Origin of the sequence: Bradyrhizobium sp. JYMT SZCCT0180 (assembly GCF_018130165.1) — a bacterium.
GTDB lineage: Bacteria > Pseudomonadota > Alphaproteobacteria > Rhizobiales > Xanthobacteraceae > Bradyrhizobium.
Genome location: NZ_JAFCLZ010000013.1, coordinates 1 through 113,713, shown reverse-complemented (window position 1 = coordinate 113,713; position 113,713 = coordinate 1). Strand labels below are relative to the sequence as shown.

Sequence of the window (113,713 nt, the reverse complement as noted above, 5' to 3'; positions counted from 1 at the left end):
CGTCATACATCGCCGCCCGCACGGCTGGATGACGCCAGTTGAGATCCGGCTGCTCCTTCAGGAAGGCGTGGTAGTAATATTGTCCGGTGGTTTCGTCCCATTCCCAGGCCGAGCCGCCGAAATCGCTGATCCAGTTATTGGGCGGTCCGCCGTCTGCCGCAGCATCGCGCCAGATGTACCAATCTCTTCTCTGATTTCCACGCGAAGCGCGGCTCTCGACGAACCATGGATGCTGGTCGGACGTGTGGTTGGGCACGAAGTCGAGCAGAACCTTGAGCCCCCGCCGATGGGCTTGCATCAGCACGTCGTCGAAGTCTGCCAGTGTCCCAAAGCGTGGATCGACGTCGCAATAGTCCGCAACGTCATAGCCGAAATCAACCATCGGCGACGGATAGATCGGGGAGATCCAGATCGCATCAACGCCCAGGCTGACAAGATAATCGAGCCGCTGCTCGATCCCTCTGAGGTCGCCTATGCCGTCACCGTTGGTGTCCTGAAAGGAACGCGGGTAGATTTGATAGATCACGCCATTCTGCCACCAGGGCGCGGTCATGCCGACACCGCCTCTGGCAGGCGCGCCGGTTGCCGTTTATTGATCACGTGAGGTCGTCAAAACTCGTCCACCCTATCCACCGCGTCGACCCGACGGATTGCGACGAGCAGCGGCAAAACGACTCTGTTCCTGTTGCGATCGGAAGTCGACGGTTTTCTCCCGTTTCTCGCGGCACGAAGCGACACTAGGCCCTATCCAGGCATCCGATTGGCCAACTATGATGCCATCCATGAGGTCAAAAGCCACGACCGCCACCGCCTGCAAGAGGACCGACGCGATAACAACAAGAGCAAGGATACCGTGATGAACCTGCCAACGCATTTGCTGCCGACCACCGTGGTCGGAAGCTATCCGCAGCCGGAATGGCTGGTGGACCGTGCGATGCTGTCGAAGGTGGTGCCGCGTACGCGCATGCATGCGATGTGGCGGCTGCCGCCGGAGCATCTGCAGGAAGCGCAGGACGACGCCACCATCGTGGCTATCCGCGACATGGAGCGCGCCGGCATCGACGTGGTCACCGACGGCGAAATCCGCCGCGAAAGCTATTCCAACCGGTTTGCGACCGCGCTTGAAGGCATCGACGACGAAAAACCGGCGATGATCACCGCGCGGAACGGGACGCAAACACCGGTGCCGCGCGTAGTCGGCCCGGTGAAGCGCAACGAACCGGTCGAGCTCCACGACATAAAATTCCTGCGCAAAAACACCGACCGCGCGGCCAAGATCACGCTGCCCGGTCCGTTCACGATGAGCCAGCAGGCCAGGAACGAGTTCTACAAGGACGACGAAGAACTCGCGATGGCGTTTGCGGATGCCGTCAACGCCGAAGCGCTGGACCTGCAAAAGGCCGGCGCCGACGTGATCCAGCTCGACGAGCCCTGGGTGCGCAACAATCCGGACCTCGCAAGGCGCTATGCCGTCAAGGCCATCAATCGCGCATTGGCCGGCATCACCGTGCCGACGGTCGTGCATCTGTGCTTCGGCTACGCCGCGGTCGTGCCGGGTTCGACCAAGCCGGCGGGTTATTCGTTCCTCGCCGAACTCGCCGACACGACAGCCGAACAGATTTCGATCGAGGCCGCGCAGCCGAAGCTCGATCTCGGTGTGCTCAAGGATCTCTCATCGAAGAAGATCATGCTGGGCGTCCTCGATCTCGGTAATCCCGAGATCGAGACGGCCGCGATCGTCGCCGATCGCATCCGCAACGGCCTCAAGCATGTCGCGGCGGAACGCCTGGTGGTGGCGCCCGATTGCGGCATGAAATACATGCCGCGCCACGTCGCATTCGGAAAGCTGAAGGCGATGTGCGATGCGGCGACGATCGTGCGCAAGGAGATTGGTTAGAGCGGGATGAGATCACTCTGAGTGCGAGACGCGGGGGAAGGTGCGCTCCCTCTCCCGCTTGCGGGGGAGGGCTGGGGTGGGGGTGTCTCCACAACGAACAATCCCCGTGTGGAGAGAGCCCCCACCCGGCGCTTCGCGCCGACCTCCCCCGCAAGCGGGAGAGGTTGAAGCGAGGCCAGTGCGACCTAGTTAAAAATTATCGGGCTTCAACGCTCGGCTTGTGCTCACCGCCTATACCTCGGCGTAGAGTTCGATGACGTTATCCTCGGGGTCGCGGAAGAACAGCGCGCGATGGTGCCAGCTCGGTATATCCCGGGGCGGGCTCAGGATCGTCACTCCCTTGGATTGCAACGTCGCATAACAGGAATCGATCAGATGCGGCGCAACCCGGAAGGCGAGCTGGACCGCAGCCGAGCCGGGCGGAAACGGACCATCGTGCCACGCAGCCCAGGGACCGCGTGGCCTCAAGGTGAGCAGCGCGGAGCCGACCTGAAAGCTGACCCAGTTCTCGCTGTCGTGAGCGAGCGGAAAGCCCATCACGTCGAGATAGAATTGCCTGGTTTCCTGCATCTTCGAACACAGCAGAACGGTGTAGTCGAGATTGCGGATGTCACCGAGACTCATGCAGCTGCCACCTTGAGAAAAATCGATATGAAATGACCGGCCACGCCGCGAGAAATGGCCCAACGAAAGTGATAGCTCTTATCGAACGATCGTCAAAGCAGCTTGGCGCGAACGAACAGCGCGCGCAACGCGGTGGTCGCCTGCACCGTCAGCATCGCATTGTCAGCGGCGCCTTGCAGCGTACGCACCGCATCGGCGTGCAGCGACTTGAACTCGATCCATTCGACCGAGCTCAGCTTGGTGATGAACTGATAGGCCTGGCCGACGGTACCGATCGATACTGTCTTGCCGTTCAAACTGATCTTGAACGTGGCCCGCAGCGGCGTGTCGGAATTAGAGACGTTGTTCGCAATCATGATGGCGACGTCGAACGCCGCGACGCGGTCAAGCCCTCGCTCAGGCTCGGCACCACGACGAGGCGCTTGACCTGCCCGTTTCGATAGGCCTGCAGGAACTTGTCATATTCCTTGATCGAGACGCAGCCGTTGGAATCGCCATTGGGCCCCAGCAAGTACGAATGCACCAGCAATCCGGTCCGTCCGAGCGTGTCGGCATCACCCACCGGCGTCATGCGAAGTGCGGCGACACCATGAAACAGCTTCTCCCGCGGCTTCAGATCATAGACGTTCGGCGGCGTCGCCCCGACCATGCGCATGGCGACCGAGGCTGGATTATCCATCAGGCCGCCGAGGCCTGAATGCGCCTCGAGCTTGACGCCGTTCGGCATGTAAACGGTCCGCGCCGAGATGTCGTAGACCGCGGTAAAGTTGTCATATCCGAGCGCGCCAAGATCGGGCTTGTTGGCGAACAGACCGTCGCCCGGCGTCAACGACGCCAGCGTAAAGCGCATCGGCACCATATCGGCTAGCTTCTGGAACATGGTCCGGTCGTCCGACCGCGCCGGCGGAGGCGGCGGATCACCCCTCAGCGCCAGACTGGCTTCGGCGGGCCGCGACCTCGGCAGCGGAATCGCAGGCCCGGCCGGAGATGCGGGCTGGTCGGCCTGCGCATCCGGCGACAGCTCGGCCAGCTGGCTTTCGATGTGACCGAACTCGGCGTCGAAATCCGTTCGCGCCGGACGGAAAACGGGACGCGAGGGATACCTGATCGCCGGCGCATTGCGCGCCGAGCCCGATCCGAACCTGTCATCGAACGAGAATGCGCCGGCGCTTTTGGCGGCTTGCGGATTTCGTAGCCAGGCAACGAGATCAACTTTCATCGCCCAGGCGGCCAGCGCCGACGTCACCACGAGCAAGGCAGCGGCGAAGGCGGCCTTGCCGACCCATCGAAAACCGCGGCTCGAAGCTGGCCCGGCTGCACTCGTGGTTCTGTAACCCATCCGTCCCCGGCTCGGCGCTTCGGAATCAGACCCGATTCCGCAAGGGATTCACCGAATAAGCCCAAATATAATGCAATTCAAAGTAAGGCATAATCGAGACACCGGACCACGGCTAGGGTCATCAATCGAAACCGCAGCGACCCGGGCAATCTTGGTAAACAGCCGCCGGTTCCGGGTGTGACAATAATGAAGGCCCGCTCAGGGCCGGAGCGTCGGGCTGGTATTCGGCGCAGGTGCCTGTTCCAGCTCGGAATCTTCCGGCAGCCTGTCCGCATGCACCGATAGCGCGGGCCCGATCCAGATCGGATCGGCAAGATGGTCGCGGCGCGGATTGGTCGTGTTCGGGTGGACCAGAACGCTCAGCCTGCCATGATTGAGCATCAGCCAGGGCACCAGTTCAGGGAATACCTCTTTGGCAAAGGCCACCTGGTACATCGCCTGATCGTGGGGACCGACCTTGACGTCGTGCCACCGGCCGAGCGTCACCGAAAAGCGCTCGCCGATCCAGCCGCGCAACTGCTCGGCCTCGCCCCGCGTCGCCGCCGGATCGTAGTAGATGTGGGCATGGTAGCTGGCGATCTCGCTTAGGGGTCGCGCAGCCCCCTTCTCCTGCAACTCGCTCATCGCGACCGCTCCGTCTCCTGCCAATCAAGTACAGCAGCAACCATCGCCTCAAGCGGCGATAGGGTCAATCGGCAGATGGTCACCTTTCCGGCAGCGGCATTTGCGCTGACTTCAGCTGCGCCGCTTACCGCCTTCGAAGACGGTCATCCCGGCGGCGGGATCGAGGTCGGTCTCGGTCGCCTCGGTGAGGCGCGCCATCATCATGTAGAACCCGATCGTCATGATCGATTCGACGATTTCCTGTTCAGAGAAATGCGCGCGCATCCCGGCGAACACCGGCTCAGGCACACGCACATTGTCGACCACTTCCCGGCCGAACGCCAGCAGCGCCTGTTCGGCTGCATTGAACACGGCGGCGGCGTAATTGCCCTGTTCGAGGCAGTCGATCTGCGGCTGCGTGACCCCGACCCCGAGCGCGATCGGGACGTGCTGGCGCCACTCATAGGCACCGCCTTCCCGCTGCGCGGCCTGGAGAATCAGCAGCTCGCGATTGACGTGGCTGAGCTTCTGCTTGTGCAGGATGGAATTGGCGAACCGCATCGCGGGAATGAAATTGGTCTCGGCATGCGCCAGCATCCGGAAGATGTTCAGCTTGACCGGCATCCTGTCGAACGCCGTACGAATGTCGCCGCTGGTCTTCTCGGGGTCGATCAGGGGTAATCTGGCCATGTGCGTTTCCTTGCGTTTGCTGTTCTTGTTTACTGAAGCGTCGGTTCAAGCGTTGGCCAGCACGATCTTGCCAAAATGCTGATTGCGCGCCATCCGCTCGAACGCTTCGGACGCGTCTTCAAGCGCGCATACTTTATCCACGGGCAGCCGCAGCAACCCCGCCGACAGCGCCGGCATTAAAGCGCGCGTCACCCGCTCGTTGATCGCCTCGACCTGCGCCACGCTCCTGGTGCGGAAGGTGACGCCGACATAGGTGATGCGGCGCATCGAATGCAGGTCGAAGTCGATCTCGCCGCGTTCTCCGGCCATGCGGCCGACATTGACGATGCGGCCGCCGATCCGCGTGGCCTTGAGATTTTCGTTCATCAGCGGTCCGGCGACGAGGTCGATGACGAGATCGACGCCTTTGCCATCAGTGGCTTCGAGCACCTGCGCCACCCAGTCCGGTGATCTGGTATCGATGGCCAGATCAGCACCGAACTCCGCGAGCCGGCCGCGCCGTTCGGGCGAGGTCGAGGAGCCGATCACCACTCCCGCCCGCAGGTATTTGGCGATCTGCAGACCCATCAGGCCGACACCCGAGCTGGCGCCCTGGATCAGGACGGATTGTCCCGCCTCGAACAGGCCGTTGGTCACGATGGCATCGTGCATGGTCTGCAGCGCGACCGGCAGCGCCGAGGCCTTTTCAAACGCAAGACCTTTCGGCACGGCGTAGATCAAACGCGCATTTGCAACGGCGTAGTCGGCAAACGCCCCGCCGCCGGCCCCCATGACACGGTCGCCGGCGCGCCAGCGCTTTACGGCACTACCAGCCTCAATCACCTCGCCGGCCCATTCGAGGCCGAGCGTGCCGCCCATGCCGCCGACGCGACCGTGCGCGGCGCCACGAAGCGTCGCGAGATCAGCGCGGTTCAGTGAGCTCGCTTTCACCCGCACCAGAACCTGCTCCGCCGCGGGCGACGGCCGCGGAATGTCCTTCAGGACGGGACCGTCGGCGCTCGATACGATGGCGCGCATGGACTTAGCGCGCCCTGACTTCGCGGATCGGATCGGAACCATCCCAGCCGATCGATGCCTGTTTGACACGCTCGAAGAAGCGGCCCTTGCCGCCGCTGATGTCGGATATCTCGACGATGGTGCCGGGATGGGTTTGCGTATCGAAATAGCAGAAGCGGCCCTGCTCGCCGCCGATCTGGCCTTCGTGCCCTACCTTGTAGCCCAGCGACAGCGCGCGGTCGTAGAGGCCCTGATAGTCCCGGCTCCAGTACGACATGTGCTGCATGCCTTCGCGGCCGGAATCCAGGAACTCCTTGTACATCGAAGGCGCGTCATTCCGTTGCTGGATCAGCTCGATCTGAAGATCGCCGGAATTGGCGATCGCGACGCTCATTTCCATCGCGGAGTCCACACCGCGATGGCGGAACCAATCGGTCTTGACCCGCTCGATGTAGAACCAAGGCCCGACGCCCATCACGTTGATCCAGTGATCCATCGCGGCGCGGATGTCGCGCACGACATATCCGTTCTGACAGACGGCGCCAAAAATGCGGCTCATGTTACCCTCCGTTGTCGGCGGCATTCGCCCGCCTGTTGCGCCTGATGTGGCTTCCGCTTCCGCACTTCAGGTCAGGTGAAAACCTTCATATCCGCGCGCGGCGATCTGGGCGCAGCGGTGCCGGTAGCCTTCCCCGACATAGGGCATGAAGACGCGCGGTTTTCCGGCGATGTTCGCGCCGAGATACCAGGAGTCCGCTTTCGGAAACAACGTGCGTTCGGCCATCTCGGCGACATGCGCCATCCAGGCGCGCTCGGCTACGGGATCGGGCTCGATGATCCGAAAATCCTGCGCGCGCATATGGTCGATGCAGTCGGTCAGCCAGTCGACATGCTGTTCGCAGGCGTTGATCATGTTGCCGATCACCGACGGGCTGCCGGGACCGGTGATGATGAACAGGTTGGGGAAGTCAGCCACCGCGATGCCAAGATAGGCGCGCGGTCCCTCGGCCCAGGCGTCCTGCAGACGAAGCTCTTTTCGTCCGCGAATGTCCATCGCGAACAGCGCCCCGGTGATGGCGTCAAAGCCGGTCGCGAACACCAGCGCGTCCAGATCGAACTGGCGCGCCGAGGTTTTGACGCCGTCGGCCGTCAGCGCCTCGAGCGGCTCTTCCTTGAGATTCACCAGTTCGACATTGTCGCGGTTGAAGGTCTCGTAATAATTCGTATCGACGCAGATGCGCTTGACGCCCAATGGATATCCCGAGGGGCTCAGCGCCGCGGCGGTTTTGGGATTCTTGACGATCTGGCGGATCTTCTCGCGCACGAAATCGCAGGCGACGTCATTGACGGCCTCATGGGTCAGGAGATTCGGGAACGACAGCAAAAACCCGCCGCCACCTTCCTGCCAGAGCTCCTCATAGCGACGCCATTGTTCGTCGCGCGAGGGTATCGGCGCCTCGAACGCGGAAGAGTTTACGCGGCCGGCATTCGGACTTGCGAGGCTCTCGCAGTAGGCCGGAAAGGCCGCATCGAACTGCTCGAAGTCCTCGTCCCCAAGCGCGCGGTTGCGCGCGGGCACCGAGAAATTCGGTGTGCGCTGGAACACCACGACGTGTTTGGCGGCTTCCGCGATCAGCGGAATCGCCTGCACGCCCGATGACCCCGTGCCGACGACGCCGACGCGCAGACCAGAGAAGTCGACCTCCTGTTCCGGCCAGCGGGCGGTGTGGTAGATCGGGCCGCGAAAACTCTCCAGTCCCGGCGTCTTCGGGCTGTTCGGCACCGAGAGTGCACCAGTCGCCATGATGCAGAAGCGGGCGCGGATCTGGTCGCCGCGATCGGTCCGCACCAGCCAGCGTCCGCCGGCTTCATCGAAGGATGCTGAAACGACGCGGGTCTGAAACCGCAGCAGGTCGCGCAGTTGGAAGCGATCGGCGACGAATTTGGCGTAGTCCAGAATCTCGCGCCGTGCCGCGTATTTCTCCGACCAGCGCCACTCCCGCCGCAACTCCTCCGACCATGTGTAGGAGTAATAGAGGCTCGGGACGTCGCAGCGCACGCCGGGATAGCGGTTCCAGTACCAGGTGCCGCCGACTTCGGGGGCGGCCTCGAAGCCGATCACGGACAGGCCCTTCTCGCGCAGCCGGTGCAGCGCATAGAGACCGCCAAAACCAGCACCGACCACGACCGCGTCATAATCGCCTTCGACCGCCGCGCGTTCGGCGCGATCCCCTGTGTCTCGCTTGTTCGCCTGAGTTGCCATGGTCTGCTCCCCGTCAGCCGATCGAACGGCCGCCGTCGATCACAAGCTCGGTGCCCGTGACGTAGCGGCTCTCGTCGCTGGCGAGCCACAGAATGCCATTGGCAATATCTTCCGGCATCGCCTTGAAGCCGAGCGGCACCGCGCGTTCGGTCAGCTTGTCCAGGGTCGCGCCGCGCGGCGGCCCTGAATTCGAACCCTCCTCGGCGGTGCCGATCAGCGTGTCCCAGATCGCGGTTTCGGTGATGCCGGGGTGAAGCGAGTTGACCCGCACCCCGTCCTTGGCGGCGGCGCATTCCAGCGCGACGGACTTTGTGAACAGGCGAACGCCGCCCTTGGTCGCGCAATAGCCAGACACGTTGGGCGAGGCCTTGATGCCCGCAATCGAGGAGACATTGATGATGCTGCCGCCGCCACCTGCGCGCATCAGCGGAAGCGCGGTTTTGACCCCGAGGAAGACGCCATCGAGGTTGACGGCGACCTGGCGTCGCCAGTCGGCAAGCGACATGTCGACGACCGGACTGGAGAGGCCGATCCCGGCGTTGTTGACGAGAACGTCGAGCCGGCCGAACCGCGCCTTGGTTTTTGATATCACCGACTGCCAGTCTTCCTCACTGGTCACATCGTGATGGAAATATTCCGCCTCGCATCCGGCCGATCGCAGTTCGCTTAGCAGGCGCTCACCGTTCTCGTCCTGCAGATCGGTCGCGACGATCTTCGCGCCCTCGCGCGCCAGGACGAGGACCGCGCCCCGCCCGATCCCGTTGGCGGCGCCGGTCACCAGTGCGACCTTGCCTTCGACCCGCCGTTTCATGAGCTAAGCCCGTTCACGCCAAATCCTCCCAGGCCCGGCTGGGCGCTATTCTTGGAAACGTTTCCATGATTGAGCTTGAAGTTTCCAACGATGTCAATATTAATAGGGAAAGTGTTTCAAATAACGTTTCCAGAACAAGCTGATTATTGAGCTGCCCCGGGGTTCGAATGCAAACGAATCCGGGCACTTGCGGCGAGACAGCGGGCAAGCAGGACCGATGGCCAGAACCCAGCCGACCTCCTTCCTTCGGCCGACCATCCGCGATGTCGCCGCGCAAGCCGGCGTGTCGGTCTCTAGCGTCAGCCGGGTGTTGAACCGCGAGCCGCACACGAGTCCTGAACTGCACGCCCGGATCATGCGCGTGGTCGACCGTCTCGGGTTCGAGCCACATTCCGCCGCGCAGGCGCTGCGCTCGCGCGCCAGCAACACGATCGGCTGCATGGTCTCGGATATCTCCAACCCGCTCTACAGCGAGATGGTCAACGCCGCGGAAGAGGAATTGCAACGCGCCGGCTACGTCCTGATGCTCGGCGCAACCCGGCACGCCGAGGAACGCGAAACCGCGTTCATATCCGCGGTGCGCCGGCGGCGGATGGATGGATTGCTGCTGTTCGCCGGAGACAACACCCACAAGGATTTTACAAGCGCGCTGGCTACGCTCGATTTGCCCTGTATCGGGATCGACCGCGAGGTGCCGGGCGCGCCGTCGGTGCGCGCCGATCATCGCGGCGGCGGCTTTGAGGTGACGCGCTATCTCATCGGCCTCGGCCATCGCCGTATCGCGCTGCTGACCGGGCCTGCGGCGGTGCTGCCGAGTACCGAGCGGGTAGCCGGATATCGGCAGGCGCATATCGAAGCCGGACTTGACGTCGATCTCGATCTCGTCCGCCCGCAGGTGCACGGCTCGGGCATCGCCTTCAGCGACGTCTGCCAGTTGCTGCAAGGGCCAGCGCCACCGACCGCCATCATCACGCTGGGAACGCACATGCTCGCCAGCGTGATGGACGCGCTCGCCAGCAACGGCATTCGCTATCCGAGCGACATCTCGCTCGTGTGTATCGGCGACACGGATCTGGCCCGGCACGCGACGCCGGCAATCAGCACGCTGACCTGGGACTTGAGCGAAATCGGCAGGATCGCCGCAAAAACCCTGCTTGAGCGCATACGCGACGGCGATCAGGCCCAGGACACAAGGCCGATTTATCTGCCGACCCGATTCATCCTTCGACATTCCTGCGCCGAGCCGCGCGCCAAGTGATTAGAGGAATTGCCTGCCCTGCCGATCTGCCCAGTTTGACGACCACCAACAAAAAAACAAATACCGGGAAACCCAAGGGAGTTGCGTATGAAGTACCGCACGACGTTGCTGACGTTGCTAATGCTCGTCCTGGCCACCTGTTCGGTACGGGCGCAGGATGCGGCGGACTACCCCTCCAGAAAAATAAAAATGCTGTTGCCGTACGCGGCCGGCGGTGGCGGCGACGTGATCGGCCGCCTGCTGGCGGACAAGATGGGCAAGCGCCTCGGACAAACCATCTTCGTCGAAAACCGCACCGGCGCGGCCGGCACCATCGGCACGCAGATGGTCGCGACCTCGCCGGCGGACGGCTACACCATCATGATCGGCGGCATGACCACGCATGTGCTTGCGCCGGCGTCCTATGCGAGCCTGCCCTATGATCCGATCAAGGATTTCGCAGTGATCGGCCGCATCGGAACGTCGGCGATCCTGATGGTGGCCTCGAAGGATTTTCCGGCGAGCGACCTGCGCGGCCTGATCGCGATGGCGAAAAAGGGCGATCAGATCCAGTACGGATCCTGGGGCGTCGGCTCGACCGGGCATTTCTGCGCGGAGATCCTGTCGCAGAAGGCCGGCATCAAACTCGAACACGTGCCGTTCAGCGGCGCGTCCAAGATTGCCAACGATCTGATCGGCGGCCACATCTCGCTCGGCACGCTGGATATGGCCACAGCGACGCCGCTGGTGAAGGATGGAAAAGTAAAGGCGCTGGGCACATGCGGGGATCGCTCGCCAAGCCTGCCTGAAGTCGCAACCTACAAGGACCAGGGGATCGATTTTGAGCGCAGCCTGTCCTGGGTCATGTACGCGCCCGCAGGCATTCCCGACATCGCCGCGAAGAAGCTTTCAGCAGCACTGCAGGAATCGATCGCCGAAGCGGACATGACCGAAAGGCTGCTCGCGCTCGGCGTCACCGCGGACTTCATTCCCGGAGACCGGCAGCGCGACATCAACGTACGCGACATCGAGGCCTGGAAGGTGGTCGCCAGAGAAGCCAAGATCGAGATCAAGTGAACGCGCGGCGATCCGGCCGAAATTGCCGGCGCGCCGCGCCCCAACCATGCTCAGTTCTTCTTGCCGAACAGCACCGGAAGCTGGCGCGGGCCACGCACCGTGCCTTCCGACCAGGTAACCTTGCCGGCAGGATCAAGCTTGAAGTCCGGAATCCGCTTCAGCCATTCCTCGATCGCGACCGTCATTTCCATGCGGGCGAGGTTGGAGCCGACGCAGCGGTGAATGCCAAGACCAAACGCGGCATGGCGATTCTCCTTGCGGTCGATCACCACCTTGTCGGCGTCGGGGAACATCGCGGGGTCGCGGTTGGCCGCCGGGAACGACAGCAGCACCATGTTGCCCGGCTTGACCGGGCAGCCGCTGATGGTGGTTTCCTTCATCACTTCGCGCGCCATCGTCACCGGCGAATAGGCCCGCAGAAACTCCTCGATCGCGCTCGGCATCAATTCCGGCTCCGCGATCAGGCGGTCGCGGTCCGCGGGCGTATTCGCCAGATGCCACAGCGAGGAGCCGATCGCGCTCCAGGTGGTGTCGATGCCGGCAATCAGCAGCAGCCGCAGCGAACCCAGCACCTGGGAATCTTCCAGCGGATTGCCGTCCTTGTCCTTGGCTTTCATCAGCGTCGAGATCAGATCGTCGGTCGGATGCGTCTTGCGATGCTCGATATGGCCGGCGAAATAGGCGCTCATCTCCTGCACCGCTTGCACCAGCATGCTCTCGTTCTTGATGCTGAGCTCGAGGATCATGTGGATCCACTTGACGAACAGATCGCCATCCTTCTCGGGAATGCCGAGCATGTGCGCGATCGCGCGCACCGGAACATGCTTGGTGTAGCGCGCCGCGGCGTCGCATTGGCCGTCTTCGATGAATTCGTCGATCAGCTCGTTGCAGATGGCGCGGACCCGCGGCTCCAGCTTCGTCATCGCGTCCGGCGTGAACGGCGGAAGCAGCAACTGCTTGGCGGGCTTGTGCTCGGGCGGATCTGACGTGATCGGAGGCGCGGCGTTGCGCTGCACTTCAGGCCGCACGTCGCGTACGATGACGCGCCGCGAGGAGAAATGCTCAGTGTCGTAGGCGATCTCCTTCACCGCCTGATAGGTGGTCGGCAGATAGCAACCGAGGAAACGCTTGGTGTGCACGACAGGGCATTCGTTGCGCAGCTCGTCCCAGATCGGAAACGGATTCTCGGTCCAGCGCGGGTCGGTATGATCGAAATCGTTGACCCAGTCGGTGACCGGAGGATGTTCGGGCATCATGCTGACGGAATCGGACATCGCGCAAATTCCTTTTGCTTAGGTTCGTTCAGGACGAGCTTGATTTCAGGACCGGACTGTCGCCCCTATTCTTCCTGCACTTCGATCGCGATTTCGGGGCAGTTGGTCTGGGCGAGCCAGGCCTTGTCTTCCATGCCAGCAGGGACCGAACCGTCGCCGACTTCATGGGCATTGCCGAATTCGTCGAGCTCGAACAGTTCCGGCGCCAGCGACTTGCAGCGTGCGTGTCCCTGACATTTGTCCTGGTCGACGCGGATCTTCAGCTTTCCCGACATGCGAGCGCTCCTTCAAGCCGCGCGCGCTCAACCAGCGCGTCGCATTTCCTCATGTTGATGTGGGCGCTGCCAGCCGCGGCCGGTCCGCCTCTTCAAGTTATATCCTATTACATTATCGTCGCGATTGTGCTGTCAAGCGGAAAGTTATAGATCATTGCACTGAATGCCGCCTCGCCCCGCACGTAAAGCGCTCAACACCTACCACCATGGGGATCTCCGCGATGCCCTGGTTCAGGCCGCGCTCGGCGAAGTGGAACTCGGCGGCCCCGAAGCGATCAGCATCAGTGCGCTGGCCAAGAGGCTCGGCGTCTCGCAGCCGGCTCCCTACAAGCATTTTGCCGACCGCGAGAGCCTGCTCACGGCGGTAACGGCCGAAGCCTTCCGCCAGTTCAACGCCATCCTGCGCGAGTCGATCGGAAAACCCTCCAGGCGCTCGAAGCTGTCGCGCCTGGCGCAAGCCACATTGGATTTCGGTCTTCGCCGCAACGGCGTCTACCGCCTGATGTTCGCCTCACGGATCATGGCATGCGCACCCAAGGGCAGCGAGCTGCACGTCGCCGCGATGGAAACCTTCGAACTGCTGCTGGAATCCCTCGAAGCGCCCGCGGTGGGATTGCTGCGCGAACGCAGCGCCCTGCAAATCTGGGCCGCGCTGCACGGCGTGGTCATGCTGGCCGAACAGGGACTTCTCACCGGCCAGCTTGCCAATGTCAGCCGGGAAGAGCTGGTCGAAGATATCGTCAAGCAGACCAAGCTGGCGCTGGCGGTGGCCATCAAGGCGGCGGACAAGAACGGCCGATAGCCTCGCGCGGCCATCATGGTGCGGCGTCCGCAAATCCGTTACCATGCGGCCCGTTGCCGGATAGCGGCTGGCGGGTTCGAGTGGGCCGGTGCAAGTTCGATTGAAAACGAGATTTGCGCACACCCGGCCGGCGCGAACCGGCCGGCGGCTGGCGCTCGGGATATTGCTGTCGCTGTGCTGCTCCGGGCTGGCGTTCGGCCAGAACAACAGCAAGGACAATGGCGAGGACGAGGATGAGCCGGCCAAGCCGAAGCCGGTATTGCCGAACATCTATCTCGACTTGCGAACGATCTACACCACCCTGCCGGCAGGTACGCTCTCGATCGGCTTCAGCCCGCCGCCACTATTGTCGAATTTGTCGAACCTGACATCGCTCGGGACCTTGTCCTCGCCGGCCAGCCGAAGCATCAATCTCGACATTCCCCTGACGGTTGACGTCAACGAGTGGCTGTCGGTCTATGGCGGCGTCTCCGGCGCTTCGTCCCAATCGGGCAGCCTGCCCTGGTCGTCGTTCGATATCTACGGTTTTACGGTCGGATTTCAGGCCGACCTCTATCAGCAAAACGGCGGCATGTTTCCAACGGTGACGATACAAAGCAACGCATCGCGATCGATTTCCGGCGCGCCATTGGCGACGACCTCCTACAATACGATCCTCGAATTCGGCTACGCGCTGAACCCGGACGAAACGCGGGGACTGCTCGCCGGCGCGCAGTACACAAAGATCATCGTCGATTCCATTTTCGCTGAAGTGAAGCCCGGCTATATGGGCTATGTCGGCGGCTACTATCAGTGGGACAACAACTGGAAGCTGACCGGCCGCTTCGGCGTGCAATCGTTCGGCGGTGCGCAGCTTCTCAATCTCGCGCCGTTCCCGGCCTTCACCCAGCCGATCGTACGGCTCGATCTCGACCGCATGGACGATGACGACAACCGCCTGTTCGGCGTCACCGCGCAAATTGCCTGGACGCCGAAGCCGTCCTATCAGCTGACGGTGAGAACGCCGCTCTATGCGATCAAGAATTAAGGCGCATTCCATCACCCGCGGATGCCACCCGCGATCACACTGACACATTCACATCCAGGAGAAGACATCATGACATCCAGCGACGGCGCACGGACGCTCAAGGGCAAGGTTGCATTGGTCACCGGCGCGGGCCGCGGGCTCGGCCGCGCCTTCGCGGAAAAACTGGCTGCGATGGGCGCCGACGTCGCCATCCACGGCATGCGCGAGAACGGACCAGCGGAATATGGCGAGGGATCGACGCTGACGGCGGTCGCGGAAGAGATCGCCAACGCGCATGGCGTGCGCACCATTCGCGTGCTCGCCGACCTCACGCAAGGTGCCGACATCGCCCGCGTGGTCGAGACCACGACGCGCGAACTGGGGCCGATCGAGATCCTCGTTCACAACGCCGGCGGCGACATCGCCGCCAAGGGCGGCAAGCCCGATCCGAACGACGCCATCACGATCAAGGAAGAGGACGTGCGCGCGGTGCTCGATCGCAACCTGCTCAGCACGATCCTGACCTGCCAGGCGGTAGCGCAGGAGATGATGAAACGGCGCCAGGGCCGCATCGTCACCATTGGTTCGGTCGCGGCCTTCAAGGGGCGCACCAACGGTTCGATCTATGCCGTCGCCAAAGCCGGCATGACGCATTACACGCGCTGCCTCGCCGATCAGCTGCGCGCCTACGACATCAATGTGAACTGCATCGCGCCGGGCGACACCCGCACCGGCCGCTTCATGGGGACGCGCGCAGTCGATCAGAACAGGATGGTCGAAACCGGCACGCTCGACCGCATCGCCACCGTCGATGAAGTCGCCCGCGTCGTCGAAATGTTCGCAGGTCCGATGGGGGCGTTCGTCTCAGGACAGGTGTTGCGCGTCGACGGCGCCGGGCAGTGCTGGGCGGCCTGACACTCGCTCTCTCAACTGGTCAAATTCGCCGGAATGGTAGGTGGCGCCGTCAGGCGTAACGATTTCGACGTCCCAGCAGCCGTCCGATATCAGTTCATCGGCTTTTTTCATCGCGGCCAGCACCGACTCGCGCCGCAAGGTCACGGTTCCCGATGTATCGAGCGCGGTAATGAGAAATACCATGGACGGCTCCTGTTTCGGATTCGCACCAGTGTGGCTGGGAATACGGCCGGGTCAAGCGGCATGAATTGGGGGCCAGGAGAAGAAAACCCTACCCCGGAACGGCCACGGGAAACGGCCTTCCACGTTCTGGCCGCAGATTGCATACCGCTACCCTTGCTTCCGGGCAGAACTGGGCGACATTAGGGGCTCATTCAATGGAAGCCGTCATGAGCCCGCCCGCCTTCGATCCCTTTGGAGAACTGGTCCCGACCGCCGATTCGGCGGCCGCGCCGGAGCGCGACTCTAACTGGCTGAAGTCGGCCGGTGTCGGGCTGTTCTGGGGGCTGGTTGGCGTCATCGTGCTGGCACGCGCGATGTACTTCGAACCGGGCGCTTTCAGCTTCGGGCAGGCCGTGGCGTGGGCACAGGGCCTGTTCGGGTTGCTCTAGGGGCACGCGATACGCCCGCCCCGGTTGAAGCGGGAAGAAAAATACTCTCCCCATCTCGCTGAATCGAAAATTTATTGGTGAAGCCGAGCAGGCCGGCGCATAAACTGTTCTCCAAAACGGGGGGCATGTGCCGCAACAACAACACGAGTCTGACGGGATAAAATCGGCCCCTGGCGCGTTCGCCCGCAGCCTGGCCCTCATTCCCGGCATCGCACTTTGCGGCGCGATCACCGCCGTTTCGCTTGGCGCCCAACTGGTCGAAGAGCACATCTTCGCCCATCCCTATGTCGAAGCGCTGGTCATCGCGATCCTGCTCGGGATGGCGATTCGCACAGCCTGGCAACCCTCCGAGCGCTGGCGCTCCGGCATTGCCTTCAGTGCCAAACAGCTGCTCGAAGTCGCCGTCATGCTGCTCGGCGCTTCCGTCAGCTTTGCCGCGATCGTGGCGTCCGGCTACCTTCTGGTCGCAGCGATCGTCGCCACCGTCGTCATCATGCTCGCTGTCAGCTACGGCCTCAGCCGGATGCTCGGCCTGCCGACCAAAATGTCGATCCTGATCGCCTGCGGCAATTCGATCTGCGGCAATTCGGCAATCGCCGCGGTGGCGCCCGTGATCGGCGCCGATGGCGACGATGTCGCCTCGTCGATCTCCTTCACCGCGATCCTCGGCGTCCTGATGGTGCTGGGCCTGCCGCTGCTGATCCCGTTGCTCGCGCTGTCCGCGACGCAATACGGCATTCTGGCGGGTCTTACCGTCTATGCCGTTCCGCAGGTGCTGGCGGCAACGGTCCCCGCCGGTATCGTCGCCACGCAGATCGGCACGCTGGTGAAACTGGTGCGCGTGCTGATGCTGGGGCCGATCGTGGTCGCCCTCTCGCTGGTCGCCGCGCACCGCCGCAAGCGCCATGCCGACGCGACCAGGGCGGTTGCGATCAGCCCGTTCAAGCTGGTGCCGTGGTTCATCATCGGCTTTCTGGTGCTCGCCGCGCTGCGCTCGCTGCAGCTCGTGCCGGACATCGCGGTCGCGCCGGTGACAAAAACCGCTGGTATCCTCACCGTGCTGTCGATGGCCGCCCTCGGGCTCGGTGTCGACGTGCGCGTTCTCTCATCGGTCGGCGGAAGGGTCACCGCCGCCGTCACGCTGTCGCTGCTTCTGCTGCTCGGCCTCAGCATCGGGCTGGTCCATTTCTTCAGGTGAAGCGAGCCGTCTACGCCGTTCTCAATCCCTTGGACAGGATCGCCTGCAATCTGGGATCGCTCACCGCGAAGAACGCGGCTTCTATTCGTGCAGTCAGGCTCGGCTGCAACAGCCATTCACCAACGCTTTTGGCCGCATCCTCGTGGCTCTCCAGGTAGGGAGAGTGGAGATAGGTGTTATCCCGCTCCTCGAGCACGTCCTCGAGCAACGCTGACATGTGGATGGCCGCGGCCGGGTCCTCGGCACCGGCCCAATGGTGCAACAGCCGATCGATATCGCCGCCCGCAGTCACAACCATCGTCACGACGTCCTTGATATCGAAGGCGAGGCTATATCCAGCAGGCCACGGCTCCAGGTCGAGGCGGGTCAGGCTGTCGCTCAGGAATACATCGAAGAAGCGGTCGATGCTCTCCACCTCCGCCCGAGGCCACTTGTTCCGGTAGTCGGCCTGACCAAGCCGGCGCAGGCAAATATCCAGTCCGTTATGGTCGGGGTAATCATGCGCGGCGATCAGCTCGAAATAACGTGGCAGGAAGTAGCGTAGCTCCCGGGCGACCTGATCATCGTCATAGTCATGCGCGGAGTTGGTGTACTCGGCCAGCAGACCGGCCGGGATTGACCGCAAGGGCGTGTTGACCAGCTGTCGCTCTTGCTCCTCGGTCATGCAACTACGGCAATGGCATACGACGAGGTCATGGCCCAGTCGATACGCGCCGAAGACGCGGTAGGCTTCCTCGATGGCGGCCGTTAATTCTGAAGACATGTTGACCAGGACGTTTGGTGATGAGTCACAGAACTAGCACAATATCCCGCTCAAGACTGTCATCCCGGAAACTTCCAACCGGACGCAACATCCGAATCCACGATGGCCCGTGCGGGCGCGCGTAATCCTGCAGGGGTCTGGCCGTTACCACCGCGCGGTGGCCGGCTTCAGGATCGATCGAGAAGCGGCCGCTCCAAACAAGGGGTGCACTGTTGCTCAGAAGACCTGAGTGTACCCGCTGGAATCGTTCCTTTCCCGATTCGCATCGCAATGTGAACGACGCGATCAAGCGCCGCGACGATTTGCGTTCAACCCAACTGAAACCGGTCTTGGCGATGACGTCCGCGCTGATCAAACGCACCGATGCCTGTTCGTGCGCGACGCAACGTCGGCGTTGTTCTGCAACGCCTGAAGAGCGAGGGCTTCATGCCCGTTGGTCAGGCATTGCATCTGGCCAGCCCGGCTTCAGCGACCGCCGGTGATCTCAGGGCCCGCAGATCCATGTGCCGGTTCACGTCTTTATACAGCAGGTAGCGGAAGCGATGCGGGCCGCCGGCGTAGCAGGCCTGAGGGCAAAAGGCGCGGAGCCACATGTAATCTCCGGCCTCGACCTCAACCCAATCCTGGTTGAGCCGGTAAACGGCCTTGCCTTCCAGAACATAGAGGCCGTGCTCCATCACATGGGTCTCCGCGAAGGGGATCGACGCACCGGGCTCGAACGTCACGATCGTAATGTGCATGTCGTGTCTAATATCGGATGGATCGACGAAACGCGTCGTCGCCCACCTGCCATCGGTGTGCGGCATCGGCGTCGGCGCAATGGAGTTTTCGTTGGTGACGATGGCATCGGGCACCGCGATATCAGGCACACGCTGATACAGCTTCCGGATCCAGTGAAAATGCACTGAACCGGTGCTCCGGTTTTGCACACTCCAGGAGCTTCCGGGAGGCAGGTAGGCAAAGCCACCGGCCCGCAGCACGTGTTCGGTTCCGGCGAGCCTCAGGGACAGTTCTCCTCCGACGACGAACAGCGCGCCCTCCGCTCCCGCATCGGGTTCCGGCGATTCACTTCCGCCACCTGGCGCCACGTCGATGAGGTAGTGCGAGAATGTTTCGGCAAAGCCGGACAGCGGCCGCGCCAGTACCCAAACCCGCGTATTGTCCCAGTACGGAAGATAACTGGTCACGATGTCGCGGATCACACCTTTTGGTATCACCGCATACGCATCCGTGAAGACCGCGCGGCCGGTCAATAGCTCAGTCTGGAGCGGATGCCCGCCCGGCGGCACGTGATAGGTTCGAGATGACATTCTTTATGACCCCCTGGAGATGGTTGTTGCGGGCTATCGCCGGGCAACTAGCCCTGCTTCGCCGCCGGGTTCGCTGGCGCCACAGCATCGGACGCAACGCGCAGCCAATTCGACTCTTCAAGCCACTTTTCCTCGAGGTTGCTGCCCGTGCCCTTGCGGTCGACAACAATGAACGGACTGGTCTGCCCGACCACAAGCAGCGGATGGTGCCAGCAGTTTCGCGCGTAGTTCACACCCTGTCGTCCCGATGCGGCAAATGCCCGGTAGCTTAAAGGGACGCCCGGATCGGTGCACACGACCACCAGCCAGGGCGCGCCGCCCAGCGGCATGAACAATTGGCTGCCCAGCGGGTGTCGCTCCATGAGCTTGATGACGAGCGGAACTGGCCTTGCCGAGCCGATGAACAGACTGACGTTGACCTCTCCGCCTTCCGCGGCCACGTCAATGTTCGCCAGCTCGTCAAAACGTTCTGCAAAGCCTTCATTGATCAGCTTCGGCTTCACGTCTCCGGTCTCGACCACGTCGCCGAAGGGAGCAAACCCTGCCTTTGTCAAAGGCACAATCGAAAGCGTTAACATCGTTCAACTCCCATCCGTCTCAGATTCGAGAACGGAATCATCGACGATCTGCTCCGGCACGACCACCCCTCGTCTGACCAATGCCGGACCTGCCGATGAACGGCCTCAGGACGTCTGAAGCTGCGCTCCGGCTGCATTGATGCCAACGGGATCGACGGTTAGGTCCAGATCGATGGTAGCGACCTCGCCATTCAGGACGCGATGCGCCTTTTCCCGATCGATGTCGCCTTCCCATGACGCGACGGCAACCGTGGCAACGCAGTTTCCGACATAGTTGCCCAGTGCGCGCGCGATACCGATGAACCAGTCCACCGACAACAGCAGCACCAATCCGATGGCTGGAATGGCCGGAATGGCCGCGAGTGTCGCCGCAAGGACAACGATGGCCGAGCCCGGGACCCCGTGAGCACCTTTCGAGGTCAGGAGTGCGATGCCGAGAATTGCCAGAAGATCACCGGTCGCCAGCGGCGTATTGGTGGCCTGGGCAATGAATACCGCGGCCAGCGTCAGGTAGATCGAGAACGCATCCAGATTGAACGAGTATCCTGTTGGAATGACCAGCCCAACGGTCGACGGCTTGATGCCGAGGAGTTCGAGCTTCCGCATGGTCTGTGGCAGCACGCTGTCTCCGGCCGCCGTGCCAAGGACGATCGTCAACTCCTCGCGGAAGTAGCGGAGCAGCTTGAACAGGCTGAAGCCGCAAAGGCGCATGACCGTACCCAGGACGACGACGACAAAGACGACCACGGCCACGTAGAACAAGCCGACCAGGCCGCCGAGTTGCTTGAGCGAGCCGATGCCATACTTGCCGACGGTAAATGCAATCGCGCCAAAGACACCGATCGGCGCCAACCTGACGACGAAGTTCATCATCTTGAAGACGATGTCACTCACACGTCCGATGAAATCCGCCACCGGCCTGGCCCGCTCGCCGCACAAGGAGAGCGCGCAGCCAAACATGATGGAGACGATCAATACCTGCAGGATGTCACCGGTCGTAAACGCTCCGACCACGGTCGAGGGAATGAGTTTCATGAGGAAATCGGAGACGCCGCCGCCGGCAACCTGAGCTGCCGTCTGACTGAAGCCGCTCAGCGCTTTTGCATCCAGCGTCTTCGGATCGATATTCATGCCAACGCCGGGCTCGAAGTAATAGGCGAGCGCAATGCCGAGCACCAAGGCAATGGTCGTTATGACCTCGAAGTATACGAGCGCGCGCACGCCGACCCGTCCAACCTTCGAGAGATCCCCGGCAGCGGATATACCGTGCACGACAACACAAAACACGATCACGGGAACCAGCATCTTGATGAGCTTGATGAAGCCGTCGCCCAGCGGTTTCATCTGGAGGGCCACATCCGGATAGGCCATACCGAGTGCGATCCCCAGTCCGAGCGCAACAACGACCTGGAAGAACAGTGACTTGAGTATATTCGGCATGGCTTTCCCCGCTTGGTTGGCGTTTCCGTTCAATGCGGCTTGGTCGGCTCACGGCCGATGCCACTATTATTCCGACGGCGACGTTGACGTCGCTTCGAGACCGATTGCTCACCCTGCCGGGCTGGCCGCGCTATCCCACTGCCCGCCTCGAACTTCGCGACCCCTCACCTCACCTCGGTTCAGCGAGCGAAGCAGCCTTTCGGATCATTCGTTGACCATGCCGAACCAAGTGTCCAATATATAGAACGACACGATCAAGAGGATATGGCTATGGATCTCCGCCAGCTCCGCTATTTCATCGCCGTGGCCGAAGAGCGCAGCTTCACCGTCGCGGCGCGGCGGCTTAATCTTTCCCAACCCCCACTCAGCCAACAGATCCAGTCGCTCGAAGCTGCGTTGGGGGCGCAGCTTCTCTATCGAACCAGTCGCAGGGTCGAGTTGACGCAAGCCGGAGAAGCGCTTCTCGCGCGCGCCCGCGCCATTCAGCAGCAGATCAAACTGGCCGAAGACGAGGTCCGCTCGATCGGCGCCGGCCTGGTCGGAACGCTCGATGTCGGAGCCACAGGCTCCATCCTGCGTGGACGCCTGGCCGATTTGCTGGCTGCGTACCGAAAGGTCGCGCCTTCGGTGAAGATGACGGTACATGAACAGGCACCGGCCTTGCAGATCGCGGCCCTTCTCAATCGAACGACAAACATCAGCCTGAATCGAAGCATCCCGACCGAAGACGCTTTGAGCAGTGAACTGGCGTGGCCCGAAGAGATCGTGGTTGCCATGCCAAAAGACCATCCGCTCGCCCGGCGCAAGCGCATCGCCCTCGGCGACCTCGCGTCGGAGGACCACATCGTCCTGCAGCCCGAGAGCTCCCAATTTGCGAGCTACATACAAGAATGCTGTATCGACGCCGGCTTCCTGCCGCGGGTCACTCAGCAGGTCGTCGATGCACAGTCGGTGCCGAGCCTGATCGCAGCGGGTTTCGGAGTTGCGCTGGTTCCACAATCAATCGCCCGCTTCACGACCGACGAGATCGTGTTCAGACCCATCAGGCCCTCGCCGCCGTCCGCCGACGTATTCCTCGTCTTCAGAAAGGATGAGACGTCGACCGTGGTGCGGAATTTCATCAAACTGGCGCGTCATTTCCTTAGCCTGAAGCGGAATTCAGGGAACCTTGTCATCGGCAGATGATTTTCTGCCGTCGCGGCGCTGAAGCATTTCGGCAGTTTGAAGCCGCCTGACGATTGGCGGCGAGAGACCGCTGCCGCCTTTCCCCCACAAGCCATCGCACCTAGTGGGCCTGATGGAAGCGGCTCAAGAACGATTTCAGCCGCTCACTGCGCGGTTGACGGATGATCTCGTCAGGTGTGCCGACTTCAGCCATGACACCATCGTTCATGAAACCGACCCGGCTCGATACGTCGGCGGCAAAGGCCATCTCGTGCGTCACCAAAACCATGGTCATGCCTTCGCTCGCGAGGCTGCTGATCACGGCCAGGACCTCACCGACAAGCTCGGGATCGAGCGCCGACGTCGGCTCGTCGAACAACATCACGTCCGGCTTCATGGCGAGCGCCCGCGCAATCGCAACGCGCTGCTTTTGCCCGCCTGATAGCCGGCTCGGAAAGGTGTCGGCCTTGTCGGCCAATCCCACCTTGGCAAGCAGGTCGCGGCCGAGGTCGTTGGCTTCCGCCTGCGTCATCCCCTTCACCTGCACGGGACCTTCGGTGACGTTACCGAGCACCGACATATGCGGGAACAGGTTGAAGTGCTGAAACACCATGCCGACGCTTCGGCGGAGCAGCGCCAGTTGGCCATCCGTCGGCGCGCGAACGCCCTGGCCGAAGTCGAACCGATGGTTGCCGATGGCGAGTTGGCCCTGCTGCGGCATTTCGAGCAGATTGAGGCAGCGCAGGAACGTCGACTTGCCCGAGCCGCTGGCCCCTATCAAGGTCACGACTTCGCCGCGCGACACCATAAGCGATGCGCCCTTGAGGACCTTGTTGCTGCCGAAAGCCTTGTGAATGTTGTTCGCGGCAAGGGTCGCGTCGTTGGCATTCATCGATGCGCTCCCAACCGCCGCTCGACCTGGTCGGCCACCAGCGTCAGCGGAAACAGCACGGCGAAATAGAGCACCGCAATCGCCGTATAGACCTCCAGCGGCCGATAGCTCGCCGCCGTGATCACGGAGCCCTGATACAGGAGGTCGCCGACCGCGACGACCGATACCAGCGACGTGTTCTTCAATTGCAGGATGGTTTGATTGATGAAGGAGGGAATCATCACCTGGATCGCCTGCGGCAGCACAATGCGCCGGAAGATCTTGCTACGGCGCATGCCGATGGCCCGCCCGGCCTCCCATTGGCCGACGTCCACCGCCTCGATGCCGCCGCGAAAGATCTCGGCATAAAACGCGCCGGCATAGAGCGACAGCGCGAGGAAACAGGCCATCGCAGCCGACATGTCGACCCCGATCAGCACCGGTAGCGCATAGTAGACCCAGACCAGTTGCACGAGGAGCGGCGTGCAGCGGAAGACCTCGATATAGCCACGCAGGGGGATCCTGACCCAGAGCGGCGAGTTCGTGCGCAGGATGCCGACAACGAGCCCGATCACGAGGCCCGCAATCACCGTGGTCAGCGTGTAGGCCACGGTGATGAGGAGGCCGTGCCAGATCAGGCCCCAGTACGGCTTTAGCGCTGCAAAGTCCCAGGCGTACATCGCCGCTCCGTCAGAACTGCACTTCGGGCGGGATGTCCTCTGCGCTCACCTTGACGGCCTCGAAGCCTTTCAGCATCCACTCGCGGGTCTGGCCGAGCGAGCGGTTGTAGTCGGCCCACGCGCTGAGGAAGTCCTTGTAGCGGCGGTCGGCCTCCGCGCGGATTCCCATATTGGTCGGCAGCGTCAAAAGCGGCCGTGGAATCGCCAGTTCGCCGAGATTGGGATTCTTCTTGAGCGTGGACACCGAGAGCACCGCCAGCGACACGTTGCAGTCCGCGCGTCCCGTGGCGACGGCAAGGATCGCCTCGTCCCGGTTCTTGAAGCCGGAGATCGTCGCCTTCGGACAATAGCGGCGCGCGATCATCTCGTGGGTCGATCCGATGTCCACGGCAATCTTGACCTCGGGTTTGTTGAGCTCGGCCCAGGTCTGCGGCTTGGCGAAGCCCTTCTTGGTGATCACCGTGAACGAGTGGACCAGGATCGGCGTCGAGAAGTCGATGACCAGCGCACGCTCGGGCGTCGGGTTCACGGCGAAGGCGAGATCGACCTTGTCGCCCTGCAGATCGAGGATCTGGTTACCCCAGGTCGATTCGACCCTCTCGACCTTGGCGCCGAGCTTCGCGGCAATGTCGTTGGCCATGTCGATACAGGCGCCCGACCACTCGCCGCTCGCGAGATCCTTATGAAAATAGGGCTCCTGGCCGACGATCACCGCGACCCGCAATACGCCGTTCTTCTTGATGCGATCGAGCGTGGATGTCGTCTGAGCACTGGCCGGGGCCGAGGCGGTCGCGGCAAGTGCGGCGCCTGCGAGCGCCACGGTGGTGAGTGCGTCCCTGCGATTCATCGTCAGTCCCTCCTCGCTGTTAACTCCGACCCGTCAAATATTCTGTATTCAGGCCAAAATGCAAGTCCGTATTTTATGAATTGCCCATTTGCGGGTCAAGCGTTCCGACCGCCCGTTATTTTTGCAGCGCACCCAAAAATTCCTTCCGGACGGGGTTGCAAATCGCATTCATCTCTGAATACAAGACTGAACGCAGAAAGACACGATCGCTTGGCGGGGCAAGTTATGTCCGGCGCCTGGCGACGGCCCGCTGCCCGTTCATGATTTGAGGAGATGCCTGTGCGCGCCGTATTCGTGGATGCGAACGACACATTGGCGGCGGTGACGGAAAAGCTGTTGCGCCCCGAAAACCTGCCGGTCGCCATCAACCGCGACCCCGGCATCAAGCCCGATGACCTGCCGCGTCTGCTTGATGGCGCCGAGATCGCAATCGTCGACCACACCGCGGTGCCGACGGCCATCGCGGCGAAGTGCGCCGGCCTCAAGCACGTGGTTTTTCTCGGCACCGGCGCGCGCAGCTACATGAATCCGGAAGAGCTCGCCGAGCGCGGCATCACGGTCCATACCATCAAGGGCTATGGCGACACCGCCGTCGCCGAATGCGCGATCGCGCTGATGTGGGCCTCCGCCAAGAGCTTTGGCGAAATGGATCGGGGGATGCGTGCCGGCAACTGGCTGCGCCGCGACGCGATGCAGCTGACCGGCAAGACGCTCGGGCTGATCGGCTTTGGCGGCATCGCAGCGGAGGCCGCGCGTATGGCGCTCGGCTGCGGCATGAAGGTGATCGCCTGGAACCGGACACCGAAGGCGCATCCGGGTGTCGAGTTCGTCCCGATCGAGCGTCTCCTCGCCGAGAGCCACGTGGTCTCGCTGCATTTGCTGCTGAACGACGACACCAAGAATTTCCTGTCGCGCGAACGTATCGGGATGATGCGGCCCGGCACCATCCTCATCAACACGGCGCGCGGCGCGCTGGTCGACGAGGCCGCCATGCTCGACGCGCTGCGCTCGGGCCATCTCGCCCATGCCGGTCTCGACGTGTTCACGGTCGAGCCGTTGCCGGCCGAACACCCGCTCACCACGCTGCCCAACGTGACGCTGTCGGCGCATTCGGCGTTCCGCACACCGGAGGCCAGCGACAATCTCATTGGTGCCGCACTCGACCATTGCCGCCGCATCATCGCCACCGGCCGGTGACGAAACCTGAACAGGTAGGGATAGCCCATGTCTGAGATCATTCGCATCGATCAGAATGCACGACGCAGCCGCGCCAGCGTGTTCGGCGATCTCGTCTTTCTCGCCGGCCAGGTCGCCGACGACAAAAGCGGCGATATCGCCCAGCAGACCCGCGAGGCGCTGGCGAAAGTCGACGACATGCTGGCACGCGCCGACACCGACAAGTCGCGCCTGCTCAGCGTCCATATCTGGCTCAAGAGCATGGACGATTTCGACGCCATGAACGCGGTCTATGATGCCTGGGTGGTGCCCGGCAACGCGCCGACGCGCGCTTGCGGCAAGGTCGAACTGGCGGATCCCGGCTATCGCATCGAAGTCATCGCCACCGCTGCGCGCCGATGAACCTGTAACCTGGCAACGGAGCGTTCCGTGACGGTCCCGGCTTCACCCGCAACTTTTCTCGCCGCAAAACGTCTCGGCGCGATCGGCGTCTCCGAGATTCTCAAAATCGGCGCGACCGCACAGCGGCTGAAGCGCGAGGGGCGGCCGGTGATCGTGCTCGGCGCCGGCGAGCCGGATTTCGACACGCCCGATCACGTCAAGGCCGCGGCGGAATCGGCCATTCGGGCCGGCCAGACCAAATATACGATCCTCGACGGCACGTCCGAGCTGAAGGCGGCTGTTGCCGAGAAATTCCGTCGCGAGAACGGCCTCATTTATGCCAGCGACGAGATCACCTGCGGTGCCGGCGCCAAGCAGGTGATCCACAACGCCTTCATGGCTACGCTGAGCGCCGGCGACGAAGTCATTCTCGCGGCCCCCTACTGGACGAGCTACGCCGATATGGTGCGGATCGCGGACGGTACGCCGGTCGACGTGCCGTGTCGCGAGGCCAACGGCTTCCGGCTCGACGCCGACGATCTCGAGCGCGCGATTACGCCGCATACGCGCTGGCTGTTGTTGAATTCGCCGTCCAATCCGACCGGCGCCGCCTATTCCGCGGCGCAGCTCCGTCCGATCCTCGACGTGCTGAAACGCCACCCGCAGGTCTGGCTGATGGCGGACGATATCTACGAACATCTGACCTATGACGGCGCGCCCTTCGTCACCGCCGCAGCGCTCTAACCCGGCCTCAAGGCCCGCACGCTCACCATCAATGGCGTCTCCAAGGCTTATGCCATGACCGGCTGGCGCGTCGGCTATGGCGGCGGCCCGCGTGAACTGATCGCAGCCATCGCCGTGGTGCAGAGCCAGAGCACGACCAACCCATGCTCGGTCAGCCAGGCCGCCGCGATCGCGGCATTGAGCGGACCGCAGGACATCCTCGCCGAGCGCCGCAGCGCGTTCCAGCGCCGTCGCGACCTTGTGGTGGACGCGCTGAACGCGATCGACGGCGTCAGTTGCCGCAGGCCCGAAGGTGCGTTCTATGTCTTTGCGAGTTGTGCCGGATTGATCGGCCGACGCACCCAAGAAGGCACGGAGATCGACAGCGACCGCACATTCTGCCGCTATCTGCTGGAACGGCACGATGTTGCCGTGGTGCCCGGCAGTTGTTTCGGCCTTGCGCCCTTTTTCCGTCTATCCTACGCCACATCAGAACAAAACCTGCGCGAAGCCATCCGACGCATCACCAACGCCTGCAAGGAGCTGTCGTGACCACACCGAAAAGCAACGCCCGCTCCGGGGGCCAGATTCTCATCGATCAACTCGTCGCACAGGGCATCGAGCGCGTGACCTGCGTGCCGGGCGAGAGCTATCTCGCTGCGCTTGACGCGCTCCATGACAGCAAGATCGACGTCATGATCTGCCGCGCCGAAGGCGGCGCCGCGATGATGGCGGAAGCCTATGGCAAGCTCACCGGCCGCCCCGGAATCTGCTTCGTCACCCGCGGTCCCGGCGCGACCAACGCCAGTCACGGCGTGCACATTGCGATGCAGGACTCGACGCCGATGATCCTGTTCGTCGGCCAGGTCGATACCGGCATGCGCGAGCGCGAGGCGTTTCAGGAACTCGACTACAAGGCCGTGTTCGGAACGATGGCGAAATGGGTGGTCGAGATCGACCGCCCCGACCGGATCCCGGAACTGGTCGCGCGAGCATTTCGCGTGGCCCTGCAGGGCCGTCCCGGTCCCGTGGTGATCGCCCTGCCCGAGAACATGCTGACCGAAACGGCAGCGGTGGCGGATGCGCCTCGCGTCGAGCCGGCGGCGAGCTGGCCCGCGCCTGCCGATCTCGACCGTCTCGGCGCCATGCTCGCAGGCGCCAGGGCGCCGATCGTCATTCTCGGCGGCTCGGGCTGGACCACCGAGGCGACCCAAGGCATCGCGCGCTTCGCCGAGCGGTTCGATCTCCCCGTCGCAACCTCTTTCCGCCGCGCCTCGCTGATCGACGCCGATCACTCGCACTATGCTGGCGACCTCGGCATCGGCCCGAGCCCGGGACTCAAGGCGCGCATCACCGGCGCCGATGTTATTCTCCTGATCGGCGGGCGCATGTCGGAGATGCCGTCATCGTCCTATACGCTGCTCGACATCCCCGTGCCGAGCCAGAAGCTCATCCACGTCCATCCGGGCTCCGATGAGCTCGGCCGCGTCTACCAGCCGACGCTCGCGATCCAGGCGACGCCGGCCGCGTTCGCCGCTGCGGTCGAAACACTGAAGCCTGCGGCCGCGCCGGCCTGGAAGGGTGAGGCCGCCAAGGCGCACGTGGATTATCTCGAATGGACGGGAGGCGTGCGCGAACTGCCCGGCGCCTTCCAGTATGGCAAGATCGTCACCTGGCTGCGCGACCGCCTGCCAAAGGACGCGATCGTCTGCAACGGCGCCGGCAACTACGCCGGCTGGCTGCATCGCCATCATCGCTTCCACAGCTTTGCCGCCCAGCTCGCGCCGACTTCCGGCTCGATGGGCTATGGCGTGCCGGCGGCGGTGCTCGCCAAGCGGCAATATCCGGAGCGCGTCGTTGTCGCCTTCGCCGGCGACGGTTGCTTCCTGATGAACGGACAGGAGTTCGCGACCGCCGTGCAATACGACGCGGCGCTGATCGTGATCGTCATCGACAACGCGCAATACGGCACCATCCGCATGCACCAGGAACGCGACTATCCCGGTCGCGTCGTCGGCACGCAACTCAAGAACCCGGATTTCGCGCTCTACGCCAAGGCGTTCGGCGGCCATGGCGAACGGGTCGAACGCACCGAAGAATTCGCACCGGCCTTCGAGCGCGCGCTCGCTTCAGGCAAGCCGTCGATCCTGCACTGCCTGATCGACCCGCGCGCGATTTCAGTCAGCAAGGACTTTGCGTCAGAGGACAAGGCCCGCCGATGAGCCAGAAAACCGGGCGCCACGTTGCCATTATCGGCGCCGGCGCGGTCGGCGTGATCAGCGCGATCGAGGCGCTACGCGACGGCCATCGCGTGACGCTGATCGATCCCGGTGAACCCGGCGGCACGCAAGCCGCGAGCTACGGCAATGCCGGCTGGCTGTCGTCGCATTCGGTGATCCCGCCGGCAGAGCCCGGCACCTGGAAGAAGGTGCCCGGTTATCTGATGGACCCTCTTGGGCCGCTCGCGATCCGCTGGTCGTACCTGCCGAAGGCGTTGCCTTGGCTGATCAAGTATCTGCTGTCGAGCTGGACCGAGGCGCAAGTCGAGAAAACGGCGCGGGCGCTGCGCGATCTCCTCAAGGACGCGCCGCTGCTGCACAAGCAGCTCGCGGAAGAAGCCGGCGTTCCCGAATTGATCGAGCGGCGCGGGGTGATGCATGTGTTCCCCTCGCGCGCGCCCTTTGACGGAGATCTCGGCTGGCGCATCCGCAAGCGCGTCGGCATCGAGTGGCTGGAGTTGACCGAAGACGAGATGCGTCAGCGCGAGCCTGATCTTCATCCGCGCTACAAGTTCGGCGTGGTGGTGGAAGAAGCCGGGCATTGTCGCGATCCCGGTTGCTATGTCGCCGCACTTGGCGCGCACGCGATAGCGCTCGGCGCCAAGCGTGTCGCGGCCAAGGCGACGGGTCTCAAGCTCGACGGTAACAAGCTCATCGCCGTCATCACGGAGAGTGGCGAAATTCCGTGCGATGCCGCGGTCGTGGCCGCCGGTGCGCACTCGAGACGATTGACCGCCTCGATCGGCGATCCGTTGCCGCTGGAAACCGAGCGCGGATATCACGTCATGATCGAGCACCCGGAATCGGGTCCGCGCAGCTCGATGATGGCTTCAGATGCCAAGATGGTCGTCAACTGGACCGACAAGGGCCTGCGCGCCGCCGGGACGGTGGAGATCGCGGGCCTCGATGCCGAACCGAACTGGAAGCGCGCCGAGATCCTGCGCGACAACCTCTTCAGCATGTTCCCAAAACTGCCGAAGAACATTCCAGCCTCTCGCATCAAGACCTGGTTCGGCCATCGCCCGAGCATGCCGGACGGGCGTCCCTGCATCGGCTATGCACGCGCCACGCGCGACGTCGTCTACGCTTTCGGCCACGGCCATGTCGGCCTGGTCGGCTCGGCACGCACCGGCCGGCTCGTCGCGCAATTGTTGAGCGGCAAGCCGCCGGAAATTCCGCTTGATCCCTTCGCTCCCTCCCGCTTCCTCTGAGACATCGCGCCATGACCCATCCAGCCAATTCCTCTTCACGCATCGCCCGCGGCGGCAAGGCGCTCTACGGCGCGCCGCTCGGCATTCTCATGCTCGAAGCGCGCTTTCCGCGGATTCCCGGCGACATGGGCAACGGCACCACCTGGCCGTTCCCGGTGCTTTATCGCGTGGTGGGCGGCGCATCGCCCGAGAAAGTCGTGCTGAAGGGCGCGGCCGGGCTGCTGCCGGATTTCATCGATGCCGCGAAGGACCTGGTGCGGCTCGGCGCCGAGGCCATCACCACCAATTGCGGTTTCCTGGCGCTGTTCCAGAAGGAGCTCGCGGCCGCGGTCGGCGTGCCCGTTGCGACCTCATCCCTGATGCAGGTGCCGTGGGTGCAGGCGACGCTGCCACCGGGCAAGCGCGTCGGCCTCGTCACCGTGTCGGGCTCGACATTATCGCCGGCGCATCTCGAAGGCGCCGGCGTGCCGCTCGACACGCCGCTGGTCGGCACCGAAAACGGCCGCGAATTCTTCCGCGTTCTGATCAAGGCCGAGAAGGACGACATGGACGTCGCGCTGGCCGAACAGGATGTGGTCGAGGCCGGCAAGGAGCTCGTTGCCCGACATCCGGAGGTCCGCGCGATCGTGCTCGAATGCACCAACATGCCGCCTTACGCCGCCGCGCTGCAGGCCGAGGTCGGACTCCCGGTCTACGACATCTACTCCATGATCACCTGGTTCCACGCAGGGCTGCGCCCGCGCGTCTTTGCCTGATCGCCCGGCTCAAAAGCCAATAATAAGCCTTGGGACATCAACTCCCGACGGCTTTGCGCATTTGCCATTGCCCGTACTGCCTCGGTATATTCGGCTGTGTTCGGCAATGCATTCAGCTGGGGTATGTCACGTGGAACTCGGTTCCGATAGCGTCGTCGATCGCGTCTACGAGAAGCTCAAGGCGATGGCCGTGAGCTACGAGTTGAAGCCCGGCGAACGCCTCAATGAGGGCGAACTGGCCAAGCGCCTCGGCGTGAGCCGCACGCCGCTGCGCGAAGCCTTGAACCGCCTGAACACCGAAGGCTTCCTGCGCTTCACGCCGGGAAAGGGCTTTTTCTGCCGCGAGCTCGATGCGCATGAGATCTTCGACCTCTATGAGTTGCGCAAGTCGATCGAGATCGCCTCCATCCGCCTCGCGATCAAGCGCGCCAGCGATGAAGACATCGACGCGCTGCTGGCGTTTCTCCAGGCGACCGGTCCCGACCCCGGCGAGCGCTCGTCCGTCGAACTGGTCGAGCTTGATGAAACGTTCCATGAGCGCCTGATGGCGATGTCGAACAATGCCGAGATGCTGCGCGTGCTGCGCAACGTCAACGCCCGCATCCGCTTCGTGCGCTGGATCGACATGGATCGCATCAACCGCTCCAACACCCAGGCCGAGCATCGCGCCGTGGTGCTGGGCCTGAAGGCGCGGGACGAAGAGACTTGTGTCTCGGTGCTGGAAAAGCACATCGACCGACGGCTTGATCGGATCACCTCCGCGATCAAGGAAGGCTACGCCCAGATCTACATGCCGGCCGCAAGATCGGCGGCGAATTAGCCGGATCACGCCATCAGCGCGCCCTTCGGCGCGACGGCTGAGGTCTGAGACCTCACGTTCAATCTGGAGCTAGATGCCAGGTAAATTGGTAGCGAGAGAGGGAAACGCTACCAGGTTCGATCTCAGATAAAATCCTTTGATTTTTCAATACTTTGGCCAATTTGGAGTAGCGGATTTGATGGTGTGACATCTCAACTGGATGTCTCACTTTCGCCCCCTCCGGAAAGGCTACCAACGTGGCTCGTCCCTCTTATCTCGCCCGGCGTGGCGACGGACGGTATTTCCTGCAGATTCGGCTGGGGAAACAGGCCGCTCAGCTCTTTGGACTCCCCCTCCTCCGTGTCAGCCTCAGAACGTCGGATTTTGGTGAGGCCCGGAGACGGCTGGTGGACAATCTTGGATGGGTGCAGGAGCTGATCGAGGCTCCGGACCTGGAAGCTTTGGGGACCGCGCTGGAAGCTCGGCTGCGGAGCCATGTCGACCACGGCTCGCCGGCCGACGAACGGCTGCTGGCCGAGCGCTGCGCCTTCGAGCACGAGGTACGGCGCTTCCTCACTCGCGCGCAGGAGCGTGGATACGCCTATCCGATGCGGTTCCCGCAAATGCCGAGCCTGTGGGTCGACTTCGTCGACCAGAACAAGGCCGCCGAAGGCAAGATTGCTCGTCTGACCGTCCGCCGCTCCTACGAGGCTGGCCGCCGCGAAGCCAAAGAGGCTGCCAATGAGGGCTGGGCGCCCGAGCCGAAGCCGGCCTCGACCGGCCGGCCGCAGACGTTCGACCCAATCGCCATGATCGATCGCCTCGTTCAGGATGCGGTGGCCCAGCGTGTGGCTCAGTTGGTGCCGGCCAACGTCGCCCCGTTGGCACCGGCGATCGCCCCGACTGTTCCCGGCGTTCCGACGGAGCCGCCCAGGCCCGAAGGCGCCGCTACGGGCTCATCCGATCGTATGTCTGCACTGCTCCAGGAATTTCTGCGACCCGCCGGGCGCAAACGCCAGCACAAAATGAAAGGCCGCGGAGAGGCCGAATCCGTCGTCCAGTTCGCGATCGACTTCTTGGGCGACCCGCCGATGAACGAGCTCACCGACGACAAGTGGAAGCTGCTCGACGAGGCGTTACCGGACATCCCGAACCGCGACAGCATACCGCGCGAATTTTCTAGGACACTGTTCCAACGCTACAAGTATGCGGAAACGCGCGGCTGGTCCAAGCTCACCCGCCTCACCACGACCACGATCAAGAGCAGGTACTGGGGCGGCCTCAACAAATTCGTCGACTGGGCGATCCTGGAGAAGCGCTACAGCGGCCCCCGCCACACTTTCGAGTGCATCGATCCGGAAAACTTGGCGCCCCTGCCGCGCGACGCTTTTGACGACGAGGAACTGATCACGCTTTTGAAGCGACCGCTGTTCACCGGCTGCAAGAACCGCATGCACGTCTGGCAAACAGGCAACTACTTCGTGCAGTCTCACATCTACTGGGGCTTTCTGATCTGCATCTTGACCGGCATGCGTCCGGGCGAGGTAGGCCAACTCAGATGCGCCGACATCAGGACCGATCATCAATTCTTCTACTTCGATTTGCGACCCTTCGATGCACGCGGAGGACGCGTCGCGCTCCAGGATCTGCGCAACCTCAAGACCAACGCCGCCGGGCGTGTGATCCCGATCCATCCCCTGCTGATCGAATTGGGTCTACTTGAACGGATGCAGGAGCTGATGGACCGGGGCGAGGAGCGCCTGTTCCCCGAGTGGGACGTGTACGTCCGGAAGGACGGCACGCAGCGCTGGTCTCAGCCGCTGAGCAAGTCTTGGCAATACGCGAAGAAGATTCTGAAGTTGAGCCGTGCCGACTTGACGCTCTACAGCACGCGCCACCTCATGGCCGACTGGCTTGACAGCGACGGCATCGCGCAGCGGACGCGCGACCGCATCCTCGGGCACGCCAGCGACGTTCGCGGCCGTTATGGCCGGAAAGGCATTCTCGATCCGCAAATCGCGGCCAAGATCGAGGCACTCGAACCGCCAGTGATCAAGCGGATGAGAGAGATCCTACTCGCGGCGAAGAATCGCGCCGACGCCGGTGGGCTCACGGTCCTAAAGACTTATTGAGTTTTCGCTGGCCTGAACGGCGCACCGGGAACGATTCGAACGGTTTCGTCAGGCTAAGCGGAGCTTCTGGCTGGGGCGGGAGGGATCGAACCTCCGTCGAGCTCGCAGTTAACCCATTGAAAAGACGCGTTGTTCACGTGCCGTTACTGAGGCTGTGCTACACGCCTGTGAGACAGCGCGCAAGCTAAAAACCCCGGCTTCGAATTATCGCAGCGATAAAAGAGGTCCAGGCATGTTTGGCTCTTGCACGGTTCCGAGGTTCAATTCACCTCGGACACCTTGGAAGAAAGACATGGATGATCTGGCTGACGACGAAGAAGTGCAACTCACGCGACACCTTGAGCAGCTTCGGCAAACCAAACGGCAGATCGAAAAGCGCGAGAAGCACGCGAACGTTCAGGCCAAATATCGCGCACGTCTGGAAAAGAATTCGGCTCCGACCCGGATGGACTTCGCCATCGTTACTCTTGGCATTGTCCTTCGCTCCATCGATCGCGAACCAGAACACCATCTCATTCAGCTATTGCGCACCACGATAGAATGCGAATTGGTAGACGCCGGTTTCGACCGAGAGCAGATTTGCGTTCGTCTTGGTCGTATGCTTGACAATTGTGAGGGGGACATAGCCAAATGGCGGCGTTCGCGCGCATGGCTGCGCGAGCACAAGGCGCGGCTGGCCAAAGCCGGGATATGAATCTGGCTATAGCCGTACGAGGGATAGTGAAAGGCGGTCCTAGTGGCCGCCTTTTTTGTTTGCCTCGCCGCTCCTCCGGGAGAGAAATTCTGCCGCGAAATATCACACGGTGACATGATGTAACGTGGGGTGGACGGAAGTTTTTGGATCACACGGTGATCAAAGTGTGCGTTACCTCAGCAGTCCCTCGAAAGGATGTCATCGCTGAAAGGTAGCGTGACAGTAAAGCCAACCGCCCAAAGGGCACCGAGACACCCTCTTCCGCCAACCATAACGCCGATCGCGATCGGCCGCTTTGCGCCAAAAGCCGCCAGTTGAGTTTTGGAGGCTGCCGCCAACCAGCGACCGCCCCTCCATCGAGAAGCGGCGGGCGGCGCTGGACGCTCTGTCCGGGCGAGCGGAACGAGTGGAAAGGCGCGCCCCCCGCAATTTCGAATCCCTGTCATGTGTTAGCTGCCGGAACGAGGGCCGGGGTGGAAGGATTCGTCCCGTGTAGGAGGGATCTCGATGCTGATGACAAAGGAACGGTGGCCCGCGATCCGGACGCTGGGCGGCTGGGCGTGCTGCAGGAAGCTCACGCGACCCGCGAATGCGAGGAGCACGGCTGGATGCGGGACCGCGCGGATCCGCCGCCCGGCGTCCCTCCGGATCAGGCAGTTGCGGAAATTCGGGATGTGCTGAACTCGATCGGCGATAGTTGCCCCGAGCGCCCGCCGGATTGCGGCTAGGCCGCCTGGCCGGTGCGCCTTTCGGGAGCGCCGCCCGCGTACGCGGGCGAGCTCGCCAGGCCTTGGCGAGCTTCATGGTCGTTTCGGCCTCGCGTTGGGGATCGTAGTCGTCCATCGAACGGAAACGTAGTCGCAGATCGTAAACGATCAGCTGAAGACAGCTGCGTAGGATTCCGGTGAACGATTGAGGGTTAGAGGACCGACTGCAGCCAGGTCGCGAAGGCCTGGATGGTCTTCTCGCGCGGATGATCCGTCGTTCGAACCACATAGAACCGATATCCCGGCAAGCACAAATCGAAAGGTCTCACGAGCGTCCGCGCCGCGAGTTCGCGCGCCACGAGGACGTCGCTGAAGATGCCGATGCCCTGACCGGCAACCACCGCCTCGATGGCATGCAGCTCCTCCCTGAAGCTCAGGTGGTCCATTTCCTTGAATTCCGGCACGTCGCGCCACTTGCTTCGTGCTGCGGCGAGCCATCTATGCCAGGTCGGTGCCTCGGTATCGGACGGTGACCACCAGCAATGAACGAGAACCTGTCCGCGAAGGCCGGCGGCACGCTTCAGGCCCGAGGCCAATTCAGGGCTGCAGACAGGCCAGTACGTGTCGCTCAGGAATTCCTTGGCGGGCCCCTCCATCGGCAAGGTGCGGGCATAGCGGATCGCGACGTCGGCATCGCCGGCATGCAGGTCCAGAACGCCGTCGGTGCCGATCACGTCGAGCGGCGCATTGGGACGCGCCTTCTTCCAGCGCGGCAGCCGCGGCACAAGCCAGCGGCTCGCAAACGCGTTGGTCGTCGTGACCCGAAGAGGTTGCGCGTCGTCATCGCGCCTCATGGCGGCAAAAGCAGTGACGAACGTTTCCAGACCCTCACGCACTCTGGGAAAAAGGCGTGCTCCGGCGTCCGTCAGAGACAGTGGTCGCGGCCTCCGCCGAAATAGAGCCCGCCCGCAATACCGCTCCAACTGCCGTATCTGATGGCTGATCGCCGTCGGCGTCACGCCAAGCTCGGCCGCGGCCTTCTTGAAGCTCAAATGCCGTGCCGCCGCATCAAAGGCGCGCAGCTCGATCAGTGGCGGAAGCTTGTCCATACCCTAAGTGTAGATGAAGATCCTTCACCCTGGGCTGAATTATTCGAGTTTGCTCCCGGTACGGTCCGGGCGGAAGAAGGCATGAGACCCCCAACCCGGAGCGCCCCATGAGCTCAGTTCAATCCGTGGCCGAAGTCACCGGTGAGCTTTCCGCCACTTTCTCCGGCCAACTCCTGAGGCCGGCGGACGCAGGCTACGAGGAAGCGCGAAAAGTCCACAATGGTCTGGTGGACAAGCGTCCCGCGCTGATCGCCAGGTGCCGTGGCGTCGCCGACGTGGTCGATGCCGTAAACCTCACGCGCAAGCTGGGTCTCGAAGTCGCGGTTCGAGGTGGCGGTCACAACGTGGCGGGCCGCGCTACCATCGACGGCGGATTGGTCATCGACCTCTCGCTGATGAAAGGCATCGAGGTCGATCCCAAGGGTCAGACGGTACGTGCCAAAGGGGGCGTCACCTGGGGCGAGCTCAACCGGGAAACCCAACTGCACGGCCTGGCGGTCACGGGCGGGGTTGTTTCCAGCACTGGAATAGCCGGGCTCACCCTCGGTGGTGGCCTGGGCTGGTTGATGGGCAAGTATGGCCTCGCCCTCGACAATCTTCGATCGGTCGAGCTCGTCACCGCCGAAGGCAAGGTGGTGCGGGCAAGCCGGGACGAAGAGCCCGACCTTTTCTGGGCCGTTCGCGGCGGGGGCGGAAACTTCGGCGTGGCAACTTCACTCGAATATCAGTTGTACCCGGTCGGCCCCACCGTAACCGCTGGCCTCGTCATCCACACCTTCGACGCAGCCCGCGAACTGCTGCGATTCTTTCGGGAGAGCACGGCCTCGGCCTCCCTGCCCGATGAACACACGATTTTCGCAACCCTCACACATGCTCCCGACGGCTCTGGCACCAAGGTGGCGGCCATGGCGACGTGCCACTGCGGCTCGGTCGAGGCCGGCGAGGAAGCCATGCGGCCGCTGAAGCGCTTCGGGTCCCCCGTCATCGACGCGATCGGTCCGATGCCCTACTGCCAACTCAATGGGATGCTCGACGGCGCCTATCCTCGTGGCGCCTTCAACTACTGGAAGTCGAGCTTCCTCGCCGGATTGAGCGACGATGCCATCGAGACGATGATCTCCTGCTTCGCGCGATGCCCAACCCCGATGGGCCAGTTGCTCCTGGAGCACGTCCATGGCGCCGCGGCCCGGATCGGCGCCGGCGACACGGCCTTCCCGCACCGCGCCGAAGGCTATAACTTCCTGGTCCTCTCGCAATGGAGGGATGCGGCCGACACCGACGCGTGCATTGCGTGGGCGCGGGAGACCTATGCCGAGATGCAGCCCTTCGTCGCCGCAGGCCGGTACGTGAATTACCTTGACGACGACGAGACGGGCGATCCGGTGCCCGCCGCCTATGGGCCCAACTACCGGCGCCTCCAGGAGCTCAAGACGAAGTACGATCCGAAAAACTTCTTTCGCATGAACCAGAACATTCGACCGTCAGCCTGAGTATGGGGAAATTGCCGATGCCGATCACGTACCGGCCCGCCCGCGACAGGGACCTGGAGATAAGCGATAGGTTGGTGGTCGCCAGCATAAACGACCTCACGCAGCGGCACGGCTTCGGCCCGATGGCTGCATCGAGGCCACCCGCATTTCAGCTGTTTTCGCTAAAGGATGATGCTGACGGGCTGTGGGTGGCGGAGGAGGCCGGCGAAATTCTCGGCTTCGCATGGAGCTGGGTTTGCGGCGACCTGTGGTTTCTCGCGCAGCTATTCGTGTCGCCCGATCATCAGGGGCGCAGCATCGGCAGTGAACTGCTCAAGCGGACATTCGAACATGCGAAGAACTCCGGCGCTACCAACAGGGCGCTGATCACCTTCACGTTCAACACGGTGTCGCAGGGGCTTTACATCCGGCACGGCCTATTTCCGCGCTGTCCCATCTATAATTTCAGTATCTCGCGTGAACTTCTGAGGGACCGTTTGAAAGGGCGGCAACTCCGCAGCGTGCCTCTCGAGGAAACAGCTTCGGACCTGCAAAAACTCACCCGCATCGATGCAGGGGTTGTGGATGTCTCGCGAGAGAAGCATCACCGCTATCTGCTCAGCGACAAGGCGACGAAGGGCGTGGCGCTTTATTCCGGAGAAGAGTGCGTCGGGTATGCCTATGTCAGCTCGAGCGGCCACATTGGTCCGCTTGCCGTCGCACGGGCCGATGCTCTCGGCGGTGCGTTTACGACCGCGCTGGCTCTTGCGCTGGAAATTGGATCTCCACAGGTTTCGGCCTTTCTTCCCGGCGCGGCCGAAGCGGCTCTCAAGACCGCGGTCGAGCACGGGATGCGCATCACCGTTCCGATGCTGTTGATGTCGGCGCGCGAGTTCGGCGATTGGAGCGGATATCTGCCCCGCAATCCAGGCTTTATGTGATCCAACTTTAAACCTCATTGGCGGAGGCACGATCCGCGCAGTTGAAGCGATGATTGCGAATGCAGGCGACTGGCACGGCATCCGGTAAGCAACAGGTCAGAGCTCAGGGATTATAACGAGATGCTAGTGGCGATCCGTGATCGCGTAGGTACGCTGAAGAGGCAGAAGTGGACCCGGCAGGCCTGCCGACGCTTGGTCGAACGTCGATTCCTGAGTGGCGAAGCCGAGCCAAGCCGTGTAGTATCGGCGCCATTGACAGTCATTGCGCGGCGGACCGTCACGTGCTGTCAGACCACGAACGCAGGTTCCTGTTGACGCGACGGGTCGGGCATCTTGCCACGGCCGATAGCCGGGCCATTCCGCACGTCGTGCCGGTGTGCTTTACGATTTCGCAAGGCACTCTTTACATCACCATCGACGAGAAGCCGAAGCGTGTGGCTGGACCAGCACTCAAGCGCGTCCGCAACATCGAGCGCAACCCGATGGTCGCTATCATGGTTGATCGGTACGACGAAGACTGGACGCGGCTTGGCTGGGTTATGTTGCGTGGACGGGCTGAGATCTTGCGTGCCGGAGCGGAGCACGATCGCGCGCAGGAACTGCTACGATCTCGGTACCGCCAGTTGGCGGCGATGCAGATCGCTGAACGTCTCGTCATAGCGGTCCGCCTGGAGCGGGTGACGAACTGGGGCAACCTGTCCGTGGACGCGGACGAGGCCGATTATGATAGTCAAGCCTAGAGGCTGTTGCGACCGTAATGGCGTAAGGCCCGGACGTCCCACTCCGAGACCCTGCAATCCCGCCCGATGTGCGAAGCTCGACAAGCCGTCGCTGCGATGAGGGCCAGCGTTGCGACAAACAGCGCTACGTCCGCTCATTTCTTTGATAGAGTTGAAAAGGACATTGGCGCGCCCCTGATATGTGCGACCACCACGTGCGGTCGCGTGTGATGGAGCCTGGCCTCAACCGAGGAGCACTGAACATGCATGTCGGGCTTACGATGTTTCCGACGGATTACTCGATTCCACCGCACGACCTTGCCGTCGCGGCGGAGGCGCGGGGATACGAGTCATTGTGGTTGCCGGAGCACAGTCACATTCCCACCAGTCGCAAATCGCCGTGGCCCGGGGGCGCCGAGCTGCCGAAGTATTATTACGATACCTACGATCCGTTCCTCTCGCTGGCCGCTGCCGCCGCGGTGACGAAAACCATCAAGCTTGCGACGGGGATCTGTCTTGTCGTCGAGCGTGATCCAATCCACACCGCCAAGGAGGTATCGACCGTCGACCAGCTTTCCTCGGGCCGGTTCATTTTTGGCATCGGCGCTGGTTGGAACGAGGAGGAGATGGCCAATCACGGCACTGCGTTTGCAACCCGCTTCAAGCTGATGGGTGAGCGGATCCGGGCGATGAAGCAAATCTGGACGCAGTCAACGGCGGCATTCGACGGCGAATTCGTCAAGTTCGAACCCATGATGCAGTGGCCCAAACCGGTTCAAAAACCTCACCCGCCCATCGTTGTCGGGGGCGCATTCCCCCACGCAGCAAAACGGGCGATCGCCTATGGCGACGGCTGGATTCCGATCGGCGGACGCGCGCTGGATCCGCTCGAGGTGCTGCCGCAATTCCGTCAAATGGCAAAGGACGCTGGCCGCGATCCCGCGTCGCTCTCCTTCAACGTCTTCGGTGCACCCCGAGACTTGGAGCTGCTAAAACGCTATCGTGACGCCGGTGTTGATCGGGTCGTCCTGATGCTTCCGCCCAAGCCCCGCGACGCGATTTTGCCCATGCTGGATGAAAGCGCCTCCTTCGTGACGGCGCTCTAAAGAGTCTGTGCATCTGCCACCCGACGAAACCAAAGCTCGGGACTGCTGTGGCCACCGTCCCGCAACGAACTCTCACCGTTGCATGTATTCCCCCTTTTTGAGGACCGCGCCAAACCTAAGGGGCATGGCCCTACCAAGCGGGACACGGTGTGTCCGCTCCGAGTCATATTCAGAAGTTCCGGTGCGCTACATCGCCAACCGTTCTTCTGGCAAACTGGGTTTTGCAATCGCCGCCGCAGCCCAGGCCGCGGGTGCTGATGTCACGCTGGTGTCCGGCCCGGGCTCGACCTCTTCGGCCGCGGCGACAATCACCGCCCGGGCGAACGGGTCCGGACTGGTCTGGATGTCCATGCGTCACCTCTGATTGGCAGGGCATTGCGGCCGCCGCGCGCGCGAACCGGGCTCCCCTACCCGCGGTATCTCCACGGCGTGCCACCGGCCGCAGTCTCGTCAATCGTCCACTGCGGCAACGCCAACCCTGGCGCAACATCGGTGAACACCATGCGTACCCGGGTGCCGATGCCTACCCGCTCGACTTCGGCCTTCGGCGCGAGCACACCGTCCGGCCGCACCAGATTGCCGATCACGCGGAGCCCCTCTTCCCTGGTCGGCACGCCGCTCTGAGTGGCCAGTTCGACCAGCAGCACGAGATATGGCGTGTACTGCTTGAAAGCCGGTTGAATGGCATGATGGACTTCGGTGTAGGAATGCACGGTGCCGCGACCCTCGACCGACACCCATTCCGAATCCGGCCCGCTGCACCAGGGGCAAGCCGTTGTCGGTGGGTAGCGCAGCAGCTTGCATGAGGCGCAGCGCTGCAGACGAAAATCGTGCTTCGCACAGTAGCCAAAGTAGTCGAGGTTCTCATGGTCGAGATCATTGATCTCAAGCGGCATGCCAAGATATTGCGCGGATATCATTTGCCTATCCCCTCCGCATCACCATGGCCGATCCCGTGCCGGGCATCGCCCAGCCAAGATTGGCCGATACTTCGGCGTTCTTCACCTGCCGACAACCACCCTCCCGATAATCGTAGGCGTGCTGCCGCCTGCCATCGGGCCCGATCGGGCAACTATCATCTGCATCGTGGCGGAGCTGGCGCACGTTCTCGATCACCATAGCGATGCCATGGGTATAGCCTTCGCAGAGATGGCCTCCCGAAGTGTTATTCGGCCTTTTCCCGCCGAGCATGATGGTGCCGTCGGAGACGTAATGGCCGCCGTCGCCTTTCTTGCAGAAGCCGTAATCCTCGAGCTGCAACATGGTCGTGAAGGTGAAGGCATCATAGGAGCCGGTGAGATCGACATCATCCGGGCCCACACCAGCATTCGGCCAGAGGATTTCCCGGGCGTAGCGGCCGGCGACGGTTGAAATCGGCCCGGTCTGGTAGTGCATGTCGACTCGCGGCTTCGAGCAGCGGCCGACTACACCGCGGATTTGCACCAGCGGCTGCTTCAGATCTTTGGCCCGTTCGGCCGTGGTCACAATGATGGCATTGGCGTTGTCTGTCTCCACGCAGCAGTCGAGCAGATGCAGCGGTTTGCAGGTCGCGCAGGAATTTCGGGGTAGTCGCCTCGACATCTTCTCTAGGCAGCGGCATTTCGTTGGGCTCCCGGTTCGCTTTCCGTTTCTTGTCCTGTTCTCGCGCCTGAACGAGGATGCTGGATAGCTTGCTCTTTGTCCATCACTCGCGATCACGACGGAGTCGCAACGCCAAACGCTTCCGACACTCACGCGTTCGCGTAAGGCTTGATGATCTCCTCGCCGAAACGGACCAGTGTGGTTTCGAGATCGGGCATGAACGCCGTCACTGGCAGCGCAAGGCGGCCAGCACCACGCGCGATGCGCTCCTCGACGGCCGCGCGCGGATCGGAGCCGGAATTCGGCAACGCACCGGGACAGCCAAGGATCAATTCTACCATCGCCGGATCGCGGCCGGCCTGCTCGGCCGAACGGCGAACGACGTCGAGTAGTGGCATGGTGTCGACCTGGGCGCCGATCGAGGGGAAGAAGCCGTCGCCTAGCCGACCGGCGCGGCGGGCGGCCGCTTCCGAGTGACCACCGACGACGATCGGCACTGATTTCGCAACCGGCTTCGGATTGGAATTGACCTTGTTGAAGTTCACAAACTCTCCGGCAAAACTGGCACTGTCGCTGGCCCACAAGGCGCGCATGGCCGCGACATACTCATCGGCGCGCTTGCCGCGACGCTCGAAGGGAATGCCGAGCGCCTCGAACTCCTCCTTGAGCCAACCGACCCCAATGCCAAGTTCGATCCGGCCGCCGCTGAGATAGTCGAGCGTGGCGACTTCCTTGGCCAGCACCAGCGGGTTGCGCTGCGGCAGGATCATCACCGCCGTCATGAAGCGCAGCCGTGTGGTCGCGGCGGCGACCCACGTCAGCCAGATCAGTGGATCGGTAAAGTTCACCGTCGGGCCGCCCGGCAACCGGCCGCCAGGTGCATAGGGATAGACGCTCTCATAATTATCGGGAACCACGACGTGTTCGACAGCGAACACCGAGTCGAAGCCCGCCGTTTCCGCCAGGCGAACCAAACGGCGGGCGCCTTCCGGATCAGGGAATGCGAAGTTGCCGAAATGCAGGGCAAATTTCATGTGGCGATACCTTCCCCGATCAAGCGCTCGGTCGGCGCCTTCCAATCATCATCATGACACAGGGCGACGACATCGGGGAGCCACCGTTCATCGCAGCAACCCATGCGTCCGCCGAGACTGTTCAAGCGACCGCGCGCTTCGTATCCTCCGGCCAGGGAGGACCTGACGATGAAGCTGGGGCTGTCAATCGGCTATTCGGGCCCGCAACTGGAAGTGCCGGTCGCACTCGTGCAGCGGGCGGAAGAACTGGGGTACGACTCGGTCTGGTCGGCCGAAGCCTATGGCTCCGATGCGATCACGCCGCTTGCGTTCCTCGCCGCCAAGACCAACCGTATCAAGCTCGGCACCGGCATCATGCAGTTGGCCGCTCGAACGCCGGCCAACGCCGCGATGTCGGCCGCCAGCATTGATGCGATGGCCGGCGGTGGCCGCTTTATCGCAGGCCTCGGTGTTTCGGGACCGCAGATCGTCGAGGGCTGGTATGGCCAGCCATGGGGCAAGCCCTATTATCGGGTCAAGGACTACGTCGCGATCATGCGCAAGATCTTCAAGCGCGAAGCACCCGTGACGCACGAGGGCCGCGAGATCAGCCTACCCTACACGGGCGAGGGTTCCGCGGGACTCGCCAAACCCTTGAAGTCGATCCTGCACATGAACCCCAACATCCCGATCTATCTTGCCACCGGCGGCGAGGCGATGGTCAAGCTGACGGCCGAGATCGCCGACGGCTGGCTGCCGATGGGGTTCGTACCGGGCGCCATGGAGGAGTACGGCCCGTGGCTGGAGGAAGGTTTTCGGCGCGCCGGCAACGGCAAGAGCATGAAGGATTTCACCATCCAGGCCTCCGTCCATGTCGAGGTTGACAACGACGTCAAAGGAGCGCTGGCACGCCTGAAGCCGGAGGTGGCGCTCTATGTGGGCGGCATGGGTCACCGGACCAAGAATTTTCACAACGACATCATGGTCCGTCGCGGCTTCGGCGGCGCCGCTAACCGCATCCAGGAACTCTACCTCGCCGGCCACAAGGATGAAGCCATCGCCACCGTGCCTGACGAATGGGTCGATCTGAAATCGCTGGTCGGTCCACCGGCGCGCATCCGCGATCGCTACCGCGCCTGGGAGGACAGCGGCGCGGATTCGCTCAGCGTGCGATCGCGCCAACCTGAGGCCATCAAGGTGATGGCAAAGGCCGCGCGGCTGAACTGAGGGCCTGACCAGCGGAGAACAAGCGTGATGCGTCCACCCCTTCGTGTCGGCACCGTCTACGATTTCCGCAACACGCCGGAATCGGGCATGGACATGCCGAGCCTGTATGCCGCGATCATGGACCAGGTGGTCATGCTCGACGGGATCGGATTGGATCTGGTGTGGTTCACCGAGCATCACTTCCTCGATGACGGCTATTTGCCTTCGTGGGTGCCGATGGCGGGCGCGATCGCCGCACGTACCAAACATGTGCGGCTTTCGAGCGACGTCTGCCTGCTGCCGTTCAACCATCCGGTGCGGCTGGCCGAAGACCTCGCGGTACTCGACAATATCAGCAATGGCCGCGTCGAGGTCGGCGTCGGCATGGGCTACGCGCCGCACGAGTTCCGCGGCTTCGGTCTGCCTGTCGCGCGCCGTGTGTCGCTGACGGACGAAGGCATCGAGGTGCTGCGCCATTGTTTCACCGGCGAGAAGTTCAGTTTCCATGGCAAGCGCTACGATTTCGACGAGGTGGTGATCCGGCCCCGCTACGTGCAGCCGGGCGGTCCGCCGCTGTGGATTGCGGCGATGTCGGAGGCCGGAGCGCAGCGCGCAGCGCGCAATGACAGCAACTTCCTGCCGCAGGGCGCGCGGTCGATGGTGCTCGACCCGTGGCGCGCGACGCTGAATGCGTCCGGCCGCAACCCCGACAGCTATCGTGTTGGCATCATCCGCTCCTGCCTCGTGACCGACGACCCCGAGCGCGACTGGCCGGCCGTGCGCGCCGCCGAGCGCTATCGCGGCCAGGTCTATCGCAGCTTCAACAAGGACGAGAGCGCCGCCGGCGGCGTTTCGGGCAACACGCGGGAAGCCAGCATCCCGCAGACATGGGTGGTCGGCAACGTCGAGCACTGCGTGAAGGAGCTGTCATCCTTCGTGCGCGAATACGGCATCACCGACCTCGTCACCTGGGCGGTGCCGCCGGGCATGCGGCCGGAGCAGATGAACGGCAGTCTCGAACGCTTCGTGCGCGATGTCGCGCCCCGAGTCAAAGCCGCAGCAGCAGCGGCCTAGCGGGGAAGGAAAAGACGCATGGGTGTCGGGATCGGATTGGGCTGTGCGGAGTTTCCATTTTCCGGCGCGGCGGCCTTCTGGCGCTGGGTCGATATGTGCGAAGCCGGAGGCGTGGATTCGATCTGGCAGACCGACCGGATCGTCGGCCGTCAGCCGTTCCTCGAATCGATGACCACGATGGCGGCCTTGGCCGGGCGCACGCGGCGCATACGGTTCGGCATGAATGTCGTGTCGCTGACGTTCCGCGATCCCGTGCTGCTGGCCAAGCAATGCGCCACCGTCGACATGCTGTCCGAAGGCCGCCTGCTGCCTGCTTTCGGCATCGGCAGCCCCTTGGCCCCCGAATGGGAGGCTCTCGGAATTGATACAAAGACTCGCGGGCGCAAGACCGACGAGTGCCTCGATATCATCCGAAGTCTCTGGCGAGAGGAGTCGGTCGACTTCAGCGGCACCTTCTACCAGCTGAAAGGCGTCACCATCACGCCAAAGCCCGTGCAGCCTGATCTGCCGATGTGGATCGGTGGCTCGACGGACGCTGCGATCCGGCGCGCGGCGCGGATCGGGACCGGCTGGCAGGCCGCTGGTGACCCGCCGGCGGAGGCCGGCCGCATCGTTGCCGCGATCAAGGTCGCCGCGCGCGAAGCCGGCCGGTCCATCGACGAAGATCATTATGGCGCCGGCTTTGCGTTCTACTTCGGCAGCCGGGACGCGCCCGGTGTCGGCAGGGCGATGGATGCCTACGCCAAACGTACCGGACGTGACGCCAAGCACGCGTTCGCGATCGGCGACGCCGACGCGATCCTCGCGCGTATCGCCGAATATGTCGACGCCGGCATATCAAAATTCATCTTGCGGCCGCTGGGCAGCGATGACGACGCCCTTCTGGCCCAGACCCGACTGCTGATCGAACAGGTGCTGCCGCGTGCGGAAACGCGCTGGCCAAGACGTCCAAAGACAGACGGTAAATAGCGCAACAACAAAAGGGAGCGAACGATGCGCATCGGCGGGGCCATGTTTTTCACTGACTACTCGATGTCGCCGGCCGAACTGGCGCGGGCGCTGGAGGAGCGCGGCTTCGATTCGCTCTGGGTGCCCGAACACTCCCATATTCCGCTGTCACGCAAGTCGCCGTTCCCCAGCGGCGGCGACGTGCCGAAAAAATATTACGACGTCATGGACCCGTTCGTAATGCTGGGTGCGGCTGCGGCGGTCACCAAAACGCTGCTGCTCGGTACCGGCATTTGCCTGATCGCCCAACGCGACCCGATCCAGACCGCCAAGCAGGTCGCTTCGATCGACCAGATCTCGGCCGGCCGTTTCCTGTTCGGCATCGGCAACGGCTGGAACGAGGACGAGATGGCCAACCACGGCACGGTTTTCGAAAGCCGCCACAAGCTGGCGCGCGAGCGTGTCGAGGCGATGAAGGAAATCTGGACCAAGTCAAAACCCGAGTACCATGGCGAGTTCGTAAATTTCGACCCGATGATGACCTGGCCAAAACCCGTGCAGAAACCGCATCCGCCGATCATCGTCGGCGGCGCCTTCCCGTTCGGTGCCCGACGCGCCCTGCGCTATGGCGACGGCTGGATGCCCACCGCACGCGAAGCTCGTATGCGGATGTGCAGGCCCTGCTGCCGAAATTCCGCGAGATGGCAAACGAAGCTGGCCGCGATCTCGCGTCGGTGCCGATCACGATCTGGGGCGCCAAGGAGAACCTCGACCTGCTCAAGCGCGACCGCGACGACGGCGTCTCGCGCCTCGTCGTCAGCCTCGATTCCGCCAAGGCCGATACGATCCTGCCGGAACTCGACCGCTGGGCGAATTTGATCCGTCAGCTCGACAGCTGAGCCCCTAGATCAGCGGCAAGACCTCGGCCCGGAATTTCTGCATGCCTGCGAGCACTTCCTCGGCGGTCGCGCCGCCGAAACCGAAATCGAGGCTGCCGACACCCATGTCGCGCAGCGCCCGGATATCGGCGGCGACCAGCGCCGGTGAACCGGCGAACAGGCGATGTTCGCCGTCATTGGCCTGTGGCGGCGCGGTCTCGCCGAACACCGTTACGCGCAGGCTCAGGCCAACCGCCTTGGGATCGCGGCCTGCTTCGGCGACCATCTTGCCCAGACGCGCCGCCTGAGCCTTGAACCGCGTCAGGCTGTCGAGCGGATTCTGCGGGTTGGTCCCGATCGGATACCAGGCATCGCCGATGCGGGCAGCCCGCCGCAGCGCCGGACCGCTCTCGCCTCCGACCCAGATCGGCGGATGCGGCTTCTGCACGGGCTTCGGATCGAACCCGATATTCGAGAATTTGACATGCTTGCCATCGAACTTCGGCGCGTCCTTTGTCCAGAGTTCGACGAAGGCGCGAAGATATTCGTCCGTCACGGTTCCACGCGCATCGAAATCCGGCGCATCGATGGCCTCGAACTCCTCGCGCATCCACCCCGCACCGATACCCAGCGTCAGCCGGCCACCAGAAAGGACGTCGATGGTCGAGAGGATTTTGGCGGTCAGCACGGCCGGCCGGTGCGGCACCACCATGACCGATGTCACGAGACGCAACCGCGTCGTTTTCGCGGCGATCCAGCTAACCTCGGTCAGCTGCTCGTGCCTCTCGCCGCGGGTGCCGCTGGGGAACTCCCCCGAGGCGCTGTAGGGATATTCAGCTGCGATCGCGGTCGGAATCACGACGTGGTCGCTGAATGTCGCATAGTCGAAGCCCATCGCCTCGCCGCCAACCACTATTCTTGTCAAATTATCCGCGGTCGACAGGGGCCCGGCGGTTGGTGCGTTGAAGCCGATCAGCATTTTGTTGCGTCCTTCTTTGCATTGCATTGCTGGCGTCGATGCGACACCATGCGACCGCTAACGGGTGACGGCAAGCGCGTCCCGCGACGACATTGCGACCCTCTGCGGGCGGAGACGACAGACCATGACGGCGGCCGGTAGGCAGGCGATACGGCAGCGGTTCGACGCGCCACTGCCCGAACTGATAGCAGAAGCTGCGGCCTTGCGCGATTCCGCGCACGGACGGCTGATCTCCTACTCGCGCAAGGTCTTCATTCCCCTCACCAAGCTCTGCCGCGACGTCTGTCACTACTGCACGTTCGCGCAGGTGCCGCGCGCGGGCAAGCCCGTCTACCTCTCACCCGACGAAGTACTCGCCATAGCGCGCGCCGGTGCGGCCGCGGGTTGCACCGAGGCGCTGTTCACGCTGGGCGACAAGCCCGAGATGCGATACCAGGGCGCCCGCGACGCATTGAAAGCACTCGGCCACGAAACGACGATCTCCTATCTCACCGAGATGTGCGCGCTGGTGCTACGCGAGACCGGATTGCTGCCGCACGCCAATCCCGGCGTGATGACGCACGAGGAGATTATCGGCCTGCGCGAGGTGACGGCGAGCCAGGGCATCATGCTGGAGTCCACCAGCGAGCGGCTCTGCAGGCAGGGCGGCGTTCACTACGGCTCTCCCGACAAACACCCCGCGGTCAGGCTGGAGACCCTGCGTCTGGCTGGCGAGCTCAAGGTGCCGTTCACGACTGGCATCCTGATCGGCATCGGCGAGACTCGCGACGAGCGGATCGACGCGCTGGAGGCGATCAGGGATCTGCACGCCGCCCATGGTCATATCCAGGAAGTCATCATCCAGAACTTCCGGGCCAAACCCGACACCAGGCTCGCCGATTCCGAGGAACCCGATCTCGAGGACCTGCTGTGGACCATCGCGACGGCGCGTTTGGTTCTCGGTCCCGACATGAATATCCAGGCGCCGCCAAATCTGTCGCCTGGAATCTATCAAAAGCTGATCGGCGCGGGGCTCAACGACTGGGGCGGCATTTCGCCGGTCACGCCCGATCACGTGAACCCGGAAGCGCCATGGCCTGCCATTGCCGAACTCGCCCGCAAGAGCGCGGAGGCCGGCAAGCTGCTGGTGAATCGCCTGCCCGTCTACCCCGTCTATGCACGCGACGCTGATCATTGGCTGGCTCCCGAGATCGCCATCCGCGTGCGGCGTATGAGTGATACCGAAGGCTTCGCGCGCGACGATGACTGGGCACCGGGCAACACCCAGCCACCGCCGGCGCCGCTGGTGCTCGCCCGTAACGTCGATGTGGGAATTGCTGGAATAGTCGAACGCGCGACCTCGGGCGAACGGCTCGCCTCGAACGACATCGTGCGCCTGTTCGCGGCGCGCGACGCCGACTACCGGTACGTCACGCAGGCCGCCGACGCACTGCGACGCGCGGTCAGTGGCGACGTCGTGCGTTACGTCGTGAACCGCAACATCAACTACACCAACATCTGCTACTTCCGGTGCAAGTTCTGCGCCTTCTCGAAAGGGCGCACGCACGAGGATCTGCGCGGCTCACCCTATGACCTCGCCATCGAGGAAATTACGCGTCGCTCGATCGAGGCGTGGGATCGCGGGGCGACGGAAGTGTGCCTGCAAGGCGGCATCCATCCCGACTACACCGGCGTCACCTACGAGGCGATCTGCCGGGCGATCAAAGCGATCGTCCCCGAGATGCACATCCACGCCTTCTCGGCTCTGGAAGTGACGCAAGGTGCGGCCACACTCGGACTGCCGATCCACGAGTTCCTTACGAAGCTGAAGGCAGCCGGTCTCGGCACCCTGCCCGGAACGGCGGCCGAAATCCTCGACGATGACGTACGCGCCATCATTTGCCCCGACAAGATCAACACCGCCCAGTGGCTCGACGTGCAGCGCGCCGCCCACCAGGCGGGCTTGCGCACCACCTCGACCATCATGTACGGGCACGTCGAGACGTCGAAATCGTGGGCAAAACATCTGCTTGCGCTGCGCGACTTGCAGGCTGAAACGGGCGGCTTCACCGAGTTCGTGCCGCTTCCCTTCGTCCACATGGAAGCACCGATGTATCGCCACGGCATGTCGCGCTCCGGCCCGACATTCCGCGAAGCCGTGCTCATGCATTCGGTCGCGCGGCTGGCCCTGCATCCGCTGATCCCGAACATCCAGACGTCCTGGGTGAAGATGGGCCCGGCGGGCGCCGCGAGCTGCCTGAAGTCCGGCGCCAACGATCTCGGCGGCACACTGATGAACGAGAGCATCTCGCGCGCCGCCGGCACCCAGCACGGCCAGGAGTTTGCGCCTCACGACATGGAAGCGCTGATCCGCTCGATCGGCCGCGAACCGATGCAGCGCGACACCCTCTATCGGCCGGTCCCGGAAGAGCGCCGAGCCGCCTCCCTGATCGCGGCCGACTTGGCGCCGATCGTGCAAACGCCGCCGCGCAAGAAGGCGGCGGTCGCTTAAGTTATGCCCCGCTTGGCCAGCAGCGCGGGCACACCAAGTTCTTCAAGCAGTGTTCGGGTACGCGTGCCGGCTGATTGCGGCAGGCGCAGGAAAAGCGCCAGATCGACCGGGTGATCTATGTCCATCGCGATTCCGGGTTGACGGATTACGGTCGGCTCGATGCCTTGCAGACGCGCGGCGTCGAGGTGCGGAAAATAGCTGTTATCACCGAAGCGAAGTGGCACCGATTCCGGCGGCGAGCAGACGACGGCATTGGATCCGAGATCGTCATGCGCCGGCGAGATTGTGAAAGAGGGCGCGGCGCGATGCGCCGATAACACCGCGTCTATCTCGCCGGCGCGGGTAGCTGGAATGTCTCCAGGCATCGTGATCATGCCGTGACGCCCTTCACTCGCTAGAAGGCGGCGGCCGGCATTCACGCTGCCGGTATGTCCGTCCCGCGCCCCCTCGGTCACGATCCGTGCACCGATCTTGTCGCCGAGCACCGTCGCATGCGGATCGAGGGTCACGATCATCACCCCCGCCAAAAGGCGCGAGCCTGCAACGGCATCGATCACGTCCGTCAGCATGGTCTCGGCGAGGAGCCGACGTTGCGGCGGCGACAGAAAGTCCGACAGCCGATGCTTGGCGCCATCGAACTCCTTGACCGGTATGACCGCCCAGATGTCGCTCATCGCTGCGAGGCCAGCGCGTCCGCCGCATCGAGCGTCACGCGCGCCAGCGTCTCCCGGTCATCCAGAGTCTTCATCAAGGTCTTGGCGATGGTGACCTGCGGTCCAACATGGCCAACTCCACCGGCGTCGACGTGGTCGACGATATAACCATCTAGCAGGTCGCCGTAGCGCGCGGCGACGCCGGCGGCGCTGGCCTCGAGGCCGAGTTCGCGCATCATCTTCGTGGTCGGGCCCTTGACGGCCTGCCCGCCGATGATCGGCGACACCGCGACGACCGGTGCCCCACTCGCCTTGATCTCATCGCGCATGCCGGGGATCGCGAGAATCGGCTCGACGCTGACGAAGGGATTGGACGGACAGATGATTACCACCCGCACATCGCCCGAGCGCAGCGCCGCCGTGATCTCGGACTGCGGCCGCGCAAGCGTCACGCCGTCGAATGCCAGCTCATGCACGACCGGTCGGCACTGCTGGCGGACGAAATAGTCCTGGAAGTCGATCCAGCCCGCCTCAACGCGCACGCGGGTACGCACGCGGTCGTCGCTCATCGGCACCACGCGGCCACCGATGCCGAGGCGCCGGCAAATGTCTGATGTCACCTCGGACAGGGTCTGCCCCAGGCGCAGGCGACGGGTGCGCTCGACATGCAGCGCCAGATCGCGGTCGCCGAGCCGAAACCAGTCTTCGCCGCCGAGCGCGCCGATGCTGTCCATGAACGACCAGGTCTCGTCACGCCGGCCCCAGCCGGTGACCGGATTGTCGATGCCTGCGAGCACGTAGGTCAGCGTGTCGATGTCGGGCGAGATGCTCAGTCCAAGATGCTCGAAATCGTCTCCGGTATTGGCGACCACGAGTAATTCGTCGTTTGGCAGAATACGACTGAGACCGAGCGCAAGTTTGGCGCCCCCAACGCCGCCGGAGAGCGCCACGACAAGTCGTTTGCTCATCTGAACATGTCCTCGTCAGCCGGCCGCACCAGCTCGGACGCAGCATTGTCGGGACCGCGCCAGGTCAGGCCGCGCACGATCACGACGGGCTGGCCTTCGGCACCCTGCCCCATCACCAGCGACGCTGCAGCGGCAATCTCGTCCGCATGCCCGGTGACGCTGACCTGGAGCGCACGGCCGAACAGGTCGGGCGAGCCACGTAAGTCCATCAGCGACGGCAGGCCGGCGGCGCCAATCGCTACGCCGCAGGTGCCGCGCCGCCAGGCACGACCAAAACTGTCGCTGATGATCACGGCGATTGGCACGCCGAATTTTTGCGACAGACGCTCCTTCAATGTCGCTGCGCTGCCGTCGGGATCGACCGGCAGCATCAGGGCACGCGGGGGGGCACCGGGCGAGGCCAAATTGGATTGGTCGATACCCGCATTGGCCATCACGAAACCCAAGCGGTGCTCGACGATCAGGATGCCGGGCCTTGCCCGCACGACGCGCACCGATTCCGACAGGATCAACTCAACGAGGCGTGGATCCTTCTGGACCTTGCCGGCAAGTTCGATCGCCTCCGTCGAGGGTTTGACACTCGCAAGATCGACCATGCGACCTTCGGCCTTGGACACGATTTTCTGCGTGAGCACGAAGACGTCGCCGCCACGCGGCACAATGCCACCGCGCGCGACCCCTTTGCCAATAAGGGCGACGAGATCGTCGTCCCTGGCTACCCGCGGAAGGCCGGGGACGGCAAGAAGCTCGACGGCGTTGCTGCGTTGCATCGGCCGGGCCCGCGCGCTCAACCGAAACGCTTGCGAAGGCGTGGAAGCACATGCTCACCGTAGAGCTTCAGGAAGCGCGCTTGATCCGGTCCCGGGGCGTGGAATACCAGATGACGGAAGCCGAGGCCGACATAATAACCGATCCGCTCGACGTGCTCGTCGGCATCGCTGGATACGATCCATCGGCTGGCGGCGCGCTCCAGCGGCAGCGCGTCAGCGAGGCGCTGCATCTCGACGGGATCCTCAACCGTCATCTTTTCCTCGGGCGTCAGCGCCAGCGCCGCCCAGTGGCGCGTATCCTCGAGCGCACGCGCCTTGTCGGTATCGAACGACACCTTGACCTCGATCATGCGATCGTAGGATCGCGACGGATCCTCCGACGCCGCGATGCCTTCGGCGACCTTCGGCAACAAGGTCTCGGTATAGAGTTCCGGCTTCTTGCCGCTCGTGCAAATGAATCCCTCGCCGGAGCGCCCGGCGTAGCGCGCCACGAGGGCGCCGGCGGCGGCGATATAGATCGGCACGGGCTTGTCGGGGCGGTCGTAGATCGTCGCCTTCTCGGTCTTGTAGTACTGGCCTTCGAAGCTGACACGCTCCTGCATCCAGAGTGTCCGAATTAGCGTGACGGCTTCGCGCAGGCGAGCGAAGCGCTCCTTGAATTCCGGCCAGGGCTGGCCGGTCGACGGCACTTCGTTCAGTCCCTCGCCGGTGCCGATGCCGAGCACGACGCGTCCGGGGAACATCGCGCCCATCGTGCCGAACGCCTGGGCGACGATGGAAGGATGGTAGCGGAACGTCGGCGTCAGCACGCTGGTGCCGATCACGGCGCGCGACGTTCTGGCGCCGAGCGCGCCCAGCCAGGTCAACGAAAACGGCGCATGGCCGTCGACATGCTTCCAAGGCTGAAAGTGATCGCTGATGAAAACGGAATCGAAGCCGACCTCCTCGGCAAGACAGGAGAAGCCCAGCAGCGCGCCCGGCGCGAATTGCTCCGCCGATGCCTTGTATCCGAGCTTGATCACGGCAAATCTCCTGGTTGGCGCCGGCAAATGCCGATGCCATGACACCCGTCGTGGAAATCTATAGATTAGCGGGAAAGCAGCGACCAGCCAAAAAGGGGAAGCGACCATGCATCTCGGAATAGCCCTGCCCTACGGCGACATCGGTGGCGATGGCTCGATCGTGCGCGAATACGCCGAGCTCGCCGAGGCCGAAGGTTACGACGGCCTGACGCTGGCGGACCACGTCCTCGGCGGCAACCCTGCGAATCCCGCCAGCGGCCGCGCGGGCGGGCTCGGCCTGTTCCACGATCCCTTCGTGGCGTTCGGCTTCATCGCCGCCTGCACGAAAAAGGTCGAACTCTCCACCCAGGTGCTGATCCTGGCGCAGCGTCAGACTGTGCTGGTGGCCAAGCAGGCTGCCAGTCTCGACGTGCTCAGCGGCGGCCGCTTCCGGTTCGGCGTCGGCGTCGGCTGGAACGAGATGGAGTTCGTCGGCCTCAACGAGAATTTCCATAACAGGGGCAAGCGGTCCGAGGAACAGGTGCAAGTGATGCAAGCGCTGTGGGCCGATCCCTACGTCACGTTCGAGGGCAAATGGCACCGCCTTCCCGACGCAGGCATCAATCCCCGGCCGCCGAGCCGCAAAATTCCGCTGTGGTTCGGCGGTCACATGGACGTGACGCTGCAGCGGATCGCCAAATGGGGCGATGGCTGGATGATGCTGTCTGAACCGCCGGGACCCAAGGCCGTTACCGAATTCGACAAGCTGCGCCGCTTCGTGGAAGCCGAGGGACGCGATTCGGCCTCCGTGGGCCTCGAAGTCTGGACCTCAACCGGCACCGGAACTGAGAAGGATTGGCGCGAGGAAATCAGCTTCTGGAAGAAGGCCGGCGTCACGCATGTCACGCTGCACAATACTTTCGGCGGCTACCATCACAAGCGCATGGCCGGCCGGAGCATGAGCGACCATGTTGGCGCGATGCGCCGCTACCGCAACGCCGTCGCCGATCTGCTCTGAGGTTCCCCTCAGGTATCGGCGAGCGCGGTCAGCATGCGGTCGCGGGCGACGAAATCGCCGTCCGGATGGACCGGTTGCAGACAGACATGCGTGGCTCCGGCCGCAAAATGCTCTCGCAGGCCGCGCCTGACCGTGTCGGCATCGCCCCATAGCACCATGGCATCGATGAACCGATCGCTGCCGCCGTCGGCGAGGTCAGCTTCGGTAAAACCCTGGCGCAGCCAGCTGTTGCGGTAGTTCGGCAGCACCATGTAGCGGGACAATTCCTTGCGCCCGAGCGCTCGCGCCTTTGCCGGATCGGTCTCGAGCGTCACTTTCTGTTCCACAGCAAGCCATTTCGATGGCCCGAGGATCGCCGCGGCCTCGGCCGTATGCTTTGGCGTCACATTATAGGGGACCGCGCCGCGCGACTTCTCGCCGCTCAACGCCAACATTTTCGGGCCCAGCGCTGCGACCACAACCGGCAGTTCGCCTGCAGTCGCCGACTTGTTGATGCTGTCCAGATAAGCGCTCATCGCCGAGAGCGGTTTATCGTAGCGATGGCCGCGCAGGCCCTCGACCATCGGAATATGGCTGACGCCCAGACCGAGCACGAACCGGTTGCCGTAGAGCGCGTTCAGCGAGATCAGGGCGCGCTGCGCGGTGAAGGAATCGCGGGCATAGATATTGGCGATTGAGCTGCCGATCACCAGCTTCTCGCTGCTCGACAGCAGCACGGCCGCCAGCGACATCGACTCGTAGCCCCGCGATTCCGGGTACCACAGGTTCGAATAGCCGTTGTTTTCGACCGTGCGCACGAAATCGCGCAGCTGCGCGCCGTCGAGCTTGTCGGTGCTGTACCACACGCCAAGGCGTCCGAGTTTCATGTCGATCAACTCCGGTTGAAGGTGCGTGCGAGCCGACATCCCGTGTCCCGGCAAAGGGAAGGCGTGCGAATAATGAGAAGCCGTCCCTGCGAAGGTCGGCCACCGCCCTAATGAACTGGATCCAGCACGACCACCGGTATCTCGCGCTCGGTCTTGAGTTGATAGTCGGCGTAGGGCGGCCAGAATTCGAGCCCTTTTTTCCAAAGCCTGAGGCGTTCCTCGCCCTCCGCCGTCCGGGCTCGCGCATTCATTTTCTTGGTCCCGACTTGTATTTCAACGTCGGGGTTCGCAAGAATGTTGCGATACCAGCCGGGGTGTTGGGGCGCGCCTCCCTTTGAGGCAATGATGAAATAACTGTCGCCTTCCATGCCGTAAAACAGCGGAAATACGAACTTGTCGCCAGACTTGCGGCCGGTAGTGGTCAGCAGCAGCGCCGGCACGGTCATCTCACCATGCTGGGGCACCGTTACCTTGTACATATGACCTTCGGTTCCGCCGCTCGCTATATAGCGGTTCGCGTGCTCGAGCATCCAGTCCGGCAGGTTCGGAGCAAGTTTCGCTTCAGCCATCGCGCCCTCCCAACAAAGCTACGGGAACATACCATCGGGCGCCGGATCGGCCAAATTCGAATTCAAGAGCAAGGTGATTTGGCGCTTTAGGGTAACGAAGTTGTTGTGTTCCGCTGGATAATCTGTTGTTGGCCTTCAGCGACGTGCAAGATCGACCGAAGGTCCGCTCTGCGCCAGAAGCCGCCAGTCGCAAATCGAATAGTAGCGACGTCTGCATTTCACTCTCGATACTGTTGCAAAAGTCGTTTTGCGCAGGTGGTCAAAACTTCTGGGGGCCGTAGGCGTCGTTTTCAAGCAAGGTCCTGAGGGACCTCGTCGCCTCACGCTAAACTCATCGGCCACTTTGGTAGCGCGACTGAGGCTACACGAATCATCGATCTCGGCGCGCTTCAAGTTCTCGCCAAAAATTCAGACCGTTGCAACTTTCGACTTTTGCAACAGTATCCACTCTCAGAAGCGGACATCGTCCGGCAGATTAGCATGTCCGAACAGTGCCGCCATCTGAAGTCGCCGGGGCTTATTCGATCACCTCGTCAGCGAGTGCCGGCAAGGTCGGAGACCCAACGATGTGCGTAACGTCATTTCGGTTTTCTGCTTGCTCACCAGGGTGCATTCCGCTCAGCGGCCCGCCTGATGAAGGCATTGCGCCCCAGAACCGACTGGATTTCGCAGACGGTGACCGACATCCGAAGACGGCCTGAGGTAGCCCTTCTCTGCCGACACCAAATCAAGAGCTTGACGACGGCATCTGGTCTGCGTACTGGTCTTACCAACAAAAGATCAATGAGGGGAATAGGGGTGGAACTGAAGCGAGCGGACGAGGGTGAGAAAGGCTTCGAGAAGGTGTTCGCCTTCTTACGCGACCACTTGCTCGCTGGCTCGCTAAAGCCCGGCGATCGCCTAATCTCAGAGCGCGATCTGGCAGTCCAATTAGGTGTAAGTCGGCCGCTCGTCCGCGAGGCGCTGCGGGCTCTCACGATGCTCGGCATTGTTGAGATCCGGGACCGCATCGGCACTGTCGTGACGCGACCGGACGTCTCGGTCCTGAATGACTTCTTCACGTTCGCGCTCGCCCAACAGGCGGACATGCCGGACGATGTGATGCAGGCGCGCGTCGCGATCGAGTGCCAGGCGATCAGGCTCGCCTGCGAGCGCGCGGGCATCGCCGATTTCGAACGATTGCAGACGGCACTCGGGAAGATCGCGGAAACGATCGACACGGCCGACGCCGGTGCCGTCGCCGACTACCAATTCCACCGCACGATCGTGCTGGCGTCGCATTCGAAAACGCTGGCCGTCCTTCACAATTCGATGGCGGGACTGCTGACGCATGTGCATCGCAATCGCCGCGAGCTCGTGCAGGCATTTCCTTCGATGAAAGATTATCTGATCGATGATCACCGGCGCATCTTCGAGGCTGTCGTCGCGCGCGACCCGGACCGCGCCGATGCAACGCTACGAAAGCATTTTGAAATCGGCAACGAATACCGAAGGCGCGCCATCGTCGGTGAAGCCGACAGTATCATGGCCTCGCCGGCGGCAAATCCACAAACCAGAAAACGAGCGAACAGCAGGAAGGCCACATGAAGATTGTCGTAGGTTCGGATCACGCCGGCTTTCCCATGAAGGCGGAGGTGCTGGCCTTCTTGAAGGAGAGCGGGCACGAGGTGCTGGATGTCGGCAGCTTCGACCCCGCTCCGGTCGACTTCCCGGATATCGCACGCAAGGTCGCAGCTGCCATCACCACGGGCCAGGTGGAGCGCGGCCTGATGGTGTGCGGCACCGGCGTCGGCGCCTCGATTGGCGCCAACAAGATGAAGGGAATTCGGGCTGCCGTATGCCATGATGTCCACTCTGCCCATCAATGCGTCGAGCACGACGACGTCAATGTCATGTGCATCGGCGCCCAGATCGTGGGTCCGTGGCTCGCCAAGGATCTGATCGCGGCCTATTTGGGCGCGACGTTCTCTACATCAGAGGAATTCCGGCGTCGGGTGGCCAAGCTCGCGATCATGGACAACGAACGCTAGGACGCCAGACAAGTAAACGCCAAGAAACAACACAAACGGGAGGAGGCAATGTTGAAAAAGATCGTAGCTTCGATGGGAGTCGCCATCACAGCCCTGGTAGCCGCCATGTCCCTCGCGCACGCGGACGCGCTGGACGACATCAAGAAAGCCGGCAAGATCCGCATCGCCATCGATCTTGGCGTGCCGCCCTATGGCATGACGGATGACAAGCTGCAACCGACCGGCCTCGACGTCGAGGCGGCACGGCTTCTCGCTAAGGATTGGGGACTCGAGTTCGAGCACGTGCCAACCACCGGTGCCACTCGGATTCCTGCGCTTCAGACCGGCAAGGCCGACCTCGTCATTTCGAGTCTCTCCTACACGGCCGAGCGCGCGAAGGTCATCGATTTCTCGTTAGGCTATGCCGTGCTGCGAACGGTCATCGCGGCCCCAAAGTCCGTCTCCGTGAAGTCGCTGGCCGAGCTCGATGGGAAGACGGTTGGCACGGTGCGCGGCACGACGCACGACACGCAGCTGACAAAAGAGGGGCCGAAGGGGATGAAGCTCGTCCGCTACGAGGATGACGCCACCGAGACGCAGGCCTTCCTCAGTGGACAAGTCGACATCTTCTCTACGGCCGAAATGATGGTCCCGCAGATCGACAAGAAGAACCCGGCGCGGCAGGTAGAGCTGAAATTCGTACTCGACAACTTCAAGCTCGCTGTGGGTGTGAAGAAGGACGAGAAGCGCCTCCTGGACGAGGTCAACGCCTGGGTCGCAGCCAATCTCAAGAACGGCCGGCTCAATGAGCTGAACAAGAAGTATTTCGGTGACAACCTGCCCGATCTCATTCTGAAGCAATAGGACCGGCCATGACCAACATGATCTCTCGGCGCCTGATCGCAGGTCTGGCGCTCGCAACGCTGTCGCTATCGCTTGTGCCGGCACAAGCCGATACGCTCGACAACATCAAGAAGGCGGGCAAGGTCCGGATCGCCATCGACACGGCCATCCCTCCGTTCGGCATGACTGATGACAAGCTGCAGCCGACTGGATCGGACGTTGATACTGCGCAGCTTCTCGCCAAGGATCTCGGGGCCACCCTGGAGATCGTGACCACAACGGGCCCTACCCGCATTCCGATGCTGCAGACCGACAAGGCGGACCTCGTCGTTTCCACGCTGTCGATCACGCCCGATCGTGCCAAGGTAGTCGACTTCTCGATTCCCTATGCCGATCACCCGTCGGTCGTGGCGTCGCTGAGCACGGTCCCGCTCAAGGAGATCTCCGACCTGGCCGGCAAGAAAGTCGCCGTCGTGCGCGGCACGACGCAGGACACCGATCTTACCCAGCAGGCGAAAGGCGCCCAGCTGGTGCGCTACGAGGACGACGCCACGATGGCGCTCGCATTCGCGTCGGGCCAGGTGGACATTCTTGCGACGGCGCGCTCGCTGCTACCGGCAATCAGCAAGAAGAACCCGACACGCACGGCTGAGTCGCGCATCACAATGCAGACGTTCTACCTCGCCATCGGCATGCGCAAGGACGAGCCCAAGCTTAAGGAGTGGGTGAACGGCTGGGTGAAGAGCAACCTTCAGAACGGGCAGCTCGGCGCAATTTACAAGAAATATCATGGCGTCGATATCCCGGTGGAACAGTTGCTGAAGGCAGGCAACTAAGCGGCAGGGCCTGGCGGCAATGCTCTACAAGTTCGACTTCTCGTTCCTGCTGGACAAGTGGCCTGCCTTCCTTAACGGCGCCTGGCTTACGATTCAGCTCACCGTACTGTCGATCGCCCTCGGCTTCGTGGTTGGCACGCTGTGCGCGGTCGCCCGGGTTTACGGCGGGCGCGTGTTGCGGCTCCTGGTCGGCTTCTATGTCGAGCTGATCCGCAACACGCCCCTGCTCGTGCAGATATTCATCGTCTACTTCGGCCTGTCGAGCCTGGGCTTCAAACTCTCGGCCGAAACATCCGCCGTCATTGCGCTCGTGGTGAATATGGGCGCCTACACGACGGAGATCATGCGGGCGGGCATCCAGTCCATCCACCACACCCAGCTCGAGGCGGCAGATTGCCTGGGCCTGACGCGCGTTCAGACGATCCTGCACGTCATTCTCTTGCCGGCCATCGAGCGGGTCTATCCCGCACTCTCCAGCCAGTTTGTACTTCTCATGCTGGCATCGTCGATCACGTCGCAAATCTCGGCCGAGGAGCTGACCGCCGTCGCCAATAACGTGCAGTCCGATACGTATCGCAGCTTCGAGGTCTACATTATCGTCGCGGCGATCTATCTCGCTCTTTCGCTTCTCTACAGGCTGGCGTTCAAGGCCATCGGCCTCATCATCTTCGAGCGCCGCCGGCGGCTGGGCACCGCGCTATGATCCAGCTTAGCGCCCACCACGTCTGGTATCTCGTCATGGCGGCGCAATGGACGGTGCTGCTGTCCCTGATTGCGTTCGCAGGCGGCGCCCTCGTCGGTCTGCCGATCGCGCTGATGCGGGTCTCGCCGAGCCACGCGCTGCGCATCGTCGCCGGCGGGTACATCCAGCTCATCCAGGGTACGCCACTTCTGATCCTGCTGTTCCTGACCTATTTCGGCCTCGGCATCCTCGGCTACAAGCTGGCGCCGCTTGTCGCGGCCGGCTTGGCGCTGACGTTGTATGCCGCCGCCTTTCTTGGTGAGATTTGGCGTGGCTGCATCGAGGCGGTGCCGCGCACGCAGTGGGAAGCTTCCGATTGTCTCGGTCTCGATCGCTTCCAGCAATATGCCTATGTGATATTGCCGCAAGCCTTCAAAATGGCGATTCCGCCGACTGTGGGCTTCATGGTCCAGATCGTGAAGAATACGTCGCTGGCTTCCGTGGTCGGCTTTGTCGAGCTCGCGCGCGCAGGCCAAATCGTCAACAACTCGACCTTCGAACCCTTCATCATCTTCTGTATCGTGGCCGCAATCTATTTTGCGATGTGCTACCCGCTGTCGCTGGCCAGCCGTTTCCTCGAAAGGAGAGCCAATGCAGGCCGCGCCAGCCACTAGCGCCACCGTCGTGCAGGTTACGGGCGTGGTGAAGGAGTTCGGGACGTTGCGCGTTCTGGACGGCGTGAGCCTCGACGTGGCGCGTGGCCAGACCGTGGCCATCATCGGCCGGAGCGGATCCGGCAAGAGCACGCTGTTGCGTTGCATCGCAGGGCTCGAGACGATCCAGGCCGGCAAGATCGAAGTTTGCGGCCACGAAGTCGGCCGGCCCGGCAAGGCCGCACGGGCGCAGTTGCGCCACGATGTCGGCATGGTTTTTCAGGGCTACAACCTCTTCCCGCATCTCACGGTGGAGCGGAATATCACGCTGGCGCTGACCTTGGTGAAAAAGCAGCCAAGGGACGCGGCGCAGACGAAAGCTGCCGAGGTGCTGCGCCTCGTCGGGCTAACCGACAAGATCAGTTCTTATCCCGAGCAGTTGTCCGGCGGACAGCAGCAGCGGGTCGCCATTGCACGTTCGCTCGCCCTATCCCCCCAGGTCATGCTTTTCGACGAGGTGACTTCGGCGCTTGATCCCGAACTGACAGCAGAAGTGCTCGCCGTCATGGAAGATCTCGCGACACGCGGCATGACGATGATCACCGTCACCCATGAGATGGGTTTCGCACGTAAGGTCGCAAACCAGGTCGTTTTCATGCACCGGGGAAAGATTTGGGAAAGCGGGGCGACGTCGGAGCTGTTCGCGCGGCCGCAGACTGCCGAATTCAAGCAGTTCATTTCGAGCGAGCTTTAGCCGCAGTCATGTCAGCTTAGGGGCAAAACAAAAAGTAGCCAAAAGCGGTCGGTCGTGAGCGGACACGGGGGCAACGCCTGAATGCTTAGTAAGCACTAAAGTCATTTGCTCGCGATAGAGCGACGCGGAGGGCGGGATGGCGGAGGATCCCATATGCCCGCACGCCCCGTCGATCGATGCCAACGACCTTGGAACAAAGGATTGCTCGTCGGTCAGAAGAGGCCTCTTGCGCCCCAGCATGTATGGTCTATTCGAATCCGCCTAGAAATCGCGCGGTCAAAGCGTGACCTTGCGATCTTCAATTTAGCAATCGACAGTAAACTTCGCGCCTGTGACTTGGTCAAACTGAGACTGGACGACATTTGCTCGGGAACAAATGTGCGGCGTCGGGCGACTGTTGTCCAAAAGAAGACAGGGCGACCAGTGCAGTTTGAGATCTCGGAGCAGTCGAGGAATTCCGTTGAAGCCTGGCTGCCAACGCCGCGGGCCTCCGGTTCCCGGTATCTTTTCCCAACTCGAATTCATGCCAGTCCTCACATTTCAACCCGCCAATATGCCCGGCTAGTGCATCGCTGGGTTTCAAGCATCGGCCTAGAGTCAGCATCTTACGGCACGCACTCGATGCGCCGCACGAAGGCTGCCCAGATTTATCGGAAGACCGGTAACCTGCGCGCAGTCCAACTTCTCCTCGGTCACACCAAGTTGGAGAGTACCGTCCGATATCTTGGAATTGAGGTGGACGACGCCTTGAATATGGCTGAACAGATTGAGCTCTAATCGTCGACCACCGGCTTTCACGCCGGTGGTCACTTTTGCGCCCACAAGCGGCCGATCAAAACGGCCGCTTGGGCGAGAACAAAGGTCAAGACGGTTTTGACGCGATGGTCTTTGGCTCGTTATAGAGCGACGCGGAGGGTGGGATGGCGGAGGAACTGTCATGCCTACGCCGCCATCGGCATCCCGGGAATACCGCGGAAGTTCGGCGGTCCCGACTTTGCAAGGGAAGCGTTTCGATTCGGAGATAATTTCATCAATGATCGAATCACTGATTTACGACAGTTCGAGGCGGGCGACCCGTCTCGATCGTGTCAGTGACAGGCCGCATCTGCTGGGAGAACACGTATGACGAATTCCGAGGATAATCCGCCTCCCGCAGTCGGGGCCTATTGGATCAAGGAGGAAGATTATCCAGCGTTGCTGCAACTTTTCGACGATGGCGATAAGATGCCACCGAGCTGGAAAGAATGGCTGAAGATGGCCGAGGAAATGGAGCAGGGGCTCAAGGCCTATGGACACGTCGTGCTGCGTGTTTACATCGACCCCGCCACATTCCCAGACTGGTGCGCCGCCCACGGCACAAGCCCGGGCAGCGCCGGACGCAGAAAGTTCGTCGCGGCGGCGGTAACCGAGAGATATGGCCGACAGGCCTGACCAGGACCGAATTGGCGGGACGCCGACCCATCGCCAGCCCAGCCTAGGAACAGCAGGTTCGGCCCGGGCTGCCCTTGAGGTTCCGGGTGATTGCGTCCTAGTTGTTTCGTTGTGCGGTCCAATATCCCGAGCAGCGTCCACCTCCTGCGTGGCCGCTCCAGGTTCCGCGGCCGGCGTCTCGCGTCAGCTTCCCCGACCCTGATGCGTATTTGTCGTGGACGGTCACCGACGCGCGAACCGCGCCCGATCTTCCGACATGCCCGCTAAACTTCACCAGATTAGGATGCGTCACAACGCCGTCGTTAATATTTACTGAGAAATTGTAGGTCGGATCGCAGCTTCCGCGTTGTGTAACGAAGGTAAGATTCCAGGGACCGTCGTAAGAGGTTCGGGCCTCGGCAGCCGTAGCTAGGGTAAGGCAGGCACAGCCAATGACAGTCGCGATCAGTCGCTTGTTCATGATCTTCTCTCCAGAGGAATTGGTTGATGTTCAGTAGGCAGCAGTCGTAGGTGTTGGGTAGTGTTGTCTTCTTGGTCTATCGCTGCGTTTCAAGAGCCGGTGAGTATTTCGGCGCGCCTACGCGGCCGTCCAGCCGCCGTCGATAGAGAGGTTGGCGCCAGTGATCTGCGCGGCGCCTTCGCCACACAGGAACAGCGCGAGCGAAGCCACCTGCTCGACCGTGACGAATTCCTTTGTCGGCTGGGCCGCGAGCAGGACGTCGTTGATCACCTGATTTCTGTCCATGTTGCGCGCCCTCATCGTGTTCGGGATCTGCTTCTCCACCAGCGGCGTCCAGACGTAGCCGGGGCTGATGCAGTTGCAGGTGATCTTCGACCGGGCGAGTTCCAGCGCCACCGTCTTGGTGAGTCCCACGATGCCATGCTTGGCCGCGACATAGGCCGACTTGAAGGGAGACGCGACCTGCGAATGCGCAGAAGCCGTGGTGAGGATACGGCCCCAGCCTCGTTGCTTCATGCCGGGAGTAACGGCACGGATCGCGTGGAACGCGGAGGAGAGGTTGATTGCGATGACTGCGTCCCACTTTTCGACCGGAAAATCCTCGATTGGCGAGACATGCTGGATGCCGGCATTGTTGACCAGCACGTCCACGCTGCCAAACGTCCTCTCGGCAAACGAGATCATGTTGGCGATTTCCGTTGGCTCGGCCATATTCGCGGGCGAATAGATAGCCTTCACCCCGTAATCGTTCTCGATTGCAGCCCGCGTTTTTTCGACATCGGCCGGTGCCCCAATGCCGTTGAGCACGATGCTGGCGCCAGCGCCTGCGAATGCCAGCGCATACGCGAGACCGATGCCGCTCGTCGATCCGGTCACGACTGCGACTTTACCCTTCAGAATATCCATTTCGCTTTTCCTTGTTGAACTGTGACGGCCTTGCGGCTCGACGCCGAGCTGCTTTTCGGCTCGCGCAGCCGATCGCGGTCGTCCATCATGTGACCAGACTTCTCTCGTAGCTCCGGAGTGGGCGTCGAACCGGCTGTTCCAGATAGTCGTGAACGACCTTGCCCAGCCCCAGGGTAAGGTCTGCGCGGATGTGGATCGCGGAAACGATCTCGAGAACCGGCAAATCGGCCACGGGAGCCAGGGCGTGAGGCGTCAAGGAAAGAGCCGCGGGTCCGGTCCACGCCCCTTTCAAGACAAGTTGCTCAAGGCGATATTCGACAAGCTCACAGATACGTGGCGTGCCGTCCACGTGCGGAATGATCTTGAGAAGGAAGTTCGGCTCCTCGAGAGCGGTCTTGACTTGCGCCAGGTCGGCTTCGCGGTGCTTGTACCCCATCGTGCCGGTTGCTACCCGCAACGGACCGTAATCCAGAGTGCCGATGAGCGTATCGACCTCAGTCTGCAGCGTCGGCTGACCGAGCTTTTTCGGAAAGCCCCAGAGCTCCCGGCCGCCGGCGATCGGCCCCTCATCGTTCAAAAACATGCAGTGGGTGTAGCCGCCCCTGCGACCGCGGAACGACACCGGGATGACTTGACCACTCTCGGTGTAGTCGCCAAAACCACTGGAATCCGGCATGCGGATAAATTCGTACTTGACCAGCGCCTCGCGTTCATCAAGTTCGAGTGGAGCCGGAACGACCGATCGCAGTTTCACCGGATCGGTGCGATAGGTGATGATCAGGTATTCGCGGTTGACGAAGCGATACGGCCCCGGCGGATAGGCCGGATTGGTGAGCGGCATCGCGAACGCCCGCCTCACGACTTCCTTCTCGTGCATTTCAATTCTCCTATGCTGACCGGCTTGGCTTACTCGCGACCATCCTGCTCAAGATCGAACGTGGAGACGCCGTCCGCACTGGTCGGGCGGGACAGCACCTCGGGATGGCGGAGGGTGCGCAGCGCATCGTGATAACCGGCGCGCCAATGATCCTGCATCGAGAGGCGGGAGAACTCGTAGTCCTTGGAGTGGCCCTCGTAGTCCCGCGCGCGATAGATCAGGTGGACGAGGCTATGCACGTTGTGAGAGGCAGCCGACTTGAGCAGCCTGACATCCTCTTGCTCGCGCAGGTCTTCAGGTAGCCTGCTCAAGAGAGCTGCCAGCTCTCGTTGCAACCGATGCAGGCTCTTGAACTGGTCTGTGCTCGCTCTCGTGCGGCTCGAATATTGAATTTCCTTTTGGCGCGTAACGACGTCGGCCATATTGCGCGGAATCTGGCCGCGCGCGCTCCAGAGGTCGACCTGAAACACAAGCGTGTCCTGACGGGCGCCACACTCGATCACATATTGCAACGGTGTGTTGGATACGAGCCCGCCGTCCCAATAATGCTCGCCATCGATTTCGACCGCCGGAAAGCCCGGCGGCAGCGCCCCACTCGCCAGAATGTGCTCGGGCCGAATCGTATGCGTGGCAGTGTCGAAATAGACCAGATTACCGGTCCTCACATTGACGGCACCTGCGCTGAACCGCGTCATACCGGCGTTGATGCGATCGAAATCGACGAGGCGCTCCAGTGTCGTCTTCAACGCGCTCGTGTCGTAGATGCTGGTGGCGGCAAGCGTTCCACCCGCTTGCAGCCATGGCGCCAGTGGCCGCGCAGAAAAAAATCCGCTTGCGCCAAACACCGCCGCAAAGCTCGCATTCACCTGATTGAGAAAATTGCGGGTGTGATCGCTATTCATCAAATCGGTGAACGGCGCGTCCAACGTCACCTGCGTCCAAAACTCGCGAAGCCGGTCAACTCGGGAATTAGGAGGATTGCCCGCGATAATTGCAGCGTTAATCGCTCCAATGGAAATTCCGGCAATCCAATCGGGATGGATGTTTGCTTCGGCCAAGGCCTCGTAGACGCCTCCCTGGTACGCCCCCAGAGCACCGCCGCCCTGTAAGAGCAACGCTATGCAATCGAACGGCGGTCGCCGGTCGACGGTCGTGAGGTGCGGTCGAGGCTGAAAGTTCATGGTTCTGTGCTCTTGGTTTACGATTGCCCAGGCCTGTTTTCCGTCTCGGACGGGTCGTAGCGGGCTTAACGATCCGATTTAATAAACTATACCGTATAGTTTGATAATTGCTCTGTCAAGCGGGCACGTTCACAAGCTCGTGCTTCGACTAATTGAGCTCCCACGTTCGTCGTTGGATTTTGGCGAGCCACGCACTCGGAACCAAACGCGGAGCCCAATCAGCCTGGACGCAGCGGTCGAGAGCATCCCTCGCGCTTCTGCCGTTCGCTCGACCACGGCCGACTCTTTGTTGCAGTAGCTTGATATCGATGAAGTCATCGGCGTGCCGGCGCAACTCCCCGCGACCATGGCCGGTTGGAAGGCAATTGACGGTTCGCACGCAAAAGTTCTGGCGCAAAACAGACCACGCGGTCCAGTGGCGGTTAATCCGCTCGTTGACGATGCGTATGGCCGTGGCGCTTCGGCGCGCGAACGTAGGAGGCGCTCGCCTCGGACAGCAGCGGATTTCGAACGCAGCTGCCGCCGGAACCGGAAATCATGGCGACGCACTGTTCCACCGTGTCGAAGCCGCACTGTCGCATGCCCGACGAATAGTCTTCTCGGCAGTATTCGTACTCTGTTGCGGCGACCGGCTCTGCAGCGCTCAACAACGTCGCGCCGGCCAGTGCCGCCGCGGCAATCGTGCTGAAGGCGATAGTCTTGTTCATGTTGCTCTCCGTGCTTTTGAGTCTCGGCCATAAGCCGCCGGATCCGAACGCGTTTGTCTCACGTGCTTCTGATGACTTTTCGGCTTAATGAACCATGGGCCCGCGCGACGGCAGCCTTGCTGACGTCGCGCTCTCGAGCCCCAGCGGAGAACGGGCGGTCTCCGTCACCCAGTGTTCGCAGGGTGAGGCCCGTCCCGCCCGCTAGTTGCAAACAAGAATGCGTCTGTGGCGCTTGTAGACGTGGTAGCAGTCGCTATCGGAATAATAGCCATCGTTCGAACTGCCATAGGCAGCGCCGGCATAGGCTCCAGCGGCGTAGGCTGCACCGTAACCGTATCGCCGCCCGCCATAACCATGGCTGAAGCTTCCGGAACGGCTGTAGCTGACCGATGCAGAGCGAGCCTGGACCGAGCGAGCAACCGCGGGTCCGTCACGACCGCCAGCGTGTACGCCGCCAAGCGCTCTTAAATCTCCGCGAGGACCAGCGCCGGCGCCCAGTCGGGGAGCCGGACCGCCGAATCCGGCACGGGGCGCACCGCCAGGCCCCATCGGAGGCGGACCTCCGAACGCCGGAGGACCGCCGGCCGCGATCGGCGGCGGACCGCCCGGCCCCATTGGAGGAGGACCGGGGAATTGCGCAAACACCGCCGTCGGCGCCAGGGAAATCGTTGCGAGCGTCACGCTGACGGACAGCGTCAAGAGTGTTTTCAGGGTCATTGTGTTTTCCTTTTAAAGTTGCGTCTCGAGAACCGGTGTCGGCTCGTTCTGCGGGGGTACGCGCTCCGATGACGGGGCGTGTTGCGTCAAGTCCATAGCCTCGGGCATTGGCCGGCCATCGTCATGTTCGGGGTGGATCCGGAACCACGCCACATAGAGCGCCGGCAGGAACAGGAGCGTCAGCAGCGTGCCGACGATGATGCCGCCCATCATCGCGTAGGCCATCGGACCCCAGAAAATCTCGCGCGCGATCGGAATCAGCGCGAGACTAGCGGCGGCCGCGGTCAGGATGATCGGCCGCATGCGATGCTCAGTCGCTTCCACCACGGCGTCCCAGGCCCGGCGTCCCTCCTTCCTCAGATCCTCAATCTGCACGATCAGAATCACGGAGTTTCGGACCAGAATACCGATGAGTGCCAGCACGCCGAGGATGGCAACGAACCCGAGCGGCGAGCCGCTCGGCAGCATGGCCATGACGACGCCGATCACCGCGAGCGGCGCGACCGCAAACACCAGGAACAGGCGATGGAAGCTTTGCAGCTGAACCATCAAGATCGTGGCCATGACGAAAAGCATCAGGGGAACGATGGCCACGATCGGCGCCTGGCTCTTGGCGCTCTCCTCGACGGAGCCGCCGATCGCCACCGAATAGTCCGCCGGCAGTCCTTTGGTAAACTCCGTCACCCTCGGCGCCAACTGATCCATGATCGTCTTCGGCTGGACGTTGGTGACGATGCCAGCCTTCAGCGTGATCGTGGGAATCCGCGCGCGGCGCCATATCGTCGGCTGCTCGATCTCGTAGCGCAGGTTGGCCACAGCCCCGAGCGGCACCGACTGCCCGCCCTGCCCCGCTAACTGCAGATCTCGGAGCGTATCGATCGAGCCGCGTTCGGCCGCGGTAGCGCGTCCAGTGACATTGACGAGATAGATGCTGTCGCGAACCTGTGTGATCGGCGTGCCCTCGAGCACCGAGTTCAGGGTCGTGGCGATGTCTTCCGAGGTCACGCCGAGCTGGCGCGCCTTGTCCTGGAGAACGTCGACCTTGACGACGCGCGCAGGCTCCATCCAGTCGAACACGACGTTGCCGAGATCGGGGACGCTCCGGACGATGCCCGCGAGTTCCTGCGAGATATCCCGGACCTTCGCGACGTCTGGCCCGCTTACGCGGTATTGCACAGGACGTCCCACCGGCGGGCCGACCTCGAGCAACTTGACGTAGGTGTCGGTACCGGGAAACGTCTTCCTCAGATATTCCTCAAATTGCGCCTTGACGAGGTCGCGCGCCTTTATGCCGCCCTTGGTCACAATGACTTGCTGGCCAAACCATGTATTGGCCGTCTGTACGTCGAACGACAGCACGAACCGCGGCGCGCCGGTGCCGACATAAGTCGACCAATGCTCCACGGAGCCATTGCCCTGCAGCTGCTCGCGCTCGAAGCGCGCCATCTGCGCATTGGTGTCTGCAATCGAGGCATTTTGCGGCAAGTTCCAGTCGATCACCAGTTCGTCACGGTCCGACGAAGGAAAGAACTGCTGCTGCACGAACGTCATGCCGAACAACGCAACGAAGAATGCTGCAACCGTCACGCCGACGGTGATCCAACGGTGATGCATGCAGACGAGCAGCAGGCGGGCGAACATCCGCGCCATCCGGCCCTTCTCTCCATGGTGCCCCTTCATCTTTGCGGGCAGGATGGTGACGCCGAGCAGCGGGGTGAACAGCACCGCGACGATCCACGACACGATCAGGGAGACCGCAATCACCACGAACAGGGTGAAGGTAAATTCGCCGGCATTGCTGCTGTTCAGCCCAATCGGGATGAAGCCCGCGACGGTGACCAGCGTGCCCGTCAGCATGGGAAAAGCGGTCGACGTATAGACGTGGGTCGCCGCCTTCTCCAGGGGATCGCCGGCCTCCAGTCGGGCCACCATCATTTCGACGGCAATCATGGCGTCATCGACCAGAAGGCCCAGCGCGATGATCAATGCACCCAGCGAAATTCTCTGCAATGAAATGTCGGCATAGGCCATCACCACGAAGGTGATGGCGAGAACCAGCGGGATCGCAATTGCGACGACAAGCCCGGCGCGCATGCCTAAGCTGAGGAAGCTGATAGCGAGAACGATGACCACGGCTTCAAACAACGCATGGGTGAAGCCCGACACGGCATGCTCGACGACGACGGGCTGATTGGCAACCAGATGAACGCCGACGCCGATCGGCAGGTCGGCAATGACCTTTGACATTTCCTCCTTCAGCGCCTCGCCGAAGTGAAGCAGGTTTGCGCCGGTCTTCATGCCGATGGCAAGCCCGATTGCAGGCTGGCCGTTGTACCTGAACAAGGTCTTGGGCGGATCGGCATAACCGCGTGTGATGGTCGCGACGTCGGTCAGCGGAAAGAAGCGGTCGTTGATACGGAGATTGACCGCGTTAAGGCTTGCCTCCGACGTGAACCGGCCGTTCACCCGCACGCTGAGGCGCTCGGGACCCTCCTGGAACACCCCGGACGGCGCGACCGCGTTTTGGCCCTGCAGGGAGGCCATGATCGAGCGAACGTCGAGGCCAAGTGCCGCGATCTTCCGCGTGGAGAATTCGAGGTAGATCACCTCCTCCTGCGTTCCCAGAATGTCGACCTTACCCACGTCCTGCACGGTCAAGACCTTGGCGCGGATACCCTCGACCTCGTCGCGCAGCTGACGCTGGGTCAAGCCGTCGCTGGTGAAGGCATAGATGTTACCGAACACGTCTCCGAAGCGATCGTTGAAGCCCGGTCCGACCACTCCTTGCGGAAAATCACCCTTGATATCCGCGATCATGTTGCGGACGCGGACCCAGGTCGGCTTGACCTCAGCCGCCTTTGTCGTGTCGCGCAAGTACACGAATACGGTGGTCTGGCCGGCGACCGTCACGCTCTTGGTGTAGTCGAGCGTTTCCAGCTCCTCGAGCTTCTTTTCGATCCTGTCAGTGACCTGGCGCGTCACTTCTTCGGGCGATGCGCCCGGCCACTGCGCCTGGATCACCATGGTTTTGATGGTGAAGTCGGGATCTTCCTGACGACCTAGCTGAAGGTACGCAAAGAAGCCTGCCGCCATGAAGGCGATCATGAAATACCAGACGAGCGAACGATGTTCGAGTGCCCAGTCGGAAAGGTTGAACGACTTCATGGCTACTGATCCTTTTTGATACGAACGTGTTGCCCCGGCGTGAGGCTGTGGATTCCGGCGGTCACGATGCGCGCACCGGGCGCAAGCCCGCTGGCGACGCGGGCATCTGCGGGGTCCCCGGCGAGATCAACCTTGTGCAGCGACACGGTGCTCTCACGCTGATCGACGACCCAGACGAAATTCGCGCCATCCTTGGCGAGCACCGCTGAGGCGGGGACGCGCAATGTCGGACTTTGCTCTTTGCCGAGCTTCGCCGTAACGGTCGTGCCCAAGCGGAAGCTTTCAGGGGGATTGTTCAGGGCGATGCGGACTCGCCGCAGGCGCGTCGCCGGGTCCGCCTGCGGGGCGATCTCGCGAACCTTGCCTTCGACCTGCACGGCGGGGAGCAGCTGCAAGCCGACTGTGAATGGCAAGTCAATTTCAAGCGGCACCGGGAAATCCTCCCCGATATCGACCACCGCCTCCCTGATGTCCGGCCTCGCAACTGTCACGACATTTTGGCCTGGAGAGACCACCTGTCCGACTTCTGCGCCTACCGCGGTGACGACGCCGGCGAAATCGGCCTTGATCTGTGCATAGCTCCGTTGCTCGATCGCCTTGATCAAGTTCGCCTGTGCGTGCGCCACCGACGCGGCGGCGCCGGCCCGCGCCTGCTCGGCATTGTCCAGTGTCTGCTTTGTGGTGGCGTCGGTGGTGATGAGGGTCCGCTGCCGCTGCTCCGTCGCCGTTACGGTCGCCAGCTGCGCCTCGGCCTTCGTAAGCTCCGCCTTGGCCGAGCGTACCGCAAGCTCAAGAGCCGTGGGATCGATGATACCGACAGTTTGTCCTTCGCTGACGAGGTCACCAACGGAGACGGGACGCCCGGTCAGACGTCCCAGGACGCGGAACGCGAGATTGGTCTTGTACTGCGGCTCAACAACGCCCACGGCGACCATGCCGTCCGTGCGGCTCGGCTCAAGGACCATCGACAGCACGGGTCGCACAGGCTCGGGCGCTTTCGCGTCCTGCTGACATCCGGCCAGCACCAGCGCCGATACGAACGTGCCGGCTGCAATCATGGCTCGCTTCTTCATGACCGATCTCCCTCATATGTCACGGCCTGGCCAACGCTCAGCAGCTTGCTGCCATCGATCACGACACGTTCGCCCGGCTCGAGGCCCGCCTTGATCAGCACTTCACGGGCTTCATAACCGCCGATCGTCACCGGCTTGAGAGCAGCCGTTTTGGTCGCCGGATCGACGGTCCAAACCGCGGGCTTCGATCCCGCCGCCGCCAATGCACTCCAGGGCAATGCGATCTGCTGCTGGGCTTTCGCTTTGACGGTTCCTGCGACGGCGCTTCCAAGCGTCAACGCGGCCGATGGATCATGGATGGCAACCTTGACGCGGATGGTTGCGCTCTTCGCGTCAATCGCGGGCGAGACTTCCCTGACATGCCCGCTCGCCGTCACGCCTGTGTCGGAGACAAGCGCCAGCGATACGCGGCTGTCATCGAGATCGCCAAACAAAAGGGATTCGTAGATGTCAAACACGGCATCGCGTTCCCCGTCCTGCGCCAGGGAGAAAACCGGCTGCGCGGCCTGTACCACCTGGCCGACTTCCAGATTGCGAGCGGTGACCACACCTGCCGCTTCTGCGCGCAACGCCGTGTAGCCAAGGGCGTCTTTCGACGTCCCCAACCCCGCTTTTGCTGCTTCAAGCGCACCTTCTGCGGTCCGCAGGCCTTCCTGCGCCTGATCGTAAACCGTCCGCGTGGTGAAACCGCTTGCGATCAGCGCCTTCTGCCGTTCGAAGGTTACCTTGGCCACGCGCAGCTGAGATTCTGCGGCCAGCACCGCCGCGGTCGCGGCATCGACGTCGGCCTGCTGCTCCGCTGGATCGAGCAGAGCCAGGACTGCGCCAGCCTCGACGTGGGCGCCAACATCGACATAGCGCACGAGCACACGTCCACTGACGCGGAACGAGAGATCCGCGCGAAACCGGGCCTGGATTTCGCCGGTCAGGGTAACGGAGGCTTGCCGGTCACGCGGCTGCACGATCTCCGTGCGCACGATCGCCGCGCGCGCGACGGGAGCGGTGGCAGGATCGTTGCAGCCACTCAACGCGATGGCGACAAGCGCGGCCGCCAGGATGCCGGGACCCCTCAACTTGCATTTGCGGGCAGTTTCAACGACTTCAGTTTGGTTCGTAGTATGTTTCATGACACGTCCATGCGCTGACCAGATGACAACAACGCGCCCAACGGATCCGCTGGACCGGCAGAGATTGGCTGGGCTCCGCGAGCCGGAATTGGAGCCGGTCGTGTTGCAACGGGGCTGCTGTCCCGATCCGGGGAGCTCGCTCCTGTGCAAACCGCCGAGGCATCGGATAGGTTGGCTCTTAGCCGGCGAGGCGACCGTATGATGCGACGCTCCGCGATCGCACTATTCGCCTGCCGCTCGCGCGCCGACAGAGGAAACGATAGAACGACGGATGTGAATTCATCGCCGGAGCCGTGCTCGACTCGGCCACCGAGGTCCTTGGCAAGATCATTGCTGATCCGAAGGCCGCGGCCCGCAGCGCCCCGTGCCGCCCGCGACCCATTGTCCAGAACGACGCAATTCACCAGCGCTCCGGTCCGTGTCAATTTGACCCTGATCTCTCCGCTCCGCGCGTCGAAGCACGCATGCTTCGCGGCATTGGTTACGAGCCCGTGAACAATCAATCCGAGCCGCCGGCATCGCTCCGGTTCGAGCGGAAGAGATTCGGTTGCAAATGCCAGCCGGATATTCATTCGATCCAGCAACGAACGGCGCATGGCGCTGCCCATCATGCGGATGTATGTCGCGGCGTCGATCAGCGCCTTGCCCTTGGGCATTGCGAGCGCCTGCTGCACATCGGCATGACCATGCAACAGTTCGACCACGTCGCTTAAGGCGCGCTTGGCCTCCGCCCCCTCAACCCGAACCGCCGCGGCCGAGACTAGGTTGATCGCCGAGGCGAGCCCACTATCGATCCGGTGATTCAATTCACGCAGCAGAATGCCCTGCTCCACGATTGGCGAATCCGACCTGCACACAGTCACGACGATCTCCTCAGGTTGCTCGGACGATGGGCGGCCGAGGGCGCATGTGGCGGCTGGCCGGTCATCCGGATGAGCTTCGCAGGCCCGGCAATCAAAGCCGTCTGCGGTGGCTCTAACTACACTAAACCGTATATTTTCTTTTCCTTGCATTTTCTTTCCGTGCATGTCAAGCGGGATCTACAAAATCGTAATTAGGAGATCGTGATGGCGAAGAACAAAAGCCCGAAACGCGGCAGGCCGCCCAAGGACCTTGCCGGCGACGTGCAAGAGCGAATTCTCGATGCAGCCCAGCAGCTCTTTCTCGAGAAAGGTTTTCGGAGTGCCAGCATCGACGACATCTCCGAGTTGGCCCCTGCAAGCAAGCCGACCATCTATGCGCATTTCCCCGGCAAGGAGGCGCTGTTCGTCGCGGTGGTGGCCCGAACCATCAATGGATTGACAGATTTCGAGGGGTTCACGCCGGCAGGCCGCACCATCCAGGAAAAACTCACCAACCTCGGCATCGAGATCGTGGAGAGATTCGTCGAGGACACGTTGGACCTCACGCGCGCGACGATCGCCGAGGCACGGCGATTTCCCGAGTTAAGCCGAAATGTTCACGACGCGGCGCGCGACCGCGCGGCTGGGGCAGTATCGCAACTCTTGAACGAGGCAACGCAGAGGATCGCGCGCTCACCTAAAGGACCTTTCAGCGCAAAGCGGAGCGTAGCGACCGCCCAGATGTTCATGGATCTCATCCTGCTTCCAATGCTTATGAGATCTCTGATGGGTGAGGACCTGAAGGATCTCAAAAAAGAGCTGCCGACGTTCCTGCACGAAAGGGTCAATTTCTTTCTTGCGGCTTGCGAGGCAGACTGGAGGCCGTGAATCAGCCACCCCGCTCGCTATCCTTGCGCCACGGCCTGGGGACTTAAGTCGGCGGCCAGGTCGATCGACTGAACCCACGGTACGAGATGCAGGGCGCTTGCGCAGAAATCCATCATCTCGTCAAACGCGGGCCGAACGGTAGCCGGCTTGATCCGCGACGGATTGAGATATCCGTCCATTGCTTCAAGCAGGCAACACGTCATCGCCATCGGACTTCCCGGTCGCAGTTCGCCGCTCGCCTGTCCGCCGACAATGATCGTGCGCACAAGCCCCCGGACCCGGTCTGCGTAAGACTGGGCGACTGCCCAGTTCCCGCGTACCGCCGCAGCGACCAATTCGTGCAGTTTGCTGTCGTTTTCCAGCCGATGCTCGTGCAACTGCGAGATTGCGCTCAAAGCGGCCGTTAGACGCTCCAGGGCCGAGCCGCTCAAGAGAGCTGCAAGCGTTGCGGCCGCCGAGACCTGTTCGAACAAATCCGCTACGACCGCCTCTTCGATCGCCTGCTTTGAAGCGAAGAAGCGGTAGACGTTGGCGGGCGACATCGACGCGCCACGAGCGATATCGGCGACGGTAGTCTTCCTGAACCCCATTTTGCGGTGCAATCGGATCGCCGCTTGTACGATCCGTTGACGAATGCACGGCGATCCGGCCTGAGGTATGTGTTCCTGCATCGCTTGGGACCTCAGTGAGATGGGATCGAATGCAATTCACGTCGGCAGGCTTCCCCGAAACCACGCAAGGGATCCATTTCCTCCAGGAACTCAGGCAGATCGCCAAATTCGCGGTTCGGTGACAGGTAGGTTTCGATAATCACGCGACCTGCCCGCTCCGCGGCTTGAACCACTTGATCACTGGACAGAATCCTCATCCGCCCTATGAGCGCATACAGATTGACCAGTTGCGGAATCTCGGATTTGTCGCTGATGAGCGCGTCGGCGTAGACTCGGGAGGCCTCCTCGATGAAGCTTCGATAGAGCCGCTCACGCTTGGAAATCGACCGGGAATAGTGGCGCTCGCGAAGCCTGCGGCGCCGAGTCACCCATCCAGTTACGATCGTGGAGATCGCTCCGAAGGCCGAGCCTCCGAACGCGGCGAAGGCGGGAGCATAATAAATCGTGTTCATGCGATCATTCCTCATCTCTCGCGCCGCGGTACCGGGGCGATCCTATTGTCCTGACCGAAGCAGCTTCCGCAGCGTGATCGAAGATGGCTCTGCAAGCATCACTCAGGTCCGATTTTCTTTGCCTGAGACAGGCCTCCACATTCGTGGCGTCGGGGATGTAGCTAAGGCACAGCCGGAAGGCGTCAGGCGCGCATGCGGCCCTCTGCTCGGCAGTGCCGCGGTTCTCCTGCGCAATGGCAGTCCCATTGCCGAACATAGCCGCGAGCATGACGACTAATGTGTACTTGAACATACAGTATCCTTTCTTCTGCTGGGCATCGCGCTTTCGAACGGGAACGCAGCGTCACGCTCCGATTCCCGCCCGTCGAACTGCCTAAACACGAGCTTGTGAGTCTTCGCTCTCGACACACCCCGCGGTTCGGGATGTATATGAACTATACGGTATAGTTTATTTCGGAGATCGAGAATGTCAACGCTTTTGTGGTCGCTCGCAAAGGAAAATCCGTGGCCGGGGCTTGCGCTCACATCCCTGAACCTGGTCGTGGCCCTGTCTCTCGTGGGCCTGAGTTTGCTGCTGGGCGTTGCGATTTCCTTGCTCGCCGGGCTGCGCGCGTTCGTCGATCGAGACGCGGTGCCGATCAAGCGGCAAGCCCAGCGACGGAGGGCCACTTCATGACGCCAACCCTCCTCCTCTTTCGCGATTGCATCATCTGTTCGGTCAACGTCTGGCTCATTCCCGTTGAATGCGCATTCAACATAATTGAGTCGGAGCTCGCGCGAAGAGGCGTCCAGCTATACCCGGCCGAACAGCGCACTGTGTGCGCCACCTGATGGCGCATTCGCGATTGACCAGAATCCATGAACTACAGTCCATGCGATTGGCTGGACAAGCGCCGCCATCCCGACGCCAAGCTCCATTTGAAATCGAAACGGAAGAAACACATGCCATCCACATCAAGCCGAACAGCCGGCGAGCGGTCCTGGATCGCATCGAAGGGACTTCAGCGCGGGAGCCGGGCGCTGTGAGCAGAACATCCGTGTCAATGCGTACCCGCGGCTGCTCAGTCGATGCTCAAAGTCCCGTGCGGGGTTACTTTCTGTGGGTCGGCGGAGCGCTGCTCGTGCTGCTCTTTGCAGCCGATTCGCTGTTGCCCGCGCCCCTGCCAAGCAAGCTCATCGAATCGCCTTCTACCCTGCCGCCAATCCGGATCACGTCCGAGCTGAAGGGACCGGAAAAAGTTGTCATCGATACCAGCCAGCCCAATTTCCTGCCTACGCCCCTGGACAAAGAGATTGCCGCAGCCCCCTCACCGCCGCTCGGCTCTGATGTGGCCGATGCTGCACGACATCCGCCCCCGTCATTGTCCGAGCGAGCAGACGCGAGTGACGGGAGCCCCGCGATCTCGACCCGTGTCCGTGAAACGTTGGCGCAGTTAAGTCCGGTAGTTTCCGATCACGCCGGCTTCAGCAGCAAGCGAGTCGGGCTTGCCTCGGAACCACAGCGCAATTTCCCTCAGACTCGGTCCGAGAAGCGGCGGCGATCTGCTCGGCATCGGAGTTTCGATACACACCAGTAAAGCCACCGGTCAATCTTGACCAAGTGTCACAGGATCTACCTCATGTCCAAGAAGCGATTATTAGCGATTATCGTCTGGTTCGTCACGCTTGCTGCTACGGGCGCGATAGCCGATGTCACCCATACAACTTTGGACGCCGCAAATCGAGGCGCCGCCGAGCAGCGCGATGCCGAGGAGGCAGTGACCCGCCGCTTGCTCGATCAACTTCGCAACATAAAAATACCACTCAGTCAGGCGGTAGTGATCGCCGAGCATTTACATGACGGTTCAAGGACCGCCGACATTAGCTTGGAGATATCCGGTCCGCCCGTTTATCGAGTGCGGACGGTAAAAAATGAGCGAATCTGGGAGAACGTCATAGATGCGAACACCGGAAGCGTTACAGAAAAGGAAATTTCGTCATCGCTGAGGGAGCTCGACCACGAGGATCAGGGCAACATCATTGCCCTGAAGTCAGTTGAGCTAGAGCTGTCGGACGCCGTACGTATAGCCGAGAAAGCTGCAGAGGGAAGCGCGCTCGCTGGAGGTTTGAAGAAGCAGGATGGCAAAACCAACTTTGTGGTCGTCGTTGCCAGTGGTGATCGCTTGAAGGAGGTCATGCTCGAGCCGCCCAAAGTGGAACGACAGGGGTCAGCTCGCCACTAACCTCGGATGTGCCCATCCGCCGAGACCACGAGCGCTCCCGAGAACGGACATCGCGATCGCGCCTAAAGGGCTGGACCTCGCGGACTGAGGGTCTGACCCGTCGTGAATAGCCAAAGGAAACATTCGAAAAAAAGAACCGACAGCGATACGCTGTCGGCTCAAGTAACCCGTCGGCGTTGCAGCCACTCAATGGCGCAAACTCCGGAGCGTCTCGGGAGGGGAGGCGCTTTGCGGGTTTCGTGTCGAGGCCAGCGCCGATCGGCGAAACAGCGCGAGTGAGTTCGACACGATAGTCGTAGCGGAGCCACAGTCTCCTTTCTTGTACGGAGTTGTCGCAAATGTCGTCCTGCATCCCGTCCATCCAGGGCACTCGTGCGAGCCAGCCAACCGGTCCGCGGATGACATTGGGACAAGCGCATCCCGAAAGGCGCAACAGTATACGCGAGATCGACTCGCGAAACTCATACATCTCTTCGGGAACGTAACTAATTGAATGCTGCACATGACCAGGCTGGCAACCCTTGTCGCTTCGTTGATAATCGGCGCTGCCTCTATGCCCGCCCTCGCCACGCAGTGCACTTCGCCGGGTGAGATCGCGGCGTCGCGGACGCGTCGGCAAGACATACGTCAACAGCTTTTCAATGCGACGGATCACGAGATGGCGTGCCGCGCATTTGCCGCAGCATTCGTGGAATTAGTGATGGCACGTCGAGTGGCCGCCACTTGCGTTCAGGAAGCCAACCGCGATTCAGACATCAATGCGCTCGACGCCGAAATCAATGCGGTCAACGATTTAATTGCCGTCAAGTGTCGCGGTTGATGTGCAAACTAATTTCAGCAGTGGAGCCAGCGGTAGTCGCGCGGCGACATTCCGACATGCTGACGAAATCGCCTGGCGCAATGGCTTTGATCCACAAACCCTGCTGCAAGGGCGATTTCTGACAATGGCATGTCGGTTTTGGATAACAATCTCATGGCGAGTTCCACGCGCCGACGCATTAGATACTCGTGCGGGGTGACATTCATGGAGCACTTGAATGCTCTAACAAAGTAGCAAACCGAAAGATTCGCGAGCTTCGCCAGCAGTTCCACGCGGATGCGTTGTCCAATGTGGTCATCGATATATTCGCGTATCCTGCGGACCGTTCTTGGAGACAATCCCCCGCGCGCACGGCCGCTTGGGACGATCGTGCCACCCTCCGCGGCGCTACCACCGTGCGGGACGCAGGGCGCAACTGAACCAATTTGTTGATCGAAGGCAAATCGGCGAAGCGGCCGCAATGAACTTTCGCCGGCCCCTTCGTCCAACATCGGCATTTTGACGCGCCTTCTGGTCTGATTGGCTGTCGTTGCGCTGGCGCGAAGCTCACCGGCTCAAAAGACGCGGCCTCGCAATCTTGAGCGCAATTGTATTCACGACGGCCACGCGCACAACTAAGCCAAAGCAGCAGCGGCTCATGCGTTGGATTGTCAGTTTCCAAACGACATGCGGGAGAGAGGACGCCTCATGAATTCTGCTCAGGCGGCGCGCTGGATCGCACCGCCGAACCGAGGCATCGTTCGAGATGGTCGTCGTCCACTGGTTTGCACAGATAGCAGAAGACCCCATCCTTCAAAGCCCGCTCCCGGACGATCTCATCCGGATAGGCCGTCACCAGAATTGTCGGGATCTTGTGCCCCGCATTCTTCAGATGCCTGTGGAGTTCAGGTCCAGTCATTCCGGGCATGTTGACGTCGGCGACCAGGCAGGCCACCTCGACCACAAGAGGCGACGCCAGAAAACTCGCTGCCGACGGGAACGCTTCCACAGAGTAGCCGAGCAAGTTTATCAGCTTCTGCATGGATTCGCGGAACGGCTGATTATCCTCGACGATCGCGACTAGCTTGTTTTTCCGTTTCGGCATTGCGGCTTCCAGGCAATTAGCCCGCGGCACACTCGGTGCCCGCATACAACTCGCAGTTTCCACTCGGACTCGCGACAAAGCAATGCCGCCGCTCCTAAGCCATGGCTTATGCCACCGCTGTTCGCTTGAGATGAGAAGAGGCTGTTCTTGCCGACCGATTGTCAGTAAGATGCGGCAGGGTCAAGGACGTGACCCTTCAACTCGGGGTGCTGAGTGGACGCGAACCCCAGTGTCTTGATCATCGATGATGACGCCGAGTTTCGCGACTCGGTGAGGCGGCTGCTGCGATCAGTTGGACTGGAAAGTCGGCAATTTTCGTGTGTCTCTGAATATTTGAGCGCCGATCCTGCTCCGGACGGTCCAACCTGCCTGGTGGTGGACGTGAGAATGCCAGGGCGAAGTGGCCTCGATCTCCAATGTGAGCTTTCCGCGGCGCGCAGAAACCTTCCAATGATCTTCATCACTGCGCACGGCGACATTCCGATGAGTGTGCGGGCGATGAAGAGAGGCGCCATCGAGTTCCTGACAAAACCGTTCCGCGATCAGGAGCTCCTCGATGCGATCATGACCGGGCTCGCGCGCGATCGTGCCCGCCGGGAGAACGACAAGGCCTTGGAAGCACTCAGGGAACGCTTCGACACGCTCAGCCCACGCGAGCGCGAGATCATGATCCAGGCCACCGCCGGGCGCCTCAACAAACAGATTGCGAACGACGTCGGCATCGCTGAATCGACGGTGAAGGTGCATCGGTCCAACCTCATGCGGAAGATGAAAGCACGTTCTCTTCCCGAGCTCAGCCGAATGGTAGATGCGCTGGGACTAACTCCGGAAGGGTCGCAGCGCCCCTGACCTGAGCGACCCACCAATTTCGGTGATATATCCAAGATTGCCGCCGTTTCAAACCGCTTTTGCTTTCCCACGCCGCGCGTCATCGCGAAAGCATGTCAATGTGAAGGTCCCCTCGCCTTTATCCTAAGCCTCAGCTTACTTTTCCCCAACGACCGGTTAATCCGACGGCACTGCCAGACAATGGACGAGTGCGCCCCGAGCCGCGATGCTCGTTGCGCATTTATCTCACCAATGGTGCTGCGAAATGTTGATCTGGCTAACGTTAGGGTGCGAATTCGGTGCTTCGCTGATCCTGGCTTGCGTCAACACAGTTGTCGCCCTGGCGCTGATAGCTCTCAGCCTGTCTCTCGCGATCGCGGTTTCTCTGCTGGCAAATTGCGCCTCGCTACAGGCAAAAGCTCGCCCCTCCTCGACGTTGGGCGCGAGGTGTACGAGTGACCCAAACTAGAAGGAGCAATCCGACCATGACGTGCAGATACAGATGTGCCTCTCTCTTGGTGATGGCTACGCTCTCTTCCTCTTGCGTCACAAGCGTAGTCGCGCAAGAGAACCGAGGGACGCTCGAGCAGCAGACGGCATGTGCGCCCGATGCCTTCCGGCTCTGCAGCAGCTACATTCCCGATCCGACCGAAGTTGCAAGCTGCCTACGGCAGAGGAGCACAGAACTGAGCGGTGCATGCCGGTCGGTTTTCGACCAAGCTGCCAAAACGGTTGATCCGTCTAGATTGAACCGATCGGTCCGCGAGTACTGACCGGGGCGAACTTCGCGCAATCTGCGGCCACCGCGCGTTCGGAACTGTCACTGGCGTCGAGGATAAGCCAAGGCTTAGCCCGCTCATCCTCCGTCTTGGTGGATATCTCCGGACAATTGAGCGGAGCGGTTGAGCGGACTAGTGTCGCAGTCAGTCAGACGGACTCAGTTGCGCGGCTGATCTGGACAGGAACGATGGATCGGAGCGCACGCGCTCGATAGCTGCCATGCCGTGAAACGTTTTCGACGGACAAAGGCCGACTCCAACTCGGGGGCTGCATATGAGAGTCAAGCTCTGCGCCCGGTGCCCCTATACGCCGCGAGATCTGGCAGATTACTACGACGCAAAGTCCAGCTCTCATCTGTGCTTTCGGTGCGATGGTAAAAGAGCAGTACCAGAACTCACCATTGAGCCAACCCATCTCCCGACTGACACGGTCTATTGCTTCACATTGGGAGGCGGCACATGAAATTCATCCTGGTGAATGGCAGAACTCCCATCCGGATAACGTTCTGCCTGCAATGCTGCGAAAAGATCAATGGCAACTATGTCCGCGAAATCAGGTTTCGCCTACCTTACTGCGATTATCAATGCTACGCACGCCACTGTGATTTTGAAACGCGGGTGGCAAGCTTGGGCAATAGAGGCTTCGTGATGGCTCATGGAGCACAATAAGAAGCTCGATGATCGACGATACCGGGGAGGCGAGTCGGGACGGCGCCCGCACGGATAACGGTCCGGGAACCTTCCGCGGAGAGCGCCAATAGTATAACGTCGTTGCTTACTGTTTGCGCGGATTTAGGCGGCTTTTGGCTCGCCAAGCGAAAGTGCCGGGATCTCAGAGATCGGCAGGATTGGGCCATTTGTCCGCGCCCCGCAGTCTGGGCGTGCTTGGATGGAGATTACGCATAAGCGGAGATCCCGCCGATTGCCGGCCGTTGCCGCCCAGTTCCTGTTGGGTATCACCGGCCTGGTATTCATCACCTTCGTCTGTTTTCAGGTTGGCTTTGGTCTTGCCAGGACGGGCTTTGCTTTTGTCATCCTGATCGCGCTGGTTTCGCTGCTTGGCAGCCTTAGCGCATCGGTCGCTCTATCGATCGTCGCCGCAGCGTGCCTGAACCACTTCTTCGCGCCGCCATTGTTCGAGCTTCGCATTGATGCTCAGGACGACATTGAAAGGATCGCGGTGTTCTTGACGACGTCGCTGGTCGTAAGCGCGCTGACGAGCAGGCTTAAGCGCTCGGAGAATGAGCTACGTGAAAATCAATCCAAGTTGGAAACGGCACAGCGGATCGCGCATTTTGGATGGTGGGAGCGCGATTTCACGACCAAGCATGTGTCTCTTTCAGACGAGGTTTCCCGGATTTTCGGAGTGCAGCCGGTTGATCTGCCGGAGTGGCATGGACGATGGCTAGACTTAATTCACCCGGAAGACCGGGCGAGAACAGCCGAAGCCGCTGCGGCTGCGCTAAGCCCCGGCGGTCCACGTTACGACGTGGAATATAGGGTGGCGCGTCCTGACGGCACCCTGCGCGTGATCCACAGTCAAGGTGATGTCACGTGGGACGAATCCGGGCGGGCTCTTCGCCAGTTTGGCGTTCTGCACGATATCACGGAGCTGAAACAGACGGAGCGGGAGCTGCGCGCGAGCGAGGCGCGCTTCCGCACCTTGGTGGACCACGCATCCGATGCGTTCTTTCTCTACAATGAAGATGCGACGGTTCTCGATGTGAATCGCCAGGCGTGCGAAAGCTTGGGCTATCGCCGCGACGAACTGATCGGGAGGACCGCGTTCGACTATGGTCCGGATCTGACACCGGAGCTTCTGCTGCGCATCCGGGAGCGTCTGCGGGCGGGGAAAACTGTCACCTATGATGGTCGTCATCTTCGAAAGGATGGAACTGTGTTCCCCGTCGAGGTACGCATCCGGCCATTCTGGCACGAGGGCCAACTGCTGGCCGTTTCCCTAGACCGCGACATCACCACGCGCAAGCGGGCGGAAGACGAGCTGCGCGCGAGCGAGGAGCGTTTTCGTACCGTCGTTCATTATTCCTTCGAAGTATACTGGGAGACAGACACGCTGCATCGCTTCACCCGCGTGGAGTATGCTCCAGGGCTAGTTGAGGCGCCGGTGTCAGACTCGGAAATAGGCAAAAGGCCCTGGGAACTGCACAACTTCGAGGCTGACGCCGAAGCCTGGCGCAAGCACCGCGAAACCGTTGATGCTCACCTACCATTTCGAGACTTCGAGATTGCGCGACGCAGTCCCGACGGTAGTAAGAGGTACATGTCCGTTTCTGGGCTGCCCGTATTTGACGGGTCGGGATGTTTTGTCGGCTACCGCGGAGCGGGCCGCGACATCACCGAGCGCAAGAAGGCAGAAGAGGCACTCCGGCGCAGCGAAGCCTATTTGGCCGGAGCGCAGAAGCTGAGCCATAGTGGCGCTTTTGCTCACAACCTAAAAGAAAATCTCTATTGGTCGGAAGGACTTTACCGAATTTGGGGCTTTGATCCGTCGCGGGGAATGCCGAGCCGCGAAGCCTGCTTTCAACGAATTCATCCGGACGACCGCGACAGGGTTCGGCAAGTGGTCGACGAGGCCGTAAAGCAGAAACAAGATTATACGATCGAGTACAGAATTGTTCTCCCCGACGGAACGCTCAAGCATCTCCGATCGATCTGTCACCCCTCGTACTCTCCGGCTGGAGATCTGGTTGAGGTTGTCGGTACGGCCCTCGACGTGACGGAACGCAAACGGGCCCAAGAGGAGCATGAGCGGCTGCGCCAGCTGGAGGCAGATCTCGCGCATCTCAACCGGCTGAATGTCATGGGAGAGCTGACCGCCTCCCTGGCTCACGAGATTCTGCATCCGATTGCCACAGCGCGAAACAACGCTCGTTCGGGAATGCGCTTCCTGGAAATGAGCCCGCCAAATCTGGCCGAAGTCATGGAAGCGCTCGGCTGTGTTGTCAGGGACACCGATCGAGCCAAGGAAATCGTCGGCCGGGTTCGTGATCACATCAAGAAGGCGCCACCACGAATGGAGCTCTTCGACCTCAATGGGGCGATTGATGAAGTGCTCGTAATGGTGCGAAGCGCAATCGACGGAAATGAAGTCTCGGTCCGCACCTGCCTTAGAGAGCATCCGGCGCCCGTTCGAGGCGATCGCGTTCAATTGCAGCAGGTGGTCTTGAATTTGATCCTGAACGCCGTGGAAGCGATGAGCTCGGTTGAGGAAGGACGGCGAGAGTTATCGATTAGCACTAAGCTAGGCCAGACGAACGGCCTCCTCGTCGCAATTTGCGATTCGGGACCAGGAATTGATCCTGAACGTCTCGATGGGGTCTTCGCGCCATTCTACACGACAAAAACCAGCGGAATCGGAATGGGGCTCTCGATTTGTCGATCCATCATCGACGCCCATGGGGGCCGCTTGTGGGCAGAGGCCAATCGACCTCGGGGCGCAATATTCCAATTCACTTTGCCTGCCGGCGTGGAAGACTCATGATTCTCTTCACGCGGCCTTCCGAATTGGAGAACCGAACGAAGGCAGCGTTCGAGATGCGAAAATTGCCGAGTACCCAGCCCGACCGTGCCCGTATTCTCGCGTCTACCACTGGGCACGCAACGGGCACGATCGCGAGCTAGACCAGTTTCGATCGCATGATCCAGGCTACGGCTGGTCGACTCAACAAGCAGATCGCCCGGAGATCTTGATGGTCATAACACCGTCGCGCGGTTCTCTTGCGGCTCGTCGAAAGCGATTTGGAGCAACGTCAGCAGTCGCCAGCCATATCCTCGTGAGCGCTGCGCATCGGTGGGAACACCTCGAACTTGAAGGCATAGCGCTCCAGCGCCGCTCGCAGGGCCTCAGTCCTTTCGCCGGCGCGGACGCGCACGACCTGTCCCAGCCGGGGACTGCGTTCGAATGTCAAGTCGACGATGGTTGCACCCACATTCTGCGCCTCGCCGCGAACAGCAGCCTCGATCTCGCGTTGCTGAAGGGCCGGCTTGAAGATCTTGCCAATCCCGGTCAACGGCAGCGACGGCATGATCTTCACGAGCTTTGGGATCGCCGCCCGCTCGTGAACGTGGGCCGCGGCGAAATCCATCAGTTCCTGCTCGCTGACGGCAACGCCGGGTTTGGGCTGTACATAGGCAACCGGGACCTCGCCGGCATAGGCGTCGGGGCTGCCGACGGCAGCCGCCATCGCCACCGCTGGGTGTTTCGACAGCGCATCCTCGATCAGCTTCGGATCGATGTTGTGCCCGCCCCTGATGATCAGCTCCTTACGCCGGCCGGCCAGCCAGAAATAACCCAAATCATCCTGTCGCCCGAGATCGCCGGTGTTGAGCCAGCGCGAGCCTTCAATATCGATCCACAGATCGGCGTTCTGCTGCGGATCGAGGTAGCCCGCGAACACGTTGGGCCCGGTGATGGCGATCGTTCCGATCTCATCAACGTCCGCCATTCGCAGGAAGCGCCCGGCGTCATCAAGGATGACGACGCGCATCTGCTGGTATGGCAGGCGCAGGCCGATCGACCCGGCGCGGCGTTTACCCTCTGGCGGATTGAGGCAAGAAACGCAAGTGGCCTCGGTCAGCCCATAGCCCTCGACGATCTTGAGGCCTGTCTTCGCTTCGAACTCCTCGATTAGCTTGGCCGGCATCGGCGCCGCGCCGCAGATCGCGTATTCGAGGTTGGAGATGTCGTTGTCGCAAATCGGCACCTCGAGCAGGGCGGCATAGATCGTCGGCACACCGGAGAATGTCGCAATGCGATAGTGCGCCGCGATCTCCCAGAAGCGCGCGATCAGGTTCTTGCCGCGGTAGCCTTCGGGCGTGGCGAGCAGCACGTGATGGCCATGCATCCACGGCAACAAGCCGGTGGCGAGTTGCGCGTTGACGTGAAACAGCGGCAGGCCGCATAAATACGTCCGCGGCTCCTCGCGCTCGCCGAACACTTGCGCCGCGGCCCAGGCATCGAAGACCTCATTGCCGTGGGTACGCACCGCGATCTTTGGCGCGCCTGTCGTGCCACCGGTGCAGAGGTAAGACGAGACGGAATGTTCCGCGATCGTCCGCGGCGCGACCAGGCGATCGGCCGGCTGGGCCCGCATCGCCACGCGGAAATCCACGATGTCGAATTTGGCATCGGGCACGCTGGCCGCTGCGGCCGTCACCGCCGTCCCCCCGGCGGCTCCAAGAGAAGTCATAGCGTCGACCAGCGCGACCACACGAAGCTCGGAGAGCGCCGAAAGGTGCGGCGCAAGCTTGCTCCATAGCTCGGCGCCGGGAAACGGCGCGAGCGTCACCAGCACCCGCACCTTAGCCGCGCGAAGGATCTCCACGATCAGATCGGGCGCGAGCAGCGGATTGACCGCAAGCACCACCCCGGCCGCCTCACCGCCCCAGATCGTAAAGTGAGTTTCGGGCAGGTTCGGCAGCACATAGGCGACCGGACGATCCGCGCTGACGCCGAGGGCGTGAAGCGCGTTCGCGGACCGGGTGATCTCAGCCAGTAACTCCGCGTAGGTCCAGGTCGAAGCACGTTGATAGGTGTCCGCAGTCCAAAAGAACGACAGCGCCTTGCGGTCGGGCCAGCGCTGTGCGCTCGCCGTGAACACCTCGTAGGTTGTTCGCGGCAAGCCGCGCGTCGCAAGAGGCTGTGTCTCGATTCTCTGAATATCGGCAAGATCTCGCACTGGCATTGGACGCCTTCGCCTTCAATCGTGAGAGGGATGAGCTAACGCGGATTTAGTGCTGCCACTGACGGCCCCGGGCCGCTCCTGATGACGGGCGACGTTCGCGGATTTGCTGCCTATACCGGCCTGAATCGTGCGATCCCGTGCCCCTGTTCCTCGGCGGGCATGAAGGTAAGCGGCTGGTCGATGACGAGTTTCTCGGCATCCTCGACGACAATGTTGGTGATCATGCGCGGGCCCTCCACGAGTTCGACCACCGCCACGTTGTACGGCAGGCGGTCTTCGAACGCCGGATGAAACGCGCGATGGAATACCACCCAGCTGATCAGCTTGGCCTTGCCCGATGCATCGTGCCAGGCCCAGTCCGCTTCCAGACACTTGGGGCATTCGCCGCGTGCAGGCAGCCAATTGTTACCGCACTTGCGGCAATGCTGGAACGTGAGCTTGCCTTTCTTCAGCGCGTCCCAATAAGGCTTTGAGACTTCGTTGATGTCCGGGTCGGGAAGCATGGCTTTCGGTTTCGTCTGCACGGTCGTATTCATTGTCCCAAAATGAGTGCTGCGTGGGTGTGCATCACTCCTCCCTGGTTGGAAATGATGCAATGCTTTGCGTCTTTGACTTGCAACGCAGCGTCTCCGCGCATCTGCCGGACGCCCTCGTGGATCAGCTGCATGCCGGGCATGCCTGTCTCCGACAGGAGTCCGCCCGACGTGTTAATCGGCAGCTCGCCGCCGATCTCGATGTTGCCACCCTTCACGAAGTCGGCGATCTGGCCCTTCCTGGCGAAGCCGTAATCTTCTAGCGTCATCAATGCCGTGATGGTGAAACAGTCGTAGATTTGCGCGACGTTCATGTCTTTGGGTTTCAGGCCTGCCATTTTGAATGCGGTTTCGCCGGCGACTTTCGCCTGCGTCGAAGTCATGTCGGGCCGCTGCGTCACGTCCCAACCCGTCTGGCCAAAACCGAAGCCCAGGACGGGCACCGGTTTCGGCACGCCCATCTTCCTGGCCCGTTCCGTACTCATCACCACGACGGCGGCTGCGCCGTCCGAGACGAGTGTGCAATCGTCGCGGCCGAATGGCGCGACCATCGGCGGCATGTCCATGTACTCGTCGAGCGCGAGCGGCTTGCGCAACTGCGCATTCGGATTCTGCGCTCCATGGCGCCGGGCGGCCACAGCCACAGCGCCCAACGCCTCGCGCGGCGTGCCGAGCTCGCCCATGTGGCGGCGCGCGATCATCGCATAGGAAGACAATACCGCAAACCAGCCGTAGAGCGCGTCTTCGCCGCGCGGATGGCTGTAGCCTGCCGCGGATCCAGACTTCGGGTTGTCGGCAAAGGTGACCACGGCAATCTCGCACTGGCCGGCTTCGATCGCCATGATTGCCTGGGAGATCATGATGACGTTGGACGAGCCGCCCGAATCCCATACGCCGCCGATCCTCGGCTGGAGGCCGATCGCTTCGGCAATCCTCTGCCCGTACATCATTTCGAATTTGGAGGTCGGACACTTCACGTAAAGTGCGTCGACCGCGTCCTTCTCGATGCCGGCGTCGTTCAGTGCCTTGCGGATTGCCTCGACATTCATCGAGATCGTCGTGCGGCCTGGCAGCGTGCCGAATCTGGTTGCACCGATGCCGGCAATCACGGCTTTGCCGCTAAGATTTGTTCCCATTTCAGTTCCCCACGAAATTGGGTTTGCGTTTTTCGCGAAAAGCCTTCGGGCCCTCCTTCGCGTCCTCGGTCTCGCGCAGCAGCCGACCGATCAACTGCTCGATGCGCAGTCCCGTGTTAATGTCGGTGTCGCGCGAGCGGATCGCGAGTTCCTTCGCGGCCTGTACCGCGAGCGGCGCGTTGGCGGCGACGCGCGCAGCATATTCGCGCGCCGATTTCATCAGCTCGCTGTGTGGCACGACCTTGTTGATCAGGCCCCAGCGTTCGGCCGTTTTGGCGTCGATCGGATCGCCGGTCAGCAGCATCTCCATGCCGATGCACCAGGGCAACTGCTGCAGTGTGCGTTGTGTGCCGCCATTGCCCGCGATGATGCCCCGCTTGACCTCCGATAAGCTGAACGTCGCGTGCTCCGAGGCGACGCGCATGTCGGTCGCAAACAGCATGGTCATGCCGCCGCCCAGGCAGAAGCCGTTCACCGCGGCGATGATCGGTTTCCAAACTTCCAGCCCGCGATTGAGCAACTGATCCTTCTGCGTCAACCACACGTCGGACCAGTTCTGTGTCATGGTCAGGACGCTCTTGATGTCGGCGCCGGCGCTGAAGGCCTTGTCCCCTGCCCCGGTGAGAATCGCGCAGCGGATCTGCGGATCGTCGCGCACGGTCTGCCACGCCTTCGAGATCGCCGCGTAGTGCTCGGCGTCGAGGGCGTTATGCACCTCGGCGCGGTTGATGATGACGGTGGCGACGCCGTCCTTATCGACTTCAAGATCAATAGACATGATTCGTCCTCTCGCTTTCCGGCGCTCTCGTCACGGAGCTACTCGAATTCCTCCGGCAGCGCCCATGCCCGAAAAGGCACTCCCGCTGCTCTGTTATGTCCTACGTTTCCGCTGTCTCGATGGTCCTGGTTTCACGGAGCCGGCCGATATCGGCCTCGCTCAGGCCTGCTTCGCGGAGGATTTCGGCAGTATGCTGTCCCAGCCGCGGCGGCGGCAGCCTGACTTTGCGCGTTACGTTCTCGAACTGGACCGGGTGCGCGATGGCCTTGTGACAGCCCAGCTGCGGATGATCGTAGTCCACGATGATGCCGCGCGCCTTGGTCTGGGGCTCATTCATGACGTCGGCTATCGTGTTCACCGGCGAGCAGGGAACGCCGATCTTCTGGAGCAGCACCAGCCACTCGGACCGAGTGCGCGTCGCCATGATGTCCTGAACGACTTCGATCGTGACTTCAAAATGAGCGACGCGGTCAGCGTTGGTCGCAAAGCGGAGGTCCGCGAGAAGATCCTCGCGTCCCACGAGCTTGCAGAAGCGCTCCCAGTGATTGTTGTTCGCGATCCCCAGGAGTATGAGGTCGTCGGACGCCTGGAAGACCTGATAGGGGCAGAGCGACTCGTGACCAGACCCGGATTTCGCGGGCAATTGGCCCCGTGCCCAGTAACTCTCCAGATTAAATCCGAGAAAGCCGACGGCGGTCTCGAACAACGACACCTCCAGGAAGCAGCCTTTCCCGGTCTTGCTGCGGTTGATCAGGGCGGCAAGGATACCGGATAGAGCATGCATGCCCGTGCCTTGGTCGATCGGCGACAACGGCACTCGGGTCGGCCCTGATCCGGGATGACCGGTCATGCTGAGAATGCCGCTGTAGGCCTGCAGGATCAGGTCGTATCCGCGCGCATCCTTCATTGGGCCGGACCGGCCGTAGCCTGAAACGCTGCAATAGATGATCTTCGGATTGATTGATCGAAGCGATTCGTAGTCGATTCCGAGCCGCTCGGTCACGCCGCCAGCGAAGCTCTCGATCACGACGTCAGCTTTCTCCACGAGCGACCTGACGATCGGTCGGCTCTCGGGATTTTTCAGATCGAGCGCCAGACTCCGCTTGTTCCGGTTCACGTTCAGGAAAACCGCTCCGAACCCCTCCCGGAAAGGCGGCCACTGTCGCGTGTCGTCGCCCTTGCCGACGGGTTCGACTTTTATGATCTCCGCACCCAGATCGCCAAGATACTGGGTGCACAGAGGACCGGCGAGGACCTGTGTGAAATCAAGCACGTGGGTACCTTCGAGCGGTTTCATGTCTACCTCCATCATGTTCTTATCGCCACCTGAGCAGGCGGTTCTCCAGCGAGCTCATCCCCGAGCTGATGCCGACGCCGATCATCGACAACAGGAAGATGATGCCGAACACCCCATTGGTCTTGAAGCTTGCGGCGAGCACCGACAGCGTCTGGCCGAGGCCGTGTTCGGAGGCGAATATCTCCGCACCGATCACGCCGAGCAGGGCGAAGACGAGGCCAAGCCGCAGGCCGTTGAAGATCACCGGCACGGCGCTCGGCAGCACGAACTTGCGGAAAATCTGGCTTTCGCTGGCGCCGAGCGTGCGGGCGAGCGTGATGTGATCGGGATTGACGCCGCGCCCGCCGGCCACGGTGCTGCTCAGCACGATGAAGAAGGTGAGGCTGAAACCGACAGCGACCTTCGAGCCGAGGCCCAGACCGAACCAGATGATGAACAGCGGGGCCAGCGCGATGCGCGGCATCGCGTTCAGCGCCGTGAAGATCGGGTTCAACACCGCTTCCGTCGATGGGCTCGTGACGAACAGCATGCCGACCAGCACGCCTGCGACACTGCCGAGCACGAAGGCGATCATGGTGCCGCCCATCGACCAATAGAAGTCGTTCAAAAGGCTCTGGGTGACGAACACCTCCTGCCAAAGATACTGCACGATGCCGGTCGGCTTGCCGATCAGGATCGGGTCGATCAGTTTCGAGTGCGCCGCCCACTCCCAGAAGACGAAGAACACGGCAAGAACAATCAGCCGCGCCGCCCAGATCTTTCCAGATCCCCACACGTGTTCGTCGGTCATTGGCTCAATCCCTCTTCCAGCTTGCTCCACACCTGGGCGTAAAGCTCGTGATAGTGTGGCTCCTTCTGCAGCGCGCGCACCGAGCGCGGTCGGCCGAGCGTGATCGGAACGTCGGCAATGATGCGCCCTGGCCGCGAGCTCATGACGATGACCCGATCCGACATCGACACTGCTTCTGACAGGTCGTGGGTGATGAACAGCACGGTGCGCCGCTCGCGCTGCCATAACGACAGCAGCACGTCTTCCAGCTGAAGTTTCGTCTGCGCATCGAGCGCGCCGAACGGCTCGTCCATCAACAGGATCGGCGAGTCCAGCGAGAAAGTGCGCGCGAGCGCCACGCGCTGGCGCATGCCTTGCGACAGCGCCTTGGGATAGGCGTTCTCGAAACCTTTCAGGCCGACCTTTTCCAGCAGGTCGAGTGCTCGGGCACGGCGCTTCTCGACCGGAACACCGCGGACCTCGGTGCCGAGTTCGGCGTTGCCGAGCGCCGTGCGCCATGGCGCCAGCGCGTCGCGCGCCAACATGTAGGCGACGTCGTGGCTGCCCGTGACCGGCGGCTTGCCGTTCACGAGCAGAGTGCCGCGTCCCGCGCCCGACGGCAGAAGGCCGGCGGCGAAGTTCAACAGCGTGGTCTTGCCGCAGCCCGAGGGGCCAACGATCGAGACGAATTCGCCAGGAGCGATGTTCAGCGAGAATTCCGACACCGCCGTCAGCTTGGCGGCTTCGAACGCCACCGACACCTTGTCGAAGACGATCGAGCCCGGCGCTGGCTTTGCTGCGGTACCGGCGCTGGTTTTCATCTGCGTTGTGTTCATGGCCATATTCATGGTTTGACCTTTCACCCGAGCCGCTTCAAGGCGTCTGTGGCGCCTTGTCCCAGAGCACCCGCTTGGCCTCGACCTTCACGTCGATGATCTTGTTCTCGAGGCTGAAGTCCATGATCTCCTGCAGCGCCGAGACCTTGACTTTCAGGTCCTTGCTGTAGGCGGGGATTACGCTCTTGATCCAGTTCCTTCGAATTTCGTCGGCACCCGCCATGTCGCCGAAGGAGATGATCGGCGTGTAGATCTTGACGAGCTCGTCGAAATTCTTCGGATCGTTGAACCAGACGGCCGCGTCCGTCATCGCCGCGTAGAACGCTTCCACCAGCTTCGGGTTGCTCTCCACCATCTCCTTGCGCGCAGCGACGATGATATTGGCGCCGACCGTTGCTTCCAGCGACTTCGGACCTTCGCCGATTGTCATGTCGATCACCGTCTCGCAGGTCTTAGTGAATTGACAGATCTGAGTCAGCGGCTGGTACATGATCGTCGCATCGATCTGTTTGCCGATCGCAAGCGCGGTGTAGGCCGTGTTCGGAGCGCCCACCGCAACATATGTCACGTCGTCCGGCTTCAGGCCGGCCTCCCTGAGCATGGCGTTGAAATACTTCTCGTTCGAGCTTCCGCGCGCGGCGACGCCGATTCGCTTGCCCTTGAAGTCGTTCATGATCGCCGGATAGCCCTTGCCGCGGCTGGGCATCGGCACGTCATTGCGGACGCTGATCGAGAGCACGTTAGCCGGCAGGACGGTGCCGACAATGACGACTTCGGCGCCTGCGGTCACCGCCGCGCCGACGAGATCCGCGGCGCCGTGCGTGAAGTCGATGGTCTTGCCGACCAGCGCCTGCAGGCCGAGCGAGGTCGAATTGAGTATCTTGATCTCGCACTTGAAATTGTACTTCTCGCAGAAGCCTTTCTCCTTGGCGATGAGCGCATGCATGTTGCCGGTCGTGCTTGCGTAGTTCTGGATGCCGACCGTTTCGCCGTTGGCGCGCGGCGTTTGTGCCGCAGCCTGGCCTGAGATAGCGGCAAGTGCGATAGCTGACGCGGTGCACAAATTGAATCTGAATGACTGGCTTTTCATTTCTTTCCTCCGATGCGTTGTTATGACTGCCTGCTTCAGATGAACTGGTTCACCTCGAGCATGTTTGCGGAGGGATCCTGGAGATAGATCTGATACATCCTGTCCATCGCATACACTTTGGCGTCAGATATGAGCACGCCGTCCCGTTCCAGGCGGGCCTTTACGGCATGCACATCGCGCACCGAGAATGCCGGGTGTCCGCCGACTGTCGGGTTGTGCTCGAGGCTGTACCGGCTGGGGAAGCGTGGGTCGGCGCGAACGATGTGTATGCCGCGGTTGAAGTCGCCAAGGGACAAGAGCGAAACCATCGACGGATCCACGACGACGTCACCAGCAGCAGCCGGAGCTTGCCAGCGACCTTCGGTCATACCGGCGATTTCGACGTAGAATGCGGCGGCTTCTCGCACGTCGCAGGCCTCTAGATTGACATGATGGATCCCCCAGCCCCAGTCGTGCACCAAAGACTGAATGGCTTGGTCTGTTGGCCCACCCGTCGATCTCTGACAGAAGGCCACGACATTCATCGCCGGATCGATCGTGTAAATGGCGGATGCGTCAAAGTCGCCAGGCAGGGCATCCACGTAAGGTATCGCCGCCTTGTCCAGTCGGCTCGCGATTCCGTTCAAGTCGTCCGTGTCGAAAGCGACATGGCGCGTGCCTGCCGATCCGTGCAATTCCGACGCAGTTCTATTGAGCAGCCTCGGCGGCTTTCTGATTCGCAGGCCCCGACTGCCGCTGCCGAAAGCGATGGTCTGATCGGCGACTTTAACGGGTCGGCCTAGCCCGATATGGGATTCAAAGAATTTCTGTGCCTCCGCCAGATCGTGCGTTGCAAGGGACACCCGATGGATCGCTGAAATCGTCACTGCAACTCCTCCTGACCAATTTTTTGATGTAGCTTTGGACTGATGCCATCCCCGCCAGAGTCAGCGGCCGGAAGCGACAACAGTAAGTTCTGGTTGGATCGTCGGCGCGACTTGCCCTGCTGGTGAACCGGTCCAGCCAGCCTGGAAAGCGACGTGCCGAGGTGATCTGCGGCCATTGATCCCCAAAAGCAGACCGGCAGCCAGTGGCTTGACGCATCGTTCCGCTGTATGGAACGAGGGAAACGCGCGGCTTAAGGGCTAAACAGCGTTATTGAGGAGGACCACATGACTTCCGGATCCCCCGTCGAGGCGGTTCGACGCGCCTTCGCGCTTTTGGAAGAGCTCAACCGCCAGCGAATCAACAGTGTGCAACATCTGCACAAGGCAACCGCTCTTCCGAAGTCGACCATCGTACGCCTGCTGGAGACTCTTCGGTTGCTCGGCTACGTGGCGAACGATCCACGACAGGGCGGCTATCAGGTCACCTCGGGGGTTCGCACACTAAGCTCAGGCTTCCATGGTGATCCGCTGGTGGTCGAGGCCGCTCGTTCCTGGGCGATCGAATTCACCCGCCGGCACAAGCTTCCGATTGGCATTGCCGTGTTCGATCGGGACGCCATGGTTGTGCGGTTCTCGACAACGCGGGAAAGCCCGATGTCGCCATTTCACGCGACCGTTAATATGAGGCTGCCGCTTCTGACGCGTGCGATGGGCCGCGCCTATATCGCGTTCTGTCCCGCAGCGGAGCGCAAATACATTCTTGGTGTACTCGCTCGCTCGGGTCATCCCGAGGATCGCGCCGCACGCGACCCGGAGGAGGTTCGCGAAATCATTGCGCGCGTGCGGCGCAACGGCTTCGCGGAACGATCGCCTGATGTCCAACCGAAGTCAGCGAACACCTTCAGTGTTCCCATACGCCACGGGCGCAAGGTTCTTGCCACCCTCGGAGTGAGTTACTTCATTTCGGCAATGCCGAAGACGAAGGCCATAGCATCTTACGTCCCTCCGCTTTTGGATCTGGCCAAGAAGATCGAAAAGAGCGTAGCGGATCTCACAAAAGTACCGTAAGCAATTGTCTGCGCTGAAGGAGCTAGGCGCCTGCAAGAGCAAGAGACCGAATTGCGTTAGATGTCGGAGGCCATGCTTGGGCGAGCCGAGCATTTACATGGTCCCACCAAGACACGCAGAAACTAAGCGAACTATTTCGCGAGAGCGGTAGAGCCGATCCTGCGAGAACGCCGCTCAATCTTATTGCGTGTGCTGCGACCTCTCCGACTGCCGTCGCTCTTGCCGCGCGACTTGCGGGTCTCGTTCGCCTAGCCAATCACTGCGTCCTGGTTCAATCCGACTCGCTGGCGTGGTGAAAGCCGGGTGCCCTGATCTCCTGCAACTCGCGTTCCGTGAATGGAAAGGTCACGACAAAGGATGTACCTTGATCATCAAACCAATGACCTATCCGGCCACCCAGGCTTCTGGCAAAACTGTGCGCGATCCTAAAGTCGCGCGCTGGCCTTGCTCTCGCCGTTCCCGGCCCGTTGTCCGAAACCGCGCAATGAACGAAGCTGCCTTCCCATGTCAGCTCAATACTTATCTTGCCCTCTCGAGGGCCGAAGAAGCAAGCGTGACGCACTGCGTTTGTTACAAGCTCTTTGGTGAGCAGCCCCAGTAGCCAGCAACGCTCGGCTTCGAGTGGCAAAGTATCCGCTGATATGATCAGATAGATCTTCATTCGATGCAGTCTGGACAGATTGACTGCCCAACCGATGTTGCAGAGGTACTCCGCAGCATCGACCAATTTGTCGCGATCCGGCATGGCCAACAACACTTGGGCATGCCGGAGCTCGACCAAGTCATTCGGTGCCGTCTTGACATCGGGACTTTCTGTCCGGACGGCTGGGGTAGAGACGAGATTGATCGCGGCAAACTGGTCTGCGACGGTTCTCACGAAGGACACCCCTTTCGAATTCGAGTGTGGGAGAGGAGATCGCTGCCAGTAGGTTCTTATCATCGTGGACTGGAAATCGATTGGACGAAGATACTGTTCACTAAGCGTTGGCTTAGCGCCGGCAAGCGAGTCTGAACTGAGCAGTCCGACGAGGGTCAGACGTCGGGACGAAAACGAAGATCTCGTCCTGCGTGTGCTCGTGCGTCGGCGGCGGGCGCTCGCTCCGAGCCTGGTTCCAAAGTGATGTGTATCCTTATCGGTCGCGGGATGGCTGTCTGCGTACGAACGGCCGCTTTGCGCCAGAAGCTGCCGTTGGTCGGCTCAAGATCCGTCCTCCAACACCCCGGACTCCCATGCCGCAATGTGGTATGCTTCGACCTGGATTAGCGTGGTCCTGAAGCCTCCTTGGAGGGTTGCATGAGACGGCGCGATTTCATCAGTCTTCTTGGCGGTGCGGCGGTGGCATGGCCGCTCGCTGCGGCGGCATTAGATGTCGAGCACGGCAATCCGCTATTCTGCGTCGCGCCATGACCGCTAAGGGTCATTCGCGACGTTTTGGCCGGACCACGACGACTTCCGCTCTACCCCGGTGAACGGACATTCTCAGGATAGGCGGGCATGTCTTGCCGGCGAACTCATCGATTTGCAGGTGGACGGCAGCGACATTGTCCTGCACTTCTGCGTCCCAAATGAGATTGTTCAAGCGACACTTACATTCAACTCCGACGGGTCGATTCGGCGCAGTCGGTGCGGTCCGTTCAACAATTAGGACGCGGCCGCCTTACCTGCTCCTTAGAAGCGTCCTAGTAGCGCCGACCACGGTGACGATCTCGGTGACGCGGCACAGGTGCCATGGCCATTGAGGATCCGAACGTTCCCGACGGATCTGTAAAGGCATTCGTCGGCTGGAAGAACAGCGGCATGGCTGCCGCAGCTGCGGGGCGTTGACGACCTCGACCCGCGACGACGGTCTCACCCGATCCCACTTGCATGACAGTCGCGGTCACGTTGCGATGGGTACAGCGACAGCCGAGCGCGTTTGCGGCCGCGGGTGATAGATCAAGAAACGCGCCGGTGAACGGGCCGCGATCGGTCACCGTGACCTGGATCGACCGGCCGCCGCTCTGGACCGTCAGCACCGTGCCGAAAGGCAGCGTCCGATGTGCCGCCGTCATTCCGGCACAGTTGAACACCGCCCCGGAAGCCGTGCGGCGTCCGCACAGCCGGTCGCTTCCGCCATAGTAGGTAGCAGTGCCGGAGAGACGATGCGCCTCGGCCGCGGAGCAGAGGGAAAGGAGAATGATAGCGGTCGCGACAATGCTTTTCATACTAAACACTCGGGTCTTGTGGCGGCCACGACGCCATCACGGTGCCTGCTTAGCTGGCCGCGGTCTTCAGGCAATGCTGGGACGGTTGAAACGTTCCAAGGACCAATACGGGGCTGAACAAACGCATGCTCGAGCGCGAGAACATGCGGCAATAACCGGTACCGGTGGCCTTCAATCCCGACATACCGCCCCCGGCCCTCACCCCCTCCGCTCGCGCGCCCCTGCGTTCTCATTGACCGACATGAAGAACCGCAGGAACTGAACAAATGTCCAGAAGTTGATGGTTTGAGATCAACCGACCTGAGATGCTGCATGGGTGCGCGCAACTGGATTATTGGATTGATTGTCAGCCTCGTCCCGATGGCAGCCTTTGCGGACAGCACGCAGTGGCGGCAATTTGCTATCCCGAGTACCGGCGCTAAAGTAGATATCCCGGTGAGTATTTTCACCGAGGATGCGGGAGCGCCAGAGGGCGGCCCGGGGCGGCGCTTTTTCACAAGCGACCGCCGAGCAGATTTGACTCTGCAGTCAGTTCCCAATCCTGAGAACGACTCGCCTGCCACTTTTCTTGCAAAGCAGAGGCCTCCTGCTGACATTCAGTACAAACGAGTGACACCGCGTTTCTTTGCAGTGTCCAGCATTCGCAATGGGCGAACCTGGTACAACCGCTGCAACCGGGTAAACGAATACATGAATTGCGTCCTAATAAATTATCCAGCCGCGGAAGACCGTCAGTGGGATTCGGTCGTCACTCGGATCAGCCTGTCGCTCGGAAACTAGCAGGCCTAAGATCTAGCGCGAGAATGTGGGTCAGTAACCGGTACCGGTACCTGACAATGGCTATCGTTACAAAGCCGTTTGCGATGGAAGGCCTGGCGGCCCACGTGAAGGAACTTCTGCTGCGTTAGATTTCCTAAAGGCAGCCCTCTGACCATTTGTGCTCGTTGAGGCGGCAACGCGGACACTCCCTCGCCCAGTCTAGCTACAGAAACGGATACGATTGAGAATGACGAGCCCAACAAGCTACTCAGTATTACTCGTTGAAGACGAAGTAATGATCCGGATGATGGTGGCCGACATGCTCGAAGAGCTCGGCCACACGGTAGCGGGCGAACCGGGTGAGATTAGCCAAGGTATCCAGCTCGTCCAATCGATAGAGTTTGATCTAGCTATCGTCGATGTGAACCTCAATGGTCAGATGATTACGCCAGTAGCCGACGTCATCAAAGCAAATAGGCGTCCGTTTATTTTCGCCACCGGTTACGGCGCGGCCGGCGTCCCGGACGGCTACCGTGATCAACCAACCCTCCAAAAAGCCTTTCACGATAGAAAAGCTCGCCGAAATGATAGACGAAGTGCTGAAGGACCCTGTCCGCTAGGTGCGTCTTGGACAAACTGCTGCTACTTCCCCGTCAGTCCCGATATCATCGGACTTCGTCTACACGGCTGACACCTCGGGGCCCAAGCTGTCGCCACGCGAAAGCTTGACTGAACGTTAGAGTTCAAAGGCTCCAAGCCATAAAACTTCGTATCGCGGATCCCCACACCGTTTAACTCAGGATTTGGAACCCTTACCACTTTTTCCCGTTGTCGAGGTATTCCACTCCTCGCTCGTGTCAAAAACATGAAGGACTTTGCGGACGCGTCATTCTCTCCGGAAGCGATCCAGGTGATGGATATCGCGCTTCAGGATGCCGTCAACGCACTTCCGGAGCCGGTCAGTTCACACACCATCCATCGGTTGGCGGAAACAATCCTTCGACTCGCCCGGGATGGCGAATGCGATCCACTCGCTTTGCAGCGGTTAGCGTTGCTTGAGCTCCAGATCGGCCCGGACAGTTGACGCTGGCGGAGGGCACCTTGAACCATCTTTGGGATAGTATCAGGCGCCAGATTGCCAGTGCTCGCCATCCAACAATGATTTTGGCCGCGATAGCGACATTCCTGGCTTGGGTGGTCACAGATCTGCTCAAAGCTACTTTTGGCTAACGGCTACTTTTCGCGCAATTCTCGAGGTCCGCGGTAACGGGGGTCCTTTAGTTGAGCACTGAACGCCCCAGCGCCAGTCTGACCGAGCCGAACACGACGTCGCACCGATCCATCCGAAGGCCGTACCGGCAAGATCGGTGGGCCAGCTCCGGCAGCTTGATACCGCAGCCCACATGAACGAGTGGTCTTGCGCCGGGCTCTAGTTCGGAAGTTCGGCTCCAACTGATTCCGAAGTTTTCAATTAATTCGGACCATCCGCCTCCCGTCAGCGGTAGGAGGTGTATCATGCGCAATCACGACTTCGTCGTCTGACGGTTTCTCGCGCTAATCGCAACCGTTTGTGCTCAGGTTGGCTCGTGCTCGCGTTCAGCTAGGCGCTCAATCGTGTGCACGAGGGAACCTAGCTTCCTATGCGGCCGCGATTGAACTGGCTGACGTGCTTGTTAAAAAGCGGCCCCAGCGCGGGGAAGCAACTGGGGCCGTGATGACCTAATGCGTCACATATGTTGACCTGAAAAATTGCAAGCGTCTGTACACTTGTGAACGCAAACCCGGTTGCGTAGCGCTGGCGGACGGAACGGCCCCCCGGTGGCCGAGCAGGAACTGGATGTCACTTTCACGTTTTTTGAACAGGAGAAGACCCGCACTCTCGGCCTTAAGAGATGAAGCTTTCGCCGGCAACGAAGCGCGCTCGCCGGCGATTTCCCTTTATTCCTCACAATTGGGTCTATCCCGCCCTTTAACCGCCAGAATCCATGCTGAGGCTACCCGCTGATACCGGTCTAGGGCAGCAGATGATCAGGACGATCTGGCTTGCGATTGCATTAGCGCTGGTCAGCGCCTTGACTGTCGGCAAGGCGGTTAGGACGCCTGCCGGCCTCGCGGCCGCTGAGATATCACCAGACGCATCGACGGTCGGCGTTGCTGACGCTGAACACGCGCTCAGCAAGGCGGATCGACTTGAGATTAACTACGTGCGTCAGGAAGCCTCGCCCCAAGCTGTCTTGCAGCCAATCGAGCCAACCACCCCTGTCGTAATTCCACCCAGCCCGCCGGTGGAAACCAAGATCATAAGCCGACACTGGCGCGATCCTCATGCCTTTTCACCTTCGCCCAAAGATTCGCAACGGAGCGAATTCAGAAAGACGAGAAAGAACGTCGACCGCAAACGAAATCAAGCTATGGATCGATCCAAACCATCTGATCCCGTGAAGCCTTGCAGCCGGCCTGGTCCGGTTGGCGATCTGTTAAGAGCTGTAAATTTGTCGCCCGCTTGCGCATCGTAGATTTTCAATCTGTTGCATTCACTGCCATTCGCCAACCGGATTTTCTGGCGAATTATCAAGATTGGTGCGTGCGGTACGGCCTCCAGCAGGCCCATCATCTGAGCTGATTGCCTATTCGATTGCTTTGGGCCATGTGGCGCGTTCCGGTGCCGTTCACGCCTCGGTGACCGTTCATGACAAGTACGCGTCCGGCTCGGGCCGACTCTCGAGCAATTCCGGCCGCGGTACGTGGAACGGCTATTCTGGAAGTGCCCGTTGCTCGGGATACTGGACCGCTCAGCGGAACTAGCGCCTTGCCGCCGATGGTTCACGCTGTGATTAGCCGCAAATACTGGAGATTGGCGAAATGACTGCTCTTGCCGCACTTGAGACTTCGGCCGGCTTCTCCGACGATGCCATTCAGACGCTTTCCGCGTCCTTCACGCGGCTTTTGGCGGACATGTTCGCTCTCTACCTCAAGACAAAGAATTTTCATTGGCACATTTCGGGTCCGCATTTTCGCGACTACCATCTGCTGCTGGACGATCAGGGTGAGCAGATTTTCGCGACGACGGACGCGATCGCCGAGCGGGTCAGAAAGATAGGCGGCACCACGATTAGATCGATTGGCCATATTGCGAGATGCCAGCGTCTGCGCGACAACGATGAGGCCGACGTCCGACCCGCCGACATGCTGGAAGAACTGCGCAAGGACAACGAGTTTCTCGTGACAAACATGCGTGAGACACACGCGCTCTGCGATAAGAATGGCGATCTTGCCGGCGCGAGCCTTCTCGAGAATTGGATCGACGAAGGCGAACAGAGGGTCTGGTTTCTGTTCGAGACGACCAAGTACGGCGGCTGAGCTCCATCGCATATGGACAAAACGACCGCTCCCCGAAGGCAGCGGGTGTGACCGCAAACTCACAACTAGTTGAGAAGGAATCACGCTCTGATATAGCGGAAGCTGCTTCTGCCGATCCGCGCCGAACGGATTCCGTGTCGTATTGACATGCAAGGGTTGAAGCACGACGCCAGATCCCAGCTGACGTGCTACTTAAATCCAAGTATGTATTCTTTGCCCGATCTGACGGTAACGCCTAGGCCTGCTCGAGAGGCGATACGAATCCCATTTGCGATCAGCAGCGACCGGTTCTGGCACATCGGCGCGACGATCGACCGCTTTGCGCCACAAGCGGCCGATCAGAAACGGCCGCTTGGGCGAGATCAAAGGTCAAGCGGTTTTGACGTTCGTCCCCGTTGGAAGTTCGCCTGAAGAGACGGCCACCTTTATGACGCAGGAAAGCGACAACTGGCGCCAGGTCATCTCGGCGTCAGGGATGAAGTCGGAGTAATTTTGGTCCAGTCGGTCGAGCCGCAGAGATCGGGGGCAACGCGTGTGGCTCCGCGTTATTTGGCGCTGATCGAAAAACGAGGAAACCTGCCCGTTGCCTGGAGATACGTAAGATGAAGCGCTTCAAAAGCTCGCAACTCGGGCGAGCTGTCTCCGAAACGTGAGAGCGAGGCAGTTTGGGGTCTCGACGGTCGAACTTTCTACATCGCGGTGCGGACATTCAGACATGGGACACTAATGCCAGCGGACCGCGATCTTGTCGTTGCCGATTACGTCAGGCGCTTCATCCACGGCGAACTGAGCAACCTAGAGCCCACGTGATCTACAAAGCGCGCGTTGGTTTCATGGCCAAGTTGACGACGCCGCGGGGCAGGACGGAGATGTTCTCGGCGCTAGTCCCTCAGCTCAGAACGCTGGATACAGGGAGTTCCCCGATCAACGGGTTCATTTGAACCTCAGTCGCCGATTGGACTTGGCCCCGGGAATCACCGAAAGTGACTGTCCGCTCACGACAATGAGCCCCGTACGGAATGGCTCGGCCCAGCAAAAAGATGCCTGCAAAGCTTGCTCGTCACGCACGATGGCTGGCTGCCAATGTAAGGCAGCTTAGGCAAGATGCCGGTTTATCCCAGCAAGACCTCGCCGAGGCGGCCGAAATCAGACAAGCGTTGATCAGCGAGATAGAACGAGGCGAGGCAAATCCTACCCTCGAGTCGCTCGTGAAATTGGCTGAAGCGCTGAAAGTGGACCTAGCCAGGCTGTTCGATAGTGGCCGGTAATCCGGCCTAATCTTTAGCCGGCCGCCCCCCGCTACCGATCGAGCCGCCCTTGAGCGAGTGGTCACGCAGTCGGTTGTCGGCCCAACTCCCACTATCGCTGGTTCTACCTCACGACGTGGGCACCTCTACTCACAGGCCTCGTTGCCGATGCAGGGTCGCCCCTAGAAAGATCCTTGACATCTTACGATCTATACGTTATAACGTATTGAACTGCTCGACGCACCCTAACGTCACACGATGAGAGAAACATGCAGATCGACCCGGCCTTTGGATTGCTGACGACGGACGAAGCCATCTCGCGCGCGACCAAGCAGGTCGTTGCCAGCGCCCTCGGCTCGGCCGGTGTGTGGTGCCATTTGAATCCACGCCCGCCGCCGGAATTGCTTTTTTCAATTACCTAACATTAGAAAGACGGCGTTCCGCCAAATCTGATGGTCATTTCTCGGATAATAAATAAGAACTATAACTCCTCGCGCATGAAACGGAGCTGCCTCCAAACGCAACGGCCGATATCCGCCAGCCTCGATATCGCTATTCACACCACTTCCCGGTGCTATGCTATTAGTAAGCAACGCAAACTTATATCGCTGGGAAATCACCTCGAGGTAAGCGGCAATGAGTTTATTGGGAAGATGCTGCAACATTTCCTTTGCGATGAGCAAGTCGCCACCCGGCAACGAGTCAAAGTTTCTGGAAAGCTGAAAGCTAATATTATCGGCAGCATATCGTTTATTATTTTCATCTATCAGCGACTGAACAACATCGAGACCAGTATATCGCACCGATGACCAATTTATATAACGGGAAAACTGCCAGTCGCCGCATCCTAGATCGGTCACAGTCCTTACTTCATTTTCCTGGATAAATCTTTCCAAGAATGAGCGATATTCAATCGTACTGCTGGGAGAGATCTGGGACCAGAACCTCCAGCGGTCATCGTTGAAGACTGCCTCGAACGCACTAGCGACGTTTCTTGCACTTCAACACCTCCTCTATGCACAGTTCGACAGGCATTAATTCTTCACGGCGCTTGCTGAACTTGACTTTTTCTCTCAGTTAAGCTTCCGCAAGTTCGGCATTCGCTCCCTCAATTCCCCGATGTCCCGCCGCTCCATTGCCTAGATAACGTCCAAGCATCACTTGCGCCTGGCCATGGCCTAGTTCCGACGCGGCGCGAAACCAACTCTCCTGCGGCAATTGCGACCGACCGGCAGACGTGGTCGCCGCCGTACATCGCCCCCTCTGCAAAAATTCCGCCGTCATGCCCTGGGGCTGCGGGCTGCTCACACAGCTTTTGCCCGCAGCGAGAGCGGCAGAGCCACCGCGCCCGTTGACCGGCATTCCGCCAAGGGAACTTGAGCGTCTGGATCTCGCCTCTGCGGCGCGTTTGAACCATTCGCGCGCCCCCTCCAAGTCTGCCGTCATACCACGCCCTCCACTCGGAGGCGGCCTAACATGAATCGCCGCTGACACAACTCAAATTTGGTTGCAAGCCCCCCGCTGCGATGGCACGGTTAGCATTGATGAGCCTTTCGACTGCCCCGCACGCATCGATGGCAAACACAACATTTGAGCATTGACGGGCTGACTGGCCCGAGGAGCTTAACGCGTTGCCCTAGGTTCCCTGACCAAGACGGACTCTAGGATCATGATCATCCTAGTCTCGGCATGCGTGCTACGGCTGTTAGCGGCGGGCAGCTCCGTTCCAACGGAAGACGACAGGCAACGAATGGAAGCTAACGCGCGATTTGCGTCCCAGAAAACATAGAAGGGATCGCCGCACAGGAAGGTGTGTTGTTAATGACCATGAAGTCGATTGGCCTTTGCATGATTGTCAAGAACGAGGCAAGCGTCATTGTCCGCTGCCTCGACAGTGTACGACCGATTATCGATTTTGTCTTGATTGAGGACACAGGCTCGACCGACGGAACGCAGGAAATCATCCGAAATTGGCTCACTAAGAATTGTATTGCCGGTACCGTCGTCGAAGAACCATGGCATGATTTTGCGTACAATCGGTCCCATGCGCTGACCTGCCTTCGAAAAACCGAGCATATCGACTACGCGTTCATCATCGATGCCGACGATACGCTCACCCTCGATCCCGGGTTCGACGTCGCCGCATTCAAGACCACTATGGAAGCGGACTTCTATGATGTCCCGATCAATCACGGTGCAATGAGGCATTACCGACCGCAAATCTGCAGCAACAGGAAAGACTTTTATTTCCGCGGTGTCTTGCATGAATTTCTGGAAATCCCAGCCGGATCTCATAGCCGTGAGACCGCCTCAGGGTTTGCCATCCAGATCCACGGTGGCGGCGCGCGTAGTCAGGATCCGCAGAAATTCCGAAAAGACGCCGAGCTGTTAGAACGAGCATTGCAAAACGAGACTGACGCGTTTCTCCGCTCCCGCTACACATTTTATCTCGCTCAGAGTTATCGCGATTTCGGCGAGAAACAGAAAGCGCTCGACCTATATCTGTCTCGAGCGGAGATGGGCTTTTGGCAGGAAGAGATCTACGTAGCGCTATTGGGCGCAGCACGTCTGAAAGAGGAGCTCGAATTTCCTGAGGACGATATCATTGCTGCGTATCAGCAAGCCACTGAATCGCAGTCTGCAAGAACGGAAGCATTGCACGGTGCGAGCCGTTACTGTCGGTACAAAGGCAAAAACCAATTAGGAGCCGAAATCGCTCGTCGCGGGATAGACTTGCCGTTACCTCCTGGCGCCCTCTTCTCTGAAGGCTGGATCTATGAATGGGGCCTTCTCGACGAACATGCCATCAACGCCTATTGGGCTGGCGATTACCACAGCTGCATCGCCGATTGTCTGCGCATTCTCGAACACGCGAAAATAGATGAAGCCACGAGAAAGCGCATCATAGCTAACGCCCGTTTCGCGCTGGACAAGCTTCGGGAAGTCAAACCTTCGTCGTTTGTTGATGCGGGCACGGCGCCATTCGCGACAACGTCTCCCCCAAAAGTCCTAATCGCAATTCTGGCAAAGAGTAAGGCCGGCCATTTGCCTTTGTTTCTCGAGTGCATCGAGGCGCTGGACTACCCGCCGGAATATATCTCGCTGCACATCAGGACAAACAACAATAAAGATGCGACCGCAGATATCCTGCGCGATTGGGTGGCTCGGGTTGGCGCGCGCTACGGGCATGTTGAGTTCGACGACAGCGACGTCGCGGAGCGCGTTCAAGACTTCGACGACCACGAATGGAACGCCACGCGCTTTTCGGTTTTAGGCCGAATCCGCCAGCACAGCATGGACCAAGCCTTAGCGCTGGGATGCAACTTCTATTTCGTCGTCGACGTCGACAATTACCTGCGTCCCCTCACCTTACGGAATCTAGTCAACCTTAACCTGCCGATCGTAGCGCCGCTACTTAGATGCGTCGATATCGACAGACCCAACTATTCCAACTATCACCACATCGTCGATGCGAACGGGTATTTTCTAGACAGCGTCGAGTACCACAAAATTCTCGAGCGCGCCTCACCGGGTCTCCATGAGGTTGCGCTCGTCCACTGCACCTATCTCGTCCGTGCCGATACGATACCTCGCCTCACTTACGATGATGCGTCGTGCCGCTATGAATATGTGATTTTTTCCGCCAGCGCGCGAAAAGAGGCCATACCGCAGGTGCTCGACACCCGCGAAGTCTATGGATGGCTGACCTTCGGCTCCGATGGTGAAGCAATAAGGCCCCTGCTGGCGGCCGAGTTTGCCGACGCAGCCGCTTCATCTCCGAGGGCATCAGCCCCGCATACTTCTTGCGCCAGTTAAACCTCACCTCCCTGATCGCGGCCTTGCGACAGACTTCCGCAACTGCCGAGCCATCCTCAGCTTGCTTCAAAACGAATGCGATCTCTGAAAACTTTGATGCCATGACGAATCAAGCCTATCCGAAGCTAAAGGCGTACGTGTGCATGCCTCCGTAGCAATTTCTGAGAACCGGCATGAGACATCAAACACTCGTCTGGATCCGTAAGCGCAAGTGATCCGTTCGCTGAATAGCGCCCAGATCAAGGCGGCTCGGGCACTTGTCCGATGCGCGCGGAATCTCGCACAGGAGTCGTCAGAGTCATTGCAACGATCCGCTGAGCCGAGTTGACTGAGGGCGAGACTTGCATGAAAGCGGCGAACGATCTCGTCGACCAGAACGGCGGTGCTTCCGAGTGCCGCGAAAAGAAGAATGATGGATCGCGCCGCTTCGGCTGGCCCGGCTAAATTTTGTCGGAAGCCGTAGATCAACTTCGCTGGGCATGACAGGAAGAGAAAAGCGAGATTCCGCTCGCCATCGTTGCCATTGAGCGGTTGCGCGCGCTGGGCCGAGACGAGCGAACGTGCCGTCTGCGAAAAGGCGTATCCATCGGATAAGGCGAAAGCGGATGAGACAGGCTTAAAAAGCAGATGCACGCGCGAATTAGGGTTGGCTTTTAGGGATCGAATACCATGAACTTTTCGAGTCCTGTCAGCTCAAGCCAACCGATCTTTCCAGCTGACTGGGCAACTCCGCCGAGGCCTTCAAGTCCTTGCAGCTTGCCTTCCAGGCCTCGAAATACTGCTCCAACGAAAGCGCGCTGCGGCCTTCCCATCTGTTCAGCGCCCCGAGGGCTTCCACGCCAGCCGGGTTGCGCTCATACTCTGCGAGGATACTGAGAGACGCCGCCTGCGCGAAGGCGTTCAAACCGGGCTGTGCTTCCATCGCGGCACGATGTTGCTTAAACCAAATGCGCAGGTCTTTTGGATTACCCTGTTCGATTGCAAGCTTGCCGTAGCGCTCGATGATGTTCTGCCGGTAGGTGGCCACGGCTGCCCCAAATCCGCTATCGTCCTTGAATGGCGGATCCTTTGACCAACTATCCGCCAAAAGCGCCAGGCCGCGCAGCGAGAATGCCTCGACCAGGGCCTCTTCCAACCATTGGCTGGGCGGCGCCGGTTTTGCGTCCGGTCGCCAGGAGTTGGCTGTCACGTGGCCGAGCTCGTGGCCGAACTGATATGCAAGCCTAGACCAGTCCCGCTCGCCGATAGCGACAATGATCCAACCCGTGGTGGTTCCATCCGGATGCAGCCAGATGGCGGGACCGCCTGAAGTGCGCTCCTCAACCCGCAGGCGATCCGGCTGGTCGTCCGAGACAAGCCGCAAACCATCAAAGCAAGCCGAACGCATCCGCTGAACCACATGCATAGCAGCGTCGGGGATCATGTGCCCCCAATCACCAGCGAGCTCGATGGGGGCGACAAGGAGGGACGGGTGAGCCGACGACATTTGCTTAAATCCCCGCAGTTGTTACCGCTCGCTCGCATGCAACTTTTTAAGCCGTACGACCTATGATGCGATCTGTCGACTAGGAAAGTCGGATCCAAGTCCTTCCTGAAGCCAGCCTTTCGAAGCAATCGTTTTTTAGCGTAGGGGTGTTGGCGTTAGACGGCGCATGTCGCGACGCCACAGGCGGTTCGCCTAGACACGCACCCCGGGACTCTTCTGTCAGGGTTCATCGGTAGACATCGGATCGGTGCAAAGAAACCGAAAGCCCCCAAGGAAAAAATCATAGTCCCCCGATTTGTTGGGAGCATCAAGAGGCGTCGGGAACAGTTCGTTCGACAGCTCGAACCTTCCAAGATCTCGACGAGCGAAGCAAAGTTCCAATACATCTGGCACAGGAATACCGTGGATCACACACAGAGGGCCCCAGTTGTTGCCATGAACGTGGACACAGGCATGCGTCGCCTCCATCCGGGCAAAAATCCGATGTGCGCGGTCGAGCCAGGCAGGCTCCTCCAAACGTCTAAGGTAATGAACCTCAATCACAATCTGACTGAATTGGCTTAGAGTATCACTGCCGAGGGTGTCCAAAATGTTCCACTCTGCTCCCTCGATATCCATTTTCAGAATTATGTCGCTGCGCGCCGCGTGCCCATTGGCGTGGATAGCCGAGGGAAGTGAGATCATTCCTGCCCCGTCAGCGGCGGCGAGCCCGGTCTTGTGAAAGCGAAAGTTGGGATGCTCAGCGGGCGGTCCATCGACAGTGTGATCGTACTGAAAAACCAGCAACCCTCGTTCTGCCATCGCCAGATCCCAACTCACATCGCCCCCTATGCCGATTGAGTAAGCGATTTGACAGCCGTGCAATGCATTGAGCATGACATATCCGCCATCGGCGGCCGCACCTGCACGAAATTTGGCCAGCCCCTGCACGGAATGCGGACGCAAACAGTGCAAGGCCCGGCGAATAGCCTGTGTCACGTCGCGCCTCCATCACCATGGAGGGCAGTTTTGGCAGGCCATTCGAGTTGATAGACGCGAAATCTTCTGTAATTTTCTACATGTCCATTCGCTGATAGGGGATCTTGATCGAGCCAGCCTGTTACCATGTACGGCACTTCGTCCGTCGGCCGGTTGTACAAATACATCGGAAAAAGATGGTGGCTAAAATACATTGCCAACACGAGTCGTCATTTTTTCGGCAACGTTCATTAGCTGCAGTAAGAGCCAAATAGGCTGGGAATCTTTCCCGATACAGTCCGGTGGGTAGAGAACCCCGCCACAACGGTCAAACATCGTAACCTCAGCTTCGCCGAACCAGAAATTCACCGTCCCATCTGGTTTAAGCTTGCCCCCGTAGCGCGGCAGGATAGGCGCAGTCATCGACAACCGACCAGATATAAGTTTCTTGATCGGCCGTGTATCGCAGCAGAGTCGGCGCGATCTTCGCAACGGGCCCATAATCTTCCGTACGATAGATTATTACCCGTTCAAGTCCAGTGAGCCAGTCCGGAGTTTCATAGGTTTGGCCAGTGCACTGGCAGATATGAGGAATGTTCAACTCGATGGGTGCGACCGGAACGGTTTGAATTACAACCGCCTCCATGACCGGACGAATGCAGCCGATCCTTGATGGAATGGTCGTCATCGACGCGACGATTCTTGGGAAACTCGTCATGGTCCGCGCGCTCCGAACATTTAATTAGATTCCATTCACCAAGCCTCCAACTCTCGGGCCCGCAGCAGGTCCGCACGCCGCGGCTTCGGATCTTTCCGCGACGATGGACGATGGTGGAGAAGCTGTGCCTATTGCACACGGAAAGCAAGACCTCAAAGCAGGTGGAATGACATGGCATGCGCATGAGAGTGGTTATTGGATTGCACGCTCGCTACATCTCCATGACCGCCGTCATTCCCAACAACCCGTCACGCGCCCTAAAATATCCGCTCGACAAGCACCTCTATGTCCACGCCATCTGTTGAATGCTGCATCTCAAAGATCAAGCAGTTCAGGCGTGTCGCAACACGCTTCGAAAAGACCGCCCGAAATTACCTTGCCGTCGTCACACTCTCAGCTTCGTCTTATGGACGCGATAAGTGTCCACCGGACCTAAGGCACCGCGCAAGGATCGAGAATTTAAGCCGGCCCATTTCAATTCCCGTGCTTTGAAGTGGCGGACCAATAATGAGAGGGTGACTTAGTCCCGCAAGAAAAGCCCATCCTGGGTGCGGCCGCGAGGACGCTGCTGGCCACGTCCCCTCTCTATTGACCAAGTTCAGCTTAGCGCGGTTCGTCCCGGCGTGTGCGTCTCGCTTCTTATCGCCCGGCTTCAGTAATGTTGCGCCCCATTGATCCAAACCAATTCGGGACGCCCACCGACTGGGCTGGTCGAGGCCGTCGTGACCTCTAAGGCCCGGATCGAAGCTGCTCTCGTCTTCTTTGATCGACGTCGGCCCGTCTTCGAGCGCTCATCAATCCTATCTGGAAACGGAAAGCGCGGCGCCGTGCGACGCCGCGCTAGTCGTTTGCGGAAGAGCGCAGCCGCTTCAGCCGCGCTCCTCTGATGGTCATACCTGTCGACTAGCCGTTCGGCTTGAACACGCCTTCGACAGTCTTTGGCCCATGCGGATCGTCGAGAGACAGTCCGCCTTTGACCTTCGACCCTGGCTCGGGCGTTTGACCGCCCGCGCCTGTGTGGCCAGTTCCTGTCGCGCCGCCCGCCGAGAAGTCATGCGGCTGCAGGTCCTGCACCCCACCGAGGATAGCGCGCGTGGGCGGCGCCTTCGGCCCGTGGGCAATGTTGCCCTGCGCGCCGCTGATGAAGGTCATCTGCCCAGAGCCGCCAGTGGAGACATCGGCAGGACTGATGCCGACTTTGGTCGACTTTTGGTGGCCTGGGTTGCTCGGATCGGTACCAGAGGGTCCAGTTTCGCCTCCCTCCGGGCCGTTGCCAAGGCCGTTGTTATTGTGCTGCCGCGGACCCGTAGCTCCACCGTTTGGACCTGTCGAGCCGGTGGCACCTGTCGAGCCGGTGGCACCCGTCGCGCCAGTGGCACCCGTTGAGCCGGTCGCACCTGTCGAGCCGGTGGCACCTGTCACGCCAGTCGAGCCGGTCGCACCGGTGGCTCCAGTCAGACCTGTGGCGCCGGTGGCTCCAGTCAGACCGGTCGCACCCGTGGCTCCAGTCAGACCTGTGGCGCCGGTGGCTCCAGTCAGACCGGTCGCACCCGTGGCTCCAGTCAGACCTGTGGCGCCGGTGGCTCCAGTCAG

109 protein-coding genes and 7 pseudogenes (1 of these 116 cut by a window edge) are annotated in these 113,713 nt (G+C 61.3%); 55 read left to right on the top strand and 61 right to left on the bottom strand.

Annotated features, from left to right (window positions below; all coding sequences use genetic code 11):
* A protein-coding gene (locus JQ641_RS20035; RefSeq protein ID WP_211997695.1) for an alpha-amylase family glycosyl hydrolase crosses the window boundary here: on the bottom strand, window positions 1-553 show its 5' end (the start). It extends 1,049 nt beyond the left edge of the window; only the first 553 of its 1,602 coding nucleotides appear in the window; it begins with the start codon at window positions 551-553; its stop codon lies off the left edge, out of view.
* Window positions 554-856: 303 nt separating this feature from the next.
* Here JQ641_RS20035 and JQ641_RS20030 point away from each other — a divergent pair, with 303 nt between their 5' ends.
* Window positions 857-1,897, top strand: a complete 1,041-nt coding sequence (locus JQ641_RS20030) for a uroporphyrinogen decarboxylase family protein (protein WP_211997694.1) — start codon at window positions 857-859, stop codon at window positions 1,895-1,897.
* Between the two features lie 231 nt (window positions 1,898-2,128).
* On the opposite strand, the gene JQ641_RS20025 is transcribed toward JQ641_RS20030, so the two are convergent.
* The 9 genes from JQ641_RS20025 to JQ641_RS19985 all read right to left on the bottom strand — a co-directional run bounded on the left by JQ641_RS20025 (window position 2,129) and on the right by JQ641_RS19985 (window position 9,223).
* Entirely contained in the window at window positions 2,129-2,521 is a 393-nt protein-coding gene (locus JQ641_RS20025) for a VOC family protein (RefSeq protein ID WP_211997693.1), read from the bottom strand.
* Window positions 2,522-2,613: 92 nt separating this feature from the next.
* The gene (locus JQ641_RS20020; RefSeq protein WP_211997692.1) at window positions 2,614-2,877 is read right to left on the bottom strand and encodes a hypothetical protein; all 264 of its coding nucleotides are present in this window, start codon (window positions 2,875-2,877) and stop codon (window positions 2,614-2,616) included.
* Window positions 2,874-3,860, bottom strand: coding sequence for a DUF2778 domain-containing protein (locus tag JQ641_RS20015; protein ID WP_211997691.1), 987 nt, complete (start codon window positions 3,858-3,860; stop codon window positions 2,874-2,876). The genes JQ641_RS20020 and JQ641_RS20015 overlap by 4 nt, the downstream gene beginning before the upstream one ends.
* Before the next feature lie 198 nt (window positions 3,861-4,058).
* On the bottom strand, window positions 4,059-4,484 hold the full coding sequence (locus JQ641_RS20010; protein ID WP_211997690.1) for a DOPA 4,5-dioxygenase family protein: 426 nt from the start codon (window positions 4,482-4,484) through the stop codon (window positions 4,059-4,061).
* A 111-nt stretch (window positions 4,485-4,595) separates the two neighbouring features.
* Window positions 4,596-5,153 (bottom strand): carboxymuconolactone decarboxylase family protein, encoded by a 558-nt coding sequence (locus JQ641_RS20005; RefSeq protein ID WP_211997689.1) that lies wholly within the window; start codon window positions 5,151-5,153, stop codon window positions 4,596-4,598.
* 45 nt (window positions 5,154-5,198) lie between these two features.
* A complete protein-coding gene (locus JQ641_RS20000) occupies window positions 5,199-6,170 on the bottom strand; it encodes a zinc-binding dehydrogenase (RefSeq protein ID WP_211997688.1) in 972 nt (323 codons plus the stop codon).
* A 4-nt stretch (window positions 6,171-6,174) separates the two neighbouring features.
* On the bottom strand, window positions 6,175-6,708 hold the full coding sequence (locus JQ641_RS19995; RefSeq protein WP_211997687.1) for a VOC family protein: 534 nt from the start codon (window positions 6,706-6,708) through the stop codon (window positions 6,175-6,177).
* Window positions 6,709-6,774: 66 nt separating this feature from the next.
* Window positions 6,775-8,412, bottom strand: coding sequence for a flavin-containing monooxygenase (locus JQ641_RS19990; protein ID WP_211997686.1), 1,638 nt, complete (start codon window positions 8,410-8,412; stop codon window positions 6,775-6,777).
* 13 nt (window positions 8,413-8,425) lie between these two features.
* On the bottom strand, window positions 8,426-9,223 hold the full coding sequence (locus JQ641_RS19985; RefSeq protein ID WP_211997685.1) for an SDR family NAD(P)-dependent oxidoreductase: 798 nt from the start codon (window positions 9,221-9,223) through the stop codon (window positions 8,426-8,428).
* A gap of 217 nt (window positions 9,224-9,440) precedes the next feature.
* Here JQ641_RS19985 and JQ641_RS19980 point away from each other — a divergent pair, with 217 nt between their 5' ends.
* A complete protein-coding gene (locus JQ641_RS19980) occupies window positions 9,441-10,481 on the top strand; it encodes a LacI family DNA-binding transcriptional regulator (RefSeq protein ID WP_211997684.1) in 1,041 nt (346 codons plus the stop codon).
* A gap of 87 nt (window positions 10,482-10,568) precedes the next feature.
* On the top strand, window positions 10,569-11,537 hold the full coding sequence (locus JQ641_RS19975; protein WP_211997683.1) for a Bug family tripartite tricarboxylate transporter substrate binding protein: 969 nt from the start codon (window positions 10,569-10,571) through the stop codon (window positions 11,535-11,537).
* 50 nt (window positions 11,538-11,587) lie between these two features.
* Here JQ641_RS19975 and JQ641_RS19970 read toward each other — a convergent pair whose 3' ends face one another.
* A complete protein-coding gene (locus JQ641_RS19970) occupies window positions 11,588-12,811 on the bottom strand; it encodes a cytochrome P450 (protein WP_211997682.1) in 1,224 nt (407 codons plus the stop codon).
* A gap of 65 nt (window positions 12,812-12,876) precedes the next feature.
* Window positions 12,877-13,086: a ferredoxin gene (locus tag JQ641_RS19965; protein ID WP_211997681.1), complete on the bottom strand. Its 210-nt coding sequence runs from the start codon at window positions 13,084-13,086 to the stop codon at window positions 12,877-12,879.
* Between the two features lie 163 nt (window positions 13,087-13,249).
* Here JQ641_RS19965 and JQ641_RS19960 point away from each other — a divergent pair, with 163 nt between their 5' ends.
* The 3 genes from JQ641_RS19960 to JQ641_RS19950 all read left to right on the top strand — a co-directional run bounded on the left by JQ641_RS19960 (window position 13,250) and on the right by JQ641_RS19950 (window position 15,809).
* The gene (locus JQ641_RS19960; protein ID WP_211997680.1) at window positions 13,250-13,888 is read left to right on the top strand and encodes a TetR/AcrR family transcriptional regulator; all 639 of its coding nucleotides are present in this window, start codon (window positions 13,250-13,252) and stop codon (window positions 13,886-13,888) included.
* A 100-nt stretch (window positions 13,889-13,988) separates the two neighbouring features.
* Window positions 13,989-14,915 (top strand): hypothetical protein, encoded by a 927-nt coding sequence (locus JQ641_RS19955; RefSeq protein ID WP_249150559.1) that lies wholly within the window; start codon window positions 13,989-13,991, stop codon window positions 14,913-14,915.
* 69 nt (window positions 14,916-14,984) lie between these two features.
* A complete protein-coding gene (locus JQ641_RS19950; RefSeq protein ID WP_211997679.1) occupies window positions 14,985-15,809 on the top strand; it encodes an SDR family NAD(P)-dependent oxidoreductase in 825 nt (274 codons plus the stop codon).
* On the opposite strand, the gene JQ641_RS19945 is transcribed toward JQ641_RS19950, so the two are convergent.
* Window positions 15,759-15,992 carry a hypothetical protein gene (locus tag JQ641_RS19945; protein WP_192740622.1) on the bottom strand — a complete coding sequence of 78 codons (234 nt, stop codon included), beginning with the start codon at window positions 15,990-15,992 and terminating at the stop codon, window positions 15,759-15,761. The genes JQ641_RS19950 and JQ641_RS19945 overlap by 51 nt on opposite strands.
* Before the next feature lie 206 nt (window positions 15,993-16,198).
* Between JQ641_RS19945 and JQ641_RS19940 the strand changes: the two genes are divergently transcribed.
* Complete coding sequence (locus tag JQ641_RS19940) at window positions 16,199-16,420, top strand: hypothetical protein (protein WP_211997678.1); 222 nt, start codon at window positions 16,199-16,201, stop codon at window positions 16,418-16,420.
* Window positions 16,421-16,547: 127 nt separating this feature from the next.
* Window positions 16,548-17,618, top strand: a complete 1,071-nt coding sequence (locus JQ641_RS19935; RefSeq protein WP_211997677.1) for a YeiH family protein — start codon at window positions 16,548-16,550, stop codon at window positions 17,616-17,618.
* Between the two features lie 10 nt (window positions 17,619-17,628).
* Here the strand turns inward: JQ641_RS19935 and JQ641_RS19930 are convergent, their stop codons facing one another.
* The 4 genes from JQ641_RS19930 to dctA form a co-directional block, all read right to left on the bottom strand.
* On the bottom strand, window positions 17,629-18,381 hold the full coding sequence (locus JQ641_RS19930; protein ID WP_211997676.1) for a hypothetical protein: 753 nt from the start codon (window positions 18,379-18,381) through the stop codon (window positions 17,629-17,631).
* Between the two features lie 437 nt (window positions 18,382-18,818).
* Complete coding sequence (locus JQ641_RS19925) at window positions 18,819-19,691, bottom strand: bifunctional allantoicase/(S)-ureidoglycine aminohydrolase (RefSeq protein ID WP_211997675.1); 873 nt, start codon at window positions 19,689-19,691, stop codon at window positions 18,819-18,821.
* Between the two features lie 47 nt (window positions 19,692-19,738).
* Entirely contained in the window at window positions 19,739-20,269 is a 531-nt protein-coding gene (locus tag JQ641_RS19920; protein WP_211997674.1) for an ureidoglycolate lyase, read from the bottom strand.
* A 105-nt stretch (window positions 20,270-20,374) separates the two neighbouring features.
* A complete protein-coding gene (dctA, locus tag JQ641_RS19915; protein WP_211997673.1) occupies window positions 20,375-21,709 on the bottom strand; it encodes a C4-dicarboxylate transporter DctA in 1,335 nt (444 codons plus the stop codon).
* 270 nt (window positions 21,710-21,979) lie between these two features.
* Between dctA and JQ641_RS19910 the strand changes: the two genes are divergently transcribed.
* The gene (locus tag JQ641_RS19910) at window positions 21,980-22,894 is read left to right on the top strand and encodes a LysR substrate-binding domain-containing protein (protein WP_211997672.1); all 915 of its coding nucleotides are present in this window, start codon (window positions 21,980-21,982) and stop codon (window positions 22,892-22,894) included.
* Between the two features lie 100 nt (window positions 22,895-22,994).
* On the opposite strand, the gene JQ641_RS19905 is transcribed toward JQ641_RS19910, so the two are convergent.
* Genes JQ641_RS19905 through JQ641_RS19895 form a run of 3 tightly spaced genes read right to left on the bottom strand, consistent with a single transcriptional unit; the run spans window position 22,995 to window position 25,271 of the window.
* Entirely contained in the window at window positions 22,995-23,765 is a 771-nt protein-coding gene (locus JQ641_RS19905) for an amino acid ABC transporter ATP-binding protein (protein WP_211997671.1), read from the bottom strand.
* Window positions 23,762-24,424 (bottom strand): amino acid ABC transporter permease, encoded by a 663-nt coding sequence (locus JQ641_RS19900; RefSeq protein ID WP_211997670.1) that lies wholly within the window; start codon window positions 24,422-24,424, stop codon window positions 23,762-23,764. Before JQ641_RS19900 ends, JQ641_RS19905 begins: the two co-directional genes overlap by 4 nt.
* 10 nt (window positions 24,425-24,434) lie before the next feature.
* Window positions 24,435-25,271: a transporter substrate-binding domain-containing protein gene (locus JQ641_RS19895; RefSeq protein WP_211997669.1), complete on the bottom strand. Its 837-nt coding sequence runs from the start codon at window positions 25,269-25,271 to the stop codon at window positions 24,435-24,437.
* A gap of 279 nt (window positions 25,272-25,550) precedes the next feature.
* Between JQ641_RS19895 and JQ641_RS19890 the strand changes: the two genes are divergently transcribed.
* From JQ641_RS19890 to JQ641_RS19845, 10 genes and pseudogenes are all read left to right on the top strand, one after another.
* Complete coding sequence (locus JQ641_RS19890) at window positions 25,551-26,468, top strand: NAD(P)-dependent oxidoreductase (RefSeq protein WP_211997668.1); 918 nt, start codon at window positions 25,551-25,553, stop codon at window positions 26,466-26,468.
* Between the two features lie 27 nt (window positions 26,469-26,495).
* Window positions 26,496-26,849, top strand: a complete 354-nt coding sequence (locus tag JQ641_RS19885) for a RidA family protein (protein ID WP_192740588.1) — start codon at window positions 26,496-26,498, stop codon at window positions 26,847-26,849.
* A gap of 27 nt (window positions 26,850-26,876) precedes the next feature.
* Window positions 26,877-28,103: pseudogene (locus JQ641_RS19880) on the top strand (pyridoxal phosphate-dependent aminotransferase).
* Window positions 28,100-29,773, top strand: coding sequence for a thiamine pyrophosphate-binding protein (locus tag JQ641_RS19875; RefSeq protein ID WP_211997667.1), 1,674 nt, complete (start codon window positions 28,100-28,102; stop codon window positions 29,771-29,773). The pseudogene JQ641_RS19880 and the gene JQ641_RS19875 overlap by 4 nt, the downstream one beginning before the upstream one ends.
* Complete coding sequence (locus JQ641_RS19870) at window positions 29,770-31,041, top strand: NAD(P)/FAD-dependent oxidoreductase (protein WP_211997666.1); 1,272 nt, start codon at window positions 29,770-29,772, stop codon at window positions 31,039-31,041. The genes JQ641_RS19875 and JQ641_RS19870 overlap by 4 nt, the downstream gene beginning before the upstream one ends.
* An 11-nt stretch (window positions 31,042-31,052) precedes the next feature.
* Window positions 31,053-31,796 carry an aspartate/glutamate racemase family protein gene (locus JQ641_RS19865; RefSeq protein ID WP_211997665.1) on the top strand — a complete coding sequence of 248 codons (744 nt, stop codon included), beginning with the start codon at window positions 31,053-31,055 and terminating at the stop codon, window positions 31,794-31,796.
* Between the two features lie 130 nt (window positions 31,797-31,926).
* Entirely contained in the window at window positions 31,927-32,616 is a 690-nt protein-coding gene (locus JQ641_RS19860; RefSeq protein WP_349628592.1) for a GntR family transcriptional regulator, read from the top strand.
* Between the two features lie 386 nt (window positions 32,617-33,002).
* The gene (locus JQ641_RS19855) at window positions 33,003-34,727 is read left to right on the top strand and encodes a site-specific integrase (RefSeq protein ID WP_211997663.1); all 1,725 of its coding nucleotides are present in this window, start codon (window positions 33,003-33,005) and stop codon (window positions 34,725-34,727) included.
* Window positions 34,728-35,019: 292 nt separating this feature from the next.
* Window positions 35,020-35,421 carry a hypothetical protein gene (locus JQ641_RS19850; protein ID WP_211997662.1) on the top strand — a complete coding sequence of 134 codons (402 nt, stop codon included), beginning with the start codon at window positions 35,020-35,022 and terminating at the stop codon, window positions 35,419-35,421.
* Window positions 35,422-35,928: 507 nt separating this feature from the next.
* A pseudogene (locus JQ641_RS19845) lies at window positions 35,929-36,149 on the top strand (hypothetical protein).
* Between the two features lie 191 nt (window positions 36,150-36,340).
* Here the strand turns inward: JQ641_RS19845 and JQ641_RS19840 are convergent.
* Entirely contained in the window at window positions 36,341-37,237 is an 897-nt protein-coding gene (locus tag JQ641_RS19840) for a LysR substrate-binding domain-containing protein (RefSeq protein WP_211997661.1), read from the bottom strand.
* A 107-nt stretch (window positions 37,238-37,344) separates the two neighbouring features.
* On the opposite strand from JQ641_RS19840, the gene JQ641_RS19835 reads away from it, so the two are divergent.
* The 5 genes and pseudogenes from JQ641_RS19835 to JQ641_RS38500 all read left to right on the top strand — a co-directional run.
* Window positions 37,345-38,727 (top strand): FAD-binding oxidoreductase, encoded by a 1,383-nt coding sequence (locus JQ641_RS19835; RefSeq protein WP_211997660.1) that lies wholly within the window; start codon window positions 37,345-37,347, stop codon window positions 38,725-38,727.
* A gap of 17 nt (window positions 38,728-38,744) precedes the next feature.
* Window positions 38,745-39,647: a GNAT family N-acetyltransferase gene (locus JQ641_RS19830; protein ID WP_211997659.1), complete on the top strand. Its 903-nt coding sequence runs from the start codon at window positions 38,745-38,747 to the stop codon at window positions 39,645-39,647.
* A gap of 167 nt (window positions 39,648-39,814) precedes the next feature.
* Window positions 39,815-40,387, top strand: coding sequence for a TIGR03668 family PPOX class F420-dependent oxidoreductase (locus JQ641_RS19825; protein ID WP_211997658.1), 573 nt, complete (start codon window positions 39,815-39,817; stop codon window positions 40,385-40,387).
* Between the two features lie 242 nt (window positions 40,388-40,629).
* Window positions 40,630-41,472: an LLM class F420-dependent oxidoreductase gene (locus JQ641_RS19820; RefSeq protein WP_192739991.1), complete on the top strand. Its 843-nt coding sequence runs from the start codon at window positions 40,630-40,632 to the stop codon at window positions 41,470-41,472.
* Window positions 41,473-41,650: 178 nt separating this feature from the next.
* A pseudogene (locus JQ641_RS38500) lies at window positions 41,651-41,752 on the top strand (phosphopantothenoylcysteine decarboxylase domain-containing protein); the annotation flags it as partial.
* Window positions 41,753-41,879: 127 nt separating this feature from the next.
* On the opposite strand, the gene JQ641_RS19810 reads toward JQ641_RS38500, so the two are convergent.
* From JQ641_RS19810 to JQ641_RS19800, 3 genes are all read right to left on the bottom strand, one after another.
* Window positions 41,880-42,392, bottom strand: a complete 513-nt coding sequence (locus JQ641_RS19810; protein WP_192739990.1) for a Zn-ribbon domain-containing OB-fold protein — start codon at window positions 42,390-42,392, stop codon at window positions 41,880-41,882.
* 4 nt (window positions 42,393-42,396) lie between these two features.
* Window positions 42,397-42,987: a thiolase C-terminal domain-containing protein gene (locus tag JQ641_RS19805; RefSeq protein ID WP_211997657.1), complete on the bottom strand. Its 591-nt coding sequence runs from the start codon at window positions 42,985-42,987 to the stop codon at window positions 42,397-42,399.
* 215 nt (window positions 42,988-43,202) lie between these two features.
* Entirely contained in the window at window positions 43,203-44,087 is an 885-nt protein-coding gene (locus tag JQ641_RS19800; RefSeq protein WP_211997656.1) for an LLM class F420-dependent oxidoreductase, read from the bottom strand.
* A gap of 168 nt (window positions 44,088-44,255) precedes the next feature.
* Here JQ641_RS19800 and JQ641_RS19795 point away from each other — a divergent pair, with 168 nt between their 5' ends.
* The 4 genes from JQ641_RS19795 to JQ641_RS19780 are packed head-to-tail and all read left to right on the top strand — an operon-like array spanning window position 44,256 to window position 48,173.
* On the top strand, window positions 44,256-45,293 hold the full coding sequence (locus tag JQ641_RS19795; protein ID WP_211997655.1) for an LLM class F420-dependent oxidoreductase: 1,038 nt from the start codon (window positions 44,256-44,258) through the stop codon (window positions 45,291-45,293).
* A gap of 27 nt (window positions 45,294-45,320) precedes the next feature.
* A complete protein-coding gene (locus JQ641_RS19790; RefSeq protein ID WP_249146913.1) occupies window positions 45,321-46,346 on the top strand; it encodes an LLM class flavin-dependent oxidoreductase in 1,026 nt (341 codons plus the stop codon).
* An 18-nt stretch (window positions 46,347-46,364) separates the two neighbouring features.
* Window positions 46,365-47,315 (top strand): LLM class flavin-dependent oxidoreductase, encoded by a 951-nt coding sequence (locus tag JQ641_RS19785; protein ID WP_211997653.1) that lies wholly within the window; start codon window positions 46,365-46,367, stop codon window positions 47,313-47,315.
* A 24-nt stretch (window positions 47,316-47,339) separates the two neighbouring features.
* Window positions 47,340-48,173: an LLM class F420-dependent oxidoreductase gene (locus JQ641_RS19780; protein WP_211997652.1), complete on the top strand. Its 834-nt coding sequence runs from the start codon at window positions 47,340-47,342 to the stop codon at window positions 48,171-48,173.
* Window positions 48,174-48,197: 24 nt separating this feature from the next.
* Here JQ641_RS19780 and JQ641_RS19775 read toward each other — a convergent pair whose 3' ends face one another.
* Window positions 48,198-49,151 (bottom strand): TIGR03619 family F420-dependent LLM class oxidoreductase, encoded by a 954-nt coding sequence (locus JQ641_RS19775; RefSeq protein WP_192739983.1) that lies wholly within the window; start codon window positions 49,149-49,151, stop codon window positions 48,198-48,200.
* 124 nt (window positions 49,152-49,275) lie between these two features.
* Here JQ641_RS19775 and cofH point away from each other — a divergent pair, with 124 nt between their 5' ends.
* Complete coding sequence (gene cofH / locus JQ641_RS19770; RefSeq protein ID WP_211997651.1) at window positions 49,276-51,642, top strand: 5-amino-6-(D-ribitylamino)uracil--L-tyrosine 4-hydroxyphenyl transferase CofH; 2,367 nt, start codon at window positions 49,276-49,278, stop codon at window positions 51,640-51,642.
* Here the strand turns inward: cofH and cofC are convergent.
* Genes cofC through fgd form a run of 4 tightly spaced genes read right to left on the bottom strand, consistent with a single transcriptional unit; the run spans window position 51,639 to window position 55,055 of the window.
* On the bottom strand, window positions 51,639-52,316 hold the full coding sequence (gene cofC, locus JQ641_RS19765; protein ID WP_211997650.1) for a 2-phospho-L-lactate guanylyltransferase: 678 nt from the start codon (window positions 52,314-52,316) through the stop codon (window positions 51,639-51,641). The two genes, cofH and cofC, sit on opposite strands and share 4 nt — an antisense overlap.
* Window positions 52,313-53,263 carry a 2-phospho-L-lactate transferase gene (cofD, locus tag JQ641_RS19760; protein ID WP_211997649.1) on the bottom strand — a complete coding sequence of 317 codons (951 nt, stop codon included), beginning with the start codon at window positions 53,261-53,263 and terminating at the stop codon, window positions 52,313-52,315. Before cofD ends, cofC begins: the two co-directional genes overlap by 4 nt.
* Entirely contained in the window at window positions 53,260-54,033 is a 774-nt protein-coding gene (gene cofE / locus JQ641_RS19755) for a coenzyme F420-0:L-glutamate ligase (RefSeq protein ID WP_192739979.1), read from the bottom strand. The genes cofD and cofE overlap by 4 nt, the downstream gene beginning before the upstream one ends.
* 17 nt (window positions 54,034-54,050) lie before the next feature.
* Window positions 54,051-55,055: a glucose-6-phosphate dehydrogenase (coenzyme-F420) gene (fgd, locus tag JQ641_RS19750; protein WP_211997648.1), complete on the bottom strand. Its 1,005-nt coding sequence runs from the start codon at window positions 55,053-55,055 to the stop codon at window positions 54,051-54,053.
* Window positions 55,056-55,161: 106 nt separating this feature from the next.
* On the opposite strand from fgd, the gene JQ641_RS19745 reads away from it, so the two are divergent.
* Window positions 55,162-56,052, top strand: coding sequence for an LLM class F420-dependent oxidoreductase (locus JQ641_RS19745; RefSeq protein ID WP_211997647.1), 891 nt, complete (start codon window positions 55,162-55,164; stop codon window positions 56,050-56,052).
* A gap of 8 nt (window positions 56,053-56,060) precedes the next feature.
* Here the strand turns inward: JQ641_RS19745 and JQ641_RS19740 are convergent, their stop codons facing one another.
* A complete protein-coding gene (locus tag JQ641_RS19740; RefSeq protein WP_192739976.1) occupies window positions 56,061-56,918 on the bottom strand; it encodes a TIGR03620 family F420-dependent LLM class oxidoreductase in 858 nt (285 codons plus the stop codon).
* A gap of 107 nt (window positions 56,919-57,025) precedes the next feature.
* The gene (locus tag JQ641_RS19735; protein ID WP_211997646.1) at window positions 57,026-57,487 is read right to left on the bottom strand and encodes a nitroreductase family deazaflavin-dependent oxidoreductase; all 462 of its coding nucleotides are present in this window, start codon (window positions 57,485-57,487) and stop codon (window positions 57,026-57,028) included.
* 798 nt (window positions 57,488-58,285) lie between these two features.
* Here JQ641_RS19735 and JQ641_RS19730 point away from each other — a divergent pair.
* From JQ641_RS19730 to JQ641_RS19690, 9 genes are all read left to right on the top strand, one after another.
* Complete coding sequence (locus tag JQ641_RS19730) at window positions 58,286-59,074, top strand: FadR/GntR family transcriptional regulator (RefSeq protein ID WP_211997645.1); 789 nt, start codon at window positions 58,286-58,288, stop codon at window positions 59,072-59,074.
* Window positions 59,071-59,517 carry a ribose 5-phosphate isomerase B gene (gene rpiB / locus JQ641_RS19725; RefSeq protein ID WP_211997644.1) on the top strand — a complete coding sequence of 149 codons (447 nt, stop codon included), beginning with the start codon at window positions 59,071-59,073 and terminating at the stop codon, window positions 59,515-59,517. The genes JQ641_RS19730 and rpiB overlap by 4 nt, the downstream gene beginning before the upstream one ends.
* 72 nt (window positions 59,518-59,589) lie before the next feature.
* Window positions 59,590-60,360, top strand: coding sequence for a transporter substrate-binding domain-containing protein (locus JQ641_RS19720; RefSeq protein ID WP_249150557.1), 771 nt, complete (start codon window positions 59,590-59,592; stop codon window positions 60,358-60,360).
* Between the two features lie 8 nt (window positions 60,361-60,368).
* Window positions 60,369-61,175: a transporter substrate-binding domain-containing protein gene (locus JQ641_RS19715; RefSeq protein WP_249150556.1), complete on the top strand. Its 807-nt coding sequence runs from the start codon at window positions 60,369-60,371 to the stop codon at window positions 61,173-61,175.
* Window positions 61,176-61,194: 19 nt separating this feature from the next.
* Complete coding sequence (locus tag JQ641_RS19710; protein ID WP_211997642.1) at window positions 61,195-61,878, top strand: amino acid ABC transporter permease; 684 nt, start codon at window positions 61,195-61,197, stop codon at window positions 61,876-61,878.
* Window positions 61,875-62,531 (top strand): amino acid ABC transporter permease, encoded by a 657-nt coding sequence (locus JQ641_RS19705; RefSeq protein WP_211997641.1) that lies wholly within the window; start codon window positions 61,875-61,877, stop codon window positions 62,529-62,531. Before JQ641_RS19710 ends, JQ641_RS19705 begins: the two co-directional genes overlap by 4 nt.
* Window positions 62,509-63,264, top strand: a complete 756-nt coding sequence (locus JQ641_RS19700; RefSeq protein ID WP_211997640.1) for an amino acid ABC transporter ATP-binding protein — start codon at window positions 62,509-62,511, stop codon at window positions 63,262-63,264. The genes JQ641_RS19705 and JQ641_RS19700 overlap by 23 nt, the downstream gene beginning before the upstream one ends.
* 153 nt (window positions 63,265-63,417) lie before the next feature.
* Window positions 63,418-64,041, top strand: a complete 624-nt coding sequence (locus tag JQ641_RS19695; RefSeq protein WP_211997639.1) for a tyrosine-type recombinase/integrase — start codon at window positions 63,418-63,420, stop codon at window positions 64,039-64,041.
* A 345-nt stretch (window positions 64,042-64,386) separates the two neighbouring features.
* Window positions 64,387-64,695 (top strand): hypothetical protein, encoded by a 309-nt coding sequence (locus JQ641_RS19690; protein ID WP_211997638.1) that lies wholly within the window; start codon window positions 64,387-64,389, stop codon window positions 64,693-64,695.
* 577 nt (window positions 64,696-65,272) lie between these two features.
* Here the strand turns inward: JQ641_RS19690 and JQ641_RS19685 are convergent.
* The 9 genes from JQ641_RS19685 to JQ641_RS19645 all read right to left on the bottom strand — a co-directional run bounded on the left by JQ641_RS19685 (window position 65,273) and on the right by JQ641_RS19645 (window position 75,741).
* Window positions 65,273-66,061, bottom strand: a complete 789-nt coding sequence (locus tag JQ641_RS19685; protein ID WP_211997637.1) for a 3-hydroxybutyrate dehydrogenase — start codon at window positions 66,059-66,061, stop codon at window positions 65,273-65,275.
* A gap of 85 nt (window positions 66,062-66,146) precedes the next feature.
* Window positions 66,147-66,938 (bottom strand): acetoacetate decarboxylase, encoded by a 792-nt coding sequence (locus JQ641_RS19680; protein ID WP_211997636.1) that lies wholly within the window; start codon window positions 66,936-66,938, stop codon window positions 66,147-66,149.
* 29 nt (window positions 66,939-66,967) lie between these two features.
* Entirely contained in the window at window positions 66,968-68,119 is a 1,152-nt protein-coding gene (locus JQ641_RS19675; protein ID WP_211997635.1) for a DUF3734 domain-containing protein, read from the bottom strand.
* Between the two features lie 422 nt (window positions 68,120-68,541).
* A complete protein-coding gene (locus JQ641_RS19670) occupies window positions 68,542-68,826 on the bottom strand; it encodes a DUF3551 domain-containing protein (protein ID WP_211997634.1) in 285 nt (94 codons plus the stop codon).
* A gap of 201 nt (window positions 68,827-69,027) precedes the next feature.
* Window positions 69,028-69,543, bottom strand: coding sequence for a hypothetical protein (locus JQ641_RS19665; protein WP_211997633.1), 516 nt, complete (start codon window positions 69,541-69,543; stop codon window positions 69,028-69,030).
* A gap of 12 nt (window positions 69,544-69,555) precedes the next feature.
* Entirely contained in the window at window positions 69,556-72,708 is a 3,153-nt protein-coding gene (locus JQ641_RS19660) for an efflux RND transporter permease subunit (RefSeq protein ID WP_211997632.1), read from the bottom strand.
* Between the two features lie 2 nt (window positions 72,709-72,710).
* Window positions 72,711-73,781, bottom strand: coding sequence for an efflux RND transporter periplasmic adaptor subunit (locus JQ641_RS19655; protein ID WP_211997631.1), 1,071 nt, complete (start codon window positions 73,779-73,781; stop codon window positions 72,711-72,713).
* Entirely contained in the window at window positions 73,778-74,908 is a 1,131-nt protein-coding gene (locus JQ641_RS19650) for an efflux RND transporter periplasmic adaptor subunit (RefSeq protein ID WP_211997630.1), read from the bottom strand. The genes JQ641_RS19655 and JQ641_RS19650 overlap by 4 nt, the downstream gene beginning before the upstream one ends.
* Window positions 74,905-75,741, bottom strand: a complete 837-nt coding sequence (locus tag JQ641_RS19645) for an ATP-binding protein (RefSeq protein ID WP_349628591.1) — start codon at window positions 75,739-75,741, stop codon at window positions 74,905-74,907. Before JQ641_RS19645 ends, JQ641_RS19650 begins: the two co-directional genes overlap by 4 nt.
* A 234-nt stretch (window positions 75,742-75,975) precedes the next feature.
* Here JQ641_RS19645 and JQ641_RS19640 point away from each other — a divergent pair, with 234 nt between their 5' ends.
* A complete protein-coding gene (locus JQ641_RS19640; protein WP_211997629.1) occupies window positions 75,976-76,638 on the top strand; it encodes a TetR/AcrR family transcriptional regulator in 663 nt (220 codons plus the stop codon).
* A 17-nt stretch (window positions 76,639-76,655) separates the two neighbouring features.
* On the opposite strand, the gene JQ641_RS19635 is transcribed toward JQ641_RS19640, so the two are convergent.
* Window positions 76,656-77,309, bottom strand: a complete 654-nt coding sequence (locus JQ641_RS19635) for a TetR/AcrR family transcriptional regulator (protein WP_211997628.1) — start codon at window positions 77,307-77,309, stop codon at window positions 76,656-76,658.
* An 11-nt stretch (window positions 77,310-77,320) separates the two neighbouring features.
* Entirely contained in the window at window positions 77,321-77,761 is a 441-nt protein-coding gene (locus JQ641_RS19630; protein WP_249150555.1) for a hypothetical protein, read from the bottom strand.
* 466 nt (window positions 77,762-78,227) lie between these two features.
* On the opposite strand from JQ641_RS19630, the gene JQ641_RS19625 reads away from it, so the two are divergent.
* The 3 genes from JQ641_RS19625 to JQ641_RS19615 all read left to right on the top strand — a co-directional run bounded on the left by JQ641_RS19625 (window position 78,228) and on the right by JQ641_RS19615 (window position 80,803).
* Complete coding sequence (locus JQ641_RS19625; protein WP_211997626.1) at window positions 78,228-78,437, top strand: hypothetical protein; 210 nt, start codon at window positions 78,228-78,230, stop codon at window positions 78,435-78,437.
* A gap of 943 nt (window positions 78,438-79,380) precedes the next feature.
* The gene (locus JQ641_RS19620; RefSeq protein WP_211997625.1) at window positions 79,381-79,983 is read left to right on the top strand and encodes a PepSY domain-containing protein; all 603 of its coding nucleotides are present in this window, start codon (window positions 79,381-79,383) and stop codon (window positions 79,981-79,983) included.
* A gap of 502 nt (window positions 79,984-80,485) precedes the next feature.
* Entirely contained in the window at window positions 80,486-80,803 is a 318-nt protein-coding gene (locus tag JQ641_RS19615; RefSeq protein ID WP_211997624.1) for a hypothetical protein, read from the top strand.
* Window positions 80,804-80,817: 14 nt separating this feature from the next.
* Here the strand turns inward: JQ641_RS19615 and JQ641_RS19610 are convergent, their stop codons facing one another.
* Window positions 80,818-81,300, bottom strand: coding sequence for a helix-turn-helix domain-containing protein (locus JQ641_RS19610; RefSeq protein WP_211997623.1), 483 nt, complete (start codon window positions 81,298-81,300; stop codon window positions 80,818-80,820).
* A 188-nt stretch (window positions 81,301-81,488) separates the two neighbouring features.
* The gene (locus JQ641_RS19605; RefSeq protein WP_211997622.1) at window positions 81,489-81,887 is read right to left on the bottom strand and encodes a response regulator transcription factor; all 399 of its coding nucleotides are present in this window, start codon (window positions 81,885-81,887) and stop codon (window positions 81,489-81,491) included.
* 213 nt (window positions 81,888-82,100) lie between these two features.
* On the opposite strand from JQ641_RS19605, the gene JQ641_RS19600 reads away from it, so the two are divergent.
* Window positions 82,101-82,736: a response regulator transcription factor gene (locus JQ641_RS19600; protein WP_211997621.1), complete on the top strand. Its 636-nt coding sequence runs from the start codon at window positions 82,101-82,103 to the stop codon at window positions 82,734-82,736.
* A 1,680-nt stretch (window positions 82,737-84,416) separates the two neighbouring features.
* Window positions 84,417-86,996 (top strand): PAS domain S-box protein, encoded by a 2,580-nt coding sequence (locus tag JQ641_RS19595; protein WP_211997620.1) that lies wholly within the window; start codon window positions 84,417-84,419, stop codon window positions 86,994-86,996.
* 268 nt (window positions 86,997-87,264) lie between these two features.
* Here JQ641_RS19595 and JQ641_RS19590 read toward each other — a convergent pair whose 3' ends face one another.
* From JQ641_RS19590 to JQ641_RS38740, 9 genes are all read right to left on the bottom strand, one after another.
* Window positions 87,265-89,199 (bottom strand): acyl-CoA synthetase, encoded by a 1,935-nt coding sequence (locus JQ641_RS19590; protein WP_211997619.1) that lies wholly within the window; start codon window positions 89,197-89,199, stop codon window positions 87,265-87,267.
* 110 nt (window positions 89,200-89,309) lie between these two features.
* The gene (locus JQ641_RS19585; RefSeq protein WP_211997618.1) at window positions 89,310-89,723 is read right to left on the bottom strand and encodes a Zn-ribbon domain-containing OB-fold protein; all 414 of its coding nucleotides are present in this window, start codon (window positions 89,721-89,723) and stop codon (window positions 89,310-89,312) included.
* A gap of 8 nt (window positions 89,724-89,731) precedes the next feature.
* A complete protein-coding gene (locus JQ641_RS19580; protein WP_349628590.1) occupies window positions 89,732-90,841 on the bottom strand; it encodes a thiolase family protein in 1,110 nt (369 codons plus the stop codon).
* A 28-nt stretch (window positions 90,842-90,869) separates the two neighbouring features.
* Window positions 90,870-91,646 (bottom strand): enoyl-CoA hydratase/isomerase family protein, encoded by a 777-nt coding sequence (locus JQ641_RS19575; RefSeq protein ID WP_211997616.1) that lies wholly within the window; start codon window positions 91,644-91,646, stop codon window positions 90,870-90,872.
* A 100-nt stretch (window positions 91,647-91,746) separates the two neighbouring features.
* Entirely contained in the window at window positions 91,747-92,943 is a 1,197-nt protein-coding gene (locus JQ641_RS19570) for a CaiB/BaiF CoA transferase family protein (RefSeq protein WP_211997615.1), read from the bottom strand.
* 19 nt (window positions 92,944-92,962) lie between these two features.
* Complete coding sequence (locus tag JQ641_RS19565) at window positions 92,963-93,733, bottom strand: ABC transporter permease (RefSeq protein WP_211997614.1); 771 nt, start codon at window positions 93,731-93,733, stop codon at window positions 92,963-92,965.
* On the bottom strand, window positions 93,730-94,548 hold the full coding sequence (locus JQ641_RS19560) for an ABC transporter ATP-binding protein (RefSeq protein WP_249150553.1): 819 nt from the start codon (window positions 94,546-94,548) through the stop codon (window positions 93,730-93,732). Before JQ641_RS19560 ends, JQ641_RS19565 begins: the two co-directional genes overlap by 4 nt.
* A 37-nt stretch (window positions 94,549-94,585) precedes the next feature.
* Window positions 94,586-95,638, bottom strand: coding sequence for an ABC transporter substrate-binding protein (locus tag JQ641_RS19555; protein ID WP_211997612.1), 1,053 nt, complete (start codon window positions 95,636-95,638; stop codon window positions 94,586-94,588).
* A gap of 35 nt (window positions 95,639-95,673) precedes the next feature.
* A complete protein-coding gene (locus JQ641_RS38740; protein ID WP_211997611.1) occupies window positions 95,674-96,504 on the bottom strand; it encodes a VOC family protein in 831 nt (276 codons plus the stop codon).
* Between the two features lie 285 nt (window positions 96,505-96,789).
* Here JQ641_RS38740 and JQ641_RS19545 point away from each other — a divergent pair, with 285 nt between their 5' ends.
* Window positions 96,790-97,572, top strand: a complete 783-nt coding sequence (locus JQ641_RS19545; protein ID WP_211997610.1) for a DNA-binding transcriptional regulator — start codon at window positions 96,790-96,792, stop codon at window positions 97,570-97,572.
* A 271-nt stretch (window positions 97,573-97,843) separates the two neighbouring features.
* Here the strand turns inward: JQ641_RS19545 and JQ641_RS38735 are convergent, their stop codons facing one another.
* Both JQ641_RS38735 and JQ641_RS38495 read right to left on the bottom strand, forming a co-directional pair.
* A complete protein-coding gene (locus JQ641_RS38735; protein WP_211997609.1) occupies window positions 97,844-98,449 on the bottom strand; it encodes an ATP-binding protein in 606 nt (201 codons plus the stop codon).
* A gap of 803 nt (window positions 98,450-99,252) precedes the next feature.
* Window positions 99,253-99,777, bottom strand: a complete 525-nt coding sequence (locus JQ641_RS38495) for a septal ring lytic transglycosylase RlpA family protein (protein ID WP_211997608.1) — start codon at window positions 99,775-99,777, stop codon at window positions 99,253-99,255.
* A gap of 312 nt (window positions 99,778-100,089) precedes the next feature.
* Between JQ641_RS38495 and JQ641_RS19530 the strand changes: the two genes are divergently transcribed.
* From JQ641_RS19530 to JQ641_RS19500, 7 genes and pseudogenes are all read left to right on the top strand, one after another.
* The gene (locus tag JQ641_RS19530) at window positions 100,090-100,557 is read left to right on the top strand and encodes a hypothetical protein (RefSeq protein ID WP_211997607.1); all 468 of its coding nucleotides are present in this window, start codon (window positions 100,090-100,092) and stop codon (window positions 100,555-100,557) included.
* A 226-nt stretch (window positions 100,558-100,783) separates the two neighbouring features.
* Window positions 100,784-101,156 (top strand): annotated as a pseudogene (locus JQ641_RS19525) (response regulator).
* Window positions 101,157-101,401: 245 nt separating this feature from the next.
* A complete protein-coding gene (locus tag JQ641_RS19520) occupies window positions 101,402-101,620 on the top strand; it encodes a hypothetical protein (RefSeq protein WP_211997606.1) in 219 nt (72 codons plus the stop codon).
* 940 nt (window positions 101,621-102,560) lie between these two features.
* A complete protein-coding gene (locus JQ641_RS19515; RefSeq protein WP_211997605.1) occupies window positions 102,561-103,052 on the top strand; it encodes a hypothetical protein in 492 nt (163 codons plus the stop codon).
* A 346-nt stretch (window positions 103,053-103,398) separates the two neighbouring features.
* Window positions 103,399-103,896, top strand: a complete 498-nt coding sequence (locus JQ641_RS19510) for a Dps family protein (protein WP_211997604.1) — start codon at window positions 103,399-103,401, stop codon at window positions 103,894-103,896.
* 1,019 nt (window positions 103,897-104,915) lie between these two features.
* The gene (locus JQ641_RS19505) at window positions 104,916-105,164 is read left to right on the top strand and encodes a helix-turn-helix domain-containing protein (protein WP_349628589.1); all 249 of its coding nucleotides are present in this window, start codon (window positions 104,916-104,918) and stop codon (window positions 105,162-105,164) included.
* 248 nt (window positions 105,165-105,412) lie between these two features.
* Window positions 105,413-105,565, top strand: coding sequence for a hypothetical protein (locus JQ641_RS19500; protein ID WP_211997603.1), 153 nt, complete (start codon window positions 105,413-105,415; stop codon window positions 105,563-105,565).
* Here JQ641_RS19500 and JQ641_RS19495 read toward each other — a convergent pair.
* Window positions 105,554-106,039 (bottom strand): class I SAM-dependent methyltransferase, encoded by a 486-nt coding sequence (locus JQ641_RS19495; RefSeq protein ID WP_211997602.1) that lies wholly within the window; start codon window positions 106,037-106,039, stop codon window positions 105,554-105,556. The genes JQ641_RS19500 and JQ641_RS19495 overlap by 12 nt on opposite strands.
* Before the next feature lie 925 nt (window positions 106,040-106,964).
* Between JQ641_RS19495 and JQ641_RS19490 the strand changes: the two genes are divergently transcribed.
* Window positions 106,965-108,959, top strand: coding sequence for a glycosyltransferase family 2 protein (locus JQ641_RS19490; protein WP_211997601.1), 1,995 nt, complete (start codon window positions 106,965-106,967; stop codon window positions 108,957-108,959).
* Here JQ641_RS19490 and JQ641_RS19485 read toward each other — a convergent pair.
* The 4 genes and pseudogenes from JQ641_RS19485 to JQ641_RS19470 form a co-directional block, all read right to left on the bottom strand.
* Window positions 108,904-109,062: pseudogene (locus tag JQ641_RS19485) on the bottom strand (IS3 family transposase); the annotation flags it as partial. The gene JQ641_RS19490 and the pseudogene JQ641_RS19485 overlap by 56 nt on opposite strands.
* A 585-nt stretch (window positions 109,063-109,647) precedes the next feature.
* Window positions 109,648-110,445 carry a hypothetical protein gene (locus JQ641_RS19480; RefSeq protein ID WP_211997600.1) on the bottom strand — a complete coding sequence of 266 codons (798 nt, stop codon included), beginning with the start codon at window positions 110,443-110,445 and terminating at the stop codon, window positions 109,648-109,650.
* Between the two features lie 219 nt (window positions 110,446-110,664).
* Window positions 110,665-111,423: an FkbM family methyltransferase gene (locus JQ641_RS38730; RefSeq protein ID WP_211997599.1), complete on the bottom strand. Its 759-nt coding sequence runs from the start codon at window positions 111,421-111,423 to the stop codon at window positions 110,665-110,667.
* A 361-nt stretch (window positions 111,424-111,784) separates the two neighbouring features.
* Entirely contained in the window at window positions 111,785-112,120 is a 336-nt protein-coding gene (locus JQ641_RS19470) for a hypothetical protein (RefSeq protein ID WP_211997598.1), read from the bottom strand.
* Window positions 112,121-112,347: 227 nt separating this feature from the next.
* Between JQ641_RS19470 and JQ641_RS19465 the strand changes: the two are divergent.
* A pseudogene (locus JQ641_RS19465) lies at window positions 112,348-112,539 on the top strand (IS5/IS1182 family transposase); the annotation flags it as partial.
* Window positions 112,540-113,023: 484 nt separating this feature from the next.
* Here JQ641_RS19465 and JQ641_RS19460 read toward each other — a convergent pair.
* Window positions 113,024-113,713, bottom strand: a pseudogene (locus tag JQ641_RS19460) (hypothetical protein); the annotation flags it as partial.

Bases quoted from the DNA above. Each gene is read 5' to 3' on its own strand.
- JQ641_RS20030 (WP_211997694.1), top strand. From the start codon at position 857: ATGAACCTGCCAACGCATTTGCTGCCGACCACCGTGGTCGGAAGCTAT.
- JQ641_RS20025 (WP_211997693.1), bottom strand. From the start codon at position 2,521: ATGAGTCTCGGTGACATCCGCAATCTCGACTACACCGTTCTGCTGTGT.
- JQ641_RS20020 (WP_211997692.1), bottom strand. From the start codon at position 2,877: ATGATTGCGAACAACGTCTCTAATTCCGACACGCCGCTGCGGGCCACG.
- JQ641_RS20015 (WP_211997691.1), bottom strand. From the start codon at position 3,860: ATGGGTTACAGAACCACGAGTGCAGCCGGGCCAGCTTCGAGCCGCGGT.
- JQ641_RS20010 (WP_211997690.1), bottom strand. From the start codon at position 4,484: ATGAGCGAGTTGCAGGAGAAGGGGGCTGCGCGACCCCTAAGCGAGATC.
- JQ641_RS20005 (WP_211997689.1), bottom strand. From the start codon at position 5,153: ATGGCCAGATTACCCCTGATCGACCCCGAGAAGACCAGCGGCGACATT.
- JQ641_RS20000 (WP_211997688.1), bottom strand. From the start codon at position 6,170: ATGCGCGCCATCGTATCGAGCGCCGACGGTCCCGTCCTGAAGGACATT.
- JQ641_RS19995 (WP_211997687.1), bottom strand. From the start codon at position 6,708: ATGAGCCGCATTTTTGGCGCCGTCTGTCAGAACGGATATGTCGTGCGC.
- JQ641_RS19990 (WP_211997686.1), bottom strand. From the start codon at position 8,412: ATGGCAACTCAGGCGAACAAGCGAGACACAGGGGATCGCGCCGAACGC.
- JQ641_RS19985 (WP_211997685.1), bottom strand. From the start codon at position 9,223: ATGAAACGGCGGGTCGAAGGCAAGGTCGCACTGGTGACCGGCGCCGCC.
- JQ641_RS19980 (WP_211997684.1), top strand. From the start codon at position 9,441: ATGGCCAGAACCCAGCCGACCTCCTTCCTTCGGCCGACCATCCGCGAT.
- JQ641_RS19975 (WP_211997683.1), top strand. From the start codon at position 10,569: ATGAAGTACCGCACGACGTTGCTGACGTTGCTAATGCTCGTCCTGGCC.
- JQ641_RS19970 (WP_211997682.1), bottom strand. From the start codon at position 12,811: ATGTCCGATTCCGTCAGCATGATGCCCGAACATCCTCCGGTCACCGAC.
- JQ641_RS19965 (WP_211997681.1), bottom strand. From the start codon at position 13,086: ATGTCGGGAAAGCTGAAGATCCGCGTCGACCAGGACAAATGTCAGGGA.
- JQ641_RS19960 (WP_211997680.1), top strand. From the start codon at position 13,250: ATGCCGCCTCGCCCCGCACGTAAAGCGCTCAACACCTACCACCATGGG.
- JQ641_RS19950 (WP_211997679.1), top strand. From the start codon at position 14,985: ATGACATCCAGCGACGGCGCACGGACGCTCAAGGGCAAGGTTGCATTG.
- JQ641_RS19945 (WP_192740622.1), bottom strand. From the start codon at position 15,992: ATGGTATTTCTCATTACCGCGCTCGATACATCGGGAACCGTGACCTTG.
- JQ641_RS19940 (WP_211997678.1), top strand. From the start codon at position 16,199: ATGAGCCCGCCCGCCTTCGATCCCTTTGGAGAACTGGTCCCGACCGCC.
- JQ641_RS19930 (WP_211997676.1), bottom strand. From the start codon at position 18,381: ATGTCTTCAGAATTAACGGCCGCCATCGAGGAAGCCTACCGCGTCTTC.
- JQ641_RS19925 (WP_211997675.1), bottom strand. From the start codon at position 19,691: ATGTCATCTCGAACCTATCACGTGCCGCCGGGCGGGCATCCGCTCCAG.
- JQ641_RS19920 (WP_211997674.1), bottom strand. From the start codon at position 20,269: ATGTTAACGCTTTCGATTGTGCCTTTGACAAAGGCAGGGTTTGCTCCC.
- dctA (WP_211997673.1), bottom strand. From the start codon at position 21,709: ATGCCGAATATACTCAAGTCACTGTTCTTCCAGGTCGTTGTTGCGCTC.
- JQ641_RS19910 (WP_211997672.1), top strand. From the start codon at position 21,980: ATGGATCTCCGCCAGCTCCGCTATTTCATCGCCGTGGCCGAAGAGCGC.
- JQ641_RS19905 (WP_211997671.1), bottom strand. From the start codon at position 23,765: ATGAATGCCAACGACGCGACCCTTGCCGCGAACAACATTCACAAGGCT.
- JQ641_RS19900 (WP_211997670.1), bottom strand. From the start codon at position 24,424: ATGTACGCCTGGGACTTTGCAGCGCTAAAGCCGTACTGGGGCCTGATC.
- JQ641_RS19895 (WP_211997669.1), bottom strand. From the start codon at position 25,271: ATGAATCGCAGGGACGCACTCACCACCGTGGCGCTCGCAGGCGCCGCA.
- JQ641_RS19885 (WP_192740588.1), top strand. From the start codon at position 26,496: ATGTCTGAGATCATTCGCATCGATCAGAATGCACGACGCAGCCGCGCC.
- JQ641_RS19870 (WP_211997666.1), top strand. From the start codon at position 29,770: ATGAGCCAGAAAACCGGGCGCCACGTTGCCATTATCGGCGCCGGCGCG.
- JQ641_RS19865 (WP_211997665.1), top strand. From the start codon at position 31,053: ATGACCCATCCAGCCAATTCCTCTTCACGCATCGCCCGCGGCGGCAAG.
- JQ641_RS19850 (WP_211997662.1), top strand. From the start codon at position 35,020: ATGGATGATCTGGCTGACGACGAAGAAGTGCAACTCACGCGACACCTT.
- JQ641_RS19840 (WP_211997661.1), bottom strand. From the start codon at position 37,237: ATGGACAAGCTTCCGCCACTGATCGAGCTGCGCGCCTTTGATGCGGCG.
- JQ641_RS19835 (WP_211997660.1), top strand. From the start codon at position 37,345: ATGAGCTCAGTTCAATCCGTGGCCGAAGTCACCGGTGAGCTTTCCGCC.
- JQ641_RS19830 (WP_211997659.1), top strand. From the start codon at position 38,745: ATGCCGATCACGTACCGGCCCGCCCGCGACAGGGACCTGGAGATAAGC.
- JQ641_RS19820 (WP_192739991.1), top strand. From the start codon at position 40,630: ATGCATGTCGGGCTTACGATGTTTCCGACGGATTACTCGATTCCACCG.
- JQ641_RS19810 (WP_192739990.1), bottom strand. From the start codon at position 42,392: ATGATATCCGCGCAATATCTTGGCATGCCGCTTGAGATCAATGATCTC.
- JQ641_RS19800 (WP_211997656.1), bottom strand. From the start codon at position 44,087: ATGAAATTTGCCCTGCATTTCGGCAACTTCGCATTCCCTGATCCGGAA.
- JQ641_RS19795 (WP_211997655.1), top strand. From the start codon at position 44,256: ATGAAGCTGGGGCTGTCAATCGGCTATTCGGGCCCGCAACTGGAAGTG.
- JQ641_RS19790 (WP_249146913.1), top strand. From the start codon at position 45,321: ATGCGTCCACCCCTTCGTGTCGGCACCGTCTACGATTTCCGCAACACG.
- JQ641_RS19785 (WP_211997653.1), top strand. From the start codon at position 46,365: ATGGGTGTCGGGATCGGATTGGGCTGTGCGGAGTTTCCATTTTCCGGC.
- JQ641_RS19780 (WP_211997652.1), top strand. From the start codon at position 47,340: ATGCGCATCGGCGGGGCCATGTTTTTCACTGACTACTCGATGTCGCCG.
- JQ641_RS19775 (WP_192739983.1), bottom strand. From the start codon at position 49,151: ATGCTGATCGGCTTCAACGCACCAACCGCCGGGCCCCTGTCGACCGCG.
- cofH (WP_211997651.1), top strand. From the start codon at position 49,276: ATGACGGCGGCCGGTAGGCAGGCGATACGGCAGCGGTTCGACGCGCCA.
- cofC (WP_211997650.1), bottom strand. From the start codon at position 52,316: ATGAGCGACATCTGGGCGGTCATACCGGTCAAGGAGTTCGATGGCGCC.
- cofD (WP_211997649.1), bottom strand. From the start codon at position 53,263: ATGAGCAAACGACTTGTCGTGGCGCTCTCCGGCGGCGTTGGGGGCGCC.
- cofE (WP_192739979.1), bottom strand. From the start codon at position 54,033: ATGCAACGCAGCAACGCCGTCGAGCTTCTTGCCGTCCCCGGCCTTCCG.
- JQ641_RS19745 (WP_211997647.1), top strand. From the start codon at position 55,162: ATGCATCTCGGAATAGCCCTGCCCTACGGCGACATCGGTGGCGATGGC.
- JQ641_RS19740 (WP_192739976.1), bottom strand. From the start codon at position 56,918: ATGAAACTCGGACGCCTTGGCGTGTGGTACAGCACCGACAAGCTCGAC.
- JQ641_RS19735 (WP_211997646.1), bottom strand. From the start codon at position 57,487: ATGGCTGAAGCGAAACTTGCTCCGAACCTGCCGGACTGGATGCTCGAG.
- rpiB (WP_211997644.1), top strand. From the start codon at position 59,071: ATGAAGATTGTCGTAGGTTCGGATCACGCCGGCTTTCCCATGAAGGCG.
- JQ641_RS19720 (WP_249150557.1), top strand. From the start codon at position 59,590: ATGGGAGTCGCCATCACAGCCCTGGTAGCCGCCATGTCCCTCGCGCAC.
- JQ641_RS19715 (WP_249150556.1), top strand. From the start codon at position 60,369: ATGACCAACATGATCTCTCGGCGCCTGATCGCAGGTCTGGCGCTCGCA.
- JQ641_RS19710 (WP_211997642.1), top strand. From the start codon at position 61,195: ATGCTCTACAAGTTCGACTTCTCGTTCCTGCTGGACAAGTGGCCTGCC.
- JQ641_RS19705 (WP_211997641.1), top strand. From the start codon at position 61,875: ATGATCCAGCTTAGCGCCCACCACGTCTGGTATCTCGTCATGGCGGCG.
- JQ641_RS19700 (WP_211997640.1), top strand. From the start codon at position 62,509: ATGCAGGCCGCGCCAGCCACTAGCGCCACCGTCGTGCAGGTTACGGGC.
- JQ641_RS19695 (WP_211997639.1), top strand. From the start codon at position 63,418: ATGCCCGCACGCCCCGTCGATCGATGCCAACGACCTTGGAACAAAGGA.
- JQ641_RS19690 (WP_211997638.1), top strand. From the start codon at position 64,387: ATGACGAATTCCGAGGATAATCCGCCTCCCGCAGTCGGGGCCTATTGG.
- JQ641_RS19685 (WP_211997637.1), bottom strand. From the start codon at position 66,061: ATGGATATTCTGAAGGGTAAAGTCGCAGTCGTGACCGGATCGACGAGC.
- JQ641_RS19680 (WP_211997636.1), bottom strand. From the start codon at position 66,938: ATGCACGAGAAGGAAGTCGTGAGGCGGGCGTTCGCGATGCCGCTCACC.
- JQ641_RS19675 (WP_211997635.1), bottom strand. From the start codon at position 68,119: ATGAACTTTCAGCCTCGACCGCACCTCACGACCGTCGACCGGCGACCG.
- JQ641_RS19670 (WP_211997634.1), bottom strand. From the start codon at position 68,826: ATGAACAAGACTATCGCCTTCAGCACGATTGCCGCGGCGGCACTGGCC.
- JQ641_RS19665 (WP_211997633.1), bottom strand. From the start codon at position 69,543: ATGACCCTGAAAACACTCTTGACGCTGTCCGTCAGCGTGACGCTCGCA.
- JQ641_RS19660 (WP_211997632.1), bottom strand. From the start codon at position 72,708: ATGAAGTCGTTCAACCTTTCCGACTGGGCACTCGAACATCGTTCGCTC.
- JQ641_RS19655 (WP_211997631.1), bottom strand. From the start codon at position 73,781: ATGAAGAAGCGAGCCATGATTGCAGCCGGCACGTTCGTATCGGCGCTG.
- JQ641_RS19650 (WP_211997630.1), bottom strand. From the start codon at position 74,908: ATGAAACATACTACGAACCAAACTGAAGTCGTTGAAACTGCCCGCAAA.
- JQ641_RS19640 (WP_211997629.1), top strand. From the start codon at position 75,976: ATGGCGAAGAACAAAAGCCCGAAACGCGGCAGGCCGCCCAAGGACCTT.
- JQ641_RS19635 (WP_211997628.1), bottom strand. From the start codon at position 77,309: ATGCAGGAACACATACCTCAGGCCGGATCGCCGTGCATTCGTCAACGG.
- JQ641_RS19630 (WP_249150555.1), bottom strand. From the start codon at position 77,761: ATGAACACGATTTATTATGCTCCCGCCTTCGCCGCGTTCGGAGGCTCG.
- JQ641_RS19625 (WP_211997626.1), top strand. From the start codon at position 78,228: ATGTCAACGCTTTTGTGGTCGCTCGCAAAGGAAAATCCGTGGCCGGGG.
- JQ641_RS19620 (WP_211997625.1), top strand. From the start codon at position 79,381: ATGTCCAAGAAGCGATTATTAGCGATTATCGTCTGGTTCGTCACGCTT.
- JQ641_RS19615 (WP_211997624.1), top strand. From the start codon at position 80,486: ATGACCAGGCTGGCAACCCTTGTCGCTTCGTTGATAATCGGCGCTGCC.
- JQ641_RS19610 (WP_211997623.1), bottom strand. From the start codon at position 81,300: ATGCCGATGTTGGACGAAGGGGCCGGCGAAAGTTCATTGCGGCCGCTT.
- JQ641_RS19605 (WP_211997622.1), bottom strand. From the start codon at position 81,887: ATGCCGAAACGGAAAAACAAGCTAGTCGCGATCGTCGAGGATAATCAG.
- JQ641_RS19590 (WP_211997619.1), bottom strand. From the start codon at position 89,199: ATGCCAGTGCGAGATCTTGCCGATATTCAGAGAATCGAGACACAGCCT.
- JQ641_RS19575 (WP_211997616.1), bottom strand. From the start codon at position 91,646: ATGTCTATTGATCTTGAAGTCGATAAGGACGGCGTCGCCACCGTCATC.
- JQ641_RS19570 (WP_211997615.1), bottom strand. From the start codon at position 92,943: ATGAAACCGCTCGAAGGTACCCACGTGCTTGATTTCACACAGGTCCTC.
- JQ641_RS19565 (WP_211997614.1), bottom strand. From the start codon at position 93,733: ATGACCGACGAACACGTGTGGGGATCTGGAAAGATCTGGGCGGCGCGG.
- JQ641_RS19560 (WP_249150553.1), bottom strand. From the start codon at position 94,548: ATGAACACAACGCAGATGAAAACCAGCGCCGGTACCGCAGCAAAGCCA.
- JQ641_RS19555 (WP_211997612.1), bottom strand. From the start codon at position 95,638: ATGAAAAGCCAGTCATTCAGATTCAATTTGTGCACCGCGTCAGCTATC.
- JQ641_RS19545 (WP_211997610.1), top strand. From the start codon at position 96,790: ATGACTTCCGGATCCCCCGTCGAGGCGGTTCGACGCGCCTTCGCGCTT.
- JQ641_RS38495 (WP_211997608.1), bottom strand. From the start codon at position 99,777: ATGAAAAGCATTGTCGCGACCGCTATCATTCTCCTTTCCCTCTGCTCC.
- JQ641_RS19530 (WP_211997607.1), top strand. From the start codon at position 100,090: ATGGGTGCGCGCAACTGGATTATTGGATTGATTGTCAGCCTCGTCCCG.
- JQ641_RS19520 (WP_211997606.1), top strand. From the start codon at position 101,402: ATGAAGGACTTTGCGGACGCGTCATTCTCTCCGGAAGCGATCCAGGTG.
- JQ641_RS19515 (WP_211997605.1), top strand. From the start codon at position 102,561: ATGATCAGGACGATCTGGCTTGCGATTGCATTAGCGCTGGTCAGCGCC.
- JQ641_RS19510 (WP_211997604.1), top strand. From the start codon at position 103,399: ATGACTGCTCTTGCCGCACTTGAGACTTCGGCCGGCTTCTCCGACGAT.
- JQ641_RS19505 (WP_349628589.1), top strand. From the start codon at position 104,916: ATGGCTCGGCCCAGCAAAAAGATGCCTGCAAAGCTTGCTCGTCACGCA.
- JQ641_RS19500 (WP_211997603.1), top strand. From the start codon at position 105,413: ATGCAGATCGACCCGGCCTTTGGATTGCTGACGACGGACGAAGCCATC.
- JQ641_RS19490 (WP_211997601.1), top strand. From the start codon at position 106,965: ATGACCATGAAGTCGATTGGCCTTTGCATGATTGTCAAGAACGAGGCA.
- JQ641_RS19480 (WP_211997600.1), bottom strand. From the start codon at position 110,445: ATGTCGTCGGCTCACCCGTCCCTCCTTGTCGCCCCCATCGAGCTCGCT.
- JQ641_RS19470 (WP_211997598.1), bottom strand. From the start codon at position 112,120: ATGACGAGTTTCCCAAGAATCGTCGCGTCGATGACGACCATTCCATCA.